The sequence below is a fragment of the Nitrosopumilaceae archaeon genome, from assembly GCA_035631875.1.
GTDB lineage: Archaea > Thermoproteota > Nitrososphaeria > Nitrososphaerales > Nitrosopumilaceae > TA-20.
The window spans coordinates 402,198-502,598 of the sequence record DASQHX010000009.1 but is presented as its reverse complement, the minus strand read 5'-3'; the positions used below and the strand labels follow the sequence as shown (position 1 = coordinate 502,598).

Here is a 100,401-nt window from a genome sequence, read left to right as displayed (position 1 = left end):
TGATTTAGTTATTGTTCTATTTGTAGAGACCGAGTCAGTGAAGGACGGTAACTCTGAGATTGATTTAGTCATAGTTCTTGATGAAGTAGAGACTGAATCAGTGAATGATGGTGATTCGGAGACTGATGCTGATTTGTTGTGGACTACGGATGTTGATGCTGAGTCAGTGAATAGAATGGTCTGTTCTGAAATTGAGGCTGATTTGTTGTGGACTACGAATGTAGATGCTGAATCAGTTATTGATATGTTAGACTCTGCTATGGATTTACTAGATCCGTGTTTTGCAGAGACTGAATCAGTGAATGGGATGTTGGACTCTGCTATGGATTTAACAGATCCGTGTTTTGCAGAGACTGAATCAGTGAATGGGATGTTGGACTCTGTTATGGATTTACCAAATCCGTGTTTTGCAGAGACTGAATCAGTGAATAAAATGGTGGGCTCTGATGGTACTGCATTTCCAGCTGATTTTATTTCAACTATCGCCATTGACCACGTATGTCCTGTGGCACCAATGTTCCAACTTTCAGTATACTTACCCTGAGCCAAAGCCGGTTTATAACCACCAACTCCTGTCTGATCAACGGTTCCATTTCCAGCGTTATTCCATACTTTTGTTTGTCCACTTGAGGCAGTAGTGGCAAGATCTGTGCTTGAAGGAGATGCTACTTCAAAGAGATAGCTGTTACCCTGATTTGTGGTAAGAGTTGTTGTAAGAGTGGTTGCTGAACCACCCCATGTACCGTTTGCATGATTTGGCAGTGATGATTGATCAGCTCCAGAAAATTCCATGACACCTACTGTAGCGTTGGTTTTAGAAGTAAACGTCACTGTAACACTATGGGCACCGCTAGTTGGGTTTAGCAATCCATAGATTGCAGTAGCAGTTACTGCTGTACTGTTAACCATTGTACCTGGTATTAGATTGCTTTTGATTGATGTAATACCATCCAGTTTTATGGCTGAGATAGTAGGAGTACCGCCGTTATTACCAGTACTACCGGCAACTCTCCAGCTAACACCTACCATCAATAACCTATTTGGGTTAGAGTCAACAGTAATAGTGCCAGAAGTAAGAGTATTAGCAAATGTTATAGCACCATCGACAACTGGACCAATATGAATGGTAGCTGCAGGAGGATCATTTGCCACATACCAGGGTCTTGCTTCTGTGAAAGTTTGGTCTAGTCCATAATGAATCTCAGCAGGTCCTAATGCATACAGTTTTGGAAACTCTAATGGTACAGAATAAGAATATTGTACTGATGTCTTATTTCCTATAACATTTTTGTTCCATGTCAGAATCTTTGTATCTCCTACTGTTTCTACACTTGCGTCAGTTATAACATTAAATGATGATGGCACAAATTCCTGAATTTTCAAGTTATCTTGTGATACAAAAGATTCAATGTCGATTCGTACGTTAAACAGATTTTGGTTGCTTACTGGATCTATCTTACTATCAGCAGTTCTGACAATATCAAAATCAAATGATTTTTGGACCAAAAATGATGTACCAAAGTTAGCTGTGCCAGATGGGTTTTGTGCATTTACGTTAATGGTATAGTTTCCCTCAGATGTGGTGGTGTAATTGGCATCATACAGTCCACACTGAGCATCTGGTATGATTCCATTTCCTGTAGTAAGTGTAGTTATCTGTGAATTTGGATTTGTAACATCCATTGTTATGGCAGAATTACAAACTGGATGTCCTCCGTTATCTAATACAGTGATGATGAAATTTGCAGTCTCGCCTGGTCGGTAGATGCTTTTCTTGGTGTTAAGTGACACCAATCCCCACATGAATTGGTCTTGTGTTGTGTAGGTCTTGCCATCTTTGATCAGTGTTGCTTTTATCGTATAAAGACCAGGTGTGATACTTCTTGTTGAATTAAGTGTGATGTCGAATTTGCCATCAACTACTTTATCGATTGTTGTCTGTACTGATGTTATGCTGCCCTTTGGATCTATTGTTTGAACTGATATAGTCTGATTGGAATCAGTCCACTTGCCAGATTGTGACTGTGTTGTATCGTTTAGCGATGCTGCAGATGTGGTGATAGTTTGCGCCGAGCTGGTCAGATTCTTTGTGTTTACGTCCTGTGCTGTCTGTTTTATTTGATCAACTGTATCATTTAGTATTGATGCTACTTGGTGCACGTCTTCTTTTGCTGCAACTGTCTGGTTTAGAGCTTCTTGGAACTGCTGCAGAGATTTTGTCTTTTCTGCAGTAGCTATGGTTTGTTGCGCTTGCATGAGTTGTGCTTGTGTAGTATCAATTTGAATTTGAGCGGAGTTGATCTGTACTTGTGTTTGGTTTATCTGTTCAACTGCATGGGAAATGCCGCTGGTAGCAGTACCATTTACTACAACTTCGGTCTTGTTGAGATTTTCTTCAACTTTGTTTATTGTGGATAGATCATTTTTGATCTCTTTTTGTGCGTTCTTTAGTATATTGGAATCATTAAGGTATTGGAAGTCTAAATGTGGAGTTTCTGTTAAAAGATAACTTTTCTTTACTGTAGTTAATTGTGGAGTTATGGTGGCATTGGCAAATGCACCATCAATAACAGAAGTTGCATTTGTCAGTGTGGTAGAGTTTGTAGATATAGAGACTGTGTCTGTAAATGAGATTGCATCTGAAAGACCAGTAGAGTTTGTTTTAGTACTTGACATGGTACTAGTGGAATTGGAATTAGTAGAGTTTTCGAGTATAGATTTTGTAATGCCAGAGAGTACATTGGTGTCATATAGTTGTGCAATCTGAGACTGGCTCAAAGTAGAGTTGTACAGGTTTACACTTTCAATAGATCCAGAAAACTTGTTACTTGGTGTTCCACGTAAAGTGTTAAGATATGCACCTATCACAATGTCTGCGTTAGATGATAGCGAGTCTATCGTTTTTGTAGTCAACTGACCATTAACAGATAATGTTGGAACTCCTGATACTGAGAGTGTGGATTGCAGTGTGCCGTTTACATAGATGCTAATTGAAGATCCATTAAATGTTGCAGCCAAATGGGTCCAGTTTTCTTCAATTGGAATAGTAGAGTTGACAGTATACCACTTGATTCCATTATACACTGAAAATGCGGCTATCTTTTGTGGTGGAATGAGGTTGTTAATTGACATGGCAAACTGATTTTCCTTGCTGATTACGGTAAATTGTGGTGAACCTTGGCTATAGTCTGGCTTTATCCAAGCAGATATGGAAAGTGCAGATAGGTTTCTAGTAGAGTTTACATTTTCGGTCAAATACCCTGTTCCTGTCAGTTGTAATGATGATGTGTTTGTGATATTTTTTAGCGTTGTCTTTGTGGTAGTAGAATTTGGAAGCGAGTTAAATTGCCAAGATTTTGTTGCGTTGGGAAGAGTAACAATAGTGCTGTTAGAAGCGTTAGATGTGGAATTGTTAATTATTACCGAGTTAGGAATTATTACTTTTGATGTCTCATTTGTTGGTGCTGTAGCATTTACAATGGTAGCATTGACAAGTGGGGTAACTAAATTAGAATTAAGATAGGCTGTTATGGCGTCTGTTATTTTCATCGAGTCCAAGATAGATGTGGTATTGGCTGATACTGTATTGAGAGTAGAGTTTGTGTGTACTGTGTTGAGAGTAGAATTGGTTTTGAGAGGTGCGTTTGTAGTGGAATTTGTGGAATTGGTTACAAGAGATGTGTTAGATGTTTTCAGTGTAGAATTGTTTGCTGTCTGGTTTAGCAATAGATTGCTAGTATTATTAGAGATTTGACTAGACAGTGTGGAAGATTGGATAGGAGGAAGGGTACCAGATGAATTCATGGACGAATTAGTCAATGGGTTTGGTGACTGGGTGTTATTCATCTGCTCAGCATAAGCATATGATAAAAATGTTGGAGAAATTGATAATGGTGTAACTATTACAGAAGAAACCAAAATTATAAGAAAACAAAACGAGACAAATTGTTTCATTCTAAAAAATTCTAATTTTACCTCTTCGGATCTAGCTAAGATGTAACCCGATAGAGGTACCAACAGCAAAAATATTGCTGGATTTTTTAAATTATCAACACCATGAGTTGTTCTATTGATGTTGTCATCAATTGATTGTGAAAATGAAGAAAGAAGATCATTACTTCCACTAGCTATTGCAAGTGTAGAAAAATTATTCTTATAAGATAAAGTTTTTAATAATTTTTCAACTATCTTTAGTGGATTATCGTCATTCCAGTTTATAGTAGACAATTTTATATTTTTTATAAAATCAGCAGTGACAGCAGAATGATGATTCCATGAAAGATCATCGACAAACATTATTTTGCCGTTGTATCTGATCTTAACAACATTAGATATTCTTTCCAATGTTGTGGAAAATTGTGATTCATGTTTTGCAATTAATACAACATTAGGATTTACAATTTCAGTTCTAAATGACAATGTTTCTTGGACCACAACATATTTGTTTTTTAAAATTGGAGTTGGATTTGGTGTTACCTGATCATTTTGTGGATTTCCATTAGTATCTGAAATTCCAATATTTTCAGAAGAGCTCACTTGAAAGTGTCTATGGCTTTCTGTTTTGATCGAATTTGATTGATCAATTATTTTTCCACTGTTTCCAAGAACTCCAGCTGCATTATCCATGTTTGGTATTGTTGAGCTTGCATCAACATTTGCAATCATTGATGATGCAAGTAAAATAAAAATAAAAAGAGGAATTTTTTTTGTTCTAATGCTATTTTTATTAATTTGTTTTATTGTAATAAAATTGCTAAAATTTTTGATCGATTCAGTATTAACTATAATTGCAATTATGGATAGTATAACATTGACAATTTTCTTATTTTCCATGACATTAATGAAACGATTTAGGCATTAAGACGGATGGAATTCAATCATGCAATTCCAGCCCATCTTGGCATAGATGTATACCCTATGCTTCCATTTTGGAATAATTTTTATGAGTAGATAACAAAAAATCGTTTGATCTAATTAATCTTAACAGAGTTTCTGAAAATGATTTATTACAAATTGTGATTTTTTTGTTTTCTAATTATTTTAAAAGATTCTCATAAACGATATTAACAAAATAGGAATAGGCAATTTTACCATACAAACCAATTTTGTAATTTTGTTCATATAACATTGATTTTTTTCAAAGCAATGATTTCAAAAGAAAAGGTATTATTTTATTTTGTTCATGATAACCTTATATGATTATAATTAGGTGTTGAACTACAATTTTCAGTTTGTTATACGGGTATTGATCACTCTTATATGACTGGAATAAATTTTCTTATATGCGTATAATGACGAATAAACCAATTAATTTCCAAATTTTTATTATGTAAAAAAAGGGATTTATCGATAAAAAGTAAAAATGACTTCCCATGGATGTTTCTGGCTTGAAATCAATCTAAGGATCTGTAGGAGCAACATTCGTTATTGATTGGATTAATTATTGCAAGCATTTATCCAAGAAAGTTTTGAAAAGGAAAACTCCAACAAATCATAATGCGGGTCTTACAGGACTCGAACCTTTGGGTTCAGATCTGTGAAAATCTGTTCGGAGGATTAAAAGTACTAATCCTGAAATTATGAATGATTTTGTTCTATTGTCATTGTTACATCCCATTTATTATAAATAAAATCAGACTAAAGTGGATTAATGGAATCCAGTAAAGTGCTCATTATCATAGGTGTAATAATTATTGGGTTCGGATTTTTAACAGCAAATATGTATTTAAAAAATATGGACTTATCATCACAAAATTCATCATTAAAAAATAATGTTTCAGTTTTTGAAAAGAATAACACAGATTTATCGATGCAGTTATCATCATTAAAAAATAATGTTTTAGTTTTTGAAAAGAATAACACAGATTTATCGATGCAGTTATCATCATTAAAAGAACAATTAACCTATGGAACACAATACATTGCCAATATCGATAATAATGCTCAAAATCCTTGCGCAGGGAACAAAAATGAACGATCGAAGATATGTGATATTCTTCCAAATCAAAATGACACTGGAACAGCTTGGAAAATTATACCAACATCGCCTGTAAAAGAAATCAAATCCGAATTAGTAAATTCAACGGGATTCGAAAATGGAATTGTTCAGTCGTACATCAAAAATGTTATTGGTTTTAATTTTACCGTTACCGTATCAGTTCTTCAATTTAATTCAGAGACTGATGCTACAGAATCTTATACGGAAGCTATTTCAAAGTTGAAAGAAAATGGTGGATTTACAGAATTTGATACAAGTAAAATTGCAGCAAAATGTTTTGGAAAATACGCTTACCAACATCCCTATGATGCAAATACGTATTATGGTCCAGTGGATTTCTATTGTGTTAAAAGCAACATTCTCTACCACGTAAATGCAGTTAAAGGATATTTCAATACTCAGGAATTAAACGATGTCTATAATTTTGCTAAAGTGTTCGGAACGAAACTCTAGTAATAACTCATCATAATTGAACTTTTTTCAAATTATTAGCGAAATTGATTATAGAATACGCTATGTCATATTCATCTTTTAATTTTGGAGACATCAAGTCATCAAAAAATATTCGAAACACGTTTACCCGTACATCTTTCATTGCATTAACCACATCAAGAAAATCATCAGAGTATCTTTTTGCTATTGAAATTACGTATTACATTTGAGCTATCAAGGCTTTTTGTTCCAAATTCAAATTATGAATTTTCTAAATTATTAAAATGAGCTTTTCTTGTGATAGATATGACCGTACCAAGTGCTACAAACAGAGAAACAATAGGCAATGGAAACTCTGGCAAGGATTCATCAGGTGATACAATTACTCCCCACTTGCTTGGAATAGGAATTCCAAATTGAGAAGTTGAGGTCAGGTTTTCCGGAAAGGCATAGATCTTGTTTGCGTGTGAATCATATACTCCAAGGTAAAAACTATACACATCTGATCTTCCAAGCAGATCAATTGGAATTCTAAACTCATAATTTGAATGTGGTATGGCAGTATAGTGATCATTTTCATCTGAAACTGCTGCAGCTCCTATGACTCCAGGATTGGCAATATTTGTAAAGTGACCAGTCTGTTCCAATGTAGAACCACCCCTTAATACAAAAGGGTTATTATTGCCTAGTGCAACTCCAAAACAATAATCATCTTCTGCAATTTTACTTGTATTATTATTGCCATCAAAACAAATGATCGCTCTATCTGATCCTTTGTTAAAGTGTGTCATGGAAACTGCGTCAATAAGTACATAGATAAAATTTCCTTGATGTGCAGTTCTTAACTGCATCCTAGTTCCATCATCATATGATAAAGTATACTCGCTGGTTGCTTTCCATTCTTCATAAGATGTCCACTTGCCATTCCAAGTTATGTCGTTCATTAGAACTGATTTTGTTATTGGTATCTGTTCAGTAGCATATGCTGATTGTACTATACACAATGCAATTATTGATAAAACAAGAATAGAATTTTTCATCTTATTATCAATACAATACAGATCACTGATACAAATATTTTAATCCAGAACACATATGCTGAATATCTTTATATGATAAGTTAGTAAATCACAGAAAGACTTGAACAAGAAATATGGCATAGCTGTTATAATAATAGGTGTCATTATTGTAGGAGTTTTGGTATTTACATATGGCAGTAATGCCAATACGAATTCTGTTATACAAAATAAGCAATCAAATGCTTCAAATTCCATAACAATAAGCCCGGCAACTAACACAACTGGAAGGCACTTTTTTGCTGGTGTAGATGAGAATGTAAAAATCACGACAAATCCATGATCATGCCAGATTGGCACGCATCATGCATGATATTTTCCGCAAGCTCTAATAGTTGAGTCTACTATTTACCAATAATGCAAAAAACAACGACAGCAATACTGGCTATATCGATAGCTGCCATAACGGTCAGCTTTATAGCAGCAAACGGTATGCTTCCAACGACATTCATGGTTGCGCAAAGCAATCATCCACCCGGCATCAATGATAAAAGTGTGATGTTAGGACACGTTACCTATGTGGTAAAAGGTCCTGATGGTCACATCAAGGCATATGCCCAAACAGACAACTCCAGAACAGTAGAAGGAGTAAACTGTGCAGAACAGATTCTGTTCAATCCAAACAATGGACAAAAACTAGTCACCAACAACACAGCTAGCGCTTGTCCTGGTATGGATGTTAGAAGTTCAACTGGATTCAATGGCTTTAATGTAATTGGTCTAGTAAACGGCTCTAGTACTGCAAACATGATACTTAACGGCTCAGACAACATATCCACCTCAAAGATTGGTGGAACCCGTACAAGTGCAGCAGACGGAATAATTGTTACTGCAAATGAAGGTGCATCTGTAGCAAGTACAGTAGCTGGAACAGCAACATACAACCAGATAACAATCACATCACCAGCATTCACATTCACAGGTGATAGAGCTACGGGAACAAACATACGTGGTTCATTCTTGCTGAATAACACAGGAAATGCAGCAAACGTAGCTACATTCGCAGAAAATACGTTTACTGGCGGTGGTGTAGCTGTAGCTAGCGGAGACACTCTAACTGTCACTTGGACAATAACCCTAACCTAAGCACTAACCAATTTTTTTAGGCAGTGCTTAGTTTTTTTATATAATTAGTCATTGAAAAAATATTGTGATTTAATGATGATTATCATAACCCATCTTGATTCAAAAGACCTTCAATTTGTTCAAGCATGTGTCTATTCACTAACGAAGATCTGAATATAGTTATAATAGAAAAAGAGGACGTATTCGCCAATTTCCCATTGCGAGTTCTCCCTACTCGTATGTAGATTGTGACGATACACCCGAGGGTGATGGAACTGATGGGAATCTGTCGCCAATTTGTTGTTCTGCAACTGCCGACGCTTCTTGTAGGATCTTGTCTGTTTCCTCGTTTGATACATCAGAGTCTACGCTAAAGTCTCCACTGGCTAATGAATCCATCATTAGTCCGTTGAGTGTCTGGGTCATAGAGTTTAGTTCGGAATCTGCTTCTGGCATGAATCTTCCAAGGGATGATTTGAGTCCCTTCATTGTTGACATTGCTGGTGCGATTGCTACCATTGCATCTCCAAGATCGTGGATGGTAGTTAGACGTAATTGCACCTGTTCTAGTGCCATTCTTGCATTTCCTAGCATTTTTGTGACCTTTCTTATTTCAGCAAGTTCATTTGACAGAACTCTGCTTGTACTAGAGTCGTGTTGTTGCATTGCGGCTACGATTCGTTTGAAAAGCTGGGCATCTCTTTCCCTTAACTTTCCTAACATAGAATCCATCTTCGATATTTGACCCTGTAACTTGTTCACAGCGCCCTCTATCCTAGGTTTGAGTGCACCCTGTGGTTTTACAGTTTCACGTAATTTTTCGGTTAAACCCACAGACTCTGGTCGAGTCCATGTTTTATCGAAGCCGGTCATGCGAGGTACTTTAAAATTTGATTCTTAATGGCAGGTGTATATTATCATCAACATTAGGCTAAATTTAGCTCACAAAATGTAAATCAGGTACATAGCAATTTGTGGTTTGTGGTAAAAATTGCTGTCTTTGATTCCGGCTTGGGTTCACTTTCAATAATTAAACCAATTCAGAAAAAAATTGTTGCCGATATAATCTATTTTGCCGATCAAAAGAATTTTCCATATGGCAAAAAATCTGTTCTAGAACTTGAAAAAATAATAAAATCTACTATTGAAATACTAGATAAAAATTTCAGTCCCGATATAATAGTAATTGGTTCTAACACACCATCGCTTTTATTAAAAAATATTAATAATAATACTAGAATTGTTAGAGTTTTCCCACCGCTAAAAGATGCAAAACAAAAAACAAAAACAAAAACAATAGCAATTCTTGCTACAGAATCTGTAATTAAAAGTAATACATTACAAAGTTATATTAAAAAAAATCTGCCTAAAAAAATCAAAGTTGTTAAAATTAATGCATCATCACTTGTAGAGCTTGTCGAGTCTGGTAAATTTATGGATAACAAAAAACTGTGTATAAATATAATTAAAAAGATTTTATCAAAACCATTTATACAGAATCATGTTGATGTTGCAACTTTATCAAGTACACATCTTCCTTTTCTTGTGCCTTTATTAAAAGAAGTTTTTCCTGATATTATATTTTTAGATCCAGGAGATGTTGTTGCAGATAAAATTGCCAAGAAATTAAGACATCAAAATAAAACAAAGACACTGACCATATTTGCATCAGGAAATGTGCAAGTGTTTCAAAAAAAATTATCTAAAATAGGGATTAAAAACAAAGTTAGATCATTATGATTTGATTTTTGCTTTTCTGAATCCATGGCTAAAAGTTTTATCATATAATTTAGAATACTCGTAAGATTTTGGTTTTATCACATCACCAATTATGACAATTGCAGTTCTGGTAATTTTTTCGTCTCTGACTTTTTTTGTTATATCTGTTAGTGTTCCAGTAATTATTTTTTGATCACCCCAGCTTGCACGATAAACTACCGCAGCAGGAGTAGAAGTTGTATATCCACCATCTATTGCTTGCTTTACAATTTCTGAGAGAAGGTGAACACTGAGATAAAATATCATGGTAGCTTTATGCTTTGCAAGTTCTGAGATTCTCTCTTTTTTAGGAACTTTGGTTCGTGATTCTGCTCTTGTTATAATCATGGTCTGAGTTACACCTGGAAGTGTTAATTGTATCCCAAGTGCTGCAGCTGATGCCAAAAATGATGTTACGCCAGGAACAACTTCTGATTCAATATCTTCGGGTTGCAGATTGTCTATCTGTTCTTTTATTGCACCATATATGCTTGGATCACCATCATGTAATCTTACAACAATTTTGTTTTTCTTTGCATTATCTTTCAAGATTTCAAAAATCTCTTCTCGAACAAGTTTTGAAGCATCATAAAGTTTTGCTTTTTTACAGAAATTAAGAATTGGAGTTGGAATTAATGAACCAGAGTACACTACGACATCTGCCTTTTGAATTATTTTTTTTGCTTTAACCGTAATAAGATCAGGATCACCGGGACCGCAGCCAACAAAGTAAACTTTATGCACGTTTTACCACCATGATTGAAAAGTATTTTGTAGTCATTGTATCTTTGGTAACTTCACCTAGGGTTAACTTTTTGATTATTTCCTGATCAGTTCCTATATCTTGGCCAATTGCAAAAATTGAGCTATCTGGAAATCCAGCTTCTTTTAGTAATTGTATTACCTGATCAAAATATCTACCGTCTTTTAGAAAAATCATGGTATCGCAATTTTTTGCAGTTTCCTTAACTCTTGACAGATCATAGCATGATGGAATCACTGCCATTGTTTCTGCACCTTCTGCAAGACTAATTCCTACTTTGGATGCAAAAGTAAACATGGATACAATTCCAGGGATGACACTAATCTTAATCTCAGGATGTTTTGCTTGCAATTCTCTATCAATGTAGATCCACGTACTGTAAAGATATGGATCGCCAACTGTAAGATAAACTACTTTTTTTCCAGAAAGAACCTTTTCTGCAATGGTTTGAGCATTTTGTTGCCAACTATTTTCTAAAGTATCTTTTTCCTTAACCATTGGAAACACCAAGTTAATAACTTCTGGATTTTTGGACTTGTCAACTAATGATTCTACGATAGAATAAACAATGCTTGGTTTTCCTTCTTTAGAGGTAGGACAGATAATCACTTCGGCATTTTTTATTGCTTTTACTGCCTTTACCGTTAAAAGATCAGGATCACCTGGACCACAGCCAACACAGATAAGCTCAGACATTAATTGCAATCAAAATTGTGCCTAATTAAAAGCTAGATTTTGGAGAAACGTTGCATATAACAGGAACAAAATGAAAATCTTATGGAACATTTTTGGATTAAGATTTAATGGAATATTGTCGCCGTCGCTAGATTTTTGATGCAGAAATTATTGTGACAGGATTTCTTGCAAGCATCATTGTACCAGTAGAGGTTTTACGACTCTTTGAAATTGTAATTTGTGTGATATCTATTGATGAGAATTTGAGCGTTTCAACTACATTTAAAACTGCAAACAGAGTTTCAATGAGAATTGTCCCTATTACTATTCTACCACCTTGTTTAAGTTTAGATTCACAAAGTTTTACGATATCAGCTGTGTCACCACCAGTGCCTCCTATGAAAACCACATCAGCCATTGGCAATTCTGAAATTTTTTCTTTTGCATTGCCTAAAATCACAGTAACGTTAGAAATTTGGAATTTGGCAAGATTTTTTTTGGTTAAATCTACTGCATTAGGGTCAAGATCAATTGCAAATACTTTACCTAATTGTTGTACTTGTAAAGCAGCCTCAACAGATACAGAACCGCTTCCACAACCAACATCATAGATTATTTGGCCTGGTGAGAGCCTTCCTTTACTTATTTGAACAGCTCTTACCTCCTCTTTGGTTATAGGAACTTCTTCAGCTCTCTCAAAAAATTCATCGGGGATTCCTGGAGTGCTATGTTTCCACATTCTAGATGAATTATGCAGTCTTGATATTTAGTGCTACCTAATAACTTGTAAACCTACTTCTGGATGAATCAGGGTGTTTACAAGAATCCAGCTAAATATGAACATGAAAAAGTAGCTTCCTATACCTGTCATGATCAATTTTTTCTTATCAGAAGCTGGCAATTGAATTCGCATCGCTTTTGCTATTGCGTATGATATGATAAACAAGAAAATCATAATTCCAAATCCCAAAAATGGTCTTGATGTCTCTTCAATAGAGAATCCAAGCTCTGCTGAGAGTGCACCTGCGAGTATGCCCATACCTACACGAAGCCAAAAAAGTTTGTCAAGTGGGTTTTTTCGCTTAACCCCTTCTGTCTGATTTGGCGCAGGAACTTCGGGGGATGTATCCTTTGTGTTAGGATTATTTGGAGCAGGTGTTTCTTTTTCTTTTTTTGGATGTCTAGTCAATTAAATTTACAAAGTGACTCACAGTCATCCTTGTTTAAAATCTTTGGATGACTATTCAATAGCAACAGTATAATTTTAGAGTGATAACTCTTCATTATGACGCTAGCTGGAATCGAGTTACGTTACTTGGTAAATGAAATTAGTAAAAACATAAGCGAATATTATGTAAGCAATATCTATGGAATAAGCCGTAATAGTATTCTTTTCAAATTACATCACCCCGAAAAGCCAGATATCTTACTAATGTTTTCTACATTTGGCTTTTGGATTACTACAAGAAAGATAGAACAAATAGAAGAAAATAGACTAGTAAAGAGATTAAGAAATGATCTTCTAAGATCCAAAATTTCGGAGATAAAACAAATTGGCACAGAAAGAATTGTATACATTACATTTAGTGGATTAAATCAAGAATTTGTTCTTGTAGGGGAATTTTTTGGTGATGGTAATATTGTTCTGTGCAATAAAGAAATGAAAATTCTTTCCTTATTACACTCAATAGATGTCAGACATAGAAAATTAAATGTGGGTTTTAATTACGAATTACCACCTTTAGGTGGTTTAAACATTTTTGAAATGGCATTAAAAGATCTCATTGATATTAAATCAGTTTCAACAGCCATAGTAAGATGGATAGGTAGAACTCTAGGACTTCCTACAAAATATGCTGAAGAAATAATGAAGCGTGCAAATATAGATCCACAGTCACCAGGAAATAGTCTTTCTGATAATGATATAGAAAAAATTTTTAACGTTACAAAATCTATTACAGAAAAAGTTGTAAATGGAGTTCATGAACCATTATTGGTACGTGATGAAAAGAAATCAGATGTTTTACCTTTACCGCTAGGAGATGTAGAAAACAAAAACTGTACTAGAGTAGCAAGTTTTATGGAAGGTCTTGATTTACTTTTTACAGAAAATCTTCTTGAAGCTGGTAAAACATCACAAGCAAACACTGTTACTCAAAAGATAGAGGAATTTGAACATAAATTAGAGGAACAAACTAAAGCAATTTCTACAGTTAAGCAAAGGACTGGTTCAATCTCAACTGTAGCAAAATTTCTTTTAGAATTTAACTCTAAAGGAATAGCCTCACTTGAGGATCCTAATATCTTACAGATGTTTAAGGAGCAAAACACATCATTTGCAAAAGAAAGAGGAATTTCATTTCTACTAGTCAAAGAGGAGAAAATAAAAATAAATCCAGATTCATCTATACCAGCCATTGCATCAACCTTATTTAACGAATCAAAAAGGCAGTTAAAAGCAATTGAGACCATAGAATTAGAAAAGAGAAAAACTGAAAGAATCTTGGAAGGATTTAGAAAACAAGCCAGTATTGCAAAGGATTCTGTTGTTTTTTCAGTGCAAAAAAAAAGAGAATGGTATGAAAGATACAGGTGGTTTTTCACTTCAGATGGTCTTTTGGCAATAGGTGGTCGTGATGCATCATCAAACTCATCAGTCATAAGAAAACATCTTGAAAAAGATGATAAGGTATTTCATGCAGAAATTGTTGGATCACCTTTTTTCTTATTAAAAAATAGTTCGGATAATACAGTTACAAGTGTAAAGGAAACTGCACATGCCACTGTTTGTTTTAGTAGAGCTTGGAGGGAAGGATTGTATGGATTAAATGCATATTGGGTAACTTCAGATCAGATAAAAACAGCGGCACCAAGCGGTCAATTTATTGCAAAGGGTTCATTCATAGTTGAAGGAACCAGAAGTTTTGTCCAAGTAACTACACTACAACTTTCTGTAGGGTTATATCAAAAAGGAGATAGTTATTCATTGATGTGCGGACCATCTGAACCAATCAAAAAAAATTGTGTTTACTATGTTACTATTGAGCCATCCGGTCTAGAAATGGTAGAAGTAGCAAAAAAAATCAAAATTGAGTTTCAAAAATTTAAAGAAAAAGAAGATATTGTTAAAGCAATAAGTATTGATGATTTCATTCGAGTTTTACCTGCAGGAGATAGTCACATAGTGGAATCAGGAACAGGGCGGGCATTTAATTGAGTGAAAAAAGACCTAATTTCATAGTAGATGCAATGCTTGGCAATCTGGCAAAAAAATTACGAATTCTTGGATATGATTCAAAATATTTTTCATCCATTGAAGATGATAAGCTCATTGCAATAGCAAAAAATGAAAAACGAATAATCCTAACAAAAGATGAACAACTTACCAAAATTTCTGAAAAACAAAGTGTCGTTTCTGTGCTTATTAGAGGAAATGATGAACTTGAACAAATTGCACAAATAAATGCAAAAATAAAGCTTGATCAACTTGTAATGGATACAAACAATTCTCGTTGTATAGTCTGTAATGGTAGTTTACAATCAATAGAAAAATATCGAATCATAGGCAAAGTTCCTGAAGGAATTTTGGAAAGGGAAGAAAAGTTTTGGATGTGCGATTCATGTAAAAAGATCTATTGGGAAGGCACACATTTTGTAAAGCTTCAAGAATTTGTTAATAAATTAAACAACAGGTTACAATGATACTATCAGATCAGGATGGAGAAACCATAGTAAAGACAGCTAGAGATGCAGTAAAAGAATATCTTAAAACAGGAAAAAAAATTAATTTGCATGAAGATTTCAAGTCAAAATTTTCATATAATTCCGGAGTCTTTGTAACTTTGAACAAAAACGAAAATCTTAGAGGATGTATTGGATTTCCAACACCTGTAAAAAAACTTTATCAATCCCTTGTAGATGCAGCTATTGCTTCTTCAACCGAAGATCCACGATTTCCACAAGTTCGATATGAGGAATTAAATGAGATTTCTTTTGAGGTAACCATTTTGACTCCTCCTAAAGAAGTAAAAGTAACAAACCCACTCGAATATACTAGTAAGATAAAGGTAGGTAGAGATGGTCTTATCGTAAAATGGGAGTTTGGTTCTGGGCTTCTTTTACCACAAGTTCCTGTTGAATATGGCTGGAATGAAGAGGAATTTCTTAATCACACGTGTGAGAAAGCAGGTGCACCCTCTGATTGTTGGAAAAGTAAAAACACCACAATACTACAATTTGAAGGAATTGTTTTTAGTGAAACAAAACCAAACGGAAATGTGGAAAGAGTTTCTCTATAGAATTTTTCCATTTTCTGTATCAAGAATAATTTTTGCACCGTCTTTTATAGAATAGTATTCGTCTTTTGATGCTACAACTAGAGGAATATTTGCAAGAGCACAGCCAGAAGCAGTAGTAAGATCTGCCTTTAAACAGATCATTGCCTGCGGAGCACATTTGTTAGATTTTATAGAATATATGGTATAAGCACCAACACTGCTTCCAATACCATATGGAAAGACAAGAATTTTTTCTGCAAGAGATTTACCAAAGAGATCGTGTTTTTCATCTTTGATTTTGCCAGTTTTTTTGTCAACTGCACCAAGAAAATTCATCGGATTTTTTGCAACCAGTGCAATACCTTGTACTTTGCCTTTTACAATTACTTTTATGGTCATTTTGTTTCCTCCTCCACAATTTGACTTAGACTCTTTAGGTTTACATCTACTCCATTTGAGGTTCGCAGATAGTATGCCCCCTTTACACTATTTGTAATTACACCATCTACATTTTTCTTATCAATTAAAGGTGTAAGACAGATACAACAATCATAAAGAATTTCTCCTCCTGCACGTTCAATTTCTTTTGCATAACCAAACTTTCTTGTCTGTTCCTGAATTGCTCGTGGGCAGAACACCATACAACGTTTCTTGAAGATTCTTCCCTTTAGCATACCTGTAAGGTCTGATATTTCATCAAGACCAAGCTGCGGACTGCCCAGAGTTATAATGTCACCAGAATCTGCAGTGTTTAGCTCATCATGAGTTTTCTGCATCTCTCTTTTGTCAAAATCAATCGTTTCCCCTTTGGCATCTCCCAAAGTGAACATTCCACACGCGCCTGATGTCCCCATTCCAGCACAAAGTGATTTGCAGCTACGTCTATCAAGCTCGCTTACTCCAGAAATGGCAACAGAGCTTCCTGCTACTTTTCCTGCATAATATCCTAGCAGTCCAAATGCAAGTTCATCTTTTTTATCTGCTTTCATGCGTATTGTCAAATTGGGATTTCTGGTCTCATCTTTTCTTAGATCAGAAAAAGGACTTTTGCCTGTCAATGCACTTGCAAGTGCACTAAACGCACCTTCCTTGTTTGTTTTAAGCTTTGATATAGAATTTGCATAAATTGCAGCATTGCTTTCAGCAAAAGATACATGGGTACCACTTTTTGGCAAATCAAAAATCTCATATGGAATACAAGAAAAAGACGAGATAGATCCCATCTTTTCGTAAGAATTTTTTATGCTTTTTTGTTTTGTAATAAATTCATCATTAAGATCATATCTTGTAACAGTATCAAAATCAAAGCCCATTGGATTTACTGTAGTTTTAATTTTAAACTTGGCATCATTACTTAATTTTGCAAGAAATTCCTCTCCTGCATCCCCTATAGTATTATAATTAATTCCAGAAAGATGAGCCCATTCTACAGGTAATAGGCGATCAGCATTAGTAGCTTCACCTACAGCTACTAGTACTCGGTATGCAAGAGCAAGTGTTTCTCCTTGTTCGCCTTTTAATGCTGCTTCTTCATCTTTTGTTAAATCCAATATGCGTCATTATTCTAACAGATATAATACTTGTATGGTCTAAGATATGATCAAGAACTTGGAACAAATGAAAAAAATTCTACATGGTATGATGGAAACAATGACTTCTGTCAAACCACCGAGAATGACTGCGTTAAGAGAATTACGTGAAGCTGAAACAGGTGGCCCTCTTAGCATCCTTATTGGAACGATTCTTTCTGCAAGAACACGAGATGAGAACACTTCGGCTGTTGTAAGAAAATTATTTGCAAGATATAAATCTGCCAAGTCACTTGCACAAGCCAAGTTATCAGATGTTGAAAAAATAATCAAGTCAACTGGATTTTATCATGTAAAGGCAAAAAGAATCATCGAAGTTGCATCCCTCATTCATTCAAAGTATTCTGATAAAGTTCCAGATACATTGGAAGAGTTACTAAAGCTTCCAGGAGTCGGTAGAAAAACTGCAAATTGTGTTCTTGTATATGCATTTGAAAAGCCTGCAATACCAGTAGATACACATGTTCATAGAATTTCAAATAGACTAGGTCTAGTAGAAACAAAAACTCCTGAAGAGACAGAACTCGAATTAATGAAAAAAATTCCAAAAAAATACTGGCTTAAAATAAATGACACATTTGTGATGTATGGTCAAAACATCTGTAAACCAATATCTCCCATGTGTAATGTCTGTCAGATAAAAAAAGAATGCAATTATTACAAGACTAGTTTCGCTTCTTAGTTTTAACCAGCACTATTATCAAAGCTGCTGTTCCCGCAAGAATTACTATTGGCATATAAAATATTGGACTTTGTGCAGGGTCGCCAGATAGAAAATTAAGGGTCATGTTTCCAGAATTTGTTGCAGGTGGATCGGTGGTAGACCCCATTCCATAAACAGAAAAAGTCTTTATTGTTAAATCGTTCACATCTAATTCATCTACAGCCGTTTTTGATCCAACTGTTACCGAAAGGCCGCTGTTACTTGAGTGTTGAACAGTAATTACCTTATCTGGTGACCAACCATTAGTTTTGTCCTCATGAATTACAAAATATCCATCAGCTGGGGTATTGACAGCTACCCAAAATTTGTAATCGGGTTGACTGCCCATACCAATTTCAACAAATTTTTCTGCGCTTGAGATATCATATAGTCGTACTACGGCAGTACCATTTGGGTTTTCATAAACAAGTTTGTTTTGGATTTCAATTAGCCAGTTTGTAGCATGTTCGTGTTCAAGATTAAAAACAGTTGCATAATGACTAACTACATTAAATGCACTAAATGGAACTGTTACCGAGTCCAGGCGTTCTGATGGATTTATTGGGGATTGAGCATATGCTGGAACAAATGAAATTATTAATAAAAGAACAAAGATTGTAATACGACTTGTAAAACTAGATAAAGTAATTTTTAATGAAATTTTATTCAACAAAGGGTTTATCCCAGCTCATTATTATTTTGGAGACTTCGGGCCTAATCATATATTCTGATGGGCTTTGTTTATCAAGAATCATTGTTCTTAGTTTAGTACCGCTAAGCTGTTCTTGATGTTCTGGTCCATGTGGACAATTTCTTTCACTTGCAAATGAAAGGCATTTTTTGCAATAAAAAAATGCAGGATAAAAGATAGGTTCTATTTCAAGATCAGAATATTCATCAAATATCTTCTGTGAAGCAAATGGATCATAGAAAGTTCCAACACCTGCGTGATCACGACCTATTATAATATGAGTACACCCAAAGTTTTTTCTCATTATGGCATGATGAATTGCTTCTTTTGGACCAGCATACCTCATTTCTGTATGAAGTGTTGCCAGCAGACATCGATTTTGTGGATAATAATATTTGATTAATGTTTCATAGGCACTAACTATTACTTCATCAGTAAAATCGCCAGATTTTTTTTTGCCTATCAATGGATTTACAAAAAGGCCATCATGTGTGTTAAGAGATGCCTTTTGAAGCATTTCATGAGCTACATGCGGTACATTTCTTGTCTGAAAAGCAACAATGGTTTTCCAACCTGATTTTTCAAAGCTTGATCGTGTTTCAATTGGTGTCTTTCGGTATTTTCTTATTGGTATTTCAGATTGTCTTTTGATATAATCAATTTTTCCACCAACAAGAAAGTCTTGCATCGACATGGTCTTTGCAACACCTGGATGGGTTGAATCAGTTGTACCATAGATGCCTTTTGCCATCATATCTTTGTCAAAAGTATACACCTCTTCAACATGTAAAATTGCAAAATCTTCACCTTGGGGATTTTTTAAGATAATATCACGCGCATCTTTCATTTTAGTAGCTGTTTGTTTATCGACATCAAGTACGATTGGAACTGTCCAAGGAATTTCGTTTGTTAATCTTCCTTTGCTGACTACTGCTTCAAAGTCTTGTTGTAGTAAAAATCCCTCCAGCGGACTAAAAATTCCATCTGCAATGTTTTCAATATCGCTTGCAAGATCAACATTAACTGATATTGAATATGTTCCAGCAAAATTTTTAGTCGTTATTCTATTTACTAATTTGCCACCGTGTGGTCTAGCAACTCCCTTACCTTGTTCCAAGAGACTCACTTGTTACCGTGATCTGCGTGCAAACCGCATTCTTTTTCTGGATCGGTTTCCCACCACCAACGCCCTGCTCTTAGTGGTTCGCCTGGTTTTATTGCTCGTGTACATGGTTCACATCCAATACTAGGATAACCCTTATCGTGTAACTTGTTATATGGAATATTGTTTGATTTGATGTAATCCAAAGTTTGATCCCAACTCCAATCAATTATTGGATTTATTTTGATCATGTCATTGTGCTGTTCATCTACTTCAATTTTTTTTGAACCTGCACGGTTCTGAGTTTGGTCGTTTCGTAGTCCCGTTATCCAACCATCAAGCGTTACAAGCATTTTATTCAAGGGATGAACTTTCCTTATCCCACAACAAAGTTTTCTGTTTCCCATGCTTTGATAAAACAAATTCATTCCGTTTACTCGGACCATCTGTTCTACTTCATTTTGGTCTGGAAACATGACCTCAAGGTTTATGTTGTATTTGTTTCGAATCTCGTCCATCACATCATATGTCTCTTGGTTGAGCCTTCCTGTGTCAAGGGTAAAGATTCTAGCCTTTGGATTTATCTTCATCATCATATCAATGATTGCTACGTCTTCTGCACCAAAACTTGATGCCATTCCTAGTTTTGGATGAAGATTATCAATTGCCCATTTTAGAACTTCTTGTGGAGTTTTTAGATCGTTATTTAACTGATTAATTTGTTCAGCAGTAAACTTACTCATAAAGAATTGCATTTCTTCTGGTCATATAATTATTACTAGATTCAATTGGAAAGAAAAACCATTTCTAGAGTTATAAAGAACTTGAAATAAAGAAATCAAATGAGTGAGAAAACAGTAGTTATCATTTTCCCTACCATTTTTTCTCTAAACAAAATAGATTATCTAATTTCAAACATAGCTAAAATTCTTAAAATGAAAAACCAGACTTATGACAAAATACAACAAAATGATGCTGTCATAATAATAGATGCAAAGGATCCTGTTATTGCATCCTCAATAATAGGTACACTTTTTGGAATTGATAAGATAGCAATTGCAACAGAGGTAGAAAATAGTTTTGAGAGTGTTCTTTCCAACATTGTTAAAATTGGTTCAAATCTTCTTCTTAAAGGAGAAAAATTTCTAATAAAAGTAGAAGGGCAAACAACTCAATACATGCCAAAAGATTTGGAATTAGCTGCAACATCTTCACTAATTGAAAAGACCTCTCATCTACAAACAAAACCTGGTTCTGCGACAATCTACGATAAACTTCTTTACACATATCTTACAAAATCACACGCCTACATCTGTATTTTCATCGATAAAGGTAATGGTGGAATTCCCTACAATTCTCATAATGAAAAGATTCTTTGTTGTGTGTATGACGAATTTTCAGCAATTTCATGTCTTCAGATAATTAAGATGGGTTTTGAACCTAAAATTTTAATATGTTATCAAAATGAACCTGATCTTCTAAACATTGTTAAGATGATAAATCAAATATTATCACATATAATACAAGATAAGGTAGAACTTCAGTTTTGCAAACTTTCTTCAAAATCATCTGGGAGTTCAAGTGTTTTGTTTAAGATTGCTCTCATTACAGAAATACTTTCAGTTCTTGCAACTAGAACAAAAATAAAAAGGATATCAATTTCAGTTTCATCAATGATATTTCCCTCTTGGTTTATTGAGTATAATGCCAAAGTTGTATTAAAAAGAAAACTGCTACCATGGTTTCCTCTTCTAGCAGTAGATAACAGTATTTTTGAAAATGCAAATGAGTTAGGATTAGAAAAGTATATGTCTAAAATACAGAATTTATGCAAACTAAAATTCAATGGTAACAACATACAACAAGACAGAATTCGCAAGATTTCACAGATCACTATAAAAACAAGAAAGATAATTATGGTTAAGATAGGTACAAAAAACGTACATGATATTATTGATTCAATAAAATCTAATCACTGAGAATTTAAACGGGATAAATTGATTTTATTTCATGTTAAAGATAGGTGAATTCATTTACCCATGGGGAAATGGTCATTACACAAGAATGATGGCGTTAGATCAAATTCTGACTAAATACATAAAATCAGAGTTCGAGGTACATTATTCAAGTAAAGGTGAAATATATCAAAAACTACTTGAAAAATTTCCTACAAAAAAACAATATATTCATGAAATTTTCATGCCAACACCAATTGATGGAAAGAAAGGTCCAAGTGTAACACGTTCACTATGGAATTTTTTACTTCCAGTTTCAGGGAATCCACCATTAGTTAAACAAATTTCAAGCTATTTAATAAAAGAAGCAAAACTATACGATGTACAAAAATTTGATCTTGTAATTAATGATGGTGATGTTGGATCTAATGTATTAGCAGATAAAAGAGGAATTAATTGTATATTTGTAACAAACCAGTTTAAACCAAAACTTTGGAAATCACATTCTTATTTTTATCCTTCAGTAGTTTACATATCAAAACAGATAGAAAAAGCTACAAAGATTGTAGTAGCTGATTCTGCTCCCCCAAACACTATCTGTGAATACAATCTCAACTTCACAGATAAGATAAAGAAAAAAGTGGTTTATGCAGGACATTTTTCAAATAGAATGATAACAAATCCAAAACCAAAATCAGATTTAGAAAAATTAACTGAGAATGAAGATTTTGGATATTGGATGCAAACTGGCAACAAAGCTACCAATGATGTAACTGGCAAAAAATACAAACAAGTTTTTCGTGCAAATGAGATGCGTAATGAGAAGAGGTTAATCTCTCATGCCAAAAATGATCCAACTATAGATAGAGTTACTGGTAGAGATGGTAAAGTGTATTCTTTTTCTGAAGCTTTCGATAAAAAAATAGACTGGATTCAAATTGATGTTGGATTTTTGTCAGAACAGGAAAAGAACACAGTTCTGGATTTGTGTAAATATGTAGTGATAAATGGTTCACATACGGCAATGGGTGAAATACTTGGAATGAAAGCAAAGCCAATCATAGGTATTCCAATCTATGATGAACATACAAACCAGATAAAATGGGCAGAAGACAAACGTCTAGGCGTTCTTGCAACAAATAAAAAACAAGTAATAGCTGCCATTCATAAAATACAAAAAAATTATGAGGTATACTTGGAACATGTTACTGAATTTGCTAGGGGTTTTAATAGAAATGGTGCACAAAATACGGCAAAAATTATTTCTGAGATGTTAGAGAGTTAGAAAGGATTATAATTTTTCATTACTCAATTTCAAACCTGGTACGCGGCATTTTCGATGGGCGAACTGACCGAAAGGGATGACGATAGAGACCGCGTACCAGAAAATTGGCAAAGGCTTTTATGGATAATTTTGATGATTGGCGTCATTGACTGATTGTCCGGAGTGCGCAGCCAAGGAAGTACAAATAGAGATGAAATTTGATCTTAACACGAAACATTTTATCTGTAAAAAATGTGGACTTTATGCAACTAGAGAACAAATAAGTGATATCAGAGATAGATTAAATCGTCGTGAGAAAACAAGGGAGGACAAGCACGATGAATATAGAGATTGGTGGACATCAAGTAAAAAAGAAAAACAGAGTTAGTTTTTAGAGTGAGATTAAAATGGCAAAAGAACTTCCAAAATGGGCTCAAGATGAAATAAAGAATGCAAAATTCGGCAAACCTGAGTCTCTAACTAGGACTGGTTACATACTTGAGATCTATGATAAAGATAATAAAATTGATGCTCAATTGTATGAGGAAGTTGAGGATGGAAGACGTATCATAACATTAGATTTACCAAAAAAAACCAAGGCTGCAGATCTACTGAAGGGTGTTGTCTATGAATTTACATTTAATTCTGTAAAGGCACCATTGAGTAAAAAACTAATAGATCTTCTAAAAAAAGAGATGGAGATAGATATGGATGCAATTTACCAGTTTGAGCTCACACAACTTGAAGCAATGGATGTGGATTCTGGTACTTCAAGTTCATCAGAATCTGAGGAAGAAGAATAATCCATTACAGGTTAATTTAGGATACTTTTCTTGCTTTCATTGACTTTCTAAAAGCTGTACCAATAATTGGATTGATTAGATAAGGAAATGTTTGTTTGAACCAGACTGCAATTCTAACAACCGATGGAATTATGATCTCTAGTCTTGGCGAAGATGATGCTCTCACTATTGCTTTAGCAACAGCACTAGAACTAAGTGACATTGATGAATATTTTGGGAAAGATTTGAAAGATTGATGTTTTAAAAAATTAGTTTTAACCATAATAGGACTGACGACAGTAATTCCCACCCCAGTTCCCTTTAGCTCATGATAAAGGCCTTCTGAGAAACCTAACATGGCAAACTTGGATGCACAATATGGTGCAATTCCAGGAATGCCGAAACTTGCAGCAACTGATGCCACATTTACTATATGTCCTGATTTTTGCTCTAGCATTTTTGGCAGGAATATCTTTATACAATAAATCATACCAAAATAGTTTGTAGCCATTTGAGATTCTATTTCTTCAATTTTTGATTCATGTATTGGACTGTAAATGCCAAAACCTGCATTATTAACTAAAACATCGATTCTACCAAACTTTTCTAGAACATCTCTGCCCATTTTTTCAACCTCATCTTTCTTGGATATATCGCAGGGATAAACCAGGAATTCAGAATTATATTTTTTAATTTTTTCTGCTACAACTTCAAGATTTTGTTTATTTCGTGAAACCAATACTACTTTGCTTTTTCGTTTGGCAAATTCTATTACAGATTCTTCGCCAATACCGCTAGAAGCTCCAGTGATTACAACTACTTTGTTGGCATAATCCATTAAAACAAAAAAGAGTCTTTGAAAATAAAGTGGTTTCTATACAGTTTTTGTATTTTTTATGCCTGGATACACAATTTTCATCAAGAATATCCAGCTTATAACAAGGCCAACATGATAAGTTGCAATCCTCCAGCCTATTACAACATTCCATTGAAGACTGTTTTTTGCTGCCTCAAAGGTCAATGTATTAAGATGTCCAAGATACGCCCAGATTGCAAATTCTGTAAGACCTGATCCGCCAATTGTAATGGGTAAGTTTCCTATAGCGTTTGAAGCCATCGCAGCCATAAGGGAGTGAAAGAAATCTATGACATAACCTGCATTGTTTGCAATTATCATAAATGATAATCCATAAAATCCCCAAGTAAAGACAGAAATAATAATTGATACAGCAAAGGCTTTTTTTGCTTGCTTATTGTGTAATGTTTCTCTACTCATGTCACAAATCTCTTTCATCCAAAGATTTGTTTTATCAAGCGAGTTCACTATGCGTTCTCTTCCAGAACGTTTAGCAAGTTTTGTAGCCCATGAAGGAATTTGAAAAGTTCTTTTAGATGATAAAAAAAATAGTGTACACCACAATCCAGTGACAGGCAAACTTATTGCAACTATTGTGATCCCAATAACATATGCACCGTTAAGAAATGAAAATACAGCTGCAGTAAGAGCAAAAGTTCCTGCTACTAATACTTCGGTAACAATTTCCATTATCGTAACCCAGGATGCTTTACCAATTGGAATACCTCTCTTATTTAACCACATTATTCTAGCCAATTCTCCACCTACAAATGATGGAGTGGTAGATGTAACAAACTCGCTTCCAATTCTTACTGAGATTGTTTTCCAATTAGCCTCTACAGGTCCAAGAAATTTTTTTACTAAATAATTGAATTTTAGACCTTGTGTAAACAATTTACAACACATAGCAAGTGCAGCACCAACAAAAGGAAGAAGACCTATAGCAAAAAGAGAATTAAGACTTATGTTAAAGGTAACAGCAATTAAAACAAAAGGGATTACACTTACTGGAATTGCCAGTATTTTCCAATTCATTGTCTGCATTATTTAGGGATGGAAATATAAGCTGAACATAAAAATAGCTATTAGTCAAAATGAAAGCCATTTTTATTATTGGTACTGCTGGTTCCGGGAAATCATTACTCACGGCAAACTTATTTGATTATTATACAAAGAATGGTAATTTTGCTGGTGTTTTAAATTTGGATCCAGGAGTAGAAAATTTACCATATACTTGTGATGTTGATGTTAGAGACTATGTAGATCTTATCTCAGTAATGAAACAGTACGATTTGGGACCTAATGGTGCAATGATAATGGCAAGTGATCTAATTGCATCAAAAATTGATGAACTTCAAAGAGACGTTGATAATGTAAATCCAGACTATTTGATAGTTGATACGCCAGGACAGATAGAGCTTTTTGCATATAGAACAAGTGGTCCTTTTTTTGTACAAAATTTTAATGTGGAACAAAAAGGTGCAATATTTCTACATGATGGTTCACTTGTTACCACACCAACTAATTTTGTTTCAATGGCACTTCTTGCTTCGTCAATCAAACTTAGATTAAATTTGCCTTTCGTTAATGTCTTAACAAAAATTGATCTGATAGAAGACCGAATTAGAGATATTTTAAAATGGTCTTCAAATCTGAACAGTCTTGAAGAAGCAATATCTAAACAATCAGATGGGGAAAGCTACACTCTTGTGATGAATATTTTAAGAAGTTTGAATGTTGGTGGATTTTCCCAAGGACTAATTCCAATTTCAAATACAACTACTGAAGGAATGATTAATCTTGAGGCTGCGTTGAGCAGAATTCTTAATTTGGGAGAGGAGATAGAAGAGTAATGGTCTCTAAAGTTATTGTAAAATCTCCATCTTCTACTGCAAACTTGGGTCCCGGCTTTGATGTGTTTGGTCTTGCACTTGATGCCTATTATGATAAAATACAACTTGAAAAAGGTAATAATGGAATTAAAATTCAAACTTCTGACTCTATTCCCATTGTACCAGAAAAAAACTCTGCCGGATTGGTTGTAAAAGAAATGGCAAAAAAATTCAAGATCAAATCTGGTCTAGTTTTAAAAATTAACAAAGGAGTACCTGCAGGCTTTGGAATGGGAAGCAGTGCAGCGTCAGCTGCTGCCGCTGCTGTAGCTTTTGATGCGTTATTTGATCTTAATCTTGATGCAAAAGCTCTTGTAGAATTTGCAGGTATGGGAGAGAAAGCCAGTGCGGGTTCTATTCATTATGATAATGTAGCAGCAGCGTTACTTGGCGGTTTTGTTATAGTGAGAACAAATCCACTTAATATAATAAGAATAGAGCCACCTAAGGATCTGGTTCTTTGTGTTGCAATTCCCAAACTTGTCATACCACCAAAGAAGACTCAAGTTTCTAGAGGTGTTCTACCAAAACAAATCAAGCTTTCAGATCACGTCCATAATCTCTCAAATGCCGCAGCAATGACAGCAGGATTTATGAAACAAGATACATTGATGATTGGGAGTTCTGTAAGAGACATAATAGTGGAACCTGCAAGGCAACACATGATTCCAGGATTTATTCAAGTAAAAGAAAATGCCCTTCGAGCTGGAGCGCTTGGTTTCACGATAAGTGGTGCGGGACCATCTGTTATTGCCTTTGCTTTGCAGACATCCAATGTAAAAAAGATTTGTACTGCTATGGAAATAGGATTCAAATCTGCAAAAACAAAATGTCAAACAATCATATGCAAACCAAGTAAAGGTACAATAATACTTTAGTTATTTTTTTCTACAAACGCTCGCATTCTTTCTTCTCTTTCTTTACTTGAAAAGCAAAGAGACCAAGAATAGATTTCAAGCTTTAAACCAGTATCTAGATTTGCATCCATTCCTTTGTTAACAAGCATCTTTGATATACCAATAGCAAAACTACTGTTTTTTATTATATTTTTTGCATATGCTTTTGATTCTGAAATAAGATTTTCATTTGAAATTATTTTATTTACCAAACCCATTACAAGAGCTTCTTCTGCATTAATTTTTCTTCCTGTAAATATTAGATCCTTTGCCCTAGCAGGTCCTATAATTCGTAAAAGTCTTTGAGTGCCACCCCACCCTGGACAGATACCTATTGTAACTTCAGGTTGACCAAGTTGAGCATTTGGAGAAGCGAACCTAATGTCACATGCAAGACCAAGCTCACAACCCCCACCAAGTGCGTAACCATTAATTGCCGCAATGACTGGTTTTTCCAGTTTTTCAATCTTATTGAGTACCTCATGTCCTTTCAATGCGTATTTTTCTGCTTCCGATGATCCTATTTTACTCATATATTCAATATCAGCTCCTGCAGAGAATGCCTTTTGTCCAGCACCGGTAATAATAACTACCTTTGACGAGTCTTTTTCTAAATCATCTAATATTGAAATAAATTCATTCATTACTTCAAGATTTAATGCATTAAGTTTCTCTGGTCTGTTTATTGTGATTAATACAATTTCGCCATCTTTTTCAACCTGAAGATATTTTGGTGTCATGACAGAAAATTAACGTTCTAGAAATTAAACTTTGGACGAGTCATCTGATGATAGAAAACGAGTTATAACACAATTTTTACAAAGAAACTAACTTGATATATTTGGGTCTGCTTTTTGCTGTCCTTGCAGCTATAAACTGGGGAACTTTTTTTGTATCAGTTAGAAAAGTAGGCATCACAAATGTCTGGCAACTACAAGGAGCAACTTCTATAGGCGTTCTTCTTTTTGCCATCCCAATTGGTTTTTTCTGGGGTTTTGAATTACAGTTAAGCGGTTTTGTAGCTGGCATAATTTGGACTGTCAGTAATATTCTAGCTCTATATGCAGTAAGACTAATCGGACTTGCAAGAACATCGCCTTTTCTTGCAGGATTTAGTATTATAGCGTCATTTACGTGGGGAGTTTTATTTTTTGGTGAAAAATTTAATTCATTAATTCTTGCATTGATAGCAATAGGACTTTTACTATGCGGATTACCATTTGTAACTAATGGAGCTAGAAATCCATCAATACAAAAAAAAGGATACATAGTAGCGGCAGCTGGAGGTTTGATAGGAGGCTCTTATGTTATTCCAATGCAAGCAACTCATACTCTACAAACAGGGTTTTTTTCGTCAAGTCTTTCCATTTTTATGATTGGTATACCTTTGTTTTTCTTTGCGAGAAGATTTATCAAAAAGGAGACTATTGCTGGAGTCATTTCTGGAACTCTTTTTAATATTGGTAGTCTATCAGTGTTAATTGCTGTTGGCATGATAGGCATAACAATAGCATATCCAATTTCTCAAACAGCTACCCTTTTTGCAGTATCTTGGGGAATATTATATTTTAAAGAAATAGTTCAAAAACGTGGAATAATACGTGTCGGGATGGGTGCTGTTTTGATATTATGCGGTGCAGCATTACTTACTATAGCATAATCAAGCAATTTATTTGGCATAAAACAATAGCATTCAAATTGAAAAAAGCAATAATAATTTTTAGTGGAGGATTAGATTCCGTTTGCACTGCAATACATTTGAAATCTAGGTTTGAACTTCATGCAATTACTTTTTCATATGGTCAAAAGGCAGATCAAGAAATAAAAATAGCAAAACATTTTGCAAAAAATTTAAAATTAGCAGAGCATAAAATTGTAAATATAGAGTTCATGAAAGAACTTTACGAGAAAACAAATGCGCTCACAAACTCAAAAATGAAAATTCCTTCCAAGTTTGATTATTCTGTTGTAGTTCCTATAAGAAATGCTGTTTTTCTCTCAATTGCTTCTGCATGGGCATTTTCAAAAAATGCTCAATTAGTAGCATATGGTGCCCATAAGGGTGATCAAAGATATCCGGATTGTAGACCTTCCTTTAGTAGACTAATTGAACGGGCATTTAATGAAGGTGAAATTGATGGAATAAAGCAAAATCTTAGAAAGAAAATCAATGTGTGGACTCCTTTTATGGTCGGTTTGTCAAAAAGTGATCTTCTAAAAATTGGTTATAAAAGACTTGGAGATGAAATCTTCAAAACTTGGAGTTGTTATGCCAATGTCAAAATTCATTGCGGTAGCTGTGAATCATGTAGCAATAGAAAAGCTGCATTTCTTAAAGCCAGAATATATGATAAAACAGAGTATAGAAACTAGATTTACTTTAGATTTTTGATAAAATAGGTCTTTTCAAAATAAAATTTCGTACAATCAGATAATAGACAAGAAAGACTGCACCAATTATTCCCCAAAATATCCAATCAGTCATGTCTTCTGTAAATCCTATTTTTTGAAAATAACTCATGGAATTCAATGAAATTCCAATAGCTGCTCCTAACACAATAAAGAATTCAAGGGCATACCATAGGAATGTAGGAAACGATTCTTTTGGTACATGTGCATTATTGTGTACACCCATGTTTTGCTGTAGTTTAGACGTTATTATTTAGTTTTTTCAAAAAATTAGATTATTTTAGTTTGTGAGCTGGCATTGTAAATCATACCCAGTATGTCTGTTCTGGCTTCTTTTTTGTCGTAAATTCCTCTATATGCAACGGTAGTTACTTTGGCATCATTTTCAACACCACGCATTTTCATACAAAGATGTTCTCCTTCTGTGATCACAATAACTCCCTTTACTCCTTCTGAATACAATTCATCTGCAATGTTTTTTGTAATCCTTTCTTGTATTTGCAATCTTTTAGTATATTTTTCTACGAGTCTAACTAATTTTGAGATTCCAAAAACTTTTCCATTTGGCGAATATGCTATAGCAATCTTTCCAAAAAAAGGCAACATATGATGTTCACACATTGAATAAAATTGAATATCTTTTGCAATAATTACATCAGAATCTTCAGAGAATTTGACAGATAGTTCAGATTCGGCGTCATAACCATTGAAAATTTCTGTGTACATGTCTGCAATTCTGGCGGGAGTATCCACCAGACCCTCACGAGTAGGATCTTCGCCTATTTCGGCTATTAGTTCTCTTACTAGTCGTCTTATTCTATCTTTATTCATCATGGTGCACCTATGAATTTATGAAGTTGCGGAATTATTCGTGCTTCATTATAATATGGATAAACTGCATCATAAAAACTAAGAAGCTGTTTCAAACTTGGCTCTGCTATACCATAGGTTGGCTGTATTATAAATCCTGCAATTTTCGATTTAGAAGTACTAGTAAAAATCTTCTCTAGTAGCTTTTTAAATGGTCCAAGTTGAGTTTTTGAATTTATTACGACTTTGATGTAGGTAATTTTTTTTGAATTTACTGCCAGGGTAAGGCATTGTAATTCATTTTCTAAAAGTTTAGAATAATGTTTTGGATCAACAAATTCTGATTCTGGTGTCTTAAATTCAATTTTGATGTAATCAAGATATGGAAGAACTTGGGAAAATCTTTTCGAGTCATAACATGATGATTCAAGATAAGTTGGAATTTTTTTCGCCTTAGCAAACTTTGCCATTTCTGAGACTGCTTCAGATTGAAGCAAAGGATCACCTCCTGTAAAATTGACTTTGTATGTATTTTTTTCCAAATTATTTTCTATTAGTTTACAAGCTTCGTCAATGGTGTATTCCTGTCCAGAATCCATTGGTAAGGAGTCTTTAGTGTCACAGTAAAAACATTTGAAAGGACAACCTGCTAGTCTTACAAAAAGCGTCTTTGTTCCATATAGTATCCCTTCTCCTTCAAGTGAAGTGAATATCTCAAATAGTCTTACTTTCAAGCAATCGATCTGTAGTTTTTCAATATTTATTCAATTGGATCTATGCCTGAGTAACTAAAATGATTTATTTGTTCAAAATAGAAAAATGATGTAGTGAAAATCATACTTTGTGCAGGTTTACTTTTCTTAACATTAATTTTTCTAATTCCTCAAGAAGCTCATGCAATCACAATAGATGCTGTTCCAGAATCTGATGATTTTGGTCCAAATGATAACATCAGTGTAGATCTAAACATACATGGATATGGTGTGGGATCCGTATCATGGGTAGCACATAGGCCTGATGGTTCTAGCATTTCTGGTTCCCTTGATCAGTTCAAAGGAGGCAAAGGAATTCATCAGATTTTAAGAAATGCATTTGATAATTACTTTGGCAATTGGTCAATAGATTATACGTATAATGGAATAAAGCAGACAGTTTCGTTTAAGGTAGAACCTATCAAACTTATTGTAATACCAGACAAAGAACTTTACTATGAACCTGATATTATGAAAATAAACATCACTACATCATATTACATTCCTGTTGCTACAAAAGCACAAGTTTTTCATTTGAATTTTTATGACAGTAATGGTAATTTTGTAAAGAATTTGAGGCAAGTTGACATAATGCCCTTTCAATATAGTACGGTATACAATTTTCCAATAAGTGAAATTATTGATAACGATAATCCTCCAGGAGAATATAAGTTCAAGATTCAATATTACAACATTTCTGTTGAAGTACCATTTCTAATAGATGATGTAAGAAATCTTATGACAATTTTTTTGCAAACAGATAAGCAAGTATATGATACAGGAGATGGTGTTAATCTACACCTCTTATTTACAAGAGTAAAAGAATCAAGTGGTGCAATGAAAATCACCGATCCTTTAGGTAATACTACATCCAGTACATTTCCAGTTACTTCAGTTAATACAAATTTACACCTAGAAAATATTACAACCAAACCTGGAACCTATAATTTGGAAATACAATATGCTGGAATCACTCAAAAAAAATCATTTCAAGTGACAGCAAGATCTACTCTAAAACCAAATATTGATTTAGAAATTTTCCTTGACAAATTGAAATACAGACCAGGTGAGATTATTGGTGCAAAAATTCACACTACAAGTTTGATTACAAATTCCATAGGTTTCTGGTTTGTAGATCCAAATGGAAAACAGAGTATCAAAACCACTGTGCCAATGAAATCAGGAGATATTATTATTCCCCATAAAATTGACAAAAATGACGTGCAAGGAACATGGAATATGTATATTGATTATGGAGGTGCCACAAGAACTGCAACATTCTTTGTGCAGGGTCTTTCTATAGAAAACATTGACACTGTTTCATCTTTTAAGTTTAGTAAACCAAAATTAATTACTACTTTTGGTTCTGGCACTAATGTTAATTTCAAGAATCCCAAGGCTATCACGATAGATTCTACTGACAACATCTACGTAGTGGATTCTGGAAATTCACAAATTAAGAAGTTTGACTCTGCTGGAAAGCCGCTTTTGTCTTGGGGATCATTTGGATCAGGAAATGGACAATTTCAAAATCCATCTGGAATTTTAGTTGATCAAAAATATGTTTACATATCTGACACTGGAAATGCGCGAATAGAAAAATTTGATAAAAATGGAAACTTTGTATTAGCATGGGGAACATATGGTGAGATTCCAGGAATGTTTCATACGCCCGTTTCTATATCTGAAGATAGAGATGGGAACATTTTTGTTTTAGATTCTGGAACAAATAAAATCCAAATATTTGATCTTAATGGAAAATACAAAGATGAATTACACCCTGCTCTTACCTATGGTGGAAACTTTACTGCAGCAAATTCAATTGTTTTTGATTCTCAAAATAATTTTTATGTTGTAACCTCAGATACGAATAGAATTTTGAAATATAATAATAACGTAGATTTTATCAATTATTTTGGTTCTACAGGTACTGAAGAAGGTAGATTTAACAATCCTAATTCCATAGCAATAGATTCCAATGGTTACATCTATGTTGCAGACACAAATAATTACAGAATACAAAAGTTTGATTCTGATGGAACATTTCTAGTTAGTTGGGGTTCATTTGGTATTGGTCCTGAGCAGTTTGCAGATCCAGTTGGATTAGCTATTGATTCAAAAAATAATGTATATGTAATTGATAAGGCAAATAATGATGTTCAAAAATTTTCTCCATTAGGAAATGTAGATGAAATAACTATACCAACTTGGGTGAAAAACAGTGCCAAATGGTGGTCTGAAGATCTTTTTAACAATACTGACTTTGCAACAGGAATAAACTATCTAATAAGACAAGGAATAATTCAAGCTCCTATAACCTCTAATGAATCTAATTCTAATGTGAAAATACCAGGATGGATTAAAACAAATGTAAACTGGTGGACAAATGGATTGATCTCAGACAAGGAATTTACAGCTGAAATTCAATACCTCATCTCTGTTGGAATAGTAAAGACTTAGGATGTTATTTGTGGTGTTTTTCTCACAAAAAGTCCTGCTATAAAAATTACCACACCAAGTATTCCAATGAGACTTCCTATGAACTCAATCGTGTCTTTAAGTTGAATTTGTGTTGGTGCAAGAAAGACTGCCAGCAAAGCTCCAACCACAATCATTGGTATACCTATACCAACAGACATTTGTTTAGAAGTCATGTGATGAGTTGTTTTGAAAAACATATATGAAGTTTATGTAAGTTTTGTACCACGTTGTGAGCAGAAATTTTCGTAGATGATGATTTAATCTTGTTCTTTATTATGATGTTTCTCGTGATCGCCATGTGTTGTTTTAGATGGAGTTGCACTGACTGTAGAATAGTATACGGTTAAAGTCATACTATGTGTTGGTGTAATTGTTCTATATTGATTTGTATTTCCGTTATCCCAATGATTAAAGACAATGTTCTGCCAATTTGATGCATAAATAACATATTGAGTACTAGATGGTACTGAGAAAGATATCGGAGCGTATCCATTCTTTAATACTTTATCACTTGGATCACGGAGTTCAATCCACATACCTGCAATTTTATTTCCTGATAAATCAACTGAATTTACAGTTAGAGATATTGTAGAACTAGTTGGAGATGTTGTGGAACTAGTTGCGGTCTGTGTGGAGTTTGTTGTATGTTGAGTATGAGATGGCAGAGTGTTAGGTATTGGAGTTTGTGTATGGGATGATGGTGGGGTAACCTGATTTGATGTGGTTGAGTTATTGATTGGATTTGTTATATTAGGATTATTTACATTATTTACTGTCCCTGATTGTGTTTGGTTATTCTGTTTTGTTACAGTTGAGTTGTTACCTGGATTCGTTATTTCTGTAGTATTTAGATTATTCACATTAGCTAGCTGTGTTGCATTTGGTGTTTGAGTTGGTGGTGGCAATTGGAAACTTGTCTTTTGATTTTGTAGAGCCTCAATTAATTTTATCAATTTTAGTGCTTCGTCAATTTTACCTTCTGAAACAAGCTGCTTGAGTTGAACAATCATACCAGGTATACTTCCTGTCTGACTTTCGTTAATGACTTGAGGTATAGGTGTAGTGAAAGGAGTCGATGATTGTGTTAGATTTTGTATTGGATTGATTTCTTTTACCTGACTTTCGTTAATGACTTGAGGTACAGGTGTAGTGAAAGGAGTCGATGATTGTGTTAGATTTTGTATTGGATTGATTTCTTTTACCTGACTTAGTCTTTGAATTTGTTTTTCTGTAAAGTCTTTAGCTCGATCTGATTCTTTCTTTTTTGCAGCATCTGCAAGAAGTTGATGAGCATCAAGGAGGAGTTGATTTGCAGTTTCAAGATCTTTATTTACTTGATCGGCATTTGCAGCATCAAGGTTTTGTCTTGCATCTTGCATTGTTTGATTAAATTTAGTGAAATCTATTTCCACATTATTAGTTACGGCAATTCTCTCTAAATTGTTTCCAAGATTTTGTATTCTGTTGATTTCACTTCTTAATTGTAACGTATCAATTTGAGGTGATTGTTTACTTGTGATAATAGGTGTAAGAGATGATATCTTATCATTTACCTCCTTGAATATTTTCATTGCAGAAAGAAAGTGTTCCTTAGAGGAAGCTTGATCTGCTTGTGAAACTGATTGCGATAACGCATCTGTTTCTTCTGAGCCTTGTTTATAGAGTTGGTTAATTTCATTAGATACTGTTGGAAGTTGGGATAATTGGATATTGATATTATCTCTTGCTTGGGTTGCAATTCTTAGTAGGACATCAAGGTTTGGATCAGCATAAGATGGTGCTGGTAAATTTGTCAATACTAGGCTTCCAACCAAAACAAGTAAAACAAATGCTAATGATTTCATTCTTGATTTTCCCCCTGCATTTTTCGTAGTTTAATGAGATTTTGTTGGTCTACTTTTTCTATTTCAACAATCCCTTCTCTTTCAAGGCGTTTTACTGCACGCCAAGTTGTTGTTCGTGGCAAAAGGAATTTTTTACGTAGTTCGCTTTCATAAGCCTGTCCCCCATTTTCAGAGATAAATGTCACGATATCTTTGTCCTCTTGGCGCAATTCAGGTTTGAGTCTAAAAATTGTTTCCTTGTCTGGTACTACAAAATTATCATTCTTTGAAAGTTCGCTTGTCTTAACTGGTTTGCTATTTTTTGTTCTTTTGATCAAAACAACAGATATTGCAACAGCTCCTGCAATGCCACCACCAATTAAAATTGGAGTATTATCTGATGGTATTGGTTTTGAATTTGAAAGAGCTGTTTGTTGTTCTTGAGAAGCTGTGTTCTTTGCATCATTAGCAAGAACCTCTGCATTTGAATACTTGCCTTGACTGAATGCGGAATTAGCATCTGCAAGTTTTGCAGCAGCCAATGGTGTCTTGATTCCTTCTGAATTAATATTGTTAATAAAATCTTGAGCTTTTGCTATAGCAAGTGTAGCAGTTTGGTTCGTACCCAAAACTCCAAATACATAGCTAATGTCAGCAGAGCCACTTGGAAGAGTGATAAGAGATTGATTATCAACAATTTGCATATTAAGCGGATATGTACTCATTCCAACAATTACTGTATTTTTTGGTAAAGCTAGAGAGAAATCGGTGGGCGAATCAACATGAAATGTCCATGTCTTACCACTTTTTGTCACAAGATCAGCTGTATCATAATCAATTTTAACCAAAGAAGCTCCAAGTGTTTGGATTGTTACCGAATTTGTGTTAATTTTACTGGAAAGTAAAGTTCCATTTTCATCCTGAGCGACAAAGTTATCAGTTGTATTTCCAAACAGATCTACTGTAGCATCTGGCGATTGTTCATCCACGTTGATTTGATAAAAAACATGAGTAGTGCCGTCTGCATAAATGGTAAAGTCAAGTACCTTAGTTGAACTAGAACTAAATGAATATTGAGCAAATGACGAGATCGCTACTAAGAAAAAGCATACCGCTACGACAGGTGCATTTACCATCGTTGACAGAATATATGTGATCCTTACAAAAAGCATTCCTTCAGGCAATGCATGCTCTTCTTGGACCAACTGTGCCCTTTGTTCCATAATTTAATACCTTAGGTTCATCATTTGGACAATATTCTGGAATCTTTGGAATTCTTGGAAGAATCTGATTCCTTTTTCGGTAATCACAAAGAGGCGGTTTCTGTTGTCCTTCATTGACTCTACTAGGCCTGCATCAATTAGTTTTTGACACTTTTCGAGCACTGCATAGTGTGATAGGTTTGCTCGTCTAGAGATAGCAGATACAATTACGCCTTGTGTACCTCCGTCCATGGTTACACCTAAAATATCGGAAATTATGCCCATTTCCGATCTGTATTGTTGTTTTGACATGCCATCTCTATAGAATAGATGTTTTATCAGGGACATCGTGAAATGTCACAGCGGAACGGCTAGCGGAACGGGTGTTTCATAGTTTGAAATCGCCAAAAATTGTCATTTTGTGTGGCGGGGGCGGCTAAAATTAAAGAGATTCTAGCGGTGTTTAATTAAAAAGAATGGAGGTTTGGCTTCAAACCCCCGATTACGGAATTATAACCCAACGCGCCAAAACGACTCTGGCTCTTTTGGGTAGCCAACTTGCCTACAAGAAGCAATATGAAGTTAATAGAGATACTAGATCGCCAAAATTAAACAAAAACATGTGTGATTAGGTACTAGATGTTCTATAGTTTGATTATAGCCATAAATTCAACAAAGATATGGAAAGCGATCATATATTAAAAACAATACATATTTACCGAGTTTAAAATCTGACATGACATAACTTGAAAAATGGCAACGGCAAAGCACACTTGGTTCCTATTGTAGAAGACATCTTATCAATAGATCCTGGAATGAGGTTTGCGGCAATAATAGATCTTAAAGGAAACATATCTGAAGCCATTATGAAGGAAGGAAAAACTTCGCTTAAAACCCAAAGAGAGGAAGAACACTTTTGCAAACAAGTTGCACTCAGAAGGAAGATACGAAAGCAATTTGACAAAAGCCTAGGACCTGTGAACTATGTTCATATTGAACGTGAAAAAGTGACTCAAATTGTAGTATATCCAAAGCGAAAAACAGTATATGTCACAATAGAGCCAAATATTAACATTAAAAGAAAACTGGAAATTGTGGAATTAATTAAAAAGAAAACTGTACGTTTGTAGAAATAAGAAAAATTAGGAAAAGAAAATTAGTTTTTGGTAAGTTGGACAGCACTTATTCAGATGCTGGTTCTGCTGCAGGTTGTGGAGAACCTTCTCCTACTACTTCAGCAGTAGCAAATCGTCCACCCACTTGAGTGACTTTGATTTTTGCATTTTGTCCTATTTGTCCACCTTTGACAAATATTACAAAGCCATCTACTCTTGTAATACCGTCTCCCTTTCTACTAATTTCTGTTATGGATACGTCGTATTCTTTGCCAGTTTCTACTGGTTTTGGCCTGTCATCAAATCGTCTACCGCCGCCTCCAAAGCGTCTACCACCGCCGCCAAATCTTCGACCGCCGCTGTAGCCTCTATCGCCGCCGTAGCCTCGGTTATCAGAACTTTCTCCAAAACCGCCTTCGTTATAGCTCATCGTTGCACCTCCTTCCTAAATTCCCATGAGTTCATACCATATAAAATCTGATCAGATATTCAATTTAACAATCTAAACAAACTTAGTAAAATCTATCAATTTAGTATTCTTGTAACCTTGGGTTTTACCGTTATTATAAAAAATCATTTATTTGAGATTATATCAAATATTTGGAAAATGAGGTCAAGTATCTAATGAGTGAATCTATTAACTTTTTATATATTGCAAATTACATTACTGATAAGCAATATGTTTGAGAGGTTCAAAAAAAACCGTGATAAATTAAATGAATTTTCCTCGGAAAAAGAACCCGAAAGTAGTGTTATGGTTGAAGACGCACATTATGAGCCTCAAAAGACAGAATCTCCTAAAATTGAGCACAAATCCGTTGAACAAGTAAAAATACCGGAATCTATTGAACAATTCAGCATGAGTCAACCAACTGAAGACATCGGAATAAGATCGCTTATGGATAAGCGAACAAAACTTGAAGAGGCAATAGATTACGTTGGTCTATTAATCAAGAACCTCAAAGACAAGCGTACAAAACTTGAGAAGAGTATTGAGGATGAATCTGTTGATATTAAAAATCTTAAAGAGAAGTTACTCAAGGTAGGTCAGTATATTGATGAAGAAAGACACGGAATCAAAGTACTACAACAAAAAAGAACAGATGTGGAAAAAGAAGCAGATGATGTGGGCACTATGATTAACAATCTACGAGAAAAACTCATGTCTATTGATAGTATAGTAAATGAAGAAGGCAATAAGATAGAGAAATTTAAGGAATCACGTCCAAAATCTGAATCTTCACTATAACCTAGAAAGTAAAACCTTCTTTTAGCATTGAACTCAGGTTATCCTTGATATCAAGTTCAGAAGAAATAGAATCCAAATCTCCAATCAAAACCTCAGCGGCAAGACATTGATTTTTAGAGAATTGATAATAACATTCTAGTCTTTCTTGGTATGTCTTGGCATTGTGAAATGTTTCCCAAAAATTTTCAGATGCATGTTGTACGAACAATAGAAACTTGCGTATCGCTTCTTCAATTTCTGGTGATTGGCTATCTTTTGTCAATCCAATTAAGATCTGCTCAAGCTTGCTCTCCAAGTTTGATTCGTATATCATATGATAAAGATCCATTTCTTTTGTCACGCAATTTGTATGCAAGTGTATCATAAAAGTATTCATTGAATAATTTTCAAGAAAAATTGTATAATGATATAGTAACTACATATTTTAAAAAAATCTTGAAATTTTAAACTCAAATTTGCATAAAACTTTAAATAATTTAATCACGTATTATATGTCCCTATCAAAGGAAACATCCTCCCAAGATAGGCATCATGCAGAAAACAGGCGACGCGGTCAAGGAAAAACCCTTCCGCACAAAAGGAACAAGTCGGTCTATGGGATGAAAGACTCCCAAGAAACGATGACAAAGGTCATTGACAGGCTTATGGATCCCTAAAAAAGATCCTACCTTGCGCTTGGCGTGTGCAATACACGCTCATGCATGATTAAATTTTTTCCATCCATTAGTTTTGCTTTAATTAAAATCGACAAATTTATGGAATTTATTAGAATGTATTATACAATAATAGGACTGCATTGTGAGTATCAAAATCAATGTCTAGTACAAAGAACAGTAAGTGGATATGGTATCTTTTTCCTTCAAACATTGTCACCCAAGGTCTATGTACTGTCATCCCATTGTATGTAATTTTTCTTGGAGGAAATATTGGTGAAATTGCAATTATTGTTGCTATGCAAAATGGTGCATCTGCTTTTGGTGCCATATTTTGGGGAAAGGTAATAGATAGATTTCATATACGGCGCACAGTTCTTTTGGTCACTTTTTTTGTTGTAATGCTTTGCAGTCTTATGATGTATTTTACAAACAGCATTAATGTCCTTTATGTAATTTCTCCTCTACTGGGTTTCTTTATAGTAGGCAAAAATCCTGTTGCGCAATTACTTGTAATGGAATCTATTCATAAAAATCAATGGAGATGGCTATTTGCAAGAACTTCAATAATTGGAACTTTTGGCATGTTTGGTGCCATGATAATTGGTGCAATAGGAAGTGTGTATTTTGATTTAAAACCATATTTTTTGATATGTGCGGCAGCGTGTGTAGCGACAATGGGTCTTAGTATGGCAATCAAAGAATCCCAATTCCATTTGGAAAGGAGTAGTATAGCGCATTCAATCTATGGTTTACGATATGTGTTTTCACATTTCCATGTTGACTTGCCAAAAATTCCAGAGCTGCATGACTATAAACACATAATTACAATTTTTAAGGGAAGAGTAACTGATGAGATAGGCGTTTTCTATATTACTAACTTTTTATTTTATCTTGGTAGTAATATCTATTTTACCGCATTTACACCATTTCTAAGAAATTATGGATTTTCAAACTCAGATGTCTTTCTGATTTACATGGTTCAAACTGCAGTAATGATCTCAGTTTTCTTTTTGGCCCCACGATTTATATCAAAAATGGGAGAGGAACGCTCCATATCATTATCATATGTACCAAGAATAGCTGCAGTGGCAATAGCTGGATTGTTTATTCCAATAACAATAGACCAGGGGTCTTTTGCAGTAGCAATTATTTCAGCTTCTTTAATGGTTATTGCTTTTTCAATTTTTAGTACTGCAACTTCAATCATTTTTTTCAAAAGCATACCCCAAGGTTTTGAGGGAAAATATCTCGGAGTGAATAGCTCAATTACAACAGTTGGTCTTTTTATTGGCGCCTTATGTACTGGACAGCTTGCAAATTCGTTTGGATATACAATAACGTATGTTGTTGCCTCTGGAATCCTAGTTGTCTCTTTTGCTTTGTTTAGAGTATATCTTCGCTATAGACTATCAGATAAAACTAACTAGATGTAGCGAGCAGAAGATTGGCCTTGACCTGCAGGCATGGATGGTAGTTTGTCGTTTACTGCCGCCTCTGCAACTGCTGCTGCTTCTTGGAGTATCTTTTCTGATTCTTCAGTTGTTGCTTCTGAATCGATTCCAAAGTCGCCACTGTGGAATGTGTCTGTCATTAAACCGTTGAGCATTTCAGTCATTCCGCCTAGCTCACGATCTGCTTCTGGCATGAATTTGATTAGTGATGATCTGAGGTTCTTCATCAAACCTATTGTTGGCATTATAGTAACAACAGTGTCTCCAAGATCGTGGAATGTGCTTAGTCTGAGCTCAATTTGCTCAAGTGCCATTCTTGCATTTCCTAAGAGCTTGGTTACCTTACGTACTTCTGCTAATTCTTTTGATAAAACTTTGCTAGCGGTAAGATCATGTTGTTGTGTTGCAACTACAATTCTTTTGAAAAGTTTTTCATCTCTTTGTTTTAATTTTGTAATCATTCCATCTAATTTTGAAATTTGAGTCTGGAGTCTTTTTATCGCAGTTTCCATTCTTGGCTTTAGAGCACCTTTTGGTTTTATAGCATCATTGAATCTTTCACCAAGGCTTGGTGTTTGTGGTCTTTGCCAGTTATTTGTGAACGTTGTCATGGTAACGACTAAGAAAATTTGTTATTAATTAAAGGTGTGAAATGAGGTTCACAGTATGCTAAATTTAGCTAACAAAATCGTGCTTGCCTCACATACCAGTATATCCAAAAACAATGTTTTTTTCTGATTTTATAACAAAAATATGAAAATTCGTGTATAACCTATATTGGATACATCCTACGAACCTATCCTAGAAGCAAAGAATTATTGCACTATTTGCATCGCAATATTTCTCTGCGGATGGATTTTCTTTATGTGAATCGCCAGCGCAGTTTGTGATTGCTGTGATTCACAGCAAAGTGGACATTTTTCCATTTTATTTAATGTCGATCCAACAAAAAAATCGTATTTAAATATTTGCATTTGGGAGTTTTTGGCATTAAAAATAATTTTTCAAATCGAAAATTATTTTCAAAAACAAAAAAAGTGACCAAAAATAATTTTTGAAATTTCTAAATCTGATTCGTCTCATTGAGAGAAAATGAAATTAATTTGAGACATTTTTCGGGATAACAATCAGAAAGCCAATAGGTGAGATGACTTTATCTAAATTTCTTAAAAAAATAATAATATCATGACTAAATAAAATGATTATTTTTATAAATTTTATATATTTTTAATTAAAAATTTCTTATTTTCTGATATTACCTATATTATTATAATAATAATTTCAATCTGTGGTAATAGTTAAACCTTTTTATTGTTGTTTGACCGAAACTTTTATTAGATATTATATGACGCGCGAATCTTTCAGTGGCGGAGGACGTTGTCCGCGTTGTGGAAAAGGTCCAATGGTTACTGATAGTACTACTGGAGAAATGTTCTGCGGTGGTTGCGGTTTTGTTCTAACTGAAAGAGTAGAGGAATCAGGTCCAGAATGGAGATCTTTTTCCAAAGAAGAACATGAGGATCGAAGTAGAACTGGAACTCCAACATCACTTGCAATGCACGATATGGGACTAGCAACAATTATTGGTCCTGCAGACAAGGATGCTTCTGGAAAACCTTTATCGGCATCTATGAAAAGCACGATAGAAAGACTCAGAACTTGGGATAGTAGGAGTCAGGTCCACGAGCCAGTTGATAGAAACTTTAGACAAGCGTTCAGTGAGCTTGATAGACTAAAAGACAAGCTTGCACTTTCAGATGCTGTCATAGAAAAAACTGCATACATATACAGAAAGGCATTGGACAAAGGCCTTGTCAGAGGTAGATCAATTCCTGGATTGGTTGCGGCTGCACTTTATGCTGCATGCAGAGATACTGAAACTCCACGAACTCTAACTGATGTTGCAAATGGAATTAATATAAAAAGAAAGGACGTGGCAAGGTGCTATAGATTACTCTTAAGAGAACTTGATCTAAAGATGCCAGTAGTAGATCCTATAAAATGTGTAGCAAGAATTGCAAGCAAAGCAGGTTTGAGTGAAAAGACAAAACGAAAAGCATTGTTGATACTAAAAGATGCTGCAGAAATTGAAATCTCTGCTGGCAAAGATCCAATGGGACTTGCTGCAGCTGCATTGTATCTGTCTTGTGTGATGAACGGTGAGAACAAAACTCAGAAAGATGTTGCACAAGCAGCTGGAGTAACTGAAGTAACCATAAGAAATAGGTACAAAGGACTCAAAGAATCCCTTAAACTATAATTTTTTAAAATATCCATAAACTAATCATATCTTGATGAGAAAAGCTGTCTATGTTCTAGCTATGGTAATTATTGCAATAGCTATAACAATTTCACTACAGCCAAAAAATCAAACCAGTACAGCATATCATGTAACACTAGCAGATCCCAAACTTTACACCAATGGAACGTTTACAGATAATTTCAAAATTCAAAAAGGAACATATCAATTTAGTTTTGTACCAAATGGTGACAGCCCACAAAATCTTTCAATTTCATTGCAAGGTGATTCCTTTTCTTACAATGAGGATTTCAATCTTAATGGAACTATACACAACACAGGAATTTCAAGCTACGACACCTGGGATTATCTTGGTAACAAAATAATTGAGATTCCACAAGATCAAGAAATTCAAATCAGAATCAATCCACATGGTAATGTATATGGTAGCATATCTGTCGATTTGAATAAAAAATAATTGGCGTGACCCCCCGTCAGACAGCAGAGATTACCTCTTATGAATCCGAACCGATAGCGGCGGATTTCAACACCAAATCTGCGGGATCACGCGAATTCAAGCAGTAGATTTGGCATCTTTCTGCATGTTTTAGTATATGTCTTTGAAGTATTTATCACTTTATGAAAAATTTTCTATAATTTCATTTCAGTTTGATAAAATTATTCAATTATGACCGTGCCTTTATGGAATGTAGGACGAATAAAAATCAATTTTTGGAACAAATTGATTTTTGGTGTGATATAGATGACCTATACAGTTTACAGATCTGACAGTTACAGTTTTAGGATTTATTAAGTCTCAAAATCTTGGTAGAAACATGGCAGTAGGGGAACAGAAAAGATCAGATAGATTTTCCCTTTTTGCAAAACATGCTTTTCAGTATTATCTAGTTGGCGCAAGCGGTGTATTGGTTAATCTTGGTCTTCTTTATGCACTAAAAGAATATGTAGGATTATGGTATCTTCTATCATCAGCTATCGCAATCTATCTTTCCATGACAACAAATTTCATACTAAATAAAACTTGGACTTTCAAGAACACAATGGTAAAGCAAAGAACAATTTTCATGTACGGTAAATTCATTGCTATTAGTTTGGTTGGCATGTTAATTCAGCTTGGGTTTAACTACATATTTGTGGACAAGTTTGCCATGTATTATATTTTGGCTGCCTTGATTTCTATAGTGATAGCATCTAGTGTAAACTTTGTCTTAAACCGTCACATTACCTTTGGAATAAAGCTCTAAAATTAAAAAGCCACTTGTCGTATTTCATTTTATGAAACTAGCAGGAAAGGTTGCTATCATAACAGGTGGCAGCAGGGGAATTGGAAAGGCAACAGCTAAACTTTTCGTACAAGAAGGTGCAAATATAACTATAACATCAAAAGATCCAAATAGACTTCAGGAAGCTGCAAAGGAAGTCGGTAATGTTTTTTCTGTTCCAGGCGATATCAGAAATGAATCTGATGTACAAAATGTTGTAAAAAAAACAATGGAAAAATTTGGCAAGATAGATGTTTTGGTAAACAATGCAGGAATTTTTCCTGAAGTAAAACCATTGCACAAAATTTCAGAAAAAGAATGGAATGAGGTAATTGATGTAAATCTGACTGGGCAGTTTCGTTTTACTAAAGCTGTGATACCATATTTAGAAAAAAATGGTGGGTGCATCATTAATGTTTCATCTGATGCTGGTCTGAAGGCATTTGAAAATTTTGAAGCTGATGCATATACTGCATCAAAGGGTGCACTGGTGTTATTGACAAAGGCGTGGGCAATAGAATATGCAAAATGGAAAATTCGAGTAAACTGTGTCTGCCCTGGAATGGTTGAGACAGATATGACAAAGCCCTATCTTTCTACGGAATCTGATAGAGACATGGCAATATCAGAACATCCCATCGGGAGAATAGGAACACCTGAGGATGTGGCAAAGGCCATTTTGTACTTTGCTTCAGACGACTCCTCATGGGCCACAGGATCTGTCTTGCCTCTAGATGGCGGTATGGCTGCCAGATAATCATACTAATCAAATTAATAGAACTAATACCAAAATCATACCGTGACGCCAAGGAAAAAGAGATCACTGAAAATTATAATCATGTTATCTATTGTTTGGTTTGCATGTGCACTTCCAGTGCCTATTCTTCTAACACACCCTGATCCTGCACACAGCGAACAGTATAGAGCCTATGTGTATATTGCTGCCATAGTTTCCATTCCATTTATTGGCATGGCAATAGCATGGACAGTAAAACCAGAGCTAACTACGTAAGAAATTCCTCTGCACCTAGCCCTTCTGGTGTAATTTTTATCCAGCGGTTTCTTCCGATTTGTTCAATTTCAATAAACTTCCATTCTTGGAGCAATGGCTGGATGATATTTTTGTCAAGGCTTGCAAATCTGGCCTGCTGAAAGTTTTCTTCTCTTGCATTTACCACAATTAGCTTGTTTTCATAGGCAAGCTTTGCCATTTCTTTTTTGGTTATCTTTCCTCCATTTTCTTTAATTATTTTCAGAGCCTGGACCAGAGTTGGTTTTGGAATGTGAATTTCGTAAGTGGGTAGAGGCATTACTTTTTTTACTCCAAAGGATTGTTGCTTTCCTTCGAATGCTGCATAACTTTCTGCTTCTGCATAAAATGGCTTGATGTTTTGTTTGTCGTTGAAGATCATGCTTGCCATCATTAATGCTATTGCATGTATCTTGGAACCAGACGCTACATTGATGTAAATGTCATTATCTTTTTCTTTTTCAACTATTTCTTTTACAGCTTTTATTATTTGAAACAAGTTCAGTCTGTCAACCTTTGCTAGTTCCACTTTGATCTTCATTTTTTTAAATTCGCTCTGCATTTTTTCAGTATACAGCTTGCCTTTGTCTTCAGACTGGTTGTCATGAACTAGGAGCCAGACCTTGTCTGCTCTCATGTTCTTCGCTGGGATGACTACCCTGTCTACCTCAAATCCAACTGGTGCAATATGGACACGCAAGTTTACAATGTTATTCATAATAGTATGTACAGTCTGCATACTATTGTGATGATATATAATAATTCTGCATTTGTAGTATAATCATGAAAACAAGTTACGAATTCAGAAAGGAAACAGATTCTTCTGTTTATCCCAAAGTAAAATCTGTCTTTGAAGAATAATTTATTTCATCCAAGGTCTTTGTTCTAATCCAGAGATCAATTCCAACATCTCGTCTAGTTTTGTGGTAATGGCAGTGACTGCACGAAATTCCTCGTACATCATCTTTTCTTCTTCTTGGGACAGGATTTCTTTTTCAGTAACATCAAAGAAATTTTCTTCTTTTGTGATGTGATCGTTTAGATAGACTGCATAAGTTTTGAGAAATCGTGCAACAGGTTCTCTTTCGTTGTTTCCTTTTTTCCAGCTTTGCAGATGTGTGTATATGCTTTTTGCAATTCTTCTTGCAAACTCGTGCTCTATCATAAATGCTCTTATCTCTTCTCGTAAGGTATCATAGCTTGCAACACATGCAAAGTATGCATCTTCTTCTCTGGAATAGTGGATTGCATCTAAAAACTCTGACATGATTATAGTCATCTGTTCTATATCGGAAAACGGAATGTCTTGTCCTGCATATAATTTGGTGTAACATTGTGTGATGATTTTTTCTAATCTTCTGATCTGTTTGTGATCATTGCGCAGTGATTCTGTGGCGCTCATGTCTAGTTTAGTGATTTTATCGTAAATAGTGTTACTTTTTTTGGATCATACTGTATGATTCCAAAGTGTGGATCTGCATGACCTTTGCCATATTTTCCAGCTGGGCCGCCAAGGCCTAGTCTTATAATATAATTGTGTGATGGATTGATTTCTATTTCTCTTTTTTCTAGAATGTGATTTGCGGTCTTTTCTTGAGTTATCTTGAGAGAGTGATAGATTTCACGAATCTCACCATCTTGTATGAGAGCCGTCTCTTCGTGTTGGTGTCCGCATAAAATCACATGAGATTGGTTGTTTTTTGCCTCGTCAAACGCGGAAGATGCCTTGTAATGATACCCAGAATAGCTAAAAAACTCAAAATCCTCTGGCGTAAGCCTTTGCCATGATCTGTGATATAGCCAGGATTCATCGTTTGCATTTTTTGGCGTGATTTTTTTTGGATCTAGTGGCCCGCCGTGGACGCACAGTAGTTTGTTTTTTTTATCTGTATATAGCTGCTGGCCAAACGTTCCGTCATTATTTTGTTTGAAAAATGCTATATCATCATTGGATAATTTGGCATGTGCATCCATGCTTTCTATTGAACTAGCTCCAATCAATTTGTTGGATAGAAATGCCTCGTCATGGTTTCCCATCACAGAAATAATTGGATAATTTTTTTCTAATAATTGCAGTCTATCCAGTACTTGTTTTGGATAAATGCCTCGCTCCAGTACATCGCCAAGGTTTATGATTCTGGAAAAACTGCCATATTTTTTTACAAAGTCACTACTTGATGCCATATTTAGGATTGATTCTAATCCATCAATGTCTGCATGAATGTCAGAGAAGACTAGGTCCATGGTATAATCAGCTTTTTAACCTAATATCTAATTTTTCGTGTTGATTTTTTGAAATGAATTATCTGGTATTTTTAGATCTGCATATGTTTTTGGATGTATGATCTTTGCTAAAATTTCAAGGCCTGTTACTGTCCTTGGCCCTGGCTTGCTAAAGTACTCGTTTGCGTTTACTGCATAGACTTCGTTGTTTTTAACAGCATCAAGTGATTTCCATCGTATATTGTTAGCAAGCTTTTCGTATTCTAGAATGGTTCTTTTTATGTCAAATCCGCATGGCATGAGAACTACTAGATCAGGCTCATACGCTATTGCTTCTTCTATTTTCATGCGTCTTGACGGATCACCGCCAGAAGCTAGACCGTTTATTCCACAAGCCATTTCCACCATTTGCGGTACCCAGTGACCTGCGGTAAAGAGTGGATCAAGCCATTCTATACAGAGAACTCTTTTTGGCAGTTCAATTGATCTGCGATTTACGTATTGAATTCGTTTTTGTAGTTCTAGAACTAGCTTTTCAGCCTCTTTTGTTTTTCCTACCTTGTTTCCAATTGTAATTATATTATCTAAAATGTTCTCAAGATTTTTTGGGTCTAAAATTATGACTTCGGGTTTGTTGTGTAAGATGGCAACAGCTCTGTTGACTTCTTTTGTATAAGGAGAGCATACTTCGCAAATGCCTTGCGAAATTATTAGATTTGGGTTTGCTTTTTTGAGTGTCTGTTCATCTAAAATGTAAATGTCTTTTCCATAATGCATCAGGTCTACAACTTTGTTGTCTATTTCTTGGCTTGTCATAGTATTAGAATCAAAAGAGGAATGGATTACGCGTGGTTTTGATTTTGCTTGCTCTGGATAGTTGCATTCGTGTGTTACGCCAACTATATCATCTCCAACACCAAGCTCGTAAAGTATCTCAGTAGCGCTTGGGAAAAAGGAGACTATTCTATTTGGCATGATTTGATTTTGTGATTGTATTGTTTAAACATCTCCTCAAAACTTAAGAATAACGCGCAACTCGAATGAGTTTGTTGAGTAATTATAGTGTGATAGGCGGAAAAGCTTCCGAAGACCTTGCTAAAAAGATAGCAACAAAACTAGAGGCAAGATATCTCAAATCAGAATTACGAGTTTTCCCAGATGGTGAAAGTAAAATTACTATTTCTGGAAAACCAAACGGAAAAATCATAATAGTACAATCAACATATCCTCCAGTTGATTCTAACTTAATCCAAACACTTGCACTTGTCTCAAAGGCAAGAAAATACTCGTCTCAAGTTATTGCTGTAATTCCATATCTTGGATATGCAAGGCAGGACAAGGAATTTCTGCCAGGAGAGGTAGTTACTATGTCAATTGTTGCAAATATGCTAAAAGCAGCAGGAGCAACCAAAATAATTATAGTGGACATACACAGTAAAATGGCTCTTAATCATTTTAAAATTCCTGCAAGAAACGTTTCTGCAATACCAGAATTGGTAAAATATTTCAAGAAATTAAATCTAAAAAGTCCTCTTGTGGTTTCACCAGACCTTGGCGGAATTTCAAGAGCAAGAGACTTTGCAAACCAATTTGGTGTAAAATTTATCGCATTAAAGAAATATCGTGACAGAAAGACTGGAGTTGTGGAAATCAGATCAAAAAACCAAAAACAAGTCAAAGGAAGGGATATAATTCTAGTTGATGACATGATAAGCACTGGTGGAAGCATAGTAAAGGCTGCAGAGTTTCTAAAAAAGCAAAAGTGCAGAAATATCTATGCAGCTTGCACACATGCATTGCTGATTGGTGATGCAGAAAAGAGAATCAGAAAAGCTGGAGTCTCAAAAATAGTCAGCACAAATACAATTCCTGGTAAGACGGGACTGGTTGATGTCTCTCCTATAATAGCAAAGGCAATCGTATAATGCCGCAAAGCTTCTTTGTAGTCTCTGGAGAAAATGTCGAGCTTGCAAGAGATGAAGTAATTGCAATATCAAAAAGCTATGATACCAAGACATCATTCAAAACAGACTCTAGGCTAGTAATAACAAACTCTACCATTCCATGGAGTAAAATATCTCAAAGAGCTACATTTGTGAGAACTGCTGGAAAGATAGCAAGCACATTTTCTGATTTGTTCTCAGAGGCAGATCTCTCCCTTATGCACAAGCCAGAAACATTTGCCTGTAGAGCAATTAATCTCACATCAAAAAAGCTGGACCTTTCCAAGATAGAAAAAACAACTGGTGCTGCAATAAAACAGACTTCGGGAGCCAAGGTCTCTTTATCAAATCCATCACTAACTGTCTATCTTATTTTTACAGACTCGCAAAGCTATATCGGATACACTACCAAGATTTCAGAGCCTCCAAGACCAAAAAAAGTAATAAAATCATCGTCAGAGCTTCACTGGAAGCTTAGCAGAGCTATGGTGAATCTATCAGGGTTAAATGAAAAGGAAACCTTGTGTGATCCCTTTTGTGGTTCTGGAACCATACTACTAGAAGCTGAGTCAATGGGGATACACTCCATTGGAATTGATTTTGATGAAAAAATGTGTAATATTGCAAAAAAGAATCTGTCCTCAAATGGATTTAATTCGAAAATAATCAATGCAGGATACGAACATCTACAAAAGATCAATGATAGGATAGATGGAATTGTAACTGATCTGCCATATGGTAATTCCTCAAAATCATCCCAGTCTCCAAAAAAACTCTTACATGATTTTGTCTCTATACTGCCAAAGAAAAAAAAGATTGCCATCATGTACAAAAAAGGTGCTATAGACCAGATAGAATTAAACCCAGCAAAAAAATATGATATCTATAGGCATAAGAGTTTGACTAGGACCATAGTAGTAAAATGAAGCTAGTATTTTTGGGAACATCGGCAGCAATGCCAACAGAAAATCGAGGCATGACATGCATCTGTCTAGTCTTGGACAAGGAGATCCTGATGTTTGATGCAGGTGAAGGCGCACAGGTATCTTTTCTAAAATCAAAGATCGGCTGGAACAAAAAGATGAAGATCTTTGTGACACACTTGCATGGCGATCATGTTGTTGGCATACTAGGATTATTGCAAACAATGTCTTTGCAAAACAGAACTGAATCAATTGACATCTACGGTCCAAAGGGGATAGAGGATTTTATGGCAGCAAATCTCAAAGTGCTAAACTTTGGTCTCACATTTCCTGTTAGGATAATGATGATAGAAGAAGGACTGGTCCTTGATGATGAATCATATACTATACATTGCTGTGAGGCAGAGCACTCCATTCCTGCATATTCGTATTTGTTTCATGAAAAGGACAAGCCTGGCAAGTTTTATCTTGAGAAAGCAAAGGCGTTAGGAATTCCAGAAGGCAAGCTCTGGCATGAGCTTCAAAGTGGCAAAGAAATCAATCTAGGAAACAAAACAATCAAGCCACCTGAAGTTATGGGTGAGAAAAGACCAGGTAAAAAAATCGGAATATCAGGGGATACAAGGCCAACAAAAAAACTAGTAGAGTTTTTTAAAAATTGCGATTACATCACATTTGATTCTACATATTCAGATGAGCTAAAAGAAAAGGCAAAAGAAAACTTCCACTCTACAGCAAAAGAGGCTGCAGAATTGGCAAAAAAGGCAAACGTCTCAAACCTTATTCTGACTCACTTTTCTGCAAGATATGATGATGCAGAGATTTTGGTAAAAGAGGCACAAACCATTCATGATTCCGTAATAGCAGCAAAGGATCTTTTAGAAATAGAAATCAAATGAAATGTTTGAATCAATAGCTGACAAATTACTTGACGCAGAAAAAATTGTTTTTGTCACTGGTGCGGGGATATCACAAGAAAGCGGCATTCCCACTTTTAGAGGAAAAGATGGTTTGTGGAGAAAATATGATGCCATGCAGCTTGCCACAATAGACGCATTTTATGAAAACCCAAAATTGGTATGGGAATGGTATGAAGAGCGAAGAAAGAACATACTTGCTGCAAAGCCAAATGCAGGTCATCATACCATAGCAGATTTAGAAAAAATCAAGCAGGTTCGTGTCCTGACTCAAAATATTGACGGATTACACCAAAGAGCAGGAAGCAGTCAAGTTTATGAGTTACATGGAAGCATTGTTACAATAAAGTGCACTGTCTGTGATTTTAAAGAAAAAATAGCAGAAAGTTTCTCAGAGCTTCCGCCTATCTGTAAATGTAATAACATTTTAAGACCTGATGTGGTCTGGTTTGGAGAACCACTCCCACAAGACATTTGGGGTGAGGCCATGGAGCAAGCAAGCTCTTGTGATGTGATGTTTGTAGTAGGGACATCACTTGCAGTATCTCCTGCAAATATGTTACCTGTATATGCAAAACAAAATGGAGCTGTTATGGTTGAAGTAAATCCAGAAGAAACTCCAATGTCTCAAAGCATGGATCTTTCTATTAGATCAACTTCTGCAAAGGCGTTGCCTGAGCTTCTCTCAATTGTATCAAAATAATAATCATGGGTTTTCTTCCACTTTCAATGATCTTTTCGTTAACATGAAGTATATTGGAGTACCAATACAAATAGAGGAATAGGTGCCGCAGATCAGGCCAAAAAGTATCGCTAGTGCAAAATTATGCAAAGGTTCTGCACCAAACAAGTACACGCAAACAGCAGCAATTACAACAGTGATGACAGTATTAATTGATCTTGTCATCATTTGCCAAATACTTTGATTAACAACTGTGTGTAGTTCTTCGTGATTCTTTATGGTATGGAGCTTGAGGTTTTCACGGATCCTATCAAAGATTACAATTGTGTTGTATGTTGCAAATCCTATTACTGTCAGTATTGCAGCGATAAAGGTGACATCAATTTCCAACTTGAATATGACAAACATGGCCAAGACAAAGAATGCTGAGTTTAGTACAGAAACTGCACTTGCAATAGAAAATCTCCACGAGAATCTTATTGCAACAAACACTACAATTGCAGCAATGGCAGTAAGTATAACGTAAACTGCTTTTGTTTCTAAATCTTGTGCTACAGCTGGATCATATGTGTTCTCTTCATACACAACATTTTTTGTATAATTATCTTTGAAGGCACTAATGATACTATTTACATCGTCTGACTTTAGGACATTATCAAATCTAGCTGCAATCTGATTATTGTTTTGACCTCCAATTGCTACAGTAGCTGGTGGAACTCCTGCATTTCCCATGATATTTGTTGCATCATCTTGTGTGATTGATTTGTCTAGTGTAATGTCAAGTGCAGTTCCAGCCTTAAAATCAATATCATAGTTTAATTCCGTTGTAAATAGCATAAACGCACCTATTGCACCAATAACAGCAGAAATTACAAAAAACTTGTAACGATGTTTTACAAAGCTAAAGTGTTTTAGTGATTCAGAAGATTGCTTTATCCTCATACCAAAAAATGATGGTTTCTTTACTGCATTGCTTCTGACTAGCAGGTTAAGCAGTAGTCTAGAAAGAAAGACATTGCTTACTATGCTGACTATGATACTAAGTATTAGAGTAAACGCAAATCCTTTGATTGGTCCTATACCTGCAAAGAAAAGCACTATGGCAGCAATAGCAGTTGTAATGTTAGCGTGCATGATAATATGAAATGCGTTATGTTCGCCTTCTTTGAGTGCATCAGCAATTGATTTGCCTTTTCTGAGTTCTTCTTTGATTCTTTCGTAAGCAATGATATTTGCATCTACAGCTATTCCCATTCCAAGAACAAAAGTAACTACTGCTGCAAGAGATAAGACTCCGTGAAATACGTTAAAGGCAAGAAGAAGGAGCCACAAATATGTCACTACAGTAAAGCTGGCTAATAATCCGACACCACGGTAAAATATTATCATAAACGACAAAACGATACTTAATGCAATTATGCCAGCCCAAAATGTAGCTTGTAGATCTGATTTACCTAGTACACCACCAACTGTCTCGGAATATTTTTCTGTTAATTTTAGTGGTAAATTGTTTTGAGCATCCATTATTGATCTGACCTGTGCATTACTTGATACGCCAGCAAGGTCTACTCTTATCTCATGATCTCCTTCTATGCTTACTTGAGGTTCAGAAACTCCAAGCGAGTTTGCACGTGCAGCCAAGATATTAGCTGTTGATAACAAGGCATCCTTGTCAACAGGTTTTCCAGATTGAAGTGATTCTGCTGTATAGAGTATTTCATAACCACCTTTGAATTCTAGCCCTATTGTGGTGTGAGATATCAGATATGGCGTAGTACAAGCTATGACACCTGAAATACCAAGTATTATCAAAATGAAAAATGAAAATGGTTTTTTTAGCATGTTTGAAAATGATTCCTAATTAATGTCGTATATTTTGATATATATCATATCAGGTGCAATCAGCTAAAACTCTATTTCTTCAATACCTTAGATTTACTGACTGGACCAAAATTTGAAATTCCTGAAATTCTTGAAAGAATTTGATGCCTTTTTCTGTAATGATAAAAATATGATTTCTATTATCCTTAGTTGATTTTATTAGTCCTGCATCTATTAGCTTCTTACATTTGTCTAGCACTGCATAGTGTGAGAGATTTGCTCTTCTAGCTATAGAAGATATTATTGCGCCTTGTGCACCACAATCCATAGCTACGCCTAAAATGTCTGCAATGATACCCATTTCTGAACGATATTGTTTTGATGGGTTTGTTTTTTGTCTGAATACATTAAACATCTGAGTTCATCTAAAAGAAGAATAATTTTGTATATTATATTTGAGGTACAGTTGTCTAATTAAGATCATTTTTCTTATCTCAAGAATTAATTCAGATAATCATATTGGAAGATTTTTTTCTTTATGATTTTTGTTTTTTTACTATTGCCAAAAAGAAAAGTCCCAATATTACAAATCCAGTTATTGATAATATGGTTTCAATACTTGCAGATAAATCCAAGTCTGGAAGAAACAGATCCAATCTAGGAATTATTGCCCTAAACGCAAAAAGCCCAAAGGCTGCAGAGACAAAAAGTAGCCTTTTCATCTTAGTACGCTTGTATGCCAGTAGTGATAGAGCTAGCAAAAAGGCTGCAAATATTCCACTTGCAAAATCTAATGATGCTGGAAGAATAGGCTGTTCTCCTCCTTCAGATATACTATTGAACATTAACAGAATATTTCCTAACATCATTTCTTGTCCTTCTCCTCTGTCCTAGAGGCAAGCTCCAAGAACATTTCTGCAAGACTGTTGGAGAGCTTGTCCCAAATGTTTGGATGATAGATCTTTACTAATGCAGCCACGCTCTTAACATCTATTACATCATATTTGATAATTTTACCGTCTCTTCTTGACGAAACAATACCAGATTCTACGAGTCTTGACATGTGCCAGCTTATGGTTGGGAGTGAAAAATTCTTGAAATTTGCAATGTCTGTTTGTGTTGAACTTGGGTGTTCTATCAAGTACATCAGGATATCTTTAGCTGTTTCCTGTCTCAAAAATGCAAGTAGTGTATGTTGCACATCTAGTACGTCAGATGCGTAATAATGTCGATGCAAATTAATCCTCTTTGATTTTATCCTACTCGATTTTTCCAGTATAGCAAGATGATGTTGGGTAGCGCCCATCGCTAATTCTAGTTCTCGGCAAATCATCCTAAGATGAGCCCCTGGATTTTTTTTAATGAATTCATAAATGTGTTGTCTGTTTTCTGAAGTCTCTTCATCATTATCTCTTGCATTTCGCAATCTACTTTCTCCTTCTTTTCCACCAAAAGGATTCACTCATAAAGGTTAATCATACTATTGGTGCAATCATCTAATGTCAATATCATAATGGTTGTATTCTCAAGCAAATTTTTTGATCTCATTTAGCCTAGTGCCCCTCAAGTATAATATACAAAAAACCATTATCATGTTTTTAAGAGGTGAAACGAAACAACATGAAAAACCAGAAAATGTTCTTGGCAATTCCGCTGATAGCAGTTGCAGTAATAGCCATTGGATTTGGGATAACAAATAATGTATTTGCACAACCAACCACATCAACTACACCAACAACAGTCGACCCACAAGACGGTCCAAACGAAATACAGACTGCCAATAATGGCGCAGACAACCAGAAAGATGGAGAAACTAACGACGATCATAACAGTGCAAGTGCAGCACCAGGACCAAACGGAGACGGTGACGGAGAACAAAAAGACAGTACTGAATCGGGAAAGTAGTATCTTTCCACCTCATTTTTTCTAAATCTAATATTTATCAAAACTTTTGATAAAGACCCAGTCATTATTTTGGACTATAATTTCAGAGTTTTCAATTATTAATGGCGTATTTTTCTGGTAGATCAATTAGAATTAATTCTGTTGGTTTTTCTGCCTTGATTACCAGATTATTTTCATTCTCTATCATAGCTGCATCTCTTGTTTGCATCAAATTATTATTGAGTTTAATCTCTCCATCAATTACAAACAAGTATGATTTGCGTCCAGCACTTAGCTTGTGTTCTACATGATTTCCAGCAGTCAAGGTTGAAAGGTAAAAGGCAGCATCCTGATGAATGTTTAATGCATTTGCATCCTTGGTATTTTCAGCTACAACTACTGGTACCAGCTTGTTTGTTCTTTCTTCTTTTGAAAACTTTTTCTGTTCCCATGATGGTACTAGTCCCCTTTTATTTGTAAAAACCCACATTTGCAATAGTCTGAGTGGTTTTTCCTTGGAATGGTTGAATTCTGAGTGCATTATTCCAGAGCCAGCTGTCATTCTTTGAACCTCTCCAGGATATATCACTCCATGATTTCCCTGATTGTCTTTATGCTCTAGCTCACCTTCTATGACGTAGGTTATGATCTCCATATCCCTGTGTAAATGAAAGTCAAATCCTGTTCCTGGTTGTATTATATCATCATTGAAGACTCGTAAAGGTCCAAAGTTCATCTTGTCCGGGTTTTGATAATCTGCAAACGAGAAATGGTGATACGTACTAAGCCAATCCATCTCATTTTTGTAGTGTTCACTAGCCTTGATTATTTTTATCCCAGAATTTTTCTCTAGATTTGATTTTGTATTAACTATCATTTGTATAGTTACTATAGTAGAGTGATTATATAAACAGGTAAGTGAGTATGTTGAAAGCAGATTAACTTTTAGTAAGCAAAAATATTAACTCAAATCTAGGTTTTGTTCGCTATTTTCCTAGTGGATAATCCAATTACTTTCAAATTCTTTATTTTCTATAACGAGCAGCAAACGTATCAGGAAAATTTCCTTTCATATCGTTTACAAATTGTTGTCGAATTAAATTACCATAGACAACCAAATCACGCGCGAGCATCTCTAATCGTGATTTCATCCTCTGGTGTACGATTTTTCCATTTTCAAGATCATCTTCCCCATTCACTGAAATTCCATACGGTAGACTCCATCCATAACACTGTCTCACGGCTGTTCTCATTTGATCCATTACTGTCAAGCCTTTCTCATGTGATGCACATATGTAGCCAAACATTTTTCCGGCAAATTCTGACCAAAAATAATCAAGAAAGTTTTTCATAGTTCCTGACATTGAACCGTGATAATCAGGGGTGGCAAGAATAAATGCATCTGCCCATTTTACATCCTCTTTTACTTTCTGAAGTTCCAAGCCTGATTGGTTTTCGTTTGGATCATACAATGGCAGATTGGTTTGTTTCAAGTCAAGCAATCGCGCTTCTACGCCATGTTTTTTTATTAAATCCAATGCAATCCTTAATGTGGCAGTACTAGAAGAACCATCACGCAGACTAGAGCCAATACCTAAAACTTTGAAGGTCATGATTTTTCTTTTTTGTAGATTATGTGCAGAATTGAAAACTTTGGTTTTTGAGTTTTACTTTGCATATGATCATTAGTAACATGAATTATAAAAATATGAAAGTGAGTTTACTGATATCAGATTACCTAAATCTCACTTACTTTCGGTAGAGTTACTTTTCATTTTATATACTTACCTTTCTATAGTGACTATAAGAAAGTAATATGGAATGCAAATCAGGAACATGCAATATGGAAGAAGATGCAACGTGTTCATGCACCGAGACGGAATGCAGTGACTGTGGTTGTGGAGCAGCTGATCCTGTAAAACAATCAATGGAGTTATTGCACAAGGCATTCCACGATGCGCTATATCAGGCACATGTGGAACGACTCAAAAAAAGAGTGGATGCCTCATTCGGTCCCTCACTTGACAAAGCTGCTGATGCAATGATTGAAACTGCAGCCAAAGTCTGGCAATCAATGCTGATACAGTCAGAGGGTAAAAAGGAGCTTGAATCAAAGTTGCAGAAGATATTTTCTGAAACAAGTAGGAGATAATTACCAATCCCCCCAAACAGAATCTCCTACTTTTCTTTTTTTAAAACAGTTTAATGTCATAAACTAGCATCTTATCCATAGTCAATTTTCCTTACTGGTATTTTGGATTAAGATTCTGAATTCTATGATTCATCAGCCAGGCCTGACAGGAGGTTAGTGACCATGCAGTCCGGGCAGCACCTGTGTATGCTCGATTCCCACCGCTTGCAGATCGTGTGGGTCCAGCCCGAGTAACTTTAGGATCGTCGGCGCGACTTGCGTTGTCTCGACTGATTGGTCGTTCGAGTCGGGCTTCACATTTCCAGGTGCATATACTACTATCGGAACGTCGCGGTCTCCGGGGTTGTTGCCGCCATGCTCAGAAATCTTGCTGCCGCCGGTGTATACGGTTCCAACCTGGGCTTGCGCGAACACGTCTGGGTGGCGCGGGTCTGAGACAGGCACGCCAAAGAAGTCGGCTGCTGCTTTGCCGGCGTAAATCTTAGCCAAACCTGAGTGGGGCACCGACACGGTCGTACCGTTATAGAGTTTGCCAGGCGCACTGTGATTCCACAGATAGCTTGCGACAAAGTCTGCGGCTGTCTGCGTCTTGACCGACAAGTAGCTCTGCCACAGGTCATCGTCTGTTCCAGCGACTATCAGCGGCATGCAGCTCGATGTACAGCCTATATTCAGATTCCATGCATTATTGATAGCGTCAATTATTGGACCATCTTTAATTCGATGCAACAGATTTGGATCCAGCGGCGACTGTCCGTGCTTTGCGGTCACAATGATCGCTGTTGAGCCGGTCAGGCCCTGATTGTTGATCTCGTTTACCATTCGCTCCAGCTGTGCGTTGACGTAATCAAATGCTATCGATAGCAGTGGACCTGGGGTAGTTGTGCCAGGGAGGTAGCCACCTAGTAGGGCTGGCCCCTCTGCATAGTTGCCGCTCGTATCCGGACCAATCAAAGTGGCCGGGGACTTAAACAGCTTCTCTGCGGTCGATACTGCCTGGAAGTTCATTCCGAAAATAGCTGGGACACCCACCTTGTTCTGGCCGCTGTGGTCGTTGCCGTCGATCTCGTTGATTATAGCATGCACCTTGTAGCTGTCGTACTGCTTGGTCGCTGCGTTGTCATCTTTCCAAGCAGGGCCACCCGGGTACGGCTGTCCATTTGGCTCTACTGCGTTTGAGTCTATCTCGGGTGTGAACAAATCGTCGATCCCATGACCGGACGGTCCGTTGAACGATTCGTAAATAGGATGCTTGTCAGACCACGCGGTCTTCAAACCGGCAGCCTTTGCAACCTCGTATATCGTGTTAACCTTCAAGTAAGAATGCTGAAAGATCGGTTTACAGGTAACCGGGTCAACCGGGAATGTAGATGGGTCAAGCACTGTCTGCGGGTTGCCCGTCATTTTCATTATTAGCGCTGGGTTAGAATCGATTCCTGGGATGTTCTGACCTGCGTCAAGCCTGGTCACGTTAAAGTCGTCTGGCGAGTCGTAGACAACGTCGCTACCTGTTGGCCCGTGGCACGATGTCGTGCCCGCCTGATAGGTGGCGTGGTTGTATGAGACGTCATAGTAGACGCCTGTCGCACGCGGGTCGCCGCCTGTCATCAACGCACTTCCGCCAGGATCCGAGTCCGATGGAACTGCGGTGTGTGCGTTGGTGTACTCTGCGCCGCCTTTGACAAGCTTGGCAAGCACGGAGTTTGGATGGTTGCTGACATACCAATCAATGTCGGATTGGTGCAGTCCGTCCACAGAGATCAACAACACATGCTTGATCTTGCTATTATCATCATGTTTATCAGAACTTTGCGATTCTGCAGCTACTATTCCGTGGATTGCAAATAATGGTAAGATCAGAAACATCAATGATGCTAGTCGTAAATTTTTTATGAGAACTTTTGCTGTTCTGTCCATGGCTCATCTCAAGACACCTTTCGTATTTACCAGTTATCAATAGTGTTTATAGTGTTTATCAGGTCTACAGAGTTAAACTGTCTTTGGTTCTAGTCTTATAGGATTTGAATGCAAAATTACGGATGATTTAGAATACTAAAAGGATCTACGTAGCAACTATGTAACAAAATAAAACATCCGAGATTATTAGATGCTTGAAGTAAAGTACTTACAATATGATAACATTGACAACATTCTTAGTTAGTATAATCTCTGTGACGATATTCATTACCATAATTGATTTTTTTAAAGAAAAAAAGTGAGTGAACAATCAAAAATGCATAACATTAGGTTCAGACCTTATGAAGACTCGTTACTATTTTGATTCCATTTTAGAACCATAAGGTATTTTGTTCACTACGTTTCAGAATTTGAATTTATTATTTTGAAGGAACAAGTGGTATCAGTAATATTCAGATCTATTAACCTATGACCTAATTCATTAAAACTTGGATTTAAAGAGGATTGAAGATATATGCTGTAATTTTTACCCATGTTGTGGACAATCACAAATTTGTGTTCTTTATTCTCTACAGAATGTACGAAACCAAACTGACAGATTTTGAAATATTCCTCGATCTGTTCTAACAGGCTCTCAATATTGAAACTTCTCCCCCTAAAGGCTATTATATTTTTCAAAACTTGTGGGATAACATCAGAGGCAATTTCTGATACTTCCTTCTCTGAAATCTTTGTCAAGGTCTTTTGATGAAAAGTTTTGTTTATAGGCATGATTGACGCACCTCCAATAGGCTTTTGCCAAACATAGTAGAATCTAAGAATTTGTTGAATTTTGTTGTTTAAGCTTGTACGTTCCTCCTTACACTGTGATTCAAGGGATTTAGCTAAATCCAAAGGTAGTCGAAATGTAAATGACTTGTCATCTTTCATATATTTTAACTAGTTTCCAACTCTGGAAATATTATTTAAAAGTTGATATGGTTATGTAAATTACATTTTTAATATTCTTTTGAAATAAGTTTTGATCAAATTTTTTGATTCTTGGAAGAATTTGTGGTTTGATTATAGATACTAGATTTTTCCTACTAGATTTGTTGTAAATCCAAATGGTAGAGTCAGCTGTACTTCAAACAACTGCATCACTCCATCAGAACAACGAATAATATAATCACCTGAGTTTAGAATGTCCATGTCTACTTGCAGAATTATTCTGTCTTTTGGCACTTTGTAGCCATCAAGAACTTGTAATATTCTTTCTACTGTATTATCTTTAAGACAACTTGGGGCTAAAAACACTCTTTTAGAAGCATCTAATGGAAGATTTCCCAGACTCAATCAGTGAGCAGTTTAATCTTAACTATTTCAAGTGTTGGAAACAATTATCTTCTTTTGTAAGCAATTATAATCACTTTACATCATTTTGATTTATTTCTTTGAAGTCAATTTGATTAGCGTTTCAATTTTATTTTGGACCCATATGTGAATTGTTTAGTTGGTTTAGTTCCCTCACTTTTTAAAATACGATTAGATAGTTCAAGCGCAGGTCAAGTGAGAATATGTCATGCTGCACCAGGATACAAAATCAAATATTCATCGGGATTATCTCTTTGTTTTTTTGCATTTAATGCATCCTGATATTTTTCAAAATGTTCTATCAGATAGAGTGTGTTTCCTGCAGACCCAAACGGATCTATTCCTATAAGATTAAATCCAGATTCAGGGGTAAGTGCCTGTTTTTCCTTTTCTAGCATTTCGTTACTCATTTTAAAAATCCCTATTCAGTAGATTCAGGAACTAGCCAGTCTATTACTTTGGAAATATCTTCAGAGTGTAGTATTATTTTGATTGGTCCCATAGGAGATTCTTCTGCTTCTTCGCAGATTGCTATCACATCAACAAATGCAGCTTGCTTGTTTAGATAAAACCATGTGGTTGTATCATGTGTATGAAATCGCATCTGTCGTCTGTATGTTCTTGTAACTCTACGGGATCTAATAATGTCATAAATTTTAGCAAGAGACTGAAGATCCTTTGAAGTGGCTTTGATGCTACCATCTTCGTACTTGTAATTTGCATCCAAAAGTACATGTGATACTGCTAGTCGAACTTTTTCTGGATCTTCGGAAGGGTTTACAGCTGCATATGCTTCTATCTTGCAGGAGACATCGGGAATTTTCACTTTATCCAACCTTTTATGATATTACAGGCAGAATCAATTAGTTGCGGAATTGTGAGATTGTTGTTGGATAGGGTTTCATCTGCAAGTGCGATTGATTCACTCATCCCAACTCCTATTTCTCTAGAATCTCGCTTGACAAATTCGCCACGATTTTCTGGATCGTCTGATCTTTTTCGATTAGTTAAAAATCCAAATCTAGTATCTCCAGATGCGTGAATTGCAAGAATCTTTACTGTCCCAAATTTTTTTAATACCTCAACTTCTGGAATGGAACGTACTCCATCAATTAGAATAACGTCGGATTTTGAGTTTACAATTTGATCTTTTATCAATTCTGCAACAGCGCCGGGACCATTTTTTTCTCTAATCTCAAGCATCAGCTTGCCCAAATTTTCTCCAGTAGGATCAATCTTTCTTCTAGTAGCTTCTGCTCTAACAGCGTCACCCATGGTTATCTTATCAAAGCCTTTTGATTTTAGAGCATCAGCTATTGTAGATTTACCAGCTCCTGGCATTCCGGTAAGACAGACAATGAGCTTTGTCACATAGCTAGCTGAGAATTTCCAGTCTATGAAGCTACCGGAAATCATTATAAACAGATTACCAAAAAACTTGTGATGCGAACTTTTGTAGCTGTAGAGATTCAAAATAATGATGTACTAGACCATATTGCAAAACTTCAATCAGATCTAAAGATCAAAGCAAAACCGGTAAGCAAAGAAAACATGCATTTTACGTTACTTTTCTTAGGTGAGATAGCAGACGAGATTGCTCCAAAGATAATAGAATCATTAAAGTCAATTACATTTAGCCCAATTCAGATAATCTTTAGTGGAGTTGGCGCATTTCCAAATCCTAGATTTCCACGTGTCTTATGGATAGGTGTAGATGAGACTGCAGCACAAAATCTTGTCAAGCTTGCAAAACAAGTAGAAGAAAAACTTGCTCCACTAGGATTCAAAAGTGACAAACCATTCAAGCCACATCTGACCATCTTTAGAATCAAAAACAATATTGGTGATATTTCCAAGGAATTGGACAAATTAAAGACAATTCAGCTAGGCCATGATACCATTACTGAGCTAAAATTTAAGAAAAGTATCTTAACTCCTAACGGACCTATATACACTGATTTACAGGTGGTAAAAGCAAAATGAAAGTTTTAGATCAGGTAAAAAAATTCACCATACCTACTGCAAAAGAACAAGAAAAAATGAAAGAACTAGCAGAATATTCACTACAATTAGTAAAAGAACAAGCTACCAAATTTCCCAATGTTGTAGGAGTAGAGATTGGAGGTTCGTATGCGAAGGGAACTTGGCTTCAAGGTGAAGTTGATTTGGACATTTTTGTAAAACTAAAAAATGATACTGATGAAAAAACTTTCGAGTCAATTGGAAAAAAAATTGGTTTTGATGCTCTAAAAAAATTCAAACCATACGTGAGGTATTCAGATCATCCATATGTAGAAGCATCTGTTAAAGGCACCCTAGTAAATGTGGTACCCTGTTATGACGTACAAGCAGGACAGTGGAAGAGTGCTGCAGACAGGTCCTCTTTTCACACAAAATTCATACTACAATCACTTGACCAGGAAAAAAAAGACGAGGTAAGATTGTTGAAAAAATTCCTAACTGCCATGGACATTTATGGTGCAGAGATAGCCAAAGAAGGCTTTGGCGGCTATGTAGCTGAGGTTCTCGTATTACACTATGGAAGTTTTCTTGGAGTGTTGGAAGCTGCCTCAAATTTTGTACAGAACCAAATCATAGGAAACCCAACTAAGAGATTTGAAACACCACTTGTAATAATAGATCCAATAGACAGCAACAGAAACCTTGGAACCGCAATTTCAGCAGAGAGTGTAGGCAAGTTTGTTCTATCTGCGCGATCATTTTTGAAAAAACCATCACTGTTATTTTTCAAACTAAAACCACTACATCCAAACAGAAAAAATCTTGACAGTACAATAATTGTTAAATTCAACTACAAACCTCGCAGCCCTGATATAATTTGGGGTCAGGTAAAGCGAGCAACAACTGCCATTTCAGGTCAGCTTGAGCTTGCAGGTTTTGATGTATTGCGCAAGTCTTCTGTCACAGATGAAAAATCAGAAGCTGCAATGATTTTCTTATTGCGTTTGCCAAAAATTGAAAAGTTCATGATAAAAAATGGTCCCGAAGTTTTAAGAAGAAAAGAATCAGAAAGTTTTATTGCAAAAAATCAGAAAAACAAATTATTGTGGATTAATGAATCTGGAAAAATTTTATCATTACAAGACAGACCATTCCATGATGCCAAATTATTTTTGAACAATCTTTTGAAAAAAAATCTTTCAACATCTGGCATTCCAAGTGGTTTGGTATTTGATATCAAACGAGGATTTAGGATATTTGATGGAAAACAAACTGCAAGCAAATCCATTAAAAAGGCTCTGACAGAGCTTACCACTACAGATGGATTCTTCTTTAGTTCCCCTTAGCAAGCTTGCCATAGAACCATATTCTTCAATTCTAGGCTATCCAAAGGCAACAAGAGGCGAGCTCTCAAAACGAACCACAGAGCTCAAAAAACTTGGAATTAAAGGAGTCTCATTTACTGGTACAACTACACTTAACAACATACCTGTTCTTGGCAAGGGCTACGTTGGTGTTGTGGTCTTATCAAATCAAAGAAAAAAAATAGTGGCCTTGAAGATTCGCAGAATGGATGCTAGTAGACCTGAAATGAAAAGTGAAGCAAAGCTTCTAAGCCTGGCAAACGAAGTAGATGTTGGTCCAAAGCTGATAGATAGTAGCAAAAATTTCATAATAATGGAGTATCTTGAAGGCAAAAAAATAATTGATTGGATTCGGGATCTAAAGGGTAAAGGTAGTGCCGCAAAACTTAGATCTACTATACTAAAGGTGCTTGAGGATTGTTATAGTTTGGATAAAATCTGTCTTGATCATGGTGAGCTAAGCCATATTCACAAACATGTTATAGTTGGCAAGAAAATTTGCATAATTGATTTTGAAAGTGCTAGTGTGAATAGAAGAACATCAAATGTAACATCAGCAACCCAAAGCATATTCATTGGCTCTGGTATTGCAAATATGGTAAAAAAAATAATCAAAGTTCCTAATAGAAAAAAACTGATTGCTTCACTAAAAAAATACAAAAATGATCAGTCACGTGAAAACTTTGAAGATGTGTTACAAGTATTGGGACTGAAAAAATGAGTTTGCAAAATCTTAAAACAAATACACTCAGGATCTCACTAGCTATAATAATTTCTGCGTTTGTGGTAGAGCTTACAATAGGAGTATTTTCAAACAGTCTTGCTCTAATCACAGATAGTATTCATGCTGTTTTAGATTCTATCGTTACTGCCATTTTGCTTGTTGCGGCAAGATGGGCTACAAAACCTCCCGATCGTGAGCACACGTATGGTCATGGCAAGATTGAGACAATGGGCAGTTTTGTTGGCGGTATTATCATTCTTGTAATAGCAGCCTTTTTCATTTACGAGTCTATTTCAAGGATGCAAGGTCCGCCTCCCACCGTTGTTCCAGGGATAATGGCAATTGGAGCAGCCGTATACACACTTTGTTCTGATATATTTAGAATTGGAATTCTTAGAAGGGCACTGAAAAAAATAGAGGGTTCTACTTTGCGAGTCGACTTGTATCATGCATTTATGGACATGAGCGCTACATCAGTAGCGCTAGTTGGAATTTTGTTGGTCACAATTGGTTATTACCAAGGAGATTTTATTGCGGCATTAATTTTGGGAGTGTTTCTTGCTATTCTTAGTATAAAGCTGATTCACAAAAACGCTCTAGAGTTAACTGATGCCATTCCTGCAGGCATGGTAAAACAAGTACAAGATATTGTAAACAAAACAGAAGGTGTGATGAATACTGATTCAGTTCAAATGCGCAGATCAGGTAGTGAGATTTTTGCTGAGATAAAAATATCTTTGAGTGGTGCAGCAAGTTTTGAAGAAGCTCACAAGATCAGTAGTGATGTAGAAAAAAACATCAAAAGTTCTATTGCAAATTCCAGTGTTACAGTTCATTTTGAACCAACATGGAAAGATGTACCTATTGATTACAAGGTAAACCATGTTGCGTCCGTAGTAAAGGGAGTTGAAGGAATACACAATGTAAATTCTACAACTTCAAGTGATGGTCTCTTCATAAGCTTGCATGTCATGGTAGATAGAGATATGCATCTTGAGGAAGCTCATAAAATTTCAGATGAGATAGAAGCTCAGATCCGAAATGCAGTTCCTAACATTAATCACATCACAATTCATCTTGAACCATTTGTCTCAATACCAAAGAGTTTACCTGTGGAGGACTTGTCAATCGAGGAACAGATTACAAAAACCATAAAGGAATATCCATCAGTAAAAAAAATTGGCAGAGTCATAACATTCCAGCTTCAAGACATTTTCAAAATAGACATAGATTGCTCATTTGATGGAAATCTATCAGTTGAAAGAGTGCATGATATTGTATCTGAAATTGAATATAAAATAAAAAACCAAATTAAAAATGCAGTGATTACAATACATCCGGAACCAAGCTAACATGATAAATCGTAAGGCAATTGGCTTTCTAAAACAGGATCCAAAACTTGTGAAAATTATTGAACGTGTGGGGGATTACCAGATTAGAAAAAGAAATAACCACTTTGCAGTTTTGGTAGAGTCTATCATATCACAACAGCTTGCAGGTTCTGCTGCAGAAGCAATATTTGCAAGATTCAAAAAACTCTATCCAAAATTTCCAGCAGCTAGTCAGATATTAGATACAAAAGATGCCAAGCTACGCTCAGTTGGCCTTTCAGGTATGAAAGTGGAATATCTAAAAGATCTGGCACAAAAAATCGAAGATGAAAAATTAAAGATGAGAAAGTTATCTAAGATGAATGATGATGAAGTCATTGAACATCTCACCCAAGTAAAAGGAATAGGCAGGTGGACTGCTGAGATGTTTTTGATATTTTCACTTGGAAGACTGGATGTATTGCCTACAGGAGATCTTGGGTTAAGAAAGGGAGTGCAGATGGCATTTTCTTTGTCAGAATTACCAAAACCAAAAGAGGTAGAGAAGATTGGTGAGAGATGGAAACCATATCGAAGTGTTGCAACTTGGTATCTGTGGAAAAGTTTACAGAAATTTGATAAAATAGGATAATGTATGGGGCCGGCCGGACTTGAACCGGCGACCTCTAGCACCCCAGGCTAGCATCATGACCAAGCTAGACTACGGCCCCTCAGGTTGCTGACAATGGTGAAATTATTAAATCGTGGGATTTATTGAAATCAAAAAATTCTTGTTCAATATGACAATCAGAGTTTACTGTATTGCGTCTTAAAATCATGCACAGCATGTAGGATCATTACAAATTGTAGCAATCTTTTCGCCAGCATTGGTAATATTTGCAATTAATTTTGCCGTCTCTTTGTTTGAAATTGAATACATTGTCATCTTTCCGTTTCCTCTTGAATGAATAATGTTGCATTCCTTCAAGGCTCTTAGATGATGAGAAACTAGTGGTTGGTCTTTTTTTAGTTTGGTAACCAAGTCATTGACACAAAGTTCCTTGTTCTTTTGAAGCAATTCAAGTATGCTAAAGCGTGTCTCATCACAGATGCATTTTAGAAGGGTCAAGCCATTCATATCAATTAATGTTTATATAAATATGGATTTATATAAGCATTACATGTCTGAGACAAAGAAAATTCTTTTTGTATGTGTAGAAAATGCTGGAAGAAGCCAGATGGCAGAGGGCTTCTTTAGAAAATTTGCGCTACCAGAATTTTTGCCACAAAGTGCCGGTACAAAACCCACTAATGAAATTAATCCACTTGCAGTACAGGTAATGAAAGAAGTTGGAATTGACATAACCGGACAAAAACCCAAAGTACTCTCTGATGAGATGATAAAAAAATCTGTAAAAGTTGTAAACATGGGATGCATGGATAAGGAATCCTGCCCAGCACCGTTTGTAAATAACGTAATAGATTGGAATATTCCTGATCCAAAAGACAAGTCAGTAGAGCAAGTTAGAAAGATCAGAGATGAAATTGAAACAAAGGTAAAGGAACTTGTCGCAAGTCTCTAGGTTAAGCGGCTTATCGTCTAACCAAAAAAAATTCTTTGCTGAATTAATTGGTACGTTTGTTGTAGTTGTATTTGCTACAGGTTCAGTAGTTCTAGATGCAAAATATGTGGGAACATTTGGTTTATGGTTTGTTGCACTAGCACCTGCGGTTGCTGTCGCTTTGATGGTTTATGCTTTTGGAAAAGTTTCAATGGCACATTTCAATCCTGCAGTAACAATTGGTTATCTTGTTACAAAACACATGCCAAGAAATCTCTTACTAGTATATTTTGCTGCAGAAATAATTGGTGCATTATTAGCAAGTATTTTTGTGAAATACGTGATAGGTACAGAGGCAAATCTAGGAGCAAACGCGCCAGATTATAATTTTCCTTTACCTCTCATATTTGGCGTTGAAGTTCTGACTACAGCATTATTGATGGCAGTGATTCTGGTAGTTGTACATACGAAGGGATTAAGAGGATTTAGCGGGATTGCCATAGGCGGCATAATAGGTCTTGATATTTTCTTCTTGTCGTTTATCTCAGGTGCATCTATGAATCCAGCCAGATCTTTAGCACCAGCTCTAGTATCCGGTTATCTTAATGATCTCTGGTTGTATTGGACTGCAACCTTTGTTGGTTCTGGAATTGTTGGATTTATTTACAGAAAAAAATTTGTAAAATTAGTTTGACATTACAGCCACTTTGCTAGTCTGTCTTTTTCAAATTTTTCTTTGTCTGCAAAGTGTTCTTCTGATGGTTGCTGGAGTATTGTGGTTGGATTTGGAGTAGCAAACATGTCTACTTGCAGATATCCTGCAACTTTTTTGCCAACCTCTACAAAACATCCTCCCTTACCATCAAAGATCTCTTTTTCTTGTTCGCTTTTTATTTTTGATATGATATTTCTAGCAACGGTAACGCCTTCTTCTTCTGCAAAGATTCCTGCCTTTGGAACCGCAATTTTATCTGTAACCATGATTTGATTCACATCACCTATTGCATAGACATTTTCAAAATTTGTTTTGCATGTTCTGTCAACTGCAATGAATTTTCCCTTTTCTGCAAAACCCGCTTCAACTACCACTAATGGAGCTTTGTGTGGCGGAACTGCGATAAGAAGATCAAAACCGGCTACAGATTCTTCAAACTTTAGTGTCTTTGGTCCAACAGAGATTGTTTTTTGTGATCCATGAAACTCTATGTTTTTTGATTTTAAAAGTTGCAATAGTTCTTCGCTCACTTGAGGGCCACCTGCAGGAAGTGTTATTGGAGTTGGACTGTAAAAATCAATTTTTACAGAATCGCTGGTACCAGTATCTATTAACATCGATCTTATGAGAAGAGCTGCCTCATAGGGAGCTGGCGGACATTTGTAAGGCAAGCCCATTATTGCCATTGCTATCTTGCCTGATTTTATTCTCTTTATTGCATCACGAATTTTTGGTATATCCTTTAGCTCATACAAGATTAATCCATTATTTGAAAGACCTGGAATTTGTTCTGGTGCAAGCTCAACTCCAAGTGCAATTATCAGATAATCATATGGTAATTCTTTTGATGATATAGTAATGGTTTTGTTTTGTGGATTAATCTTGATGATTTCCTCGTTGATAAAATCAATTCCCTTTTTTGTTATTGTTTGCAAAGGTTTCTTTGAATATTCAAATTCTCTAGTTCCATTTAGAATCCATAGTTTCACCAGATCCATCATGAAATAATCCTTTTTGTCAATTACAGTAATTTTGACTTCGGATGAAAGATTTTGTCTTAGCTCATTTGCTGCAGCAAGACCGCCAAATCCCCCACCTAGAATCAAAATGTTTGTTGGGTTTATTATCTAACACCTAACACTATCTTTCTTGTGTTGTTGGCCTTACTGTAATTTCATTAACGTTCATACGCAATGGAGATTCTAATGCAAACATAATCGAGTTTGCAATGTCTTCTGCTTGTAGTGCTTCAATTTCTTTTGATTGTTTTACAAAAGCCTCTAGTGATTTGTCAGTAATGGTGTTGGTAAGTTCGGTTGCTACAATACCTGGTTCTATTGTTGTTACTCGAATTTTGTTTCTTGCACTTAGTTCTTGTCGTAATCCTTCGCTGAAAGCTCTTACTGCATATTTTGTTGCACAATAAACACTACCTGATGGAAATACAACTCTGCCCGCAATTGATGAAATATTCACGATATGGCCAGAATTCTGGCTAATCATGTGTGAGACAGCAGCGGCTGTACAAAAAAGCACTCCTTTGATGTTGACATCAACCATTTGCTCCCACTCGTCTACTTTGAGATTCTTCACAAAACTTAGAGGCATGATTCCAGCATTATTTATCAAAATATCTATTTTATTCCATTTTTTTATTACAGCATCAATTAGTGCTTGACAGTCCTTGCGTTTTGTCACATCACATGGTACAACAATACATTCAGTACCATTTTTTGTAATCTCTTTTTGTAATTCCTCTAATCGTTGGGTTCTTCTGGCAGCAATTGCTACCTTTGCGCCTGCTTTTGCAAGAGATAATGCGGTAGCATAACCTATTCCACTACTTGCACCAGTTACAATTGCTACTTTATCTTTTAACATTTGAAAATCTGTTTTTTATCATGATGTATTGTGTAAATATGTTTTGTTGATCTGGCTATACCAAGAAACAAAGTTACCTAACACTAATTTAGTATGAACTTTTAATTATTCTATGGAAGAGTTTGACTGTGCATATTGTGGTGAAAAACAGGATCTGCCTTTTGAATGCAATTACTGCAAAGACAAATTCTGTGCCGAACACAGGCTACCAGAGACTCACAGATGTGTCAAGCTACATCAGATCAGAGCAAAAAGATTTGGCCAAAATAGTGTAAAGCGAGATAAGGGAATTGGGCGTCAAAGTATTTTTAAAAAAGTTTTGAACAAGTTTCGTAATTAGTAAAGTGCTCTTTCTGGATTTAGTTTTGAAAGTTTTGCCTGATAGAATAATGCAAATGCCAAGGCCAACAAAACTCCCCCAGTAAGCCAGTGAGCAACTTGCATTGTGAGATACACTATACCAAAACCCACACACATTGTTGCTTGAGTTAAAAGTTTTATCCATGATGGAATTTTTGCAGCCCTGCATACCATCTCAATAATAAAAAGTCCTGCAACTGGATAAAGTATGATTAGAAAATAGGTACCCAGATGAACTCCATTATGCATTTATTCTTAGGAAATATCAGGTGTAATTTCTAGTCTTCCCAGCTTATTTTTACAGCAATTTTCTTATTGATGAGAGCAAGGGCGTTCTCAAAAGGAAGCGTTGCCACGTCTTCTGCATCAAACGGTCCATATTTCTGTAAATCAGAACCTATGATTTGGTCTATCGGTTTTAAGAATCGTATTACAATAGCTCGTGACCTGTGACTGTTGGCTACTGTCTCTAGAAGTTTTAATCTACCGTTTAGTGTAGCTGCAAGAATAACTTCCTTTCTTTGTCGCAATTCATCTTCAGAATCCAAGATGAATCTTTCCTCATCAAGTAAATTTGAATAATCAAGTTCTTTTGATTTTATTGCCTTTTCAATTCTTATTTTTAAAAGAAGTGTGGTCATGTCTGCTATTATTTTTACAAGTGAATCTTTGATTTTTGATTCTATTCCATCATATCCTTGATTTTTCAGATTTCCAATTAGCTCGCCTATACTGGAATAAAGCTCTGGATCAATTTCTTGGACAGGATCATTTTCAATTTCAAGCTGTAAGATGGCGTACAATGAATTTACATCAATTTTTTTTGTTTCTGACATTTGCACACCCAATAATACTTAAATCATGGACTCCTTGTGTTATGATCAAGGAACTAAATTGCCATATAAAGTGATTGGTGGGGAACCTGTATCAATTTCCTATTCAGCTGATGAAGTTTTTGCTAAAATAAAACATGAACAAATAAAATTTATTGATTTACAGTTTACAGGATTATTAGGACGATTCCATCATACTACAATTTCAGCCAGCTTGTTTACTCCGCAACAAATGCAAGATGGTTTGCCAAAGCTTGATGGTTCCTCAATTGTTGGTTTTGCGGGTGTGGATGATTCTGATATGGTACTCAAACCAGATCCAAATACATACGCTATCATCCCTTGGATGACAAACGGCAAAACTGCGAGATTGATTTGTGATGTTTATTGGGGGTGGGATAAGGGAAGACTAGAGCGAGACCCCAGAGGTATAGCACAAAGGGCAGAAAAATATCTCAAGACCCAAGGGTTTGATTACAGTTATTGGGGACCAGAGGTAGAGTTTTTCGTTTTTGACAAGATTTCCTGGGATGTCTTGACACCATACAAGGGTCAGTCATATTCAATTGAATCAAAAGAAGCTCCATGGAGTCAGGAAGGAAAAGGCTACCCAATGGCCTTGCAAAAGGGATACTATCCTAGTACTCCATCTGATACATTAACAGAATATAGAAACGAGTGTGTTGACATTTTGAATGAAAATTTCGGTATTTTATGTGATAACCATCACCATGAAGTTGCAACTGCGGGTCAGTGTGAAATTGATATCAGGTATGATCATCTAACAAATTCAGCAGATGGAGCACAGACCTACAAGTATGTTGTAAGAAATGTTGCAGTAAAATATGACAAGGTTGCAACCATGATGCCAAAACCAATTTCCATGGATGCGGGTTCTGGTATGCATACCAACGTCAGCCTCTGGAAAGACGATAAAAATACATTTTTTGACAAAGACGATAAAGAGGAGATTAGTCAAACTGCAAGATACTTTTGTGGTGGTATAATGAATCATGCAAGAGCACTTGCCGCAATTGTAGCACCAACAACAAACTCGTATCACAGATTGGTTCCAGGATATGAGGCTCCAGTCTATGTAGCATGGAGCCCAGGCAACAGATCTGCAATAGTAAGAATTCCCGCGCACTTTAAGGGAGAAAAATACGCAAAATTAAAAAGATTAGAATTCAGAGCTCCTGATCCTTCATCAAATGCATATCTTGTCTTTTCTGCTGTACTAGCTGCGGGTCTTGATGGAATTAAAAAGAAACTAGATCCAGGAGATCCTGTTCATGAAGATATCTATAAGATGAGTAGAAAAGAGCTTGATGCAAAAGGAATCAAGTCTTTACCTGCAACACTTGGTGAGGCACTTGATGCATTAGAAAGCGATAGAAAGTTTCTCAATCCAATATTTTCAAATGACGTACTTGACAAAATCATTGAATTAGAAAGAAAGGATGAGCATGAGGTCTCAATTAGACCACACCCACACGAGTTCTATCTATATTTTGACATCTAGAGTTTGCCCAGTGCTGCATACACAAGCACCGTGGCTATAGCTAAAATTACAAAACCTGTAATGAGATAGGCTTTTTGGTGTTTGTCAGATGTACCTGCCTTGTATATCGATACTGCACCTGCAAGACCAACAAAGAGAATCAGTATTCCTTCAACTACACTATCACCACTGCTATGTGTAATTATAGGATAAAACATTCCAGAAAGCAACGCAAAGAAAGATACCAAATATACATATTTTACGCCAGCAAGAATTTTCGAGCCGCCGCCAAGTTGCATAAAAATTTGTAACAAGAGTCGGCAAATAAACCTTTGATGATAATATGGAATTGTATGCAGGTTTTACATATCCATGGGTGGCATACCGCCCATTCCACCCATACCGCCCATGCCTCCCATTCCTGGCATGCCTCCCATACCGCCCATTCCTTCTGCACCTGGTGGAGGACCTGCAGATTTTGCAATAGCAATTACATCATCAATTCTTAAGATCATGCATGCTGCCTCAGTGGCAGATGAAACAATTTGATTCTTCACAGAAAGTGGTTCAAAGATATCAGTAGAATGCATGCTTGTGACTATGCCTTTCATTACATCTATTCCAGTCCATTTGTTTCCTTTGAGTTGTCTTGAGCGTAGTGATGCTAAGGTATCAATTGGATCCATGCCTGCGTTTTCAGCAAGTGTGAGAGGAATTACTTCAAGTGAGTCTGCAAATTTTTCTACGGCTAGTTGTTCACGTCCCTCAAGTGATTTTGCCCATTCTCTAAGCTTTGTTGCAGCATAAGTCTCTGGTGCACCACCACCAGCTACAATCCAGGGATTTTCCATTACATCTTTTACAACCATTAATGAATCGTGAATTGATCTTTCTACTTCATCAACAACTCTTTGTGATCCTCCTCTCACAAGAATGGTCACAGCTTTTGGATGCTTGCATCCTTCAACGAAGACCCATCTGTCTGTCTCTACTTTTCTTTCTTCTACGTTTTCTGCAGATCCCAAGTCTTTTTCAAACAGATCATCAAGATTTGTTACCATTCTTGCACCAGTTGCCTTTGCAAGTTTTGAAAGATCGCTTTCTTTTACTCTTCTTACTGTAAGTATTCCTGCTTTTGCAAGATAGTGTTGTGCAATATCATCAATGCCTTTTTGACATAGCAATACGTTTGCGCCAGATGCAATTACTTTGTCCACCATGTTTTTGATCATCCTGTTTTCTTCATCCAGAAATGATTTCATTTGTTGTGGATTTGATATGTTTATTTTTGCATCAAACTCAGTTTTATCAATCTCAAGTGCACTGTTAACTAGTGCAATCTTTGCATTGGCAATCTTTTTTGGCATGCCGCTATGAACAACTTCTTTGTCTAGTACAATTCCTTTTGTTAGATAGGTATCTTTTATGGAACCGCCTGCTTTCTTTTCTACTTTGATATCATCAATATCTACTGCATAACCATCTTCTGTTTTTTCAGCTACGGCAAGTACAGCCTTTACTACAATGTCTGCAAGATTAGTAGAGTCCTTTCTGACAAGTTTTGTTTGCATTGCTGTCCTTGCAATTTTGTCAAGAATTTCTTTGTCTGTTGGAGATACCTTGTCTGCAATTTTTGCCAAAAGCTCTTTTGTCTTTTGTGCTGCTTTTCTATATCCATCTACAATAATTGTCGGATGGACCTCTTGTAGTATGAGAGATTCAGCGTTTTCTAATAATGCGCCTGCCAGAACTACTGCAGAAGTTGTTCCATCTCCTACCTCATTGTCTGTTGCTTTTGAGATTTCTACTAGCATTTTTGCTGCAGGATGCTGAACATCAATTTCTTTTAGAATTGTTGCCCCATCATTTGTAATTGTAACATCACCTAGGGAATCTACAAGCATCTTGTCCATTCCTCTTGGACCAAGGCTTGTATGGACTATCTCTGCAATCAGTTTTGCAGCAGTAATGTTATTTTTTTGGGCATCACGGCCTTTGGTCTGTTGTGCACCGTCTTTTAGTATAACAACTGGAATTCCGCCTTGTGAATTTTGTAATGACATAGTTCATTGAAGCCCAATTTTCCCTTTTTATATCTTTATACTAAAAAACCCCAAAAACTGGGAAATTTCAAAAATTAAACCGTTTTTCAAAATTTTAATCGATGTTTTTAAATTAGGAAAGTTGGTCGATCAGTTCATGACAAAATCCTCCCCAAAAGAATCTTGCAAGGAGGTACTTTCTTTGCTCAAAATTCACAATGATTGGTTTGCAAATTCAATACCGCTTATTGCAAGTGAGAATGTTCCAAGTCCTGCTGTCAGAGAGGCAACGATATCTGACTTTGCAAATAGATATGCAGAGGGGTGGCCTGGTGAGCGTGTCTATGCTGGTTGTACATATATCGATAAAGTAGAGTTCAAGTGTATCGAACTAGGTAAAAAATTATTCAAGGCAGAGTTTGTTGACGTAAGACCAATCTCTGGTGTTGTGGCAAATCTTTCCATTTATTCAGCTTTTTCAAATCCAGGGGACGTAATGCTTGCGCCTTCAATTCCTTCTGGTGGACACATCTCTCATGGTAAAAAAGAACATTCTGGAACTGCAGGTTTAGTTCATGGATTAGATATTGAATTTTATCCATTTGATGCCGAAGAGATGTCAATTGATGTAGATAAAACAAAACAAAAGGTAATCGAGCTTGACAAAGCTAGTAGAACTCCAAAGATTGCAATGTTTGGGGGCTCTGTCTTTTTGTTTCCCCATCCTGTTAAGGAGCTTGCTGATTTTCTAAAAGGGTACAAGATGTTTGTCAATTATGATGCAGCTCATGTTGCTGGGTTAATAGCTGGTGGACAGTTCCAAGATCCATTGCGAGAAGGAGCTGATGCAATGACTATGAGTACGCACAAGACCCTCTTTGGACCACAAGGAGGCATGATCGTCTCTTATGAAAAATATAGTGAAGAGATCAAAAAGGCAACGTTTCCCGGAATGACTAGTAATCATCACCTGCATCATATGGCTGGAAAGGCAATTGCTTTTGCAGAAATGTTAGAGTTTGGTAAAAAATATGCAGTCCAGGTTGTAAAGAACGCCAAGGCACTTGCAGAAGCGTTAAACTCCTATGGATTTGGGGTTCTTGGAGAAAAACGAGGATTTACAAAATCACACCAAATCGTAGTAAATGTTCTTTCATTTAGTGATGGTGGAAAAATTGAGGCTGATCTAGAAAAAGCAAACATAATTGTAAACAGACAACTCATACCAGGAGATATCAAGGCTGGAAGAAATTATTTCCATCCAGGAGGAATAAGGCTTGGTGTTGCTGAGATTACACGACTTGGCATGAAGGAATCAGACATGAAAGAGGTTGCAAGATTTATCAAGAAAGTTGTTGTCGACAAAAAAGACGCAAAGAAAATAGCAGTTGAAGTAAAGAAGTTCAGAAAAGACTTTCAAAAGGTCAATTATTGCTTTGAGAACAAGCTTGGTGCCTATGAGTACGTTAAGCTTCGCTAGGCATAATCTGTAAGAAGCGCTTGGTTACCTTCTTCTTTTCCAAAGACCAGTTCTAATTCATCCAAAAGGGACATCACTCTTCCTTTCAAGTATGGATCAATTTTGTATTTATCAAGCAGCCTTGTTGCTAGCTTGAGATATTTTTGGACTGAAGGTCGCGTCATGGTCTGGATTAGTTTGTTACTGCATTCTAGACAATTTCCAGCAAGTGGAACTCTTCTGTAGCTTGCGCCGCAAGCTGTACATCTAAAAGACTGACTAGAATATGCCCTAAGATTTCCCATGATATCAGGTAAGAGATGGGTTGTCATAACCATAGAAACAACTTCGCTTGGGTCTACCGCATTGATGATATCAGCAGTTCTGATTTGCATGTCAAGTTTTTCTAAAAGAGATCCTAGTGTAGAATAGGCACTACGAGATCTTGATGCTGTTAGAGTAGACGTATTGTGTGTAAAATTATATCCATAAAATTGTCTTTCTGTCTCAAGTCTTGACTTTAGGGTCTCAACATCTTTTATCTCACTTGCCTTTTCTTTTGTAAGTGTTGCTTCAAAAAATGAAAGTGGCAAGTACTTTACTACCTCAAAGTTATGGGCCTGTCTTTGGACTTCCTGTGGTATGACAATTGGTTGCACCAATAATGGTGCGTCCATCAGACCCCCAATTCTGTCTGACAGGAATTGTCTTGAAAAATTAAGCAGGCTATCCATCAGAAGCATTATCGAATCAGCGTCTCCATCAGCATCACGTCTTTTTGCAGAGTGCCACACCGGTGTACCATAACAAACATGTGTGTTGGTATAACCAATTATTCGTCCTACAATCCCAACTGATGTATGTGGAGCTAATCCAATCATTAAATGCCCAATAAGATCATCAGTGGTTTTTACTTTGTAAAATTGAGAATGACCAAATAGTTTTACCAGTTCTGTATCCAGATATTTTGATGTCTGTACCAGATATTCTCCACATTCATGTGGTATTATGACATCTTGAATTCTAAGTTCTATTATTTGATCAGAACTAGTGATGGGTTTGCCATTGATATCATGAGCATATCCAAGTTGCACAAGTTTTTCTGGACTGGTTCCAATCCATGCAGGTGTAAAGTGAGTTAGTGGTGCGTTGGTCGCATCAAATCTAATGGTTCCGTCCTTGAAGACATTAAGTCCTAGGCTTTGTCTTATGAGTCCTTTTTCAAGAGGTTCTGCTATTCTGTCTTGGTTTATGAGTTCCTTTACGCCTTTGAATGGTTCCTGAACACGGATGCCAGTCCTTTCCTGTGCAGAATAGAGCCTTTCTTTGAGTGGAAATGACCTATATGTGTGGGATAGTGTCTTTCTTTTACATTTTTCACAATACTCAGACTCTAACTCATCTCGACAAGTTGGGCAGACAAAAAGTACAGTTGTCTTGTTTTTGCATTTTGGACAGGCTATGCTAATTGATGGTTCGTTACAGTTTTTACAAAATCTGTTATTTATATTACAATAAAAATTTGGTTCCTTTGATGCTTTTATCAAGTCTCGTGATGCTCCCCCCTTACTGCCTATTGGAAAGAGTGTGTGTACTGGGGGTTTCATCTTTCTTGCTGCAGCCTTTTCTGGTCTACCAACTCTAATCCCTATTGCCGTTGAAAACTTGTCTTTTATTTTTATCCCAGATACATCAGTGATAAGTTTTGGAACAGTCATGGTATGATCAAGTTTTATGAGTTTTCTAAAAAGCAAATAAAAGAAAATCTTTGCCTCTACGTCTTTTAGTAAAATTGAATCTCCTGCCATTTCATGAGGTACCCCAAGTTTTTCAAGAGTTTCTTTACTATTTTTTTGGTAGATTATCAAGTCGGGATCTGCCTTTTGCGGATTTAGGATTTGTTCAAATTCTTGGATTGAGATCTGGTCCCAATAATACAGATAGTTGGGATGTAATGGAATACCAAAATCAAGTGAGAGTTTGAATGCTTCATCTAGACTTGGTGCCTTTGAAACATATTGTAAGCGTGGATCTTCAGGTTCATATTTTGCAAGCTTTGTTTTGAGTTCCTCGGCCCAATATTCTTCCACATAGCCTGTTGGGACAAGCTCTGCATTGTTTTCCAAGAAATCACCATAGCTGATCAGTATGTCACCAAGGTGAAGGATCTTTTCTATCTGTGGTTTGAGTTTTATGCCGTGATGAGTGTCCCTGATTTTTACGACATTACCATTTCTCAGCCTAACAATTGGTGTGTCCAAGGAATCCACAAAAGCAATGGTTGCAGCCTTTCCTGGGATGTCAACTTTGATCTGTGTACCAACTACTATGGTATGATCCAAAATTTCTGCAATGACAGGATGTATTCCTACTGAGGAAAAGCCAGTATTGCATGCTCGTCCATATCTTAACCTAAAACCACCTAGTTTCTTTGGCATAGAAAGGACGGATCTGCCAGTTATGACCTCTCTCATCCTATGAGATGCTGCATCCTCATCTCCAGTCTGAATTGCACCCTTTAGGCTCTTTAGCCAGTCCCAACCGTCTAATTCAAACAACTCGATGAGTTTTAGTAATTTCCTTGACTTGCCTATCAGACCGTCATTTAGAACTCGAAGGGCGCCACCCCTTACTCTGTTAGTACTGATTCGAGTCATGTTTCTATGGCTTACAATTTCAACCGGATCTGTATCAACACCATCAAGCTCAACTGGAAGATTTGATATGACAGTTACAACATCCTCATCTGGAACATGGTATTGGAAATTTCCAGCCTCTCTCTCATAGAGCCTTAACTCCTCTACAAATCTCCCAGTCTCATCATCAAAGGAGTTTGCCTGGAATTTAGAAAGTCCCGCTATCTTTCTGATGTGGTCTGCAATCAGCATTGTAGATGCTGCTTCGGTTCCGCCTGCAGACCTGATTGGTCCTGCAAATGATACAGAAAGGTAATCAGAGCCATCATGATTTTTCTTTATCTTTACCTCACTAATTCCCTGCAGTGGGGCTACTGTAACACCTTCTGTCACTATGGCAAGGCCTACCCTTACTGCTAGATCAAGCCTCTCTTCTAGTGAAGTATCTGGTCCAGAATACTTGCCTAAAGCAATCTCCTCAGATAGGGTCAAGGCGGCAAGCTCCTTTGTTGTGCTTTGAATCAATACCCTTAGTCGTTCAGTCACATCAATGTCATGCATCTTGGATACACGATCTGCGAGATCAAACGCAATCTTGGGCTCTACCATCCCAGACGAGTCTGCCAAGGTAGATTTTGCAACAGCTGCCTTCTCAAATGTTCTAAAGACCTCTTCAGAAAGTTTGGTGTAGTAATCAAAATAATATCTAGGCATTGGGACTTCGTTTAGTCTCAATGCTACGTTTTCAGACATGTTACTTCCTTACAGTCTGGATGGCTTTTACAATATCGCTTAGAGTCTTGAGGCTACCGCCTTTCTCAAGCATGGTACCAATAACAATGGCATCAGCTCCTGCTTTGACTATCTCAGATGCAGTCTGAGGAGTCTTGATTCCCCCACCTACTATCAAAAAGCCCTTGAAAACCTTCCTTACGGCCGCAACCATCTCTGGTTTTACGTTAGATTTTGCACCAGATCCAGCCTCAAGATAGACAAACCTCATTCCCATGAATTGTGCAGAAAGGGCATACATTGCTGCCAAATTTGATTTCTCAAACGGTATGGTCCTTGCAGAGCCTACAAACCAAGCCGACGTTCCCTCACCAATTATGATGTATGCTGTTGGAAGCGGTTCTAAACCAAACTTGAGTACACTGGGTGCCCCCAACGCTTGAGCTTGTGAGATGAAATAAGGGTTATCAGAGTTCAAAAGGGAACTAAACAGGATTGCATCAGCGCCTGGTACAACACCTGTAACATTTCCTGGAAATAGAATAATTGGGATCTTAAGAGCTTTCTTTAGTATCTTTACCGTTTGGGCCATGCCAAGCTGATCTGTTGCTGATGAACCCCCAACAAGTATTGCAGAAGCTCCTATCCTCTCAACCTCTTTTGCAAGCTTGACTGATGATTTTACTTCAGATATTTCAGAGTCTATTAATACAAAGAGCAGGGCTTTTTTTCTCTTCAGAGTGTCTTTTAGATAGCTTTCTACGTTTGGCATAAGACTGGTTATTGGGTATTCATTTAAAGTTTAATTGAAAGTATGTATACAGATCTGTATAGCTATGGCGGAGTCTCCTAATCCAATTTCTAACAATATAATAAGGCAAATTATAAAAAAATCTCTATTTACAGAAAGACAAATTGAAATTATTTTAAATCAACTGAACCTACACAAGACCCAGTTTACGATAAGTAAAGGGGCATATTTCAGGCAAGTAGGTCAGTCAAGGGACAAGTTAATTGGGTTATTCTATTCTATAATATTGTTAAGAGGCCTAGGCATACTTGTGCCTGAGGATATTGATGTGATTTCAAGGCTATCTGAACAAGTTTCTGTGATACATAGTAGTGATGTATTTACTGAAAAGGAGGAAGAAATCATGGTTGTGATAGGTGAGTTAGTAAATCGTGCCTGTAGAGTGTGATTTTATCTCTTTTATGATCTAACTCTAGTCTAGAATTAGTGATAAAGTAATGTTGTGATTGATATGTAATGTGTGAACAAGTTTTACTCAAACATGATAAATCACATAGATATGCAAAATATAGTGATGTTAGTAGATATACCTGATATAGGCACAATAATAGGTATTTTTATTGCATTTGTGTTAGGTATTGTTGCAATAGTGGTCTACAACAAAGTAAAACCTCTCATAAAGACCGATTCAGATCTTTTAAAATCCTATACGGAGCGCCTACAATATTATGAAAATCAGTTAATAGATATGAAAATACGTATAGATTCTGCTGAATTATTGAAGGAATCTGAAGAATTGGAAATTCCTATCCCAAAGCCAAAAGAAGTAAAAGGAGAGAAGATGGTCCCTGCCCAGGAAGAGAAACCAAAGGAGCGCATGCATAACATGAATTTTGGAAATGCTACAGATTATGTTTTAAGATTAATCACAGAAAAACCTATGACATCACGTGATATACAAATCACAATAGGACGAACTAGAGAACACACATCACGCATGATGAAGAAGCTTTTCGAGGAGGGTTTGGTGGAAAGAAACATGCAGACCAAACCATTCACCTATTACATTACAGATAAGGGTAAGACAAAGCTGGATATTGCCAAATTAACCCCCCAACAATAGTTTGACCAAGGATCCTCCATATTCATTGCCACAAAATATCATTTTATAATAATTTCATATAATAATAAAATCTTAAATAGATAAATTAATTATTCTATATCATGCCCACAAATGAAGAACTGATCAAAATCACCTCAGGTGGAACCATTTCCATTCCAATACAATTTAGAAAATATCTACAATTACAAAAAGGTGATTATGTTAGGGTAGTAATGGAGCAGGACTGTCTCGTTATTAAAAAAGCTATAATATCCTAAGTTTCCAGATTCCGTTGTTTCTGGGCCAGTTTGATTACCTGATATGCCCACTCCCTGCCTTGTCTTTCCCTGACTATCTTTCCTTTTGTGGCAAACCTGGCAAGGTATGTGGATACTATACTAAGTTTGATTGGTACTCCATATTCATCCTCATATTTTTCAAGTATCTCAGATGAGGTAAACTTGCCCAGTGGGAAATGTTTGTCCACCATATACCAAATCTTGGAGCCAATTGAGTCTAGTTGAGGAGACTCTTCTACTTCTTCAATGTTGATTAAATCCATTAATTCGAATATCTTTAACATTTTATCCCTAGTTACGTTGCCTTCTAGGCTAAAGTTGTATTTGGCCCCCTCCGAGTCCTCTAGGTCAATCCTAATCTTTTTTCTTGTCATTGTGATCGATTGGGTTAACACCTTAACACTTGAACAGATCAAAGAATATTTGTTAACCAGTGTGTTTGTTAACATTCACTGCCTAGCTCACGCCTAGTTTGTTATGGCACCTTAACTAGGCACCTTTCCCTTTATACCACAATATGTATGAATTTCATGCCTAGACTGGAAACATAGGGGTCTATTCTACAACCTTAACATTGTTAAGACCTGACTTCACGCCTGGACTGGAAATAAAGGGGTCAAATTAGGCTTTTCCACATCTAGTTTAACATTTTGTTCACATGATGTTAATTTTGTTTTAGGCATACCCACACACCTTTGTTTCTTCTCTGTCTACATATGGATTCTATCTTTGATAATACAATTAGAATAGAATAACTAAATTTGGTTTATCATTAATTATTTTATTTTCTTTAAAAAAATATTTTTTAATTAAGCTAGAGTGGAAGTATTGGTGTGTGGGTTTTTCAGAAACAAGTGTATATGATCGCACTTGTTTGTTAACAATTATTCAATGATCTATTCAAATTCCAAAGCGCGATCGGATCGATCTCAATGGCTTTAGCATACAGCGACCCAATAGACAAATTACTTGATGACGTAGCAAACGGAAAATCATTATTTAAAAATAGAGAAGCACTACATTTTGCCTTTATCCCAGAAAACATTCTTCATAGAGATGAAGAGCAAAAGAAAGTCACACAATCACTTATTCCATTATTAAAAAAATCTCGTCCATCTAACCTACTTGTTTATGGAAAACCAGGTACTGGAAAGACCCTAGTTGTAAAGAAGATACTAAACAAGATACAGGAAAGGGCAAAAGAAAAGTCATTTCCAATAGAATTGGTTTATGCAAACTCTAAGGAAGAAACAACACTCTATGGATTATTGGTAAAATTTGGCCGCCAGTTAGGGCTAACAACTCAAAAAGATCTACCAAGCACCGGTCTATCCATTAGTGAGGTGTTTAACAGAATCATTTCTATTATAGAAAAAAACTCTCTTAATACGGTCTTTGTAGTAGATGAAATTGATTATCTCGCAGAGCTAGTATCAAAAACAGGCAAAGATGTCTTTTACTCACTTACCAGAGCAAATGAGAGACTAAAGAAAGGTTCACTTACACTAGTAGGAATCTCAAACGATCTCACATTCAAGGAAAGACTAGATCCAAGGGTCTTGAGCAGCCTAAGTGAGGAGGAAATTGTATTTACAAATTATAGTGTAGGACAAATTAAAGAAATTCTCGAAGAAAGAATCAAAGTTGCATTCATTTCCACGGCAATTGAGCAGGCAGCAGTAAACCTCTGTGCTGCAATGGCAGGCCAAGAACATGGAGATGCAAGACGAGCCATTGATCTCTTACGTGTAGCTGGAGAAATAGCAGAACGAGAACAAGCAGACCATATCAAAGAAGAACACATCAGAAAAGCCTCACTAAAAATGGAAGAAGACAAGGAAACCACTGCACTTAATTCTTATCCACTCCATGAAAAACTGTTAATTTTAGCCGTAATGAAAGCAAACGGGACAACAACTGGAGAAATTTATCATTCCTACAAAAACCTCTGCAAGATTATCAGACAAAAGGAGCTTACACAAAGGCGCATCACCCAAATACTTAGTGAAATAGAGATGACGGGTCTAATTTCAGGAAAAATTATTCACCAAGGAATGCATGGAAGGACAAAAAAATTCAGTCTTACATTACAACCTGACACAATAAAAAAAGCATTCAAAGAAGACCTAACACTTGAAGATTTAATCTAGAATTATTCTTTTTCAGTAAAGTCTTTGGTAAAAACCTTCATTGTGGCCAAATTTACAATAACGGCAATTCCCGGAGTTGGTGTGACCCCAACACTTGCTTGATATGCTGTTTGTGTTTGCCAAGCTCCAGAGTTTACAATAAGTGTACCCTTGTACATGTCAAGATCAACAACATGAATATGTCCTGAATGAAAAATGTCTGGAACATCATTTATCACCATCATGTCTTCTGTCTCAGGCGCAATTGGAGTTCGTTTTCCATAGATAGGACTAAGATGTCTTGCTTTTAGTAAAACACGCATTGCCTTTGCAGGCTGTGAATAACTTAGCCCAGGTGTGGTTCCAACAACATCATCCAAGCTTTGTCCATGAAACATTAAGATTTTGACACCGTTTAGCTCTAACATGGAGGGATTACCTAACATGAAAAAATTTTCCCTATTCCATAAAGTTAGATTGTGTTTTTCTGGAATTGCAGGTTGGGGTAGAGCTCTACGACCTGGATCATGGTTTCCTGGAATTATGAAAACTTTGATGTGTTTTGGAATTTTATCCAATAATTGAGCTGCTTTTAACATCTGTTGATTAGTATCAACTAAAAGTAATTCCTTATCCTGGTTTGGGAAAATTCCAATCCCGTCTACCACATCACCACCAACCAAAACAAAGCGAACTTTCCTTGCTATTGGGTCTGGACTTGAGAGCCACTCTACAAACTCTGTAAACTCTTTTTCCATGAAATACTTACTTCCTACATGCAAATCAGAGATCAAAACAGCATAGGTCTCAGTCTTTGAACGATTTGTAACATGGTCTGGAACATCTGGTACAACCAATTCTTTTACAATAAAACCACCATTTTTCCCTGGAACAATTGTAAACATTACAAACTGGTCCATTAGGAGGGAATTGGCCGTCTCTTGTAGGTCCTTGTTAAACACCAATACCTCAAGAGAACCAGTCGGGTCATCTACAACAAGTTTTGTTACATCTCTGTCTATTTTTCTATCCATCAAAAGACCAGCTACAAAGACCTCCTCTTTGATTTTACCGCTTTTAATGGTGTCAATAGGGCTTAGTTTTTTAGATTGAGACCTCTGCAATATTATTTTTAATAATTTTGAGTACCGGCTTGCAAAAAGCGCACTAAAACCATCAATTCCTTCTGCTGATGTGATTTTTTTTGTAGGATCTGATAAAATTACATGATTATTTTCTATGTTTTCATCAATCCCAGAATCAACAAACATTTTCAAATCATTTTGATTTATCAAAAACAAGTTTTGCTTTGTCTTTTCTCTTACTACTTGTTTGATTATTCTCTCAAGCTCTTTTACATCAATTTTTTCAAGTATTTTAAAAGCATCAGGATGAATCTGAAAACCCCTACTTAACGCATAGGTCAATGCAGATGAGACATCTTCTTTCATCAAGGACTCATAATAGAACTTTTAATTAAATCTGTTTCAAACTGTCAACCCTCAAATAGAGTTTATTTTAACTCAAAATATGTTTAGGAAAAAAAGAATTTTAATTGGGTTTATTTTTGTTGGAATTTTTGCCACATCATTTTCTATAGGAGCTGAAATCAAAATGCCACAAGAAGATTCTAAAGCATTTCTTAAAGAATTTGAACAGGCAGTAGAAGGAATTAATGCAATTGGAATATTTACACATAATGCCTCAATTGGATTACCAATGTTTATCCCAGGGTTTGGAATTGCCTGGGGGTTGTTTGCATCCGCATCAACAGGGCTTGCTTTTAATGCCATTGCATCTACATCTCCATTACTTGCCAAAATTCCACCAATAACTATTCTAATAATATCTCCCTTTGGAGTAATGGAACTTGCAGCTTATTCCATAGGAATGTCACGAAGCTTCATCCTCATCTGGACCATAATTAAAAAAAATCCAATAAAACAGGAAATCCGACCAACCATAATTGAAATAGGAATTGTAATCGCTTTACTACTTGCGGGAGGATTCATTGAATCTGCAATGATAAGTCAATACGGATCTATTACTCATTTAAAATCTTAGATTCATTTTTATTTTAACATAAAATACAAAGCAATAATGCTTGGTCTAAAAATCCATACTCTTCCAAAACTAAAAAACCCAAACATGATTGCCGCCCTTCCAGATATGGGTAACGTTGCAGGCATAGGGAATGGATTTTCTTGTAAAAAAACTAAAAGCAAAATTATTTGCTGAAATTTATGCATTTTGGCCTCCTGCTGTGTCTTATGAAAAAGGCTTGATTCAATATAATCAATCAAGCTACAAGTTTCATTATTGTGAAAAAGAAAATCTTGTAATTTTTTCTGGCGAATTTAATCCCTCAGATCCAAGAAGACTGTATGAATTGTGTTATAAGGTAGTTGAGATGGCTAAGAAACTCAAAGTCGATATATTATACTCCATTGGAGCAGCATTGAGATCTCCCAATCCTACTGAACCAAAGTTATTTGGTGTAGCATCATCAACTAATCTTACTAATCTATTAAAAAAACAAAAAATCGAACTTCTAAATGGCAAAGGACAGATAACGGGCTTTAATGGATTAGTGCTTGGTATTGCAAAAGAAAAAAATCTTGACAGTATTTGCATTCTTATGGAAATTGATAATCCGAACATTATACAACCAAAAGCAACACAAACAATCCTTGTCAAACTTTTAGAATTATTGAAAATAAAACCTCTAGATATGAAAGACTTGGAAGAAGAAGAAAAAAGGAAAAAGTTCATGGAGCAACAAATGAACTATATGGATGATCTGGCTAGGAAAGACAAGCAGCCAGGAATTGCCTAATTATGTTGATAAATTTTACCTATTAATTAAATACAACTTTAAACTTTAATTCAATTATGAAACTTGGATTAATTTTACTAATCTCAATTACAGGAATATTACTAACAATCTCATTACCTCACGCTTATTCTCAATTAATGTCAGATAACAAATATCTAGTACAAGCCACAGGTTTTGTAGTAGGAACTCAAACCATTCAAAGTTCCGAGATTGATTTACAGTTTTCAACAGGGACTTTGAACAATGGTAACACTCCGGTAACACTAGAAAGTGGTTTAGTTTCTATTTCTGGCAATAACTATCTTAACTCTGGAACTTGGGCTACAACACTATTGCGTAATGGACAATTTATAGTAGTTACAGGTGATGCCCAAAATTCAAACGGTGACACAATTCATGTTAACATATTTGGGAGACTGGTTCAAACAAGTCAAGAAGGATCAGTTTATTACTTTACAGGAAAGATAACTGGCACAACTGAGCCATTCCAAGTTGCTTTCAGTGCAAAAATAACCTCAACGATTTCTAATGTTATCCCACCAACACAAATCACTCCGACACAAACTACACCAACACAAAATCAAGGAAATACATTCCAAGTAAGTATTGTACCAGGCGCATCTAATCAATTTAATCAAAATTATTTTTCACCATCTTCCATATTGATCACACCAGGTACAACCATTGTCTGGACAAACAACGACTCTGTACCACACCAAATTGAAAGCGGAATTATATCAACATCAACAACAAATGCAAAAGGTTCATTTTCTCCAGATGGACAAATCATCAGTCCTGTTATTGCACCAGGACAGACATTTCAATATACAGTAAATAATGTTGGAACTATAACATTCTACGATCCTTCATATTTGTGGATGTCAGGTGCCATAACCTCAAAATCAGTAACTACCACACAAGTGAAGACAACTCAAATTTCAATATTACAAGGAGCATCAACTATGAAAACAGGACAAGTTCTTTCTCCACCATCTATCCAAATTACTCCAGGTACAACCATTGTCTGGACAAACAACGACTCTGTACCACACACACTTCTTAGTGGAATTTTATCTACAACAACACAAGGGCAAAGAGGCTCTGCCAATCCGACAGCAATTGCACCTTCATTTCAACCAGATAATCAAATTAACAGTGGCACCATTTTACCAGGACAATCATTTCAATACACAATGAATCGTGTAGGTACCATAACATTCTACGATCCTTCATACACATGGATTAATGGTGTAATCTCATCAATTTCACAAATATCAACACAGAGTAAACCCATTCAAATAAGCATACAACCAGGTTCGTATCAACCCCAAGGTTCTGCATCACAACAAAACCAACTTTATACCAATCAGTATTACTTACCAACTGATCTACAAATCATTCCTGGTACTACTATTATTTGGACAAACAATGATACAGTATCTCACAGAGTTCTTAGTGGACATAGCACACAAAAAAATGATAATCCTTTCACACCAGATGGAAAATTTGATAGTGGCCCTCTTGCACCAGGACAATCATTTCAAGTTACAATAAACGACGTGGGGATCATCAGATTTTATGATCCATCATATACATGGATGAACGGTGTTATAGTTTCAATCCCTGCCTCTTCTTCACAAACCATAACAGCCCCATCTCATAATCCAGGGCTTCACTAAATCAAAAGTAAAATTATTTTATTTAAAATTAATATATGATTCAAGTTTTGTTTGATCAAAAACCATGACTGAAAGATCTGAAAACTGCCTTCCCTCTAAATCCTTAACCATACCTACAAACGAGGTTTCTTTATCTGTAGTTAAAAATTCAAAAACATGAACTTTCATTTTTGAGGTATCAAATCCATGATCTTTTAAATAGAAAGCAACCTCAGACTGCATAAAGTGTTTTGAAGGATCTTTAGGCCACGGTCTTGGTACAAGCACCACACTATATCCATCTAATAATGCCTTTTGTAGTTCGATCTTTTTTTCTTCAATACTTGTAGTTATATGCATAGTGATTACTTTGCTTTTATCAAGAGGCACTCTTGCTTTTGATGCTGCAACCTGAACAGAACTAATGCCGGGAATTATTTGCACATTTCCAAAAATCTCAATTAGTCTGTCTACAACTTCGGATTCAGAGAAATTCACATCACCAGTGAATGGAACAACTAATGTCTTATCACCTAATGTTTTTGCAATTTTCTGATAGGTTTCTTCTTGGTCTTGCATGGTTATCTCACATACTTCTTTATTGACCAAAAGTCGCTCAATTGTTTTAAGTGTGTATTTGTATCCAACCACGATATCAGAATATAGTATTATTTCTTTTACAACATCAGTTATGTATCTAGGAGATCCAGGACCCACTCCTACAGCATAAACTTCTCCCATGTGTTTGTTTTTCAATGTCGTAATATAATCTACAAAATTTTAATTTTACAATTGGCTTTTATTATAGGGACTGACGAATTCAGTTATTGCGTTTTAACTTACTTGCACCAAGCATTTGTTTTCTTCTTTTTGTAAGCTTGATACCTCAAATACTTGCAAGTTCCAATTCTACAGAAGAAACAGGAAATTATACTAATCAACTATTAGGATTCTCTTTTCATCCACCAGATAATTGGACAGTACAAGAATTAAAAAAGACACAACCAAATGCACCTGATGTTGCTATAGTTGGTACAAAAGTAGATGGATTTGCACCAGCCATCTCCGTTTCTGTTGAGAATTCAAACGGAACTTTACTTGAAGAATACGTTAAAGATCAGAAAGCACGACTTCAACCTGCAGTTGATGCTGGTAGATTGATTTTCCTATCTGATGAAACCAAAAAAATCAATGGGTATGATGGCTACATTTCAGAATCAAAAGGTGAATTTTTATCTCAAAATCAAGGATTCATAATTAAATTTAAAGAAGCTATCATATCAACAAATGACAAATTCTATACAATTACTTATGCAAATCAGGAAAAGCATTTTGATGATGATTTACAAAACTTTGATGACGTCTTAAACTCATTTCAAATAGTTTCAAACGAATCAAATCAACCACAAAGTAATCTCAAGTATGAGATTAGCATAGGTATCGCAATATGCGTAGGCGTAGCAGTAGGAATTTTAGTTAAAAGAAAAAAATCTCTTAAAAAAGAATCATAACACCATTTTTGAGAACGATTCTTTGGTTTTTTACTGAAATTTGAGAGCCGTATCCTCTCAAGTATTTAATATCATAGTGGTTTTGGTGATCTTTGAGAGTCAATGTAGGAAAGACGTGGGTGATTTTTCTATGATGGACATAATAAAATTCGGTACATCAACAAAGCGAAAAATTAGTACTATTACTGCAATCGTCACTACAACGTTAATAGTACGATTTTTACGGTCAAGATTTCGTTGTTGTGAGAGTCGTCGAAGAACTATTCGCATAGCATAAAATGTCCCTAGTCCACAAAGAGTGAAAAACACTATTTCGAATATGTAAAACCAAGTCAAAATTTTGTTAGCTTGTTCTTGTGTCATCTGAGCATAAGCCAATTGTGGTACAATGAAAATGCCAATAACAAGAATAATGTAAAGATGTTTCATGACATCATTACTTCCATATTGATCTTAAAGATTCTCCGACAAATCATAACGTTCGATATTACCTAGACAGCGTCAGTTTTCATGCGTAAAAGGGGGGTTTACTATTTTTACCAAACATCATCAACTTCATCAAGCTCCTTGTATTCTACAGGTAATTCACGTCTGAAGATTTTCAATCTGGATATGTCTCTGTCAAAGAATAGATCTGTAGTCCAATCAAGAAAAATCCTTACGCGTTTGTCAAGTCTTGGAATTTTAGAAAGGTAGACAGTCCTCCAAATCCACCATGCTACAAAACCATGTAAATGTAATCCAAATATGGTAGCAATAGCTGATCTCTTTCCTATTATTGCCATCTGACCTCTTGAAGAAAATTCAAATTTTCTTTTTTGTTTATTTTTTATTATGGCTTGTAAATTATATGCTACAATTTTTGCTCCAGCTTCTGCGCTTTGCGCAGTTGGGGGGTATGGTCTATTGGTTTGTGGATTTAGTAAATAACAACAATCTCCAATGGCAAAAACTCCAGGAAAATCTGGAGCTTCCAAAAATTCATTTACAACAATTCCTCCCCTATTTGTCTTAAAGACAGATTTTTTTATTATATCAACTGGGGTAATACCTGCAGTCCAAACCAAAGTTCTTGTCTGAATTGCTTCTATAACAGGTTGGCTTGCTGCAGTTTTATTTGGATCAACTACATCTTCTATTATTACCTCAGAACCAGAAAAACTTGAGAGTTTCTTACCAAGTTTGACCTCTACCCCATGCTCTGTTAGTTTTTCTAGTGTAAATTTAGCTAGTTTCTCATTAAATCCTGGTAAAATAAATGAGGCTGCTTCTAAAACAATTACTCGAATGTCTTCTTTTTTTATATCTGGATAATATTTTCTTGCATCACGTACAAAATCATTTAATTCACCAGCTGTTTCAATTCCAGCAAATCCACCTCCAACTATTACAAGTGTAAGTAAACTTTTCTTAAGAATTGGGTCGCTTTCATTCTCTGCTTGCTCTAACATGTCTATTATTCTATTTCGTAAAACTACTGCATCGTTTAACGTCTTCATGGAATATGCCCTCTCTTCCATTTTATCAATTCCAAAAAAGTTTGTTTGACTTCCTAATGCAAGAACAAGAAAATCATAATGTAAAGAAATACCGCGTCGTTCATTAGTTCCAGTAAGAGTTACAATCTTTCCATAGGGATCAATGTTTTTGATTTGTGCTTCATAAAATATAGTTTTTTTACAAAGAGTCCTAATTGGTATCACAACATGTCGTGTCTCAATCATCCCTGATGCTACTTGGGGAAGCATGGGAGTAAAAAGAAGAAAATTGTCTTCGCTTACCAGAACGATTTCAATATCTGTATCATTCATAAAATATGACTCTAGTTTTCGCATACATTCTACGCCAGCAAATCCCCCACCTAGAATCAGAATTCTCTTCTTTCCTTCAGACATTTACACTTAAACCCAATTTGCCGGTTATATCCTATGGGTCTGATTATCATTCCTTCAAATATTAAAATAAAAATACTAAGGGAACAATAAAATATCATAAAAACTGGTAAGACTATATGAAGAAAGAGTACGTAGTAGTTCGTATTGATGCCGCGCCTGATGGTGCGCCATATGTGGTAATTTCTCTCTCATCACCTAAGGATTTTAGAGAGCAGAACCAGCCAATGTCTCCTTTTGGTTCAAATGTTATGGGTTTTACGAATATGGATGATATGGTAAAAGGCCTTAACAAAATGATGTCTGGAGGGGTATTTGGCCAAGCAGGTGGAATTACTTCAATGAAACTGGATATGCGTGAATACAAAGAACTTGGACTTTCTGTAGGAGATAAGGTCTTTTTAGAAATCTCAAAGCCAGAATCTCTTGGTGTCTAAATATTTTCTATCTTTTATATTTAAAATTTAATTAGATATTGCCAAGATACATACTATCTTGAAATCTCAGAACGCAAAATTTCATAGGCTCTTGCAGCGTCTTTCTCCTTTAATACAATGATGATGTCATCCTGGCCAAAAAAGGCATTTACAAGTTCTATTCCATTACTATGCAGTATCTCAGATACATAAGAAACTATATCAGAACCACTTTGAGATTCTGGAACACGTATGCTGATTTTTGCTAATCCTGTTTGAAAATTGTTTTTCTGAAATGGAAATGATTCTAAAAGTTTTCTTACATCCAATATGTCTTCAGTTAAAACTCTAAATGAATCTGTGAATCTAAAAAACTCGTAATCAGGATCTATCTGTGTAAATTTATCCATAAGCGTAGCAGTATCATTTGCCCCAAATTCATCAGTTGCAAATTTGATATCTAAAATTCCATCTGTTAATGAAAGTCTGGCATTTTTTAAAACAGGTTCTTGTTGAACTTCGTCTTTTTTATCAAATGAATCTGCATATCTTTTGATTGCAACAACAACGGTGTTCAGGTTTACAGGACCAACCTGAGCTTCAACATCTTTTTGGATCTTCACAGCTAGGGCAGTATAATTTATCAAATCCATCTTTATGCAATCATAAATTGAGCGGTTCCTAGTGATAATTTCCCGTACAGCATCTGGGACAGAAACATTTGCAGTCTTCAAGCATAAATAATATTAATTGTCATATATAATAGTCTTATGTAAGAATACGGTATATACTTACAAAAACTATATATAATGTAATATGTATTACATTATGTAAGTGATTATAACATGTTCCTAAATGACGAGTTCGACAACCTCTTCAAAAGAATGTCTCGACCATTCATGAATATGGACGATATATTCGAAGAGTTCAAGGATTCAGACAACCTCCAGACCTATGGTCCATACTATTATGGTTACACCATGACAATTGGGCCAGACGGTAAACCAGTTGTAAAAGAATATGGAAACGTAAAATCAGCACTTCTACCAACATCTGATGTAAGAGAACCTTTTGTTGACGTTCTAGTTGATGACAAAGAAAAAGTTCTGAAACTTGTAGCTGAAATGCCAGGTGTAGAAAAGAAAGACATCAAGATCGTAGTTGAAGGACGCACAGTAAATCTTGATGCAGAACATGGCGAGAAAAAATATAGTGCCAAAGTACCTATAAAACAAAAGGTAGACGAGGATTCTGTAAAGGCAACATATGCTAACGGAATTCTTGAAGTAAGGTTCAAACTGAAAGAAGACGAAAAACCAAAAGGAAAAACTGTGGAGGTTGAATAAATCCAACCCCTATTTTTTATGGTGATTAATTTATGAGCGAAATAATTTTAAAAATAGAAGAAATCTCACAACGCCATGTAGGCAAGGGCATTGCCCTAGTAGATCCAAAAATAATTGAGGATAACAACTGGGAAGTTGGCCAAGTTTTAGAAATTATCGGTAATAGAAAAAGTCATGTAAAGTTATGGCCTGGTTCTCCAGAAGACTATGGTACTGGAATCATAAAGATTGATGGATTAACGCGACATAATATTGATGCTGGCATAAATGACAGAGTAACTGTCAAAAAAGTAGACGCAAAAGAAGCAGAACAAGTGGTTTTGTCACCAATTGAAAAACTAAGTGAGGAAGGATTACAAGAATATATGCAAGTAAACTATGATGGTCACGTCTTAACAAATGGAGACACACTTATTGTAATGACACATCTTGGCGCTAGAACTCAATTGATTGTAACAGGTACTACTCCATCTGCAAAACCTGTCATAATAACTGAACAAACTAAATTCAAGCTAGGCAGTATGACTAAGGCAATTGACCACAGTATTCCACGAATTACGTATGATGAATTAGGAGGACTAAAGAAAGAAGTTCAAAAGATACGCGAGATGGTAGAGCTTCCAATGAGACATCCTGAATTATTTGAAAAATTAGGTGTGGAAGCACCAAAAGGAGTATTGTTGTATGGTCCACCAGGCACAGGAAAGACACTTTTAGCAAAAGCAGTGGCAGGAGAAACAAACTCTCATTTCATTTCACTTAGTGGGCCAGAAATTATTGGAAAATACTATGGAGAAAGCGAAGAACGATTACGTGATATCTTCAAGCAAGCTGAAGAGGGTGCACCAAGTATAATATTCATTGACGAAATTGATTCAATAGCTCCAAAAAGGGAAGAAGTTACTGGCGAAGTAGAAAAAAGAGTAGTTTCACAGTTATTGACTTTAATGGATGGAATGAAATCAAGAGGCAAAGTAATTGTCATTGCAGCAACAAATAGACCAGACTCACTTGATCCTGCAATAAGAAGACCAGGAAGATTCGATCGTGAAATTGAGATTGGAATACCAGACGAAGCAGGTAGAAAAGAAATCCTGGATATTCATACACGTGGCATGCCTCTTAATGACAAAGTCAACTTAGATCAAATTGCAAGAGTAACACATGGATTTGTTGGCGCTGATTTAGAAATGCTTGCAAAAGAGGCAGCAATGAGATCATTACGAAGAATCTTACCTGAATTAGATCTTGAAGAAGAAAAAATTCCTGCAAAAATTTTACAAAAAATCATGATTACTGATGATGACTTTAAAGATGCATTAAAAGAAGTAAGACCATCTGCATTAAGAGAAGTACTAGTTCAAGTTCCAAATGTCACATGGGATGATGTTGGAGGATTAGAATCACTTAAGGAAGAATTACACGAAGCTGTTGAATGGCCACTAAAACACAAAGAAGCATTTGAGTATACTGGAGTTACTTCACCAAAAGGAATTTTATTACATGGTCCACCAGGCACAGGAAAAACATTGATTGCAAAAGCTCTTGCACATACTACGGAATCTAACTTTATCAGCATTAAAGGCCCAGAGCTCTTATCAAAATGGGTAGGAGAATCTGAAAAAGGTGTGCGAGAGATTTTCAGAAAAGCAAGACAAGCTGCTCCATGTATAATATTCTTAGATGAAATAGATGCAATAGCACCAGCCAGAGGTTCTGGAAGTTCAGATTCACATGTTACCGAAAGAGTAGTTTCACAAATTCTAACAGAAATTGACGGTCTTGAAGAATTGAATAATGTGCTAGTGATTGGTGCTACCAACAGAGTAGACATTGTTGATCCTGCATTATTGAGACCTGGAAGATTTGATAGAATAATTGAAGTGCCATTACCAGATTCAAAAGGACGTGAAAACATCTTCAAGATTCATACCATGAAAAAGCCCCTAGCAGAAGATGTGAATTTAACAAAACTTGTGGAAATGACAGAAGGATTTAGCGGAGCGGAAATTGAGGGTGCTTGTAGTAGAGCAGCAATAACTGCAATAAAGCGATACGTAGACAACAAAGAAAAATCAGTTAAATCCATAAAGATTACGCAAGAAGATCTATTAAATGCAATTAAAAAGCTGAGACCAGAAAAAACTTCTATGCATGCAGTGACGTGATAGCTTATATGATAATTTTAAGTAGTAAATGGTAACGTCCAAAGAAGCAATACTCTATGAAAAGATGCCAAATGATAAGGTTCGTTGCACAGCATGTGCTAGATATTGTGAAATTGGCAATGGACAGATTGGTCTTTGTGGTGTTCGAGGAAATAAAGGCGGTAAACTCGAGTTATTTGTTTACGGTAGAGTGATTTCTGGTCATGTAGATCCTATAGAAAAAAAGCCAGTTATTCATTACAGACCTGGTACTAGCATCTATTCCATAGCTACTACTGGTTGTAATTGGTTGTGTAAATATTGTCAAAACTATGACATCAGTCAACGAAGAAAAGTAGAAGGAATTGAAATGACTCCCGAACAAGTAGTAGATCAAGCCATAAGATATGGTGCTGATGGAATAGCCTATACCTATAACCAGCCATCCATCTTCATCGAATTTGCACGCGACTGTGGTGTTATTGCAAGAAAAAAAGGTCTTTTCAATATTTTTGTCTCAAATGGTTACGATACACCACAAACAGTAAAGATGATGGATGAATTTCTTGATTGTATTACTGTTGACTTTAAGGGTAATGCCGAACCTAATTTCACCAGAAAATACATCGGGGTTCCTGATCCAAAACCAATTTTTGATACTCTAAAAGAAATTAGAGATAAAACCAAAATTCATGTAGAAATAACTGATTTAATAATTCCAGAAGTTGGAGATAATTTAGAATATGCAACCAAGCTCTGTAAGTTCATTTATGATGAATTTGGGCCCGAAATGCCAATTCATTTCTTGCGGTTCCACCCAGATTATAAAATGATGGAATTTGAATCAACACCAATTAAGACACTTGAAAAACACTATGAAATTGCGAAAAAAGAAGGACTCGCATACGTATATCTTGGAAACGTACCTGGCCATCCGCTTGAGCATACGTACTGTTCTCAATGTAATAACATAGTTGTCAAAAGATATGGTTTTGATATTCAAGGTTGGAATATGGACGAAAATAATAACTGTAAATTTTGTGGAAATAAAATTCCTATAACTGGAAAATTAGCAGAAAATTATAAACGAAATAGATTTCAGTTTGTTTTCTAGCGGGTAATTGCACTTAAGATAAATCCTAGTCAAAGGTTAAATATTGTGAAACGAGAATTACCTTATGCCTACAACCTATATCTTGTTAAATTCTGATTTAGGTTCTGACGTAGAAATAATTCAGAAAATTAAAGAAATACTGGATAAGGAGGGAAAATCCATTCGATACGAAGTCCAAGGAGTATATGGTGTGTATGACATAATTGTAAAAATAACAGCAGATAACATGGATCTTTTACGAAACATCATAACAAACAAAATCAGAAAAATAGACAAAGTGTATTCAACCTTAACAATGATGGTTATAGAAGAACAAGAACAATAAACTAATTTTTTTTAATTACATCTATTACTTTGAGAATTTGAGATTCTGTATTAAAAAAGTGCATAGAAGCTCTAATCACTTTTTGAGCAAAGATTTCTCGCACTGCCAGAATCATGTTTTGCTTCTCGAGTCTTTCTACAACAATTTTTGGGTCTTGATTTAGAAGTGAAAAAGAAACAATACTCGTTCTTTTTTCTGGTTCATCAGGTCCGTACAAGACAACTCCTGGAATTCTTGATAACTCCTCACGCATCATATTGGCAAGTTTGATATTCTTTTTTCTAATATTTTCAAGACCTAATCGTAACAAATAGACAATAGATGCCTCAAGACCAGCTATGCCTGCCCAATTGCGAAATCCAGCTTGGAATTTAGCTGGCATCTCCTTGTAAGCAATCTTACCTTCATGAAATAAGGCTGACTCTCCACCTACCTGAAGCGGTTCTAGCATTTCACCTGATTCTTTTTTACAAAAAAATATTCCAGTTCCCATCGGACCACAGAGCCACTTTGAACCATTAAAAGACATAAAATTACACTTGATTTTATTTACATCAACATCTTCAAGACAACCAACTGTTTGTGCAGCATCTATGAAATATGGAATATTTTTTTCAGCTAAGATATTTCCAATTTGTTCTACAGGTAAAACTGCACCTGTGTTAAAGAGAGCGTGACTTAGTACAACAAGACCAGTATTATTGTCAATCATATTTTTTAATTCTTCAAGGTCAAAATAACCAATATTGTTGACTTTCAAATTATTTACCGTCAACTTTTGAGCTAAACGTATCCATGGATAATAATTTGCAGGATGCTCATGATTTGAATCACGAATTATGATGTTTGATGTTTGTTTTAATTTCAAACCACTGGCAACCATATTAACACCATCTGTAGTGCTTTGAGTGAAGATTACCTCATCTGGTTTGCATTTTATTAAATGTGAGACAGCCTTTCTTGCAAGAAATAATCTTTCCGTTACGTAACTATCTGCTTTTTTTGAATCTGGCCCCATCTCATTATAACTTACAAGAAAATCAGTCATCGCCTTTATACTAGAAATTGGCATCAATGAAGTTGATGCGTTGTTTAGATAGATTGTATCTTTAAACGGAAAATCTTGAGAAACATCATAATCTAAATTCATTATTATATTACGATCTATCTAACTACAACGTTGTTTAAAAATCATGATAATACTTCAAAGGCTGAAATTATTTTGAATTTACAAAACATACTTAGGCCAAACAAAATTAATTCAGTTTTGTATTCTGATTCATTTCTTAAAGCTGGTTTTATTGCAAAACTTGTAAATGATCTTAAACTGGATGTATTGTATTTGGATCTTGATTTATTGTATAGTGGATATATTGTATCTGGAATGATTAAGACTCCGCAAAACCTTACTTTGTTTCAACCCACTTTTGAAATACTAAATAATACACTAGCAAAAATTTTGGTAGATTTGAGTACAAAAAAATCTGTAGTGATAATAGATTCCCTTAATGGGCTTTTTAACATGTTAAACAAAAAAAAGGACATTGGCAAGCTTGTCACATCATATGTAATGTTGCTAGCTAGTATTGCATATAGTACTGGCTCTTATGTTGTCATAACAAGTATGGTTCGATTCAAAAAAGAAGAAGGTTGGGTACTTTCTTCTACGGGAAAACGGCTAATAGAAGCAAAAAATGGAGAACAA

Annotated in this window: 111 protein-coding genes and 1 tRNA gene (1 of these 112 cut by a window edge); 55 read left to right on the top strand and 57 right to left on the bottom strand. The window is 35.8% G+C overall.

Features of this window, described 5'->3' with window-relative positions:
* A partial coding sequence (locus VEU72_04875) for a LamG-like jellyroll fold domain-containing protein (protein ID HYL66466.1) occupies positions 1-4,833 on the bottom strand: 4,833 nt, incomplete at its 3' end.
* 817 nt (positions 4,834-5,650) lie between these two features.
* Between VEU72_04875 and VEU72_04870 the strand changes: the two genes are divergently transcribed.
* Positions 5,651-6,451, top strand: a complete 801-nt coding sequence (locus VEU72_04870) for a hypothetical protein (GenBank protein ID HYL66465.1) — start codon at positions 5,651-5,653, stop codon at positions 6,449-6,451.
* A 239-nt stretch (positions 6,452-6,690) separates the two neighbouring features.
* Here VEU72_04870 and VEU72_04865 read toward each other — a convergent pair whose 3' ends face one another.
* The gene (locus VEU72_04865; protein ID HYL66464.1) at positions 6,691-7,470 is read right to left on the bottom strand and encodes a hypothetical protein; all 780 of its coding nucleotides are present in this window, start codon (positions 7,468-7,470) and stop codon (positions 6,691-6,693) included.
* 100 nt (positions 7,471-7,570) lie between these two features.
* Between VEU72_04865 and VEU72_04860 the strand changes: the two genes are divergently transcribed.
* Both VEU72_04860 and VEU72_04855 read left to right on the top strand, forming a co-directional pair.
* Complete coding sequence (locus VEU72_04860; GenBank protein ID HYL66463.1) at positions 7,571-7,789, top strand: hypothetical protein; 219 nt, start codon at positions 7,571-7,573, stop codon at positions 7,787-7,789.
* 74 nt (positions 7,790-7,863) lie between these two features.
* Positions 7,864-8,592 (top strand): hypothetical protein, encoded by a 729-nt coding sequence (locus VEU72_04855; protein ID HYL66462.1) that lies wholly within the window; start codon positions 7,864-7,866, stop codon positions 8,590-8,592.
* A 210-nt stretch (positions 8,593-8,802) separates the two neighbouring features.
* Here VEU72_04855 and VEU72_04850 read toward each other — a convergent pair whose 3' ends face one another.
* On the bottom strand, positions 8,803-9,444 hold the full coding sequence (locus VEU72_04850) for a Snf7 family protein (protein ID HYL66461.1): 642 nt from the start codon (positions 9,442-9,444) through the stop codon (positions 8,803-8,805).
* 108 nt (positions 9,445-9,552) lie between these two features.
* On the opposite strand from VEU72_04850, the gene VEU72_04845 reads away from it, so the two are divergent.
* On the top strand, positions 9,553-10,311 hold the full coding sequence (locus VEU72_04845; protein ID HYL66460.1) for a glutamate racemase: 759 nt from the start codon (positions 9,553-9,555) through the stop codon (positions 10,309-10,311).
* On the opposite strand, the gene cobM is transcribed toward VEU72_04845, so the two are convergent.
* The 4 genes from cobM to VEU72_04825 all read right to left on the bottom strand — a co-directional run bounded on the left by cobM (position 10,306) and on the right by VEU72_04825 (position 12,956).
* Entirely contained in the window at positions 10,306-11,073 is a 768-nt protein-coding gene (gene cobM, locus VEU72_04840) for a precorrin-4 C(11)-methyltransferase (GenBank protein ID HYL66459.1), read from the bottom strand. The two genes, VEU72_04845 and cobM, sit on opposite strands and share 6 nt — an antisense overlap.
* Complete coding sequence (gene cobI / locus VEU72_04835) at positions 11,066-11,788, bottom strand: precorrin-2 C(20)-methyltransferase (protein HYL66458.1); 723 nt, start codon at positions 11,786-11,788, stop codon at positions 11,066-11,068. Before cobI ends, cobM begins: the two co-directional genes overlap by 8 nt.
* Before the next feature lie 127 nt (positions 11,789-11,915).
* Positions 11,916-12,506: a precorrin-6Y C5,15-methyltransferase (decarboxylating) subunit CbiT gene (gene cbiT, locus VEU72_04830; GenBank protein ID HYL66457.1), complete on the bottom strand. Its 591-nt coding sequence runs from the start codon at positions 12,504-12,506 to the stop codon at positions 11,916-11,918.
* 33 nt (positions 12,507-12,539) lie between these two features.
* Positions 12,540-12,956 carry a hypothetical protein gene (locus VEU72_04825; protein ID HYL66456.1) on the bottom strand — a complete coding sequence of 139 codons (417 nt, stop codon included), beginning with the start codon at positions 12,954-12,956 and terminating at the stop codon, positions 12,540-12,542.
* Between the two features lie 96 nt (positions 12,957-13,052).
* Between VEU72_04825 and rqcH the strand changes: the two genes are divergently transcribed.
* The 3 genes from rqcH to VEU72_04810 are packed head-to-tail and all read left to right on the top strand — an operon-like array spanning position 13,053 to position 16,065.
* Positions 13,053-14,984, top strand: coding sequence for a ribosome rescue protein RqcH (gene rqcH, locus VEU72_04820; GenBank protein HYL66455.1), 1,932 nt, complete (start codon positions 13,053-13,055; stop codon positions 14,982-14,984).
* Positions 14,981-15,469, top strand: a complete 489-nt coding sequence (locus tag VEU72_04815; GenBank protein HYL66454.1) for a Mut7-C RNAse domain-containing protein — start codon at positions 14,981-14,983, stop codon at positions 15,467-15,469. Before rqcH ends, VEU72_04815 begins: the two co-directional genes overlap by 4 nt.
* On the top strand, positions 15,466-16,065 hold the full coding sequence (locus tag VEU72_04810; protein HYL66453.1) for a TIGR00296 family protein: 600 nt from the start codon (positions 15,466-15,468) through the stop codon (positions 16,063-16,065). Before VEU72_04815 ends, VEU72_04810 begins: the two co-directional genes overlap by 4 nt.
* On the opposite strand, the gene VEU72_04805 is transcribed toward VEU72_04810, so the two are convergent.
* Both VEU72_04805 and VEU72_04800 read right to left on the bottom strand, forming a co-directional pair.
* Positions 16,060-16,443, bottom strand: a complete 384-nt coding sequence (locus VEU72_04805; protein ID HYL66452.1) for a DUF126 domain-containing protein — start codon at positions 16,441-16,443, stop codon at positions 16,060-16,062. The genes VEU72_04810 and VEU72_04805 overlap by 6 nt on opposite strands.
* Entirely contained in the window at positions 16,440-17,594 is a 1,155-nt protein-coding gene (locus tag VEU72_04800; protein ID HYL66451.1) for an aconitase X catalytic domain-containing protein, read from the bottom strand. Before VEU72_04800 ends, VEU72_04805 begins: the two co-directional genes overlap by 4 nt.
* A gap of 67 nt (positions 17,595-17,661) precedes the next feature.
* Here VEU72_04800 and nth point away from each other — a divergent pair, with 67 nt between their 5' ends.
* On the top strand, positions 17,662-18,315 hold the full coding sequence (gene nth / locus VEU72_04795; GenBank protein HYL66450.1) for an endonuclease III: 654 nt from the start codon (positions 17,662-17,664) through the stop codon (positions 18,313-18,315).
* Here the strand turns inward: nth and VEU72_04790 are convergent.
* From VEU72_04790 to VEU72_04780, 3 genes are read right to left on the bottom strand one after another with little or no spacing between them, the layout of a single operon-like run.
* On the bottom strand, positions 18,299-19,009 hold the full coding sequence (locus tag VEU72_04790; GenBank protein HYL66449.1) for a hypothetical protein: 711 nt from the start codon (positions 19,007-19,009) through the stop codon (positions 18,299-18,301). The genes nth and VEU72_04790 overlap by 17 nt on opposite strands.
* A complete protein-coding gene (gene sat / locus VEU72_04785; GenBank protein HYL66448.1) occupies positions 18,999-20,153 on the bottom strand; it encodes a sulfate adenylyltransferase in 1,155 nt (384 codons plus the stop codon). Before sat ends, VEU72_04790 begins: the two co-directional genes overlap by 11 nt.
* On the bottom strand, positions 20,150-20,872 hold the full coding sequence (locus tag VEU72_04780) for a phosphoadenylyl-sulfate reductase (protein HYL66447.1): 723 nt from the start codon (positions 20,870-20,872) through the stop codon (positions 20,150-20,152). Before VEU72_04780 ends, sat begins: the two co-directional genes overlap by 4 nt.
* Positions 20,873-20,971: 99 nt before the next feature.
* Between VEU72_04780 and VEU72_04775 the strand changes: the two genes are divergently transcribed.
* From VEU72_04775 to VEU72_04760, 4 genes are all read left to right on the top strand, one after another.
* Positions 20,972-22,108 carry a thiamine biosynthesis protein gene (locus VEU72_04775; GenBank protein ID HYL66446.1) on the top strand — a complete coding sequence of 379 codons (1,137 nt, stop codon included), beginning with the start codon at positions 20,972-20,974 and terminating at the stop codon, positions 22,106-22,108.
* A 31-nt stretch (positions 22,109-22,139) separates the two neighbouring features.
* Complete coding sequence (locus VEU72_04770; protein HYL66445.1) at positions 22,140-23,369, top strand: glycosyltransferase; 1,230 nt, start codon at positions 22,140-22,142, stop codon at positions 23,367-23,369.
* A gap of 145 nt (positions 23,370-23,514) precedes the next feature.
* Entirely contained in the window at positions 23,515-23,736 is a 222-nt protein-coding gene (locus VEU72_04765) for a hypothetical protein (GenBank protein HYL66444.1), read from the top strand.
* Between the two features lie 19 nt (positions 23,737-23,755).
* Positions 23,756-24,151, top strand: a complete 396-nt coding sequence (locus tag VEU72_04760) for a hypothetical protein (protein HYL66443.1) — start codon at positions 23,756-23,758, stop codon at positions 24,149-24,151.
* 16 nt (positions 24,152-24,167) lie between these two features.
* Here the strand turns inward: VEU72_04760 and VEU72_04755 are convergent, their stop codons facing one another.
* On the bottom strand, positions 24,168-24,968 hold the full coding sequence (locus VEU72_04755; protein ID HYL66442.1) for an SDR family NAD(P)-dependent oxidoreductase: 801 nt from the start codon (positions 24,966-24,968) through the stop codon (positions 24,168-24,170).
* Between the two features lie 36 nt (positions 24,969-25,004).
* On the bottom strand, positions 25,005-26,021 hold the full coding sequence (locus VEU72_04750) for a lysylphosphatidylglycerol synthase transmembrane domain-containing protein (protein HYL66441.1): 1,017 nt from the start codon (positions 26,019-26,021) through the stop codon (positions 25,005-25,007).
* A 59-nt stretch (positions 26,022-26,080) separates the two neighbouring features.
* Here VEU72_04750 and VEU72_04745 point away from each other — a divergent pair, with 59 nt between their 5' ends.
* Together VEU72_04745 and VEU72_04740 are read left to right on the top strand one after the other, a co-directional pair.
* Positions 26,081-26,839 (top strand): ATP/GTP-binding protein, encoded by a 759-nt coding sequence (locus VEU72_04745; GenBank protein ID HYL66440.1) that lies wholly within the window; start codon positions 26,081-26,083, stop codon positions 26,837-26,839.
* A complete protein-coding gene (locus VEU72_04740) occupies positions 26,839-27,756 on the top strand; it encodes a homoserine kinase (GenBank protein HYL66439.1) in 918 nt (305 codons plus the stop codon). The genes VEU72_04745 and VEU72_04740 overlap by 1 nt, the downstream gene beginning before the upstream one ends.
* Here VEU72_04740 and VEU72_04735 read toward each other — a convergent pair.
* A complete protein-coding gene (locus VEU72_04735; GenBank protein ID HYL66438.1) occupies positions 27,753-28,514 on the bottom strand; it encodes an enoyl-CoA hydratase-related protein in 762 nt (253 codons plus the stop codon). The genes VEU72_04740 and VEU72_04735 overlap by 4 nt on opposite strands.
* Before the next feature lie 92 nt (positions 28,515-28,606).
* On the opposite strand from VEU72_04735, the gene VEU72_04730 reads away from it, so the two are divergent.
* Both VEU72_04730 and VEU72_04725 read left to right on the top strand, forming a co-directional pair.
* Complete coding sequence (locus VEU72_04730) at positions 28,607-29,434, top strand: GRP family sugar transporter (protein HYL66437.1); 828 nt, start codon at positions 28,607-28,609, stop codon at positions 29,432-29,434.
* Positions 29,435-29,472: 38 nt separating this feature from the next.
* Positions 29,473-30,147 (top strand): 7-cyano-7-deazaguanine synthase, encoded by a 675-nt coding sequence (locus VEU72_04725; protein HYL66436.1) that lies wholly within the window; start codon positions 29,473-29,475, stop codon positions 30,145-30,147.
* Positions 30,148-30,154: 7 nt separating this feature from the next.
* Here the strand turns inward: VEU72_04725 and VEU72_04720 are convergent, their stop codons facing one another.
* The 3 genes from VEU72_04720 to VEU72_04710 are packed head-to-tail and all read right to left on the bottom strand — an operon-like array spanning position 30,155 to position 31,727.
* Positions 30,155-30,409: a hypothetical protein gene (locus VEU72_04720; protein HYL66435.1), complete on the bottom strand. Its 255-nt coding sequence runs from the start codon at positions 30,407-30,409 to the stop codon at positions 30,155-30,157.
* Between the two features lie 44 nt (positions 30,410-30,453).
* Entirely contained in the window at positions 30,454-31,014 is a 561-nt protein-coding gene (gene folE / locus VEU72_04715) for a GTP cyclohydrolase I FolE (protein HYL66434.1), read from the bottom strand.
* Positions 31,014-31,727, bottom strand: a complete 714-nt coding sequence (locus tag VEU72_04710) for a 7-carboxy-7-deazaguanine synthase QueE (protein ID HYL66433.1) — start codon at positions 31,725-31,727, stop codon at positions 31,014-31,016. The genes folE and VEU72_04710 overlap by 1 nt, the downstream gene beginning before the upstream one ends.
* A 93-nt stretch (positions 31,728-31,820) precedes the next feature.
* On the opposite strand from VEU72_04710, the gene VEU72_04705 reads away from it, so the two are divergent.
* Entirely contained in the window at positions 31,821-34,205 is a 2,385-nt protein-coding gene (locus VEU72_04705; GenBank protein ID HYL66432.1) for a 6-bladed beta-propeller, read from the top strand.
* Here VEU72_04705 and VEU72_04700 read toward each other — a convergent pair.
* The 4 genes from VEU72_04700 to VEU72_04685 all read right to left on the bottom strand — a co-directional run bounded on the left by VEU72_04700 (position 34,202) and on the right by VEU72_04685 (position 37,563).
* Entirely contained in the window at positions 34,202-34,399 is a 198-nt protein-coding gene (locus tag VEU72_04700; GenBank protein ID HYL66431.1) for a hypothetical protein, read from the bottom strand. The genes VEU72_04705 and VEU72_04700 overlap by 4 nt on opposite strands.
* A gap of 84 nt (positions 34,400-34,483) precedes the next feature.
* A complete protein-coding gene (locus VEU72_04695; protein ID HYL66430.1) occupies positions 34,484-36,070 on the bottom strand; it encodes a hypothetical protein in 1,587 nt (528 codons plus the stop codon).
* The gene (locus tag VEU72_04690; GenBank protein HYL66429.1) at positions 36,067-37,272 is read right to left on the bottom strand and encodes a MarR family transcriptional regulator; all 1,206 of its coding nucleotides are present in this window, start codon (positions 37,270-37,272) and stop codon (positions 36,067-36,069) included. The genes VEU72_04695 and VEU72_04690 overlap by 4 nt, the downstream gene beginning before the upstream one ends.
* A gap of 3 nt (positions 37,273-37,275) precedes the next feature.
* Positions 37,276-37,563, bottom strand: coding sequence for a winged helix-turn-helix domain-containing protein (locus VEU72_04685; protein ID HYL66428.1), 288 nt, complete (start codon positions 37,561-37,563; stop codon positions 37,276-37,278).
* A 434-nt stretch (positions 37,564-37,997) separates the two neighbouring features.
* On the opposite strand from VEU72_04685, the gene VEU72_04680 reads away from it, so the two are divergent.
* Positions 37,998-38,381 carry a DUF6659 family protein gene (locus tag VEU72_04680; GenBank protein HYL66427.1) on the top strand — a complete coding sequence of 128 codons (384 nt, stop codon included), beginning with the start codon at positions 37,998-38,000 and terminating at the stop codon, positions 38,379-38,381.
* Between the two features lie 52 nt (positions 38,382-38,433).
* Here VEU72_04680 and VEU72_04675 read toward each other — a convergent pair whose 3' ends face one another.
* Positions 38,434-38,796: a TRAM domain-containing protein gene (locus VEU72_04675; protein HYL66426.1), complete on the bottom strand. Its 363-nt coding sequence runs from the start codon at positions 38,794-38,796 to the stop codon at positions 38,434-38,436.
* Between the two features lie 249 nt (positions 38,797-39,045).
* Between VEU72_04675 and VEU72_04670 the strand changes: the two genes are divergently transcribed.
* Positions 39,046-39,615 (top strand): transcriptional regulator, encoded by a 570-nt coding sequence (locus VEU72_04670; GenBank protein HYL66425.1) that lies wholly within the window; start codon positions 39,046-39,048, stop codon positions 39,613-39,615.
* Between the two features lies 1 nt (position 39,616).
* Here VEU72_04670 and VEU72_04665 read toward each other — a convergent pair whose 3' ends face one another.
* The gene (locus VEU72_04665; GenBank protein ID HYL66424.1) at positions 39,617-39,955 is read right to left on the bottom strand and encodes a hypothetical protein; all 339 of its coding nucleotides are present in this window, start codon (positions 39,953-39,955) and stop codon (positions 39,617-39,619) included.
* Between the two features lie 474 nt (positions 39,956-40,429).
* On the opposite strand from VEU72_04665, the gene VEU72_04660 reads away from it, so the two are divergent.
* Positions 40,430-41,698, top strand: coding sequence for an MFS transporter (locus VEU72_04660; GenBank protein ID HYL66423.1), 1,269 nt, complete (start codon positions 40,430-40,432; stop codon positions 41,696-41,698).
* On the opposite strand, the gene VEU72_04655 is transcribed toward VEU72_04660, so the two are convergent.
* Complete coding sequence (locus tag VEU72_04655; protein HYL66422.1) at positions 41,695-42,333, bottom strand: Snf7 family protein; 639 nt, start codon at positions 42,331-42,333, stop codon at positions 41,695-41,697. The genes VEU72_04660 and VEU72_04655 overlap by 4 nt on opposite strands.
* A 734-nt stretch (positions 42,334-43,067) precedes the next feature.
* On the opposite strand from VEU72_04655, the gene VEU72_04650 reads away from it, so the two are divergent.
* The 5 genes from VEU72_04650 (at position 43,068) to VEU72_04630 (ending at position 46,256) form a co-directional block, all read left to right on the top strand.
* Positions 43,068-43,982, top strand: a complete 915-nt coding sequence (locus VEU72_04650) for a TFIIB-type zinc ribbon-containing protein (GenBank protein ID HYL66421.1) — start codon at positions 43,068-43,070, stop codon at positions 43,980-43,982.
* A gap of 34 nt (positions 43,983-44,016) precedes the next feature.
* Entirely contained in the window at positions 44,017-44,439 is a 423-nt protein-coding gene (locus VEU72_04645; protein HYL66420.1) for a hypothetical protein, read from the top strand.
* Positions 44,440-44,797: 358 nt separating this feature from the next.
* A complete protein-coding gene (locus VEU72_04640) occupies positions 44,798-45,226 on the top strand; it encodes a GtrA family protein (protein HYL66419.1) in 429 nt (142 codons plus the stop codon).
* Between the two features lie 31 nt (positions 45,227-45,257).
* Entirely contained in the window at positions 45,258-46,001 is a 744-nt protein-coding gene (locus VEU72_04635; GenBank protein HYL66418.1) for an SDR family oxidoreductase, read from the top strand.
* Between the two features lie 42 nt (positions 46,002-46,043).
* A complete protein-coding gene (locus VEU72_04630; protein ID HYL66417.1) occupies positions 46,044-46,256 on the top strand; it encodes a hypothetical protein in 213 nt (70 codons plus the stop codon).
* Here VEU72_04630 and VEU72_04625 read toward each other — a convergent pair.
* The 4 genes from VEU72_04625 to VEU72_04610 all read right to left on the bottom strand — a co-directional run bounded on the left by VEU72_04625 (position 46,249) and on the right by VEU72_04610 (position 49,472).
* On the bottom strand, positions 46,249-46,992 hold the full coding sequence (locus tag VEU72_04625; GenBank protein ID HYL66416.1) for a DUF6293 family protein: 744 nt from the start codon (positions 46,990-46,992) through the stop codon (positions 46,249-46,251). The two genes, VEU72_04630 and VEU72_04625, sit on opposite strands and share 8 nt — an antisense overlap.
* A 144-nt stretch (positions 46,993-47,136) precedes the next feature.
* Positions 47,137-47,676: a hemerythrin domain-containing protein gene (locus tag VEU72_04620; protein HYL66415.1), complete on the bottom strand. Its 540-nt coding sequence runs from the start codon at positions 47,674-47,676 to the stop codon at positions 47,137-47,139.
* Positions 47,677-47,678: 2 nt separating this feature from the next.
* On the bottom strand, positions 47,679-48,518 hold the full coding sequence (locus VEU72_04615; GenBank protein ID HYL66414.1) for a metallophosphoesterase: 840 nt from the start codon (positions 48,516-48,518) through the stop codon (positions 47,679-47,681).
* A gap of 27 nt (positions 48,519-48,545) precedes the next feature.
* Positions 48,546-49,472 (bottom strand): cobalamin-binding protein, encoded by a 927-nt coding sequence (locus VEU72_04610; GenBank protein ID HYL66413.1) that lies wholly within the window; start codon positions 49,470-49,472, stop codon positions 48,546-48,548.
* Positions 49,473-49,546: 74 nt separating this feature from the next.
* Between VEU72_04610 and prs the strand changes: the two genes are divergently transcribed.
* Genes prs through VEU72_04590 form a run of 4 tightly spaced genes read left to right on the top strand, consistent with a single transcriptional unit; the run spans position 49,547 to position 52,983 of the window.
* Positions 49,547-50,422 carry a ribose-phosphate diphosphokinase gene (gene prs / locus VEU72_04605; GenBank protein HYL66412.1) on the top strand — a complete coding sequence of 292 codons (876 nt, stop codon included), beginning with the start codon at positions 49,547-49,549 and terminating at the stop codon, positions 50,420-50,422.
* Positions 50,422-51,366 (top strand): DNA methyltransferase, encoded by a 945-nt coding sequence (locus VEU72_04600; GenBank protein ID HYL66411.1) that lies wholly within the window; start codon positions 50,422-50,424, stop codon positions 51,364-51,366. Before prs ends, VEU72_04600 begins: the two co-directional genes overlap by 1 nt.
* Complete coding sequence (gene rnz / locus VEU72_04595) at positions 51,363-52,262, top strand: ribonuclease Z (protein ID HYL66410.1); 900 nt, start codon at positions 51,363-51,365, stop codon at positions 52,260-52,262. The genes VEU72_04600 and rnz overlap by 4 nt, the downstream gene beginning before the upstream one ends.
* Position 52,263: 1 nt before the next feature.
* Complete coding sequence (locus VEU72_04590; protein HYL66409.1) at positions 52,264-52,983, top strand: NAD-dependent deacylase; 720 nt, start codon at positions 52,264-52,266, stop codon at positions 52,981-52,983.
* Positions 52,984-52,986: 3 nt separating this feature from the next.
* Here VEU72_04590 and secF read toward each other — a convergent pair whose 3' ends face one another.
* The 4 genes from secF to VEU72_04570 form a co-directional block, all read right to left on the bottom strand.
* On the bottom strand, positions 52,987-54,804 hold the full coding sequence (secF, locus tag VEU72_04585; protein ID HYL66408.1) for a protein translocase subunit SecF: 1,818 nt from the start codon (positions 54,802-54,804) through the stop codon (positions 52,987-52,989).
* Between the two features lie 79 nt (positions 54,805-54,883).
* Positions 54,884-55,198, bottom strand: a complete 315-nt coding sequence (locus VEU72_04580) for a winged helix-turn-helix domain-containing protein (GenBank protein HYL66407.1) — start codon at positions 55,196-55,198, stop codon at positions 54,884-54,886.
* 121 nt (positions 55,199-55,319) lie between these two features.
* Positions 55,320-55,652 carry a hypothetical protein gene (locus VEU72_04575; protein ID HYL66406.1) on the bottom strand — a complete coding sequence of 111 codons (333 nt, stop codon included), beginning with the start codon at positions 55,650-55,652 and terminating at the stop codon, positions 55,320-55,322.
* Positions 55,649-56,209 (bottom strand): winged helix-turn-helix transcriptional regulator, encoded by a 561-nt coding sequence (locus VEU72_04570; protein HYL66405.1) that lies wholly within the window; start codon positions 56,207-56,209, stop codon positions 55,649-55,651. Before VEU72_04570 ends, VEU72_04575 begins: the two co-directional genes overlap by 4 nt.
* A 194-nt stretch (positions 56,210-56,403) precedes the next feature.
* Here VEU72_04570 and VEU72_04565 point away from each other — a divergent pair, with 194 nt between their 5' ends.
* On the top strand, positions 56,404-56,688 hold the full coding sequence (locus VEU72_04565) for a hypothetical protein (GenBank protein HYL66404.1): 285 nt from the start codon (positions 56,404-56,406) through the stop codon (positions 56,686-56,688).
* A gap of 91 nt (positions 56,689-56,779) precedes the next feature.
* Here VEU72_04565 and VEU72_04560 read toward each other — a convergent pair whose 3' ends face one another.
* A complete protein-coding gene (locus VEU72_04560; protein HYL66403.1) occupies positions 56,780-57,544 on the bottom strand; it encodes a pirin family protein in 765 nt (254 codons plus the stop codon).
* Positions 57,545-57,692: 148 nt separating this feature from the next.
* Positions 57,693-58,280, bottom strand: coding sequence for an NAD(P)H-dependent oxidoreductase (locus VEU72_04555; GenBank protein HYL66402.1), 588 nt, complete (start codon positions 58,278-58,280; stop codon positions 57,693-57,695).
* Positions 58,281-58,483: 203 nt separating this feature from the next.
* On the opposite strand from VEU72_04555, the gene VEU72_04550 reads away from it, so the two are divergent.
* Entirely contained in the window at positions 58,484-58,819 is a 336-nt protein-coding gene (locus tag VEU72_04550; GenBank protein HYL66401.1) for a hypothetical protein, read from the top strand.
* Between the two features lie 153 nt (positions 58,820-58,972).
* Here VEU72_04550 and VEU72_04545 read toward each other — a convergent pair whose 3' ends face one another.
* The 6 genes from VEU72_04545 to VEU72_04520 form a co-directional block, all read right to left on the bottom strand.
* Entirely contained in the window at positions 58,973-60,736 is a 1,764-nt protein-coding gene (locus VEU72_04545; protein ID HYL66400.1) for an alkaline phosphatase family protein, read from the bottom strand.
* Positions 60,737-61,132: 396 nt separating this feature from the next.
* Entirely contained in the window at positions 61,133-61,666 is a 534-nt protein-coding gene (locus tag VEU72_04540) for a hypothetical protein (GenBank protein HYL66399.1), read from the bottom strand.
* Between the two features lie 141 nt (positions 61,667-61,807).
* Complete coding sequence (locus tag VEU72_04535) at positions 61,808-62,071, bottom strand: hypothetical protein (protein HYL66398.1); 264 nt, start codon at positions 62,069-62,071, stop codon at positions 61,808-61,810.
* Between the two features lie 224 nt (positions 62,072-62,295).
* A complete protein-coding gene (locus VEU72_04530) occupies positions 62,296-62,499 on the bottom strand; it encodes a hypothetical protein (protein HYL66397.1) in 204 nt (67 codons plus the stop codon).
* Between the two features lie 11 nt (positions 62,500-62,510).
* The gene (locus VEU72_04525; protein ID HYL66396.1) at positions 62,511-62,915 is read right to left on the bottom strand and encodes an RNA-binding domain-containing protein; all 405 of its coding nucleotides are present in this window, start codon (positions 62,913-62,915) and stop codon (positions 62,511-62,513) included.
* The gene (locus VEU72_04520) at positions 62,912-63,505 is read right to left on the bottom strand and encodes an AAA family ATPase (GenBank protein ID HYL66395.1); all 594 of its coding nucleotides are present in this window, start codon (positions 63,503-63,505) and stop codon (positions 62,912-62,914) included. Before VEU72_04520 ends, VEU72_04525 begins: the two co-directional genes overlap by 4 nt.
* A 27-nt stretch (positions 63,506-63,532) precedes the next feature.
* Between VEU72_04520 and thpR the strand changes: the two genes are divergently transcribed.
* Genes thpR through VEU72_04495 form a run of 5 tightly spaced genes read left to right on the top strand, consistent with a single transcriptional unit; the run spans position 63,533 to position 68,101 of the window.
* A complete protein-coding gene (thpR, locus tag VEU72_04515; GenBank protein ID HYL66394.1) occupies positions 63,533-64,072 on the top strand; it encodes an RNA 2',3'-cyclic phosphodiesterase in 540 nt (179 codons plus the stop codon).
* Entirely contained in the window at positions 64,069-65,397 is a 1,329-nt protein-coding gene (gene cca, locus VEU72_04510; GenBank protein ID HYL66393.1) for a CCA tRNA nucleotidyltransferase, read from the top strand. Before thpR ends, cca begins: the two co-directional genes overlap by 4 nt.
* A complete protein-coding gene (locus tag VEU72_04505) occupies positions 65,372-66,136 on the top strand; it encodes a serine/threonine protein kinase (GenBank protein HYL66392.1) in 765 nt (254 codons plus the stop codon). Before cca ends, VEU72_04505 begins: the two co-directional genes overlap by 26 nt.
* Positions 66,133-67,491, top strand: coding sequence for a cation-efflux pump (locus tag VEU72_04500; GenBank protein ID HYL66391.1), 1,359 nt, complete (start codon positions 66,133-66,135; stop codon positions 67,489-67,491). Before VEU72_04505 ends, VEU72_04500 begins: the two co-directional genes overlap by 4 nt.
* Before the next feature lies 1 nt (position 67,492).
* Complete coding sequence (locus VEU72_04495) at positions 67,493-68,101, top strand: DNA-3-methyladenine glycosylase (protein HYL66390.1); 609 nt, start codon at positions 67,493-67,495, stop codon at positions 68,099-68,101.
* A gap of 4 nt (positions 68,102-68,105) precedes the next feature.
* Here the strand turns inward: VEU72_04495 and VEU72_04490 are convergent.
* Positions 68,106-68,180, bottom strand: a tRNA-Pro gene (locus VEU72_04490).
* A gap of 104 nt (positions 68,181-68,284) precedes the next feature.
* Positions 68,285-68,587 carry a metalloregulator ArsR/SmtB family transcription factor gene (locus VEU72_04485; GenBank protein ID HYL66389.1) on the bottom strand — a complete coding sequence of 101 codons (303 nt, stop codon included), beginning with the start codon at positions 68,585-68,587 and terminating at the stop codon, positions 68,285-68,287.
* 43 nt (positions 68,588-68,630) lie between these two features.
* Here VEU72_04485 and VEU72_04480 point away from each other — a divergent pair, with 43 nt between their 5' ends.
* Together VEU72_04480 and VEU72_04475 are read left to right on the top strand one after the other, a co-directional pair.
* Positions 68,631-69,032 carry an arsenate reductase ArsC gene (locus VEU72_04480; protein ID HYL66388.1) on the top strand — a complete coding sequence of 134 codons (402 nt, stop codon included), beginning with the start codon at positions 68,631-68,633 and terminating at the stop codon, positions 69,030-69,032.
* On the top strand, positions 69,016-69,705 hold the full coding sequence (locus tag VEU72_04475; GenBank protein HYL66387.1) for an aquaporin: 690 nt from the start codon (positions 69,016-69,018) through the stop codon (positions 69,703-69,705). Before VEU72_04480 ends, VEU72_04475 begins: the two co-directional genes overlap by 17 nt.
* Positions 69,706-69,707: 2 nt before the next feature.
* On the opposite strand, the gene VEU72_04470 is transcribed toward VEU72_04475, so the two are convergent.
* Entirely contained in the window at positions 69,708-70,832 is a 1,125-nt protein-coding gene (locus VEU72_04470; protein HYL66386.1) for an FAD/NAD(P)-binding oxidoreductase, read from the bottom strand.
* A gap of 34 nt (positions 70,833-70,866) precedes the next feature.
* Positions 70,867-71,607 carry an SDR family oxidoreductase gene (locus VEU72_04465; protein ID HYL66385.1) on the bottom strand — a complete coding sequence of 247 codons (741 nt, stop codon included), beginning with the start codon at positions 71,605-71,607 and terminating at the stop codon, positions 70,867-70,869.
* Between the two features lie 112 nt (positions 71,608-71,719).
* Here VEU72_04465 and VEU72_04460 point away from each other — a divergent pair, with 112 nt between their 5' ends.
* Positions 71,720-71,947 carry an AN1-type zinc finger protein gene (locus VEU72_04460; GenBank protein ID HYL66384.1) on the top strand — a complete coding sequence of 76 codons (228 nt, stop codon included), beginning with the start codon at positions 71,720-71,722 and terminating at the stop codon, positions 71,945-71,947.
* On the opposite strand, the gene VEU72_04455 is transcribed toward VEU72_04460, so the two are convergent.
* On the bottom strand, positions 71,944-72,216 hold the full coding sequence (locus VEU72_04455; protein HYL66383.1) for a hypothetical protein: 273 nt from the start codon (positions 72,214-72,216) through the stop codon (positions 71,944-71,946). The two genes, VEU72_04460 and VEU72_04455, sit on opposite strands and share 4 nt — an antisense overlap.
* A 29-nt stretch (positions 72,217-72,245) precedes the next feature.
* Complete coding sequence (locus VEU72_04450; GenBank protein ID HYL66382.1) at positions 72,246-72,803, bottom strand: hypothetical protein; 558 nt, start codon at positions 72,801-72,803, stop codon at positions 72,246-72,248.
* A 25-nt stretch (positions 72,804-72,828) separates the two neighbouring features.
* On the opposite strand from VEU72_04450, the gene glnA reads away from it, so the two are divergent.
* Entirely contained in the window at positions 72,829-74,322 is a 1,494-nt protein-coding gene (glnA, locus tag VEU72_04445; protein ID HYL66381.1) for a type I glutamate--ammonia ligase, read from the top strand.
* Here glnA and VEU72_04440 read toward each other — a convergent pair.
* On the bottom strand, positions 74,319-74,600 hold the full coding sequence (locus tag VEU72_04440) for a hypothetical protein (GenBank protein HYL66380.1): 282 nt from the start codon (positions 74,598-74,600) through the stop codon (positions 74,319-74,321). The two genes, glnA and VEU72_04440, sit on opposite strands and share 4 nt — an antisense overlap.
* 63 nt (positions 74,601-74,663) lie before the next feature.
* Positions 74,664-76,364: a thermosome subunit beta gene (gene thsB / locus VEU72_04435; GenBank protein ID HYL66379.1), complete on the bottom strand. Its 1,701-nt coding sequence runs from the start codon at positions 76,362-76,364 to the stop codon at positions 74,664-74,666.
* A 136-nt stretch (positions 76,365-76,500) separates the two neighbouring features.
* On the opposite strand from thsB, the gene glyA reads away from it, so the two are divergent.
* A complete protein-coding gene (gene glyA / locus VEU72_04430) occupies positions 76,501-77,823 on the top strand; it encodes a serine hydroxymethyltransferase (GenBank protein ID HYL66378.1) in 1,323 nt (440 codons plus the stop codon).
* On the opposite strand, the gene VEU72_04425 is transcribed toward glyA, so the two are convergent.
* Complete coding sequence (locus VEU72_04425) at positions 77,820-81,191, bottom strand: DNA polymerase II large subunit (protein ID HYL66377.1); 3,372 nt, start codon at positions 81,189-81,191, stop codon at positions 77,820-77,822. The two genes, glyA and VEU72_04425, sit on opposite strands and share 4 nt — an antisense overlap.
* A gap of 1 nt (position 81,192) precedes the next feature.
* Positions 81,193-81,942: a geranylgeranylglyceryl/heptaprenylglyceryl phosphate synthase gene (locus VEU72_04420; protein ID HYL66376.1), complete on the bottom strand. Its 750-nt coding sequence runs from the start codon at positions 81,940-81,942 to the stop codon at positions 81,193-81,195.
* Positions 81,943-82,006: 64 nt separating this feature from the next.
* On the opposite strand from VEU72_04420, the gene VEU72_04415 reads away from it, so the two are divergent.
* The 3 genes from VEU72_04415 (at position 82,007) to VEU72_04405 (ending at position 83,301) form a co-directional block, all read left to right on the top strand.
* Entirely contained in the window at positions 82,007-82,369 is a 363-nt protein-coding gene (locus VEU72_04415; protein ID HYL66375.1) for a hypothetical protein, read from the top strand.
* A 72-nt stretch (positions 82,370-82,441) separates the two neighbouring features.
* Positions 82,442-83,044 carry a winged helix DNA-binding protein gene (locus VEU72_04410; protein HYL66374.1) on the top strand — a complete coding sequence of 201 codons (603 nt, stop codon included), beginning with the start codon at positions 82,442-82,444 and terminating at the stop codon, positions 83,042-83,044.
* 101 nt (positions 83,045-83,145) lie between these two features.
* Positions 83,146-83,301, top strand: a complete 156-nt coding sequence (locus VEU72_04405; GenBank protein HYL66373.1) for an AbrB/MazE/SpoVT family DNA-binding domain-containing protein — start codon at positions 83,146-83,148, stop codon at positions 83,299-83,301.
* Here the strand turns inward: VEU72_04405 and VEU72_04400 are convergent.
* On the bottom strand, positions 83,298-83,696 hold the full coding sequence (locus tag VEU72_04400; GenBank protein ID HYL66372.1) for a hypothetical protein: 399 nt from the start codon (positions 83,694-83,696) through the stop codon (positions 83,298-83,300). The two genes, VEU72_04405 and VEU72_04400, sit on opposite strands and share 4 nt — an antisense overlap.
* 558 nt (positions 83,697-84,254) lie before the next feature.
* Between VEU72_04400 and VEU72_04395 the strand changes: the two genes are divergently transcribed.
* Entirely contained in the window at positions 84,255-85,472 is a 1,218-nt protein-coding gene (locus tag VEU72_04395; GenBank protein ID HYL66371.1) for an AAA family ATPase, read from the top strand.
* Between the two features lie 2 nt (positions 85,473-85,474).
* Here VEU72_04395 and VEU72_04390 read toward each other — a convergent pair whose 3' ends face one another.
* Positions 85,475-86,902, bottom strand: a complete 1,428-nt coding sequence (locus VEU72_04390; GenBank protein ID HYL66370.1) for a DNA-directed DNA polymerase II small subunit — start codon at positions 86,900-86,902, stop codon at positions 85,475-85,477.
* A 79-nt stretch (positions 86,903-86,981) separates the two neighbouring features.
* Between VEU72_04390 and VEU72_04385 the strand changes: the two genes are divergently transcribed.
* From VEU72_04385 to VEU72_04375, 3 genes are all read left to right on the top strand, one after another.
* Positions 86,982-87,515 carry a stage II sporulation protein M gene (locus VEU72_04385; GenBank protein HYL66369.1) on the top strand — a complete coding sequence of 178 codons (534 nt, stop codon included), beginning with the start codon at positions 86,982-86,984 and terminating at the stop codon, positions 87,513-87,515.
* Between the two features lie 130 nt (positions 87,516-87,645).
* Positions 87,646-88,287, top strand: coding sequence for a PAC2 family protein (locus VEU72_04380; GenBank protein HYL66368.1), 642 nt, complete (start codon positions 87,646-87,648; stop codon positions 88,285-88,287).
* Positions 88,288-88,343: 56 nt separating this feature from the next.
* Positions 88,344-89,966: a plastocyanin/azurin family copper-binding protein gene (locus VEU72_04375; protein ID HYL66367.1), complete on the top strand. Its 1,623-nt coding sequence runs from the start codon at positions 88,344-88,346 to the stop codon at positions 89,964-89,966.
* Between the two features lie 18 nt (positions 89,967-89,984).
* Here VEU72_04375 and VEU72_04370 read toward each other — a convergent pair whose 3' ends face one another.
* Positions 89,985-90,701 carry an SAM-dependent methyltransferase gene (locus VEU72_04370; GenBank protein ID HYL66366.1) on the bottom strand — a complete coding sequence of 239 codons (717 nt, stop codon included), beginning with the start codon at positions 90,699-90,701 and terminating at the stop codon, positions 89,985-89,987.
* Positions 90,702-90,772: 71 nt separating this feature from the next.
* On the opposite strand from VEU72_04370, the gene VEU72_04365 reads away from it, so the two are divergent.
* Positions 90,773-91,456, top strand: a complete 684-nt coding sequence (locus VEU72_04365; protein HYL66365.1) for a PsbP-related protein — start codon at positions 90,773-90,775, stop codon at positions 91,454-91,456.
* Between the two features lie 536 nt (positions 91,457-91,992).
* On the opposite strand, the gene VEU72_04360 is transcribed toward VEU72_04365, so the two are convergent.
* Positions 91,993-93,351 carry an NAD(P)/FAD-dependent oxidoreductase gene (locus VEU72_04360; protein HYL66364.1) on the bottom strand — a complete coding sequence of 453 codons (1,359 nt, stop codon included), beginning with the start codon at positions 93,349-93,351 and terminating at the stop codon, positions 91,993-91,995.
* A 116-nt stretch (positions 93,352-93,467) separates the two neighbouring features.
* Here VEU72_04360 and VEU72_04355 point away from each other — a divergent pair, with 116 nt between their 5' ends.
* The gene (locus VEU72_04355; GenBank protein HYL66363.1) at positions 93,468-93,785 is read left to right on the top strand and encodes a hypothetical protein; all 318 of its coding nucleotides are present in this window, start codon (positions 93,468-93,470) and stop codon (positions 93,783-93,785) included.
* 53 nt (positions 93,786-93,838) lie between these two features.
* On the opposite strand, the gene VEU72_04350 is transcribed toward VEU72_04355, so the two are convergent.
* The gene (locus tag VEU72_04350; GenBank protein HYL66362.1) at positions 93,839-94,498 is read right to left on the bottom strand and encodes an ACT domain-containing protein; all 660 of its coding nucleotides are present in this window, start codon (positions 94,496-94,498) and stop codon (positions 93,839-93,841) included.
* A gap of 111 nt (positions 94,499-94,609) precedes the next feature.
* Between VEU72_04350 and hsp20 the strand changes: the two genes are divergently transcribed.
* The 4 genes from hsp20 to VEU72_04330 all read left to right on the top strand — a co-directional run bounded on the left by hsp20 (position 94,610) and on the right by VEU72_04330 (position 98,696).
* Positions 94,610-95,110: an archaeal heat shock protein Hsp20 gene (gene hsp20, locus VEU72_04345; protein HYL66361.1), complete on the top strand. Its 501-nt coding sequence runs from the start codon at positions 94,610-94,612 to the stop codon at positions 95,108-95,110.
* Positions 95,111-95,142: 32 nt separating this feature from the next.
* On the top strand, positions 95,143-97,278 hold the full coding sequence (locus tag VEU72_04340; GenBank protein HYL66360.1) for a CDC48 family AAA ATPase: 2,136 nt from the start codon (positions 95,143-95,145) through the stop codon (positions 97,276-97,278).
* A gap of 28 nt (positions 97,279-97,306) precedes the next feature.
* Positions 97,307-98,371 (top strand): AmmeMemoRadiSam system radical SAM enzyme, encoded by a 1,065-nt coding sequence (gene amrS, locus VEU72_04335; GenBank protein ID HYL66359.1) that lies wholly within the window; start codon positions 97,307-97,309, stop codon positions 98,369-98,371.
* A gap of 64 nt (positions 98,372-98,435) precedes the next feature.
* A complete protein-coding gene (locus VEU72_04330; protein ID HYL66358.1) occupies positions 98,436-98,696 on the top strand; it encodes an Lrp/AsnC ligand binding domain-containing protein in 261 nt (86 codons plus the stop codon).
* Position 98,697: 1 nt separating this feature from the next.
* On the opposite strand, the gene VEU72_04325 is transcribed toward VEU72_04330, so the two are convergent.
* Complete coding sequence (locus VEU72_04325; GenBank protein HYL66357.1) at positions 98,698-99,846, bottom strand: aminotransferase class V-fold PLP-dependent enzyme; 1,149 nt, start codon at positions 99,844-99,846, stop codon at positions 98,698-98,700.
* 30 nt (positions 99,847-99,876) lie between these two features.
* Between VEU72_04325 and VEU72_04320 the strand changes: the two genes are divergently transcribed.
* A protein-coding gene (locus tag VEU72_04320) for a hypothetical protein (GenBank protein HYL66356.1) crosses the window boundary here: on the top strand, positions 99,877-100,401 show its 5' portion. It continues 93 nt past the right edge of the window; the window shows 525 of its 618 coding nt (coding positions 1-525); it begins with the start codon at positions 99,877-99,879; its stop codon lies off the right edge, out of view.

What these genes read in the sequence shown, in the direction of transcription:
- VEU72_04870 (HYL66465.1), top strand. Translation starts at nt 5,651, where the DNA reads ATGGAATCCAGTAAAGTGCTCATTATCATAGGTGTAATAATTATTGGG.
- VEU72_04865 (HYL66464.1), bottom strand. Translation starts at nt 7,470, where the DNA reads ATGAAAAATTCTATTCTTGTTTTATCAATAATTGCATTGTGTATAGTA.
- VEU72_04855 (HYL66462.1), top strand. Translation starts at nt 7,864, where the DNA reads ATGCAAAAAACAACGACAGCAATACTGGCTATATCGATAGCTGCCATA.
- VEU72_04850 (HYL66461.1), bottom strand. Translation starts at nt 9,444, where the DNA reads ATGACCGGCTTCGATAAAACATGGACTCGACCAGAGTCTGTGGGTTTA.
- cobI (HYL66458.1), bottom strand. Translation starts at nt 11,788, where the DNA reads ATGTCTGAGCTTATCTGTGTTGGCTGTGGTCCAGGTGATCCTGATCTT.
- cbiT (HYL66457.1), bottom strand. Translation starts at nt 12,506, where the DNA reads ATGTGGAAACATAGCACTCCAGGAATCCCCGATGAATTTTTTGAGAGA.
- rqcH (HYL66455.1), top strand. Translation starts at nt 13,053, where the DNA reads ATGACGCTAGCTGGAATCGAGTTACGTTACTTGGTAAATGAAATTAGT.
- VEU72_04810 (HYL66453.1), top strand. Translation starts at nt 15,466, where the DNA reads ATGATACTATCAGATCAGGATGGAGAAACCATAGTAAAGACAGCTAGA.
- VEU72_04805 (HYL66452.1), bottom strand. Translation starts at nt 16,443, where the DNA reads ATGACCATAAAAGTAATTGTAAAAGGCAAAGTACAAGGTATTGCACTG.
- nth (HYL66450.1), top strand. Translation starts at nt 17,662, where the DNA reads ATGAAAAAAATTCTACATGGTATGATGGAAACAATGACTTCTGTCAAA.
- VEU72_04780 (HYL66447.1), bottom strand. Translation starts at nt 20,872, where the DNA reads ATGAGTAAGTTTACTGCTGAACAAATTAATCAGTTAAATAACGATCTA.
- VEU72_04775 (HYL66446.1), top strand. Translation starts at nt 20,972, where the DNA reads ATGAGTGAGAAAACAGTAGTTATCATTTTCCCTACCATTTTTTCTCTA.
- VEU72_04770 (HYL66445.1), top strand. Translation starts at nt 22,140, where the DNA reads ATGTTAAAGATAGGTGAATTCATTTACCCATGGGGAAATGGTCATTAC.
- VEU72_04760 (HYL66443.1), top strand. Translation starts at nt 23,756, where the DNA reads ATGGCAAAAGAACTTCCAAAATGGGCTCAAGATGAAATAAAGAATGCA.
- VEU72_04755 (HYL66442.1), bottom strand. Translation starts at nt 24,968, where the DNA reads ATGGATTATGCCAACAAAGTAGTTGTAATCACTGGAGCTTCTAGCGGT.
- VEU72_04750 (HYL66441.1), bottom strand. Translation starts at nt 26,021, where the DNA reads ATGAATTGGAAAATACTGGCAATTCCAGTAAGTGTAATCCCTTTTGTT.
- VEU72_04745 (HYL66440.1), top strand. Translation starts at nt 26,081, where the DNA reads ATGAAAGCCATTTTTATTATTGGTACTGCTGGTTCCGGGAAATCATTA.
- VEU72_04740 (HYL66439.1), top strand. Translation starts at nt 26,839, where the DNA reads ATGGTCTCTAAAGTTATTGTAAAATCTCCATCTTCTACTGCAAACTTG.
- VEU72_04735 (HYL66438.1), bottom strand. Translation starts at nt 28,514, where the DNA reads ATGACACCAAAATATCTTCAGGTTGAAAAAGATGGCGAAATTGTATTA.
- VEU72_04720 (HYL66435.1), bottom strand. Translation starts at nt 30,409, where the DNA reads ATGGGTGTACACAATAATGCACATGTACCAAAAGAATCGTTTCCTACA.
- folE (HYL66434.1), bottom strand. Translation starts at nt 31,014, where the DNA reads ATGAATAAAGATAGAATAAGACGACTAGTAAGAGAACTAATAGCCGAA.
- VEU72_04700 (HYL66431.1), bottom strand. Translation starts at nt 34,399, where the DNA reads ATGACTTCTAAACAAATGTCTGTTGGTATAGGTATACCAATGATTGTG.
- VEU72_04695 (HYL66430.1), bottom strand. Translation starts at nt 36,070, where the DNA reads ATGAAATCATTAGCATTTGTTTTACTTGTTTTGGTTGGAAGCCTAGTA.
- VEU72_04690 (HYL66429.1), bottom strand. Translation starts at nt 37,272, where the DNA reads ATGGAACAAAGGGCACAGTTGGTCCAAGAAGAGCATGCATTGCCTGAA.
- VEU72_04685 (HYL66428.1), bottom strand. Translation starts at nt 37,563, where the DNA reads ATGTCAAAACAACAATACAGATCGGAAATGGGCATAATTTCCGATATT.
- VEU72_04675 (HYL66426.1), bottom strand. Translation starts at nt 38,796, where the DNA reads ATGAGCTATAACGAAGGCGGTTTTGGAGAAAGTTCTGATAACCGAGGC.
- VEU72_04670 (HYL66425.1), top strand. Translation starts at nt 39,046, where the DNA reads ATGTTTGAGAGGTTCAAAAAAAACCGTGATAAATTAAATGAATTTTCC.
- VEU72_04660 (HYL66423.1), top strand. Translation starts at nt 40,430, where the DNA reads ATGTCTAGTACAAAGAACAGTAAGTGGATATGGTATCTTTTTCCTTCA.
- VEU72_04655 (HYL66422.1), bottom strand. Translation starts at nt 42,333, where the DNA reads ATGACAACGTTCACAAATAACTGGCAAAGACCACAAACACCAAGCCTT.
- VEU72_04650 (HYL66421.1), top strand. Translation starts at nt 43,068, where the DNA reads ATGACGCGCGAATCTTTCAGTGGCGGAGGACGTTGTCCGCGTTGTGGA.
- VEU72_04645 (HYL66420.1), top strand. Translation starts at nt 44,017, where the DNA reads ATGAGAAAAGCTGTCTATGTTCTAGCTATGGTAATTATTGCAATAGCT.
- VEU72_04640 (HYL66419.1), top strand. Translation starts at nt 44,798, where the DNA reads ATGGCAGTAGGGGAACAGAAAAGATCAGATAGATTTTCCCTTTTTGCA.
- VEU72_04635 (HYL66418.1), top strand. Translation starts at nt 45,258, where the DNA reads ATGAAACTAGCAGGAAAGGTTGCTATCATAACAGGTGGCAGCAGGGGA.
- VEU72_04625 (HYL66416.1), bottom strand. Translation starts at nt 46,992, where the DNA reads ATGAATAACATTGTAAACTTGCGTGTCCATATTGCACCAGTTGGATTT.
- VEU72_04620 (HYL66415.1), bottom strand. Translation starts at nt 47,676, where the DNA reads ATGAGCGCCACAGAATCACTGCGCAATGATCACAAACAGATCAGAAGA.
- VEU72_04615 (HYL66414.1), bottom strand. Translation starts at nt 48,518, where the DNA reads ATGGACCTAGTCTTCTCTGACATTCATGCAGACATTGATGGATTAGAA.
- VEU72_04610 (HYL66413.1), bottom strand. Translation starts at nt 49,472, where the DNA reads ATGCCAAATAGAATAGTCTCCTTTTTCCCAAGCGCTACTGAGATACTT.
- VEU72_04600 (HYL66411.1), top strand. Translation starts at nt 50,422, where the DNA reads ATGCCGCAAAGCTTCTTTGTAGTCTCTGGAGAAAATGTCGAGCTTGCA.
- rnz (HYL66410.1), top strand. Translation starts at nt 51,363, where the DNA reads ATGAAGCTAGTATTTTTGGGAACATCGGCAGCAATGCCAACAGAAAAT.
- VEU72_04590 (HYL66409.1), top strand. Translation starts at nt 52,264, where the DNA reads ATGTTTGAATCAATAGCTGACAAATTACTTGACGCAGAAAAAATTGTT.
- secF (HYL66408.1), bottom strand. Translation starts at nt 54,804, where the DNA reads ATGCTAAAAAAACCATTTTCATTTTTCATTTTGATAATACTTGGTATT.
- VEU72_04580 (HYL66407.1), bottom strand. Translation starts at nt 55,198, where the DNA reads ATGTTTAATGTATTCAGACAAAAAACAAACCCATCAAAACAATATCGT.
- VEU72_04575 (HYL66406.1), bottom strand. Translation starts at nt 55,652, where the DNA reads ATGATGTTAGGAAATATTCTGTTAATGTTCAATAGTATATCTGAAGGA.
- VEU72_04565 (HYL66404.1), top strand. Translation starts at nt 56,404, where the DNA reads ATGAAAAACCAGAAAATGTTCTTGGCAATTCCGCTGATAGCAGTTGCA.
- VEU72_04560 (HYL66403.1), bottom strand. Translation starts at nt 57,544, where the DNA reads ATGATAGTTAATACAAAATCAAATCTAGAGAAAAATTCTGGGATAAAA.
- VEU72_04555 (HYL66402.1), bottom strand. Translation starts at nt 58,280, where the DNA reads ATGACCTTCAAAGTTTTAGGTATTGGCTCTAGTCTGCGTGATGGTTCT.
- VEU72_04550 (HYL66401.1), top strand. Translation starts at nt 58,484, where the DNA reads ATGGAATGCAAATCAGGAACATGCAATATGGAAGAAGATGCAACGTGT.
- VEU72_04545 (HYL66400.1), bottom strand. Translation starts at nt 60,736, where the DNA reads ATGGACAGAACAGCAAAAGTTCTCATAAAAAATTTACGACTAGCATCA.
- VEU72_04540 (HYL66399.1), bottom strand. Translation starts at nt 61,666, where the DNA reads ATGAAAGATGACAAGTCATTTACATTTCGACTACCTTTGGATTTAGCT.
- VEU72_04530 (HYL66397.1), bottom strand. Translation starts at nt 62,499, where the DNA reads ATGAGTAACGAAATGCTAGAAAAGGAAAAACAGGCACTTACCCCTGAA.
- VEU72_04520 (HYL66395.1), bottom strand. Translation starts at nt 63,505, where the DNA reads ATGATTTCCGGTAGCTTCATAGACTGGAAATTCTCAGCTAGCTATGTG.
- thpR (HYL66394.1), top strand. Translation starts at nt 63,533, where the DNA reads ATGCGAACTTTTGTAGCTGTAGAGATTCAAAATAATGATGTACTAGAC.
- cca (HYL66393.1), top strand. Translation starts at nt 64,069, where the DNA reads ATGAAAGTTTTAGATCAGGTAAAAAAATTCACCATACCTACTGCAAAA.
- VEU72_04505 (HYL66392.1), top strand. Translation starts at nt 65,372, where the DNA reads ATGGATTCTTCTTTAGTTCCCCTTAGCAAGCTTGCCATAGAACCATAT.
- VEU72_04500 (HYL66391.1), top strand. Translation starts at nt 66,133, where the DNA reads ATGAGTTTGCAAAATCTTAAAACAAATACACTCAGGATCTCACTAGCT.
- VEU72_04495 (HYL66390.1), top strand. Translation starts at nt 67,493, where the DNA reads ATGATAAATCGTAAGGCAATTGGCTTTCTAAAACAGGATCCAAAACTT.
- VEU72_04485 (HYL66389.1), bottom strand. Translation starts at nt 68,587, where the DNA reads ATGAATGGCTTGACCCTTCTAAAATGCATCTGTGATGAGACACGCTTT.
- VEU72_04480 (HYL66388.1), top strand. Translation starts at nt 68,631, where the DNA reads ATGTCTGAGACAAAGAAAATTCTTTTTGTATGTGTAGAAAATGCTGGA.
- VEU72_04465 (HYL66385.1), bottom strand. Translation starts at nt 71,607, where the DNA reads ATGTTAAAAGATAAAGTAGCAATTGTAACTGGTGCAAGTAGTGGAATA.
- VEU72_04460 (HYL66384.1), top strand. Translation starts at nt 71,720, where the DNA reads ATGGAAGAGTTTGACTGTGCATATTGTGGTGAAAAACAGGATCTGCCT.
- VEU72_04455 (HYL66383.1), bottom strand. Translation starts at nt 72,216, where the DNA reads ATGCATAATGGAGTTCATCTGGGTACCTATTTTCTAATCATACTTTAT.
- VEU72_04450 (HYL66382.1), bottom strand. Translation starts at nt 72,803, where the DNA reads ATGTCAGAAACAAAAAAAATTGATGTAAATTCATTGTACGCCATCTTA.
- glnA (HYL66381.1), top strand. Translation starts at nt 72,829, where the DNA reads ATGGACTCCTTGTGTTATGATCAAGGAACTAAATTGCCATATAAAGTG.
- VEU72_04440 (HYL66380.1), bottom strand. Translation starts at nt 74,600, where the DNA reads ATGCAACTTGGCGGCGGCTCGAAAATTCTTGCTGGCGTAAAATATGTA.
- thsB (HYL66379.1), bottom strand. Translation starts at nt 76,364, where the DNA reads ATGTCATTACAAAATTCACAAGGCGGAATTCCAGTTGTTATACTAAAA.
- glyA (HYL66378.1), top strand. Translation starts at nt 76,501, where the DNA reads ATGACAAAATCCTCCCCAAAAGAATCTTGCAAGGAGGTACTTTCTTTG.
- VEU72_04425 (HYL66377.1), bottom strand. Translation starts at nt 81,191, where the DNA reads ATGTCTGAAAACGTAGCATTGAGACTAAACGAAGTCCCAATGCCTAGA.
- VEU72_04420 (HYL66376.1), bottom strand. Translation starts at nt 81,942, where the DNA reads ATGCCAAACGTAGAAAGCTATCTAAAAGACACTCTGAAGAGAAAAAAA.
- VEU72_04415 (HYL66375.1), top strand. Translation starts at nt 82,007, where the DNA reads ATGGCGGAGTCTCCTAATCCAATTTCTAACAATATAATAAGGCAAATT.
- VEU72_04405 (HYL66373.1), top strand. Translation starts at nt 83,146, where the DNA reads ATGCCCACAAATGAAGAACTGATCAAAATCACCTCAGGTGGAACCATT.
- VEU72_04400 (HYL66372.1), bottom strand. Translation starts at nt 83,696, where the DNA reads ATGACAAGAAAAAAGATTAGGATTGACCTAGAGGACTCGGAGGGGGCC.
- VEU72_04395 (HYL66371.1), top strand. Translation starts at nt 84,255, where the DNA reads ATGGCTTTAGCATACAGCGACCCAATAGACAAATTACTTGATGACGTA.
- VEU72_04390 (HYL66370.1), bottom strand. Translation starts at nt 86,902, where the DNA reads ATGAAAGAAGATGTCTCATCTGCATTGACCTATGCGTTAAGTAGGGGT.
- VEU72_04385 (HYL66369.1), top strand. Translation starts at nt 86,982, where the DNA reads ATGTTTAGGAAAAAAAGAATTTTAATTGGGTTTATTTTTGTTGGAATT.
- VEU72_04380 (HYL66368.1), top strand. Translation starts at nt 87,646, where the DNA reads ATGGATTTTCTTGTAAAAAAACTAAAAGCAAAATTATTTGCTGAAATT.
- VEU72_04375 (HYL66367.1), top strand. Translation starts at nt 88,344, where the DNA reads ATGAAACTTGGATTAATTTTACTAATCTCAATTACAGGAATATTACTA.
- VEU72_04360 (HYL66364.1), bottom strand. Translation starts at nt 93,351, where the DNA reads ATGTCTGAAGGAAAGAAGAGAATTCTGATTCTAGGTGGGGGATTTGCT.
- VEU72_04355 (HYL66363.1), top strand. Translation starts at nt 93,468, where the DNA reads ATGAAGAAAGAGTACGTAGTAGTTCGTATTGATGCCGCGCCTGATGGT.
- hsp20 (HYL66361.1), top strand. Translation starts at nt 94,610, where the DNA reads ATGTTCCTAAATGACGAGTTCGACAACCTCTTCAAAAGAATGTCTCGA.
- VEU72_04340 (HYL66360.1), top strand. Translation starts at nt 95,143, where the DNA reads ATGAGCGAAATAATTTTAAAAATAGAAGAAATCTCACAACGCCATGTA.
- amrS (HYL66359.1), top strand. Translation starts at nt 97,307, where the DNA reads ATGGTAACGTCCAAAGAAGCAATACTCTATGAAAAGATGCCAAATGAT.
- VEU72_04330 (HYL66358.1), top strand. Translation starts at nt 98,436, where the DNA reads ATGCCTACAACCTATATCTTGTTAAATTCTGATTTAGGTTCTGACGTA.
- VEU72_04325 (HYL66357.1), bottom strand. Translation starts at nt 99,846, where the DNA reads ATGAATTTAGATTATGATGTTTCTCAAGATTTTCCGTTTAAAGATACA.